The organism is Bacillus safensis FO-36b (genome assembly GCF_000691165.1).
Lineage (GTDB): Bacteria > Bacillota > Bacilli > Bacillales > Bacillaceae > Bacillus > Bacillus safensis.
On sequence record NZ_ASJD01000001.1, the window covers coordinates 749520 to 864862 of the forward strand.

The 115343-nt window shown below is 41.4% G+C and carries 113 protein-coding genes and 1 other RNA gene (1 of these 114 only partly in view); 81 read left to right on the top strand and 33 right to left on the bottom strand.

The annotated features are described in order from the left end of the window. The first annotated feature begins 220 nt into the window (after nt 1-220). From BA81_RS03910 to BA81_RS03930, 5 genes are all read left to right on the top strand, one after another. Nucleotides 221-838, top strand: coding sequence for a YpjP family protein (locus BA81_RS03910; RefSeq protein ID WP_024428139.1), 618 nt, complete (start codon nt 221-223; stop codon nt 836-838). Nucleotides 839-856: 18 nt separating this feature from the next. Next, nucleotides 857-1384: a phosphatidylglycerophosphatase A family protein gene (locus BA81_RS03915; protein WP_024428140.1), complete on the top strand. Its 528-nt coding sequence runs from the start codon at nt 857-859 to the stop codon at nt 1382-1384. Between the two features lie 103 nt (nt 1385-1487). Further along, the gene (locus tag BA81_RS03920) at nt 1488-2282 is read left to right on the top strand and encodes a thymidylate synthase (RefSeq protein WP_024428141.1); all 795 of its coding nucleotides are present in this window, start codon (nt 1488-1490) and stop codon (nt 2280-2282) included. Next, nucleotides 2279-2764 carry a type 3 dihydrofolate reductase gene (gene folA / locus BA81_RS03925; protein WP_024428142.1) on the top strand — a complete coding sequence of 162 codons (486 nt, stop codon included), beginning with the start codon at nt 2279-2281 and terminating at the stop codon, nt 2762-2764. Before BA81_RS03920 ends, folA begins: the two co-directional genes overlap by 4 nt. 19 nt (nt 2765-2783) lie before the next feature. Next, complete coding sequence (locus BA81_RS03930) at nt 2784-3407, top strand: lysophospholipid acyltransferase family protein (protein ID WP_034280522.1); 624 nt, start codon at nt 2784-2786, stop codon at nt 3405-3407. 41 nt (nt 3408-3448) lie between these two features. Here the strand turns inward: BA81_RS03930 and trhA are convergent, their stop codons facing one another. Further along, a complete protein-coding gene (gene trhA / locus BA81_RS03935; protein WP_024428144.1) occupies nt 3449-4087 on the bottom strand; it encodes a PAQR family membrane homeostasis protein TrhA in 639 nt (212 codons plus the stop codon). A gap of 14 nt (nt 4088-4101) precedes the next feature. Next, entirely contained in the window at nt 4102-5070 is a 969-nt protein-coding gene (locus BA81_RS03940; RefSeq protein WP_024428145.1) for an AAA-type ATPase lid domain-containing protein, read from the bottom strand. 181 nt (nt 5071-5251) lie between these two features. On the opposite strand from BA81_RS03940, the gene ilvA reads away from it, so the two are divergent. The 7 genes from ilvA to ypmT all read left to right on the top strand — a co-directional run bounded on the left by ilvA (nt 5252) and on the right by ypmT (nt 10082). Beyond that, nucleotides 5252-6520 carry a threonine ammonia-lyase IlvA gene (ilvA, locus tag BA81_RS03945; RefSeq protein WP_024428146.1) on the top strand — a complete coding sequence of 423 codons (1269 nt, stop codon included), beginning with the start codon at nt 5252-5254 and terminating at the stop codon, nt 6518-6520. A 36-nt stretch (nt 6521-6556) separates the two neighbouring features. Further along, nucleotides 6557-6808, top strand: a complete 252-nt coding sequence (locus tag BA81_RS03950) for a YpmP family protein (RefSeq protein ID WP_024428147.1) — start codon at nt 6557-6559, stop codon at nt 6806-6808. 187 nt (nt 6809-6995) lie between these two features. Continuing rightward, nucleotides 6996-7838 carry a DegV family protein gene (locus BA81_RS03955; RefSeq protein ID WP_024422727.1) on the top strand — a complete coding sequence of 281 codons (843 nt, stop codon included), beginning with the start codon at nt 6996-6998 and terminating at the stop codon, nt 7836-7838. A 23-nt stretch (nt 7839-7861) separates the two neighbouring features. Next, the gene (locus BA81_RS03960) at nt 7862-8452 is read left to right on the top strand and encodes an SCO family protein (RefSeq protein WP_034280525.1); all 591 of its coding nucleotides are present in this window, start codon (nt 7862-7864) and stop codon (nt 8450-8452) included. Nucleotides 8453-8521: 69 nt separating this feature from the next. Next, nucleotides 8522-9283, top strand: coding sequence for an SGNH/GDSL hydrolase family protein (locus tag BA81_RS03965; RefSeq protein WP_024428150.1), 762 nt, complete (start codon nt 8522-8524; stop codon nt 9281-9283). 10 nt (nt 9284-9293) lie between these two features. Then, complete coding sequence (locus tag BA81_RS03970; protein ID WP_034280528.1) at nt 9294-9860, top strand: YpmS family protein; 567 nt, start codon at nt 9294-9296, stop codon at nt 9858-9860. Nucleotides 9861-9884: 24 nt separating this feature from the next. Beyond that, a complete protein-coding gene (ypmT, locus tag BA81_RS03975) occupies nt 9885-10082 on the top strand; it encodes a protein YpmT (RefSeq protein WP_024422723.1) in 198 nt (65 codons plus the stop codon). A gap of 32 nt (nt 10083-10114) precedes the next feature. Here the strand turns inward: ypmT and BA81_RS03980 are convergent, their stop codons facing one another. The 3 genes from BA81_RS03980 to BA81_RS03990 form a co-directional block, all read right to left on the bottom strand. After that, nucleotides 10115-10831 (bottom strand): DUF4397 domain-containing protein, encoded by a 717-nt coding sequence (locus BA81_RS03980; protein ID WP_227001665.1) that lies wholly within the window; start codon nt 10829-10831, stop codon nt 10115-10117. A gap of 69 nt (nt 10832-10900) precedes the next feature. Next, the gene (locus tag BA81_RS03985; protein WP_024422721.1) at nt 10901-11161 is read right to left on the bottom strand and encodes a hypothetical protein; all 261 of its coding nucleotides are present in this window, start codon (nt 11159-11161) and stop codon (nt 10901-10903) included. 54 nt (nt 11162-11215) lie between these two features. Then, nucleotides 11216-11647 carry a MarR family transcriptional regulator gene (locus tag BA81_RS03990; protein ID WP_007500780.1) on the bottom strand — a complete coding sequence of 144 codons (432 nt, stop codon included), beginning with the start codon at nt 11645-11647 and terminating at the stop codon, nt 11216-11218. Between the two features lie 138 nt (nt 11648-11785). Between BA81_RS03990 and msrA the strand changes: the two genes are divergently transcribed. Together msrA and msrB are read left to right on the top strand one after the other, a co-directional pair. Then, nucleotides 11786-12319 carry a peptide-methionine (S)-S-oxide reductase MsrA gene (gene msrA / locus BA81_RS03995; RefSeq protein WP_024422720.1) on the top strand — a complete coding sequence of 178 codons (534 nt, stop codon included), beginning with the start codon at nt 11786-11788 and terminating at the stop codon, nt 12317-12319. After that, nucleotides 12319-12750 carry a peptide-methionine (R)-S-oxide reductase MsrB gene (gene msrB, locus BA81_RS04000; protein ID WP_024422719.1) on the top strand — a complete coding sequence of 144 codons (432 nt, stop codon included), beginning with the start codon at nt 12319-12321 and terminating at the stop codon, nt 12748-12750. The genes msrA and msrB overlap by 1 nt, the downstream gene beginning before the upstream one ends. Before the next feature lie 51 nt (nt 12751-12801). Here the strand turns inward: msrB and BA81_RS04005 are convergent, their stop codons facing one another. Next, complete coding sequence (locus BA81_RS04005; RefSeq protein ID WP_034280530.1) at nt 12802-13830, bottom strand: SDR family NAD(P)-dependent oxidoreductase; 1029 nt, start codon at nt 13828-13830, stop codon at nt 12802-12804. 251 nt (nt 13831-14081) lie between these two features. Between BA81_RS04005 and BA81_RS04010 the strand changes: the two genes are divergently transcribed. Then, entirely contained in the window at nt 14082-14804 is a 723-nt protein-coding gene (locus BA81_RS04010) for an acylneuraminate cytidylyltransferase family protein (RefSeq protein ID WP_034280532.1), read from the top strand. A 29-nt stretch (nt 14805-14833) separates the two neighbouring features. Here BA81_RS04010 and BA81_RS04015 read toward each other — a convergent pair whose 3' ends face one another. Together BA81_RS04015 and BA81_RS04020 are read right to left on the bottom strand one after the other, a co-directional pair. Then, nucleotides 14834-15796 (bottom strand): CgeB family protein, encoded by a 963-nt coding sequence (locus BA81_RS04015; protein ID WP_034280534.1) that lies wholly within the window; start codon nt 15794-15796, stop codon nt 14834-14836. A 15-nt stretch (nt 15797-15811) separates the two neighbouring features. Then, nucleotides 15812-16213 (bottom strand): hypothetical protein, encoded by a 402-nt coding sequence (locus BA81_RS04020; protein WP_024422714.1) that lies wholly within the window; start codon nt 16211-16213, stop codon nt 15812-15814. A gap of 206 nt (nt 16214-16419) precedes the next feature. Between BA81_RS04020 and cgeC the strand changes: the two genes are divergently transcribed. From cgeC to BA81_RS04075, 12 genes are all read left to right on the top strand, one after another. Beyond that, entirely contained in the window at nt 16420-16740 is a 321-nt protein-coding gene (cgeC, locus tag BA81_RS04025; protein ID WP_034280536.1) for a spore maturation protein CgeC, read from the top strand. Between the two features lie 17 nt (nt 16741-16757). Next, on the top strand, nt 16758-18053 hold the full coding sequence (locus BA81_RS04030) for a glycosyltransferase family 2 protein (RefSeq protein ID WP_034280538.1): 1296 nt from the start codon (nt 16758-16760) through the stop codon (nt 18051-18053). Between the two features lie 146 nt (nt 18054-18199). Continuing rightward, a complete protein-coding gene (locus tag BA81_RS04035) occupies nt 18200-19576 on the top strand; it encodes a sigma-54 interaction domain-containing protein (protein ID WP_034280540.1) in 1377 nt (458 codons plus the stop codon). Nucleotides 19577-19694: 118 nt separating this feature from the next. Next, the gene (gene kamA / locus BA81_RS04040; protein ID WP_034280543.1) at nt 19695-21095 is read left to right on the top strand and encodes a lysine 2,3-aminomutase; all 1401 of its coding nucleotides are present in this window, start codon (nt 19695-19697) and stop codon (nt 21093-21095) included. 2 nt (nt 21096-21097) lie between these two features. Beyond that, nucleotides 21098-21379 carry a YokU family protein gene (locus tag BA81_RS04045; RefSeq protein WP_012010281.1) on the top strand — a complete coding sequence of 94 codons (282 nt, stop codon included), beginning with the start codon at nt 21098-21100 and terminating at the stop codon, nt 21377-21379. A 79-nt stretch (nt 21380-21458) separates the two neighbouring features. Then, entirely contained in the window at nt 21459-21683 is a 225-nt protein-coding gene (locus BA81_RS04050) for a YozE family protein (protein WP_024422709.1), read from the top strand. Between the two features lie 142 nt (nt 21684-21825). Further along, the gene (locus BA81_RS04055; protein ID WP_024422708.1) at nt 21826-22506 is read left to right on the top strand and encodes a hypothetical protein; all 681 of its coding nucleotides are present in this window, start codon (nt 21826-21828) and stop codon (nt 22504-22506) included. 250 nt (nt 22507-22756) lie between these two features. Then, the gene (locus tag BA81_RS19115; protein WP_065214722.1) at nt 22757-22927 is read left to right on the top strand and encodes a YozD family protein; all 171 of its coding nucleotides are present in this window, start codon (nt 22757-22759) and stop codon (nt 22925-22927) included. Between the two features lie 50 nt (nt 22928-22977). Next, on the top strand, nt 22978-23586 hold the full coding sequence (locus BA81_RS04060; RefSeq protein ID WP_034280546.1) for a phosphatase PAP2 family protein: 609 nt from the start codon (nt 22978-22980) through the stop codon (nt 23584-23586). A gap of 54 nt (nt 23587-23640) precedes the next feature. Next, a complete protein-coding gene (locus BA81_RS04065) occupies nt 23641-23958 on the top strand; it encodes a hypothetical protein (protein ID WP_034280548.1) in 318 nt (105 codons plus the stop codon). 112 nt (nt 23959-24070) lie between these two features. Then, entirely contained in the window at nt 24071-24766 is a 696-nt protein-coding gene (gene deoD / locus BA81_RS04070) for a purine-nucleoside phosphorylase (protein WP_034280551.1), read from the top strand. Between the two features lie 68 nt (nt 24767-24834). Beyond that, nucleotides 24835-25665, top strand: coding sequence for a M15 family metallopeptidase (locus tag BA81_RS04075; protein ID WP_024422705.1), 831 nt, complete (start codon nt 24835-24837; stop codon nt 25663-25665). A gap of 50 nt (nt 25666-25715) precedes the next feature. Here BA81_RS04075 and BA81_RS04080 read toward each other — a convergent pair whose 3' ends face one another. Both BA81_RS04080 and BA81_RS04085 read right to left on the bottom strand, forming a co-directional pair. Continuing rightward, on the bottom strand, nt 25716-25967 hold the full coding sequence (locus BA81_RS04080) for a hypothetical protein (RefSeq protein ID WP_024422704.1): 252 nt from the start codon (nt 25965-25967) through the stop codon (nt 25716-25718). A 92-nt stretch (nt 25968-26059) separates the two neighbouring features. Beyond that, nucleotides 26060-26758 (bottom strand): class I SAM-dependent methyltransferase, encoded by a 699-nt coding sequence (locus tag BA81_RS04085; RefSeq protein ID WP_034280554.1) that lies wholly within the window; start codon nt 26756-26758, stop codon nt 26060-26062. Between the two features lie 150 nt (nt 26759-26908). On the opposite strand from BA81_RS04085, the gene BA81_RS04090 reads away from it, so the two are divergent. Then, nucleotides 26909-28294 carry a S41 family peptidase gene (locus BA81_RS04090; protein WP_034280557.1) on the top strand — a complete coding sequence of 462 codons (1386 nt, stop codon included), beginning with the start codon at nt 26909-26911 and terminating at the stop codon, nt 28292-28294. 39 nt (nt 28295-28333) lie between these two features. Here BA81_RS04090 and BA81_RS04095 read toward each other — a convergent pair whose 3' ends face one another. The 3 genes from BA81_RS04095 to BA81_RS04105 form a co-directional block, all read right to left on the bottom strand. Continuing rightward, complete coding sequence (locus BA81_RS04095) at nt 28334-29827, bottom strand: sodium:solute symporter family protein (protein WP_034280560.1); 1494 nt, start codon at nt 29825-29827, stop codon at nt 28334-28336. Continuing rightward, nucleotides 29827-30030: a DUF3311 domain-containing protein gene (locus BA81_RS04100; RefSeq protein ID WP_024422700.1), complete on the bottom strand. Its 204-nt coding sequence runs from the start codon at nt 30028-30030 to the stop codon at nt 29827-29829. The genes BA81_RS04095 and BA81_RS04100 overlap by 1 nt, the downstream gene beginning before the upstream one ends. A 238-nt stretch (nt 30031-30268) precedes the next feature. Further along, complete coding sequence (locus BA81_RS04105) at nt 30269-30886, bottom strand: nitroreductase family protein (RefSeq protein ID WP_024428323.1); 618 nt, start codon at nt 30884-30886, stop codon at nt 30269-30271. 138 nt (nt 30887-31024) lie between these two features. Here BA81_RS04105 and BA81_RS04110 point away from each other — a divergent pair, with 138 nt between their 5' ends. Both BA81_RS04110 and BA81_RS04115 read left to right on the top strand, forming a co-directional pair. Continuing rightward, nucleotides 31025-31357 (top strand): winged helix-turn-helix transcriptional regulator, encoded by a 333-nt coding sequence (locus BA81_RS04110; RefSeq protein ID WP_024428324.1) that lies wholly within the window; start codon nt 31025-31027, stop codon nt 31355-31357. Between the two features lie 75 nt (nt 31358-31432). After that, on the top strand, nt 31433-31651 hold the full coding sequence (locus BA81_RS04115; RefSeq protein ID WP_024422697.1) for a hypothetical protein: 219 nt from the start codon (nt 31433-31435) through the stop codon (nt 31649-31651). 41 nt (nt 31652-31692) lie between these two features. On the opposite strand, the gene BA81_RS04120 is transcribed toward BA81_RS04115, so the two are convergent. Continuing rightward, nucleotides 31693-32166, bottom strand: a complete 474-nt coding sequence (locus tag BA81_RS04120) for an Hsp20/alpha crystallin family protein (protein WP_034280567.1) — start codon at nt 32164-32166, stop codon at nt 31693-31695. Nucleotides 32167-32252: 86 nt separating this feature from the next. Here BA81_RS04120 and rarD point away from each other — a divergent pair, with 86 nt between their 5' ends. The 5 genes from rarD to BA81_RS04145 all read left to right on the top strand — a co-directional run bounded on the left by rarD (nt 32253) and on the right by BA81_RS04145 (nt 36508). Beyond that, the gene (gene rarD, locus BA81_RS04125) at nt 32253-33164 is read left to right on the top strand and encodes an EamA family transporter RarD (protein ID WP_029705997.1); all 912 of its coding nucleotides are present in this window, start codon (nt 32253-32255) and stop codon (nt 33162-33164) included. Nucleotides 33165-33242: 78 nt separating this feature from the next. Beyond that, complete coding sequence (locus BA81_RS04130) at nt 33243-33524, top strand: hypothetical protein (RefSeq protein ID WP_034280569.1); 282 nt, start codon at nt 33243-33245, stop codon at nt 33522-33524. After that, nucleotides 33521-33871 (top strand): YojF family protein, encoded by a 351-nt coding sequence (locus tag BA81_RS04135; protein ID WP_024428327.1) that lies wholly within the window; start codon nt 33521-33523, stop codon nt 33869-33871. Before BA81_RS04130 ends, BA81_RS04135 begins: the two co-directional genes overlap by 4 nt. Before the next feature lie 18 nt (nt 33872-33889). Further along, nucleotides 33890-34555, top strand: coding sequence for a bacillithiol biosynthesis deacetylase BshB2 (gene bshB2 / locus BA81_RS04140; RefSeq protein ID WP_024422693.1), 666 nt, complete (start codon nt 33890-33892; stop codon nt 34553-34555). Nucleotides 34556-34942: 387 nt separating this feature from the next. Further along, nucleotides 34943-36508 carry a hypothetical protein gene (locus BA81_RS04145; RefSeq protein ID WP_152031912.1) on the top strand — a complete coding sequence of 522 codons (1566 nt, stop codon included), beginning with the start codon at nt 34943-34945 and terminating at the stop codon, nt 36506-36508. A gap of 699 nt (nt 36509-37207) precedes the next feature. Here the strand turns inward: BA81_RS04145 and BA81_RS04150 are convergent. Beyond that, nucleotides 37208-38566, bottom strand: a complete 1359-nt coding sequence (locus tag BA81_RS04150) for an MATE family efflux transporter (protein WP_034280572.1) — start codon at nt 38564-38566, stop codon at nt 37208-37210. Between the two features lie 59 nt (nt 38567-38625). Further along, on the bottom strand, nt 38626-38751 hold the full coding sequence (locus BA81_RS20040; RefSeq protein ID WP_008359993.1) for a hypothetical protein: 126 nt from the start codon (nt 38749-38751) through the stop codon (nt 38626-38628). A gap of 82 nt (nt 38752-38833) precedes the next feature. On the opposite strand from BA81_RS20040, the gene cdaS reads away from it, so the two are divergent. The 7 genes from cdaS to odhB all read left to right on the top strand — a co-directional run bounded on the left by cdaS (nt 38834) and on the right by odhB (nt 49065). After that, on the top strand, nt 38834-39460 hold the full coding sequence (gene cdaS / locus BA81_RS04155) for a sporulation-specific diadenylate cyclase CdaS (RefSeq protein ID WP_034280574.1): 627 nt from the start codon (nt 38834-38836) through the stop codon (nt 39458-39460). A 402-nt stretch (nt 39461-39862) separates the two neighbouring features. Next, nucleotides 39863-41182, top strand: coding sequence for a C40 family peptidase (locus BA81_RS04160; RefSeq protein ID WP_034280576.1), 1320 nt, complete (start codon nt 39863-39865; stop codon nt 41180-41182). A 78-nt stretch (nt 41183-41260) separates the two neighbouring features. Further along, nucleotides 41261-41839 (top strand): superoxide dismutase family protein, encoded by a 579-nt coding sequence (locus BA81_RS04165; RefSeq protein ID WP_034280578.1) that lies wholly within the window; start codon nt 41261-41263, stop codon nt 41837-41839. A gap of 89 nt (nt 41840-41928) precedes the next feature. Beyond that, nucleotides 41929-42807 (top strand): ATP-binding protein, encoded by an 879-nt coding sequence (locus BA81_RS04170; protein ID WP_034280579.1) that lies wholly within the window; start codon nt 41929-41931, stop codon nt 42805-42807. Nucleotides 42808-42818: 11 nt separating this feature from the next. Further along, the gene (locus tag BA81_RS04175; protein WP_034280580.1) at nt 42819-44735 is read left to right on the top strand and encodes a vWA domain-containing protein; all 1917 of its coding nucleotides are present in this window, start codon (nt 42819-42821) and stop codon (nt 44733-44735) included. A 224-nt stretch (nt 44736-44959) separates the two neighbouring features. Then, the gene (gene sucA / locus BA81_RS04180) at nt 44960-47794 is read left to right on the top strand and encodes a 2-oxoglutarate dehydrogenase E1 component (protein ID WP_034280582.1); all 2835 of its coding nucleotides are present in this window, start codon (nt 44960-44962) and stop codon (nt 47792-47794) included. A gap of 14 nt (nt 47795-47808) precedes the next feature. Then, nucleotides 47809-49065 (top strand): 2-oxoglutarate dehydrogenase complex dihydrolipoyllysine-residue succinyltransferase, encoded by a 1257-nt coding sequence (gene odhB, locus BA81_RS04185; RefSeq protein ID WP_034280584.1) that lies wholly within the window; start codon nt 47809-47811, stop codon nt 49063-49065. A 35-nt stretch (nt 49066-49100) separates the two neighbouring features. Here odhB and BA81_RS04190 read toward each other — a convergent pair whose 3' ends face one another. From BA81_RS04190 to BA81_RS04205, 4 genes are all read right to left on the bottom strand, one after another. Continuing rightward, nucleotides 49101-50051: a bile acid:sodium symporter family protein gene (locus tag BA81_RS04190; RefSeq protein WP_034280586.1), complete on the bottom strand. Its 951-nt coding sequence runs from the start codon at nt 50049-50051 to the stop codon at nt 49101-49103. Between the two features lie 149 nt (nt 50052-50200). Continuing rightward, nucleotides 50201-51022: a superoxide dismutase gene (locus BA81_RS04195; RefSeq protein ID WP_034280588.1), complete on the bottom strand. Its 822-nt coding sequence runs from the start codon at nt 51020-51022 to the stop codon at nt 50201-50203. Next, nucleotides 51015-52889: a terpene cyclase/mutase family protein gene (locus BA81_RS04200; protein ID WP_034280590.1), complete on the bottom strand. Its 1875-nt coding sequence runs from the start codon at nt 52887-52889 to the stop codon at nt 51015-51017. The genes BA81_RS04195 and BA81_RS04200 overlap by 8 nt, the downstream gene beginning before the upstream one ends. 102 nt (nt 52890-52991) lie before the next feature. Next, nucleotides 52992-54476: an aldehyde dehydrogenase family protein gene (locus BA81_RS04205; protein WP_034280593.1), complete on the bottom strand. Its 1485-nt coding sequence runs from the start codon at nt 54474-54476 to the stop codon at nt 52992-52994. Nucleotides 54477-54688: 212 nt separating this feature from the next. Here BA81_RS04205 and BA81_RS04210 point away from each other — a divergent pair, with 212 nt between their 5' ends. The 8 genes from BA81_RS04210 (at nt 54689) to BA81_RS04235 (ending at nt 60430) form a co-directional block, all read left to right on the top strand. After that, nucleotides 54689-54901, top strand: coding sequence for a DUF6501 family protein (locus tag BA81_RS04210; RefSeq protein WP_034280596.1), 213 nt, complete (start codon nt 54689-54691; stop codon nt 54899-54901). Nucleotides 54902-54950: 49 nt separating this feature from the next. Further along, on the top strand, nt 54951-55088 hold the full coding sequence (locus tag BA81_RS19120; protein WP_080701155.1) for a DUF4025 domain-containing protein: 138 nt from the start codon (nt 54951-54953) through the stop codon (nt 55086-55088). Nucleotides 55089-55366: 278 nt separating this feature from the next. Then, the gene (locus tag BA81_RS04215) at nt 55367-55705 is read left to right on the top strand and encodes a PH domain-containing protein (protein ID WP_024422682.1); all 339 of its coding nucleotides are present in this window, start codon (nt 55367-55369) and stop codon (nt 55703-55705) included. 175 nt (nt 55706-55880) lie between these two features. Then, the gene (locus BA81_RS04220) at nt 55881-56528 is read left to right on the top strand and encodes an SDR family oxidoreductase (RefSeq protein ID WP_034280599.1); all 648 of its coding nucleotides are present in this window, start codon (nt 55881-55883) and stop codon (nt 56526-56528) included. Nucleotides 56529-56619: 91 nt separating this feature from the next. Then, the gene (locus BA81_RS04225; RefSeq protein WP_034280603.1) at nt 56620-57120 is read left to right on the top strand and encodes a TraR/DksA family transcriptional regulator; all 501 of its coding nucleotides are present in this window, start codon (nt 56620-56622) and stop codon (nt 57118-57120) included. Nucleotides 57121-57252: 132 nt separating this feature from the next. Further along, nucleotides 57253-57438, top strand: a non-coding RNA gene (ssrS, locus tag BA81_RS19125) — 6S RNA. A gap of 133 nt (nt 57439-57571) precedes the next feature. Then, nucleotides 57572-59374 carry a DNA helicase RecQ gene (gene recQ / locus BA81_RS04230; RefSeq protein WP_034280606.1) on the top strand — a complete coding sequence of 601 codons (1803 nt, stop codon included), beginning with the start codon at nt 57572-57574 and terminating at the stop codon, nt 59372-59374. A gap of 234 nt (nt 59375-59608) precedes the next feature. Continuing rightward, on the top strand, nt 59609-60430 hold the full coding sequence (locus BA81_RS04235; protein WP_024422678.1) for a LysM peptidoglycan-binding and 3D domain-containing protein: 822 nt from the start codon (nt 59609-59611) through the stop codon (nt 60428-60430). Nucleotides 60431-60583: 153 nt separating this feature from the next. Here the strand turns inward: BA81_RS04235 and BA81_RS04240 are convergent, their stop codons facing one another. After that, a complete protein-coding gene (locus BA81_RS04240) occupies nt 60584-61096 on the bottom strand; it encodes a GNAT family protein (protein ID WP_034280786.1) in 513 nt (170 codons plus the stop codon). Nucleotides 61097-61294: 198 nt separating this feature from the next. Between BA81_RS04240 and BA81_RS04245 the strand changes: the two genes are divergently transcribed. The 4 genes from BA81_RS04245 (at nt 61295) to prpB (ending at nt 65514) form a co-directional block, all read left to right on the top strand. After that, nucleotides 61295-61834 (top strand): DUF420 domain-containing protein, encoded by a 540-nt coding sequence (locus BA81_RS04245; protein ID WP_024422676.1) that lies wholly within the window; start codon nt 61295-61297, stop codon nt 61832-61834. A gap of 168 nt (nt 61835-62002) precedes the next feature. Further along, nucleotides 62003-63145: a citrate synthase gene (gene mmgD / locus BA81_RS04250; protein WP_034280609.1), complete on the top strand. Its 1143-nt coding sequence runs from the start codon at nt 62003-62005 to the stop codon at nt 63143-63145. Nucleotides 63146-63147: 2 nt separating this feature from the next. Continuing rightward, entirely contained in the window at nt 63148-64584 is a 1437-nt protein-coding gene (locus BA81_RS04255; RefSeq protein ID WP_024422674.1) for a bifunctional 2-methylcitrate dehydratase/aconitate hydratase, read from the top strand. Between the two features lie 12 nt (nt 64585-64596). Further along, nucleotides 64597-65514: a methylisocitrate lyase gene (prpB, locus tag BA81_RS04260; RefSeq protein ID WP_034280612.1), complete on the top strand. Its 918-nt coding sequence runs from the start codon at nt 64597-64599 to the stop codon at nt 65512-65514. A 33-nt stretch (nt 65515-65547) separates the two neighbouring features. Here the strand turns inward: prpB and BA81_RS04265 are convergent, their stop codons facing one another. Both BA81_RS04265 and BA81_RS04270 read right to left on the bottom strand, forming a co-directional pair. After that, nucleotides 65548-66210, bottom strand: a complete 663-nt coding sequence (locus tag BA81_RS04265) for a lysozyme family protein (protein ID WP_034280614.1) — start codon at nt 66208-66210, stop codon at nt 65548-65550. A gap of 97 nt (nt 66211-66307) precedes the next feature. Beyond that, on the bottom strand, nt 66308-67633 hold the full coding sequence (locus BA81_RS04270; RefSeq protein WP_034280617.1) for an APC family permease: 1326 nt from the start codon (nt 67631-67633) through the stop codon (nt 66308-66310). Nucleotides 67634-67819: 186 nt separating this feature from the next. On the opposite strand from BA81_RS04270, the gene czrA reads away from it, so the two are divergent. Next, a complete protein-coding gene (gene czrA / locus BA81_RS04275; protein WP_024422670.1) occupies nt 67820-68149 on the top strand; it encodes a Zn(II)-responsive metalloregulatory transcriptional repressor CzrA in 330 nt (109 codons plus the stop codon). A 31-nt stretch (nt 68150-68180) separates the two neighbouring features. Here czrA and BA81_RS04280 read toward each other — a convergent pair whose 3' ends face one another. Further along, entirely contained in the window at nt 68181-68705 is a 525-nt protein-coding gene (locus BA81_RS04280) for a CcdC protein domain-containing protein (protein ID WP_034280620.1), read from the bottom strand. Nucleotides 68706-68822: 117 nt separating this feature from the next. On the opposite strand from BA81_RS04280, the gene BA81_RS04285 reads away from it, so the two are divergent. From BA81_RS04285 to BA81_RS04315, 7 genes are all read left to right on the top strand, one after another. Beyond that, complete coding sequence (locus tag BA81_RS04285; RefSeq protein ID WP_034280623.1) at nt 68823-69755, top strand: helix-turn-helix transcriptional regulator; 933 nt, start codon at nt 68823-68825, stop codon at nt 69753-69755. A gap of 54 nt (nt 69756-69809) precedes the next feature. Then, nucleotides 69810-70283: a GyrI-like domain-containing protein gene (locus tag BA81_RS04290; RefSeq protein WP_034280626.1), complete on the top strand. Its 474-nt coding sequence runs from the start codon at nt 69810-69812 to the stop codon at nt 70281-70283. Between the two features lie 36 nt (nt 70284-70319). Further along, entirely contained in the window at nt 70320-71039 is a 720-nt protein-coding gene (locus tag BA81_RS04295) for an MBL fold metallo-hydrolase (protein WP_034280629.1), read from the top strand. A 3-nt stretch (nt 71040-71042) separates the two neighbouring features. Further along, entirely contained in the window at nt 71043-71615 is a 573-nt protein-coding gene (locus tag BA81_RS04300; RefSeq protein WP_034280632.1) for a TetR/AcrR family transcriptional regulator, read from the top strand. A 147-nt stretch (nt 71616-71762) separates the two neighbouring features. Continuing rightward, nucleotides 71763-72644 (top strand): membrane protein, encoded by an 882-nt coding sequence (locus tag BA81_RS04305; protein WP_034280634.1) that lies wholly within the window; start codon nt 71763-71765, stop codon nt 72642-72644. Then, on the top strand, nt 72607-73215 hold the full coding sequence (locus BA81_RS04310) for a DUF4166 domain-containing protein (protein ID WP_034280637.1): 609 nt from the start codon (nt 72607-72609) through the stop codon (nt 73213-73215). The genes BA81_RS04305 and BA81_RS04310 overlap by 38 nt, the downstream gene beginning before the upstream one ends. Continuing rightward, on the top strand, nt 73208-74833 hold the full coding sequence (locus BA81_RS04315; protein WP_034280787.1) for a YndJ family protein: 1626 nt from the start codon (nt 73208-73210) through the stop codon (nt 74831-74833). The genes BA81_RS04310 and BA81_RS04315 overlap by 8 nt, the downstream gene beginning before the upstream one ends. On the opposite strand, the gene BA81_RS04320 is transcribed toward BA81_RS04315, so the two are convergent. Beyond that, on the bottom strand, nt 74830-75309 hold the full coding sequence (locus BA81_RS04320; protein WP_024422662.1) for a hypothetical protein: 480 nt from the start codon (nt 75307-75309) through the stop codon (nt 74830-74832). The two genes, BA81_RS04315 and BA81_RS04320, sit on opposite strands and share 4 nt — an antisense overlap. 245 nt (nt 75310-75554) lie before the next feature. Between BA81_RS04320 and csaA the strand changes: the two genes are divergently transcribed. From csaA to BA81_RS04335, 3 genes are all read left to right on the top strand, one after another. After that, entirely contained in the window at nt 75555-75887 is a 333-nt protein-coding gene (csaA, locus tag BA81_RS04325) for a chaperone CsaA (protein WP_034280640.1), read from the top strand. Nucleotides 75888-76400: 513 nt separating this feature from the next. Then, the gene (locus BA81_RS04330) at nt 76401-77792 is read left to right on the top strand and encodes an MFS transporter (protein ID WP_034280643.1); all 1392 of its coding nucleotides are present in this window, start codon (nt 76401-76403) and stop codon (nt 77790-77792) included. Nucleotides 77793-77816: 24 nt separating this feature from the next. After that, nucleotides 77817-79424 carry a glycoside hydrolase family 43 protein gene (locus BA81_RS04335; protein ID WP_034280644.1) on the top strand — a complete coding sequence of 536 codons (1608 nt, stop codon included), beginning with the start codon at nt 77817-77819 and terminating at the stop codon, nt 79422-79424. Between the two features lie 46 nt (nt 79425-79470). Here the strand turns inward: BA81_RS04335 and xylR are convergent, their stop codons facing one another. Further along, a complete protein-coding gene (xylR, locus tag BA81_RS04340) occupies nt 79471-80631 on the bottom strand; it encodes a transcriptional repressor XylR (RefSeq protein WP_034280647.1) in 1161 nt (386 codons plus the stop codon). A gap of 210 nt (nt 80632-80841) precedes the next feature. Here xylR and xylA point away from each other — a divergent pair, with 210 nt between their 5' ends. The 3 genes from xylA to BA81_RS04355 all read left to right on the top strand — a co-directional run bounded on the left by xylA (nt 80842) and on the right by BA81_RS04355 (nt 84485). After that, complete coding sequence (gene xylA, locus BA81_RS04345; protein WP_034280650.1) at nt 80842-82179, top strand: xylose isomerase; 1338 nt, start codon at nt 80842-80844, stop codon at nt 82177-82179. 35 nt (nt 82180-82214) lie between these two features. Next, a complete protein-coding gene (gene xylB / locus BA81_RS04350) occupies nt 82215-83714 on the top strand; it encodes a xylulokinase (RefSeq protein WP_034280653.1) in 1500 nt (499 codons plus the stop codon). 87 nt (nt 83715-83801) lie between these two features. Then, on the top strand, nt 83802-84485 hold the full coding sequence (locus BA81_RS04355) for a glycoside hydrolase family 11 protein (protein WP_034280656.1): 684 nt from the start codon (nt 83802-83804) through the stop codon (nt 84483-84485). A gap of 41 nt (nt 84486-84526) precedes the next feature. Here the strand turns inward: BA81_RS04355 and BA81_RS04360 are convergent, their stop codons facing one another. Together BA81_RS04360 and BA81_RS04365 are read right to left on the bottom strand one after the other, a co-directional pair. Further along, on the bottom strand, nt 84527-86569 hold the full coding sequence (locus tag BA81_RS04360) for a molybdopterin oxidoreductase family protein (protein WP_034280788.1): 2043 nt from the start codon (nt 86567-86569) through the stop codon (nt 84527-84529). A 131-nt stretch (nt 86570-86700) separates the two neighbouring features. Beyond that, nucleotides 86701-87897, bottom strand: coding sequence for a cytochrome P450 (locus tag BA81_RS04365; protein ID WP_034280658.1), 1197 nt, complete (start codon nt 87895-87897; stop codon nt 86701-86703). A gap of 470 nt (nt 87898-88367) precedes the next feature. On the opposite strand from BA81_RS04365, the gene proC reads away from it, so the two are divergent. The 3 genes from proC to BA81_RS04380 are packed head-to-tail and all read left to right on the top strand — an operon-like array spanning nt 88368 to nt 91598. Continuing rightward, complete coding sequence (gene proC / locus BA81_RS04370; RefSeq protein WP_034280661.1) at nt 88368-89165, top strand: pyrroline-5-carboxylate reductase; 798 nt, start codon at nt 88368-88370, stop codon at nt 89163-89165. Nucleotides 89166-89192: 27 nt separating this feature from the next. Beyond that, a complete protein-coding gene (proB, locus tag BA81_RS04375; protein ID WP_034280664.1) occupies nt 89193-90311 on the top strand; it encodes a glutamate 5-kinase in 1119 nt (372 codons plus the stop codon). An 18-nt stretch (nt 90312-90329) separates the two neighbouring features. After that, nucleotides 90330-91598 carry a glutamate-5-semialdehyde dehydrogenase gene (locus tag BA81_RS04380; RefSeq protein ID WP_034280666.1) on the top strand — a complete coding sequence of 423 codons (1269 nt, stop codon included), beginning with the start codon at nt 90330-90332 and terminating at the stop codon, nt 91596-91598. Between the two features lie 66 nt (nt 91599-91664). Here BA81_RS04380 and BA81_RS04385 read toward each other — a convergent pair whose 3' ends face one another. After that, the gene (locus tag BA81_RS04385; protein ID WP_034280789.1) at nt 91665-92237 is read right to left on the bottom strand and encodes a GNAT family N-acetyltransferase; all 573 of its coding nucleotides are present in this window, start codon (nt 92235-92237) and stop codon (nt 91665-91667) included. Between the two features lie 87 nt (nt 92238-92324). Between BA81_RS04385 and BA81_RS04390 the strand changes: the two genes are divergently transcribed. Then, nucleotides 92325-93152, top strand: a complete 828-nt coding sequence (locus BA81_RS04390) for a MerR family transcriptional regulator (RefSeq protein ID WP_034280669.1) — start codon at nt 92325-92327, stop codon at nt 93150-93152. A gap of 49 nt (nt 93153-93201) precedes the next feature. On the opposite strand, the gene BA81_RS04395 is transcribed toward BA81_RS04390, so the two are convergent. The 3 genes from BA81_RS04395 to gltC all read right to left on the bottom strand — a co-directional run bounded on the left by BA81_RS04395 (nt 93202) and on the right by gltC (nt 97757). After that, on the bottom strand, nt 93202-95031 hold the full coding sequence (locus tag BA81_RS04395; protein WP_034280672.1) for an ABC transporter ATP-binding protein: 1830 nt from the start codon (nt 95029-95031) through the stop codon (nt 93202-93204). Beyond that, a complete protein-coding gene (locus tag BA81_RS04400) occupies nt 95024-96760 on the bottom strand; it encodes an ABC transporter ATP-binding protein (RefSeq protein ID WP_034280675.1) in 1737 nt (578 codons plus the stop codon). The genes BA81_RS04395 and BA81_RS04400 overlap by 8 nt, the downstream gene beginning before the upstream one ends. Nucleotides 96761-96854: 94 nt before the next feature. After that, on the bottom strand, nt 96855-97757 hold the full coding sequence (gltC, locus tag BA81_RS04405) for a glutamate biosynthesis transcriptional regulator GltC (protein WP_034280677.1): 903 nt from the start codon (nt 97755-97757) through the stop codon (nt 96855-96857). A gap of 153 nt (nt 97758-97910) precedes the next feature. On the opposite strand from gltC, the gene gltB reads away from it, so the two are divergent. Next, nucleotides 97911-102482, top strand: a complete 4572-nt coding sequence (gltB, locus tag BA81_RS04410) for a glutamate synthase large subunit (RefSeq protein WP_034280680.1) — start codon at nt 97911-97913, stop codon at nt 102480-102482. A gap of 16 nt (nt 102483-102498) precedes the next feature. Beyond that, nucleotides 102499-103983 carry a glutamate synthase small subunit gene (gene gltD, locus BA81_RS04415; protein WP_034280684.1) on the top strand — a complete coding sequence of 495 codons (1485 nt, stop codon included), beginning with the start codon at nt 102499-102501 and terminating at the stop codon, nt 103981-103983. 60 nt (nt 103984-104043) lie between these two features. Here the strand turns inward: gltD and BA81_RS04420 are convergent, their stop codons facing one another. Further along, on the bottom strand, nt 104044-105246 hold the full coding sequence (locus tag BA81_RS04420) for an MFS transporter (RefSeq protein WP_034280687.1): 1203 nt from the start codon (nt 105244-105246) through the stop codon (nt 104044-104046). Between the two features lie 168 nt (nt 105247-105414). Here BA81_RS04420 and BA81_RS04425 point away from each other — a divergent pair, with 168 nt between their 5' ends. The 7 genes from BA81_RS04425 to dacB form a co-directional block, all read left to right on the top strand. Then, nucleotides 105415-107667: an FAD-dependent oxidoreductase gene (locus BA81_RS04425; RefSeq protein WP_034280690.1), complete on the top strand. Its 2253-nt coding sequence runs from the start codon at nt 105415-105417 to the stop codon at nt 107665-107667. Continuing rightward, nucleotides 107664-109823, top strand: a complete 2160-nt coding sequence (gene nasC, locus BA81_RS04430) for an assimilatory nitrate reductase catalytic subunit NasC (protein WP_034280692.1) — start codon at nt 107664-107666, stop codon at nt 109821-109823. Before BA81_RS04425 ends, nasC begins: the two co-directional genes overlap by 4 nt. A 69-nt stretch (nt 109824-109892) precedes the next feature. Next, on the top strand, nt 109893-112304 hold the full coding sequence (nirB, locus tag BA81_RS04435; protein WP_080701158.1) for a nitrite reductase large subunit NirB: 2412 nt from the start codon (nt 109893-109895) through the stop codon (nt 112302-112304). Nucleotides 112305-112327: 23 nt separating this feature from the next. Next, nucleotides 112328-112651, top strand: coding sequence for a nitrite reductase small subunit NirD (gene nirD, locus BA81_RS04440; protein ID WP_024422642.1), 324 nt, complete (start codon nt 112328-112330; stop codon nt 112649-112651). Nucleotides 112652-112717: 66 nt separating this feature from the next. Further along, entirely contained in the window at nt 112718-113419 is a 702-nt protein-coding gene (locus BA81_RS04445) for a DUF421 domain-containing protein (RefSeq protein WP_034280698.1), read from the top strand. A gap of 88 nt (nt 113420-113507) precedes the next feature. Further along, nucleotides 113508-114482, top strand: a complete 975-nt coding sequence (locus BA81_RS04450; RefSeq protein WP_034280701.1) for a pectinesterase family protein — start codon at nt 113508-113510, stop codon at nt 114480-114482. A gap of 126 nt (nt 114483-114608) precedes the next feature. After that, nucleotides 114609-115343, top strand: partial view of a D-alanyl-D-alanine carboxypeptidase/D-alanyl-D-alanine endopeptidase gene (gene dacB, locus BA81_RS04455; RefSeq protein ID WP_034280704.1) — the 5' portion only. It continues 750 nt past the right edge of the window; the window shows 735 of its 1485 coding nt (coding positions 1-735); the start codon lies at nt 114609-114611; its stop codon lies beyond the right edge, outside the window.

The following is a 115343-nucleotide window of genomic DNA, read 5'->3' on the forward strand; positions in this document are numbered from 1 at the left end:
TAATCTCCATATAGACAAAATAAAATAATGTCAGCAAGGAAGCCGTAATAAAAAACCCTTCAAGCATACCCATTCCTCCCAAATTTTAGTCGTCATTACTGCCATTGTAAACGTTTTATTATGAAAAAGAAAGTCTCAAATCGGTGACCAAATTGAATGACTGAAAATTCATTATATGCTAGAATAGCAGTATGATAACTTATGGAAGGAATTAGATATCATGAAGATGTGGATGAGAAAAACGCTTGTTGCGCTCTTTACGATTGCAACTTTTGGTTTAGTCTCTCCTCCGTCGGCTTTGATGACAGACAAGCCCTCTGAACTTTCTTCATCTGATAAAACGCCTTATACAGCTGTTTATGATACATCAGATGAAATGCGCAGCTGGGAACTAACGCAAGAGGAAAGCAAAGAACAGTTAGATCCCTTTGAGCAATATAAGCAAGAGGTGCTGTCAAGTGCAGAAAATCAATCCTTTCTCAAATTTGGCCGTAAAATCACACCTGTCATTGAGGACGAGTACAGAGAAGAGATTCAGCCGAAGATTGAACAAGTGTTAACCGACTATTTAACAAATTTCAAAGATGACGAAAAATTTCAAGATGTTGTTTTAACTGATCAGCCTTCAAGCGGAAATGGCGAAAAAATCTTCCACATTTACAACCGCAAGACCGGAGAAGATTTGCTCCGTTTTCATGTCAGAAGAGATCAGCCGCCTCACAGCGGATATTGGTTTAACTTTCATTACCATACAGCAGAAGATGGATTCCAGACGCATCACGAACTCGGTAATATTTACTGGGACAAAAACACCCCGCCGAGCTGGATGAGCCACTAGAAGGAGATGTCATGCCAATTGAAAAAATATACAATGAACGAAATGGTGCAGATTACAAAACAAATGTTAAACGATCGCGGAGTGAAAATTGAAGATATCGCACACATTGTGCTGAAGCTCCAAGAAAAATATCATCCAAACCTTCCACTTAGTGTCTGTATTGAAAATGTTGAAAAAGTGCTGAATAAAAGAGAAATTGTCCATGCAGTTTTAACAGGACTTGCCCTTGATCAGCTGGCAGAAAAAAAGCTCTTGCCAGAACCTTTACAGCACTTAGTTGAAACAGATGAGCCGCTATATGGAATTGATGAGATTATTCCGCTTTCCATTGTCAATGTATATGGATCAATCGGTTTGACCAACTTCGGTTATTTAGATAAAGAGAAATTTGGTATTATTCGTGAATTAGATGAAGGCCGTCCAGGTGAAGTGCATACTTTCCTTGATGACCTAGTCGCTGCACTTGCCGCAGCAGCTGCAAGCCGCATTGCTCACTCACACCAAGATATTAAGGATGAAGAGCAGGAACGAGTGAATCAAGCATAAAAAGAAAAACATGTCTGCTCATCATGCAGGCATGTTTTTTTGGTTTCAAGAAAAGCCGAAATAAGGTAAACTACAACAAGAACATAAATAAAGGATGAAAAAAATGAAACAATACAAAGAGTTATGCCGTCATGTATTACAGCACGGGGATGAAAAAGGTGACAGAACGGGTACAGGTACAATCAGCACGTTCGGTTACCAGATGAGATTTGATTTACAGGAAGGATTTCCTCTTTTAACCACAAAGAAATTACACCTGAAATCGATCATTCATGAGTTGCTTTGGTTTTTAAAAGGTGATACAAATGTCAAATATCTTCAAGAAAATGGTGTCCGCATTTGGAACGAATGGGCAGATGAAAATGGAGAGCTGGGCCGTGTATACGGTGCACAGTGGAGATCATGGGCGAGCGGAGACGGCGAGACAGTGGATCAGATCACAAAGCTGATTCATGATATTGAGCACAACCCGAATTCAAGACGACTGATCGTCAGCGCTTGGAACCCGGGGGAAATTGATCAAATGGCGCTGCCTCCTTGTCATTGTCTATTTCAATTTTACGTATCAAACGGGAAGCTTTCCTGCCAGCTATATCAAAGATCGGCAGATATCTTTTTAGGCGTGCCATTTAATATTGCTTCATATGCCCTTCTAACGATGATGATTGCCAAAGTCACAAATCTTGAGCCAGGAGAGTTTATTCACACACTCGGAGATGCTCATATTTATCAAAATCATCTTCCACAGGTGAAAATGCAGCTAGAGCGCGAGGAACGCACGCTTCCTACGCTTCGTATTACAAGAGATGTAAAGAGCATTTTTGATTTTACGTTTGATGATTTTGTGCTTGAGAACTATGATCCGCATCCGCATATAAAAGGAGAAGTCAGTGTATGATTTCCATGATTGCGGCGACAGGAGAAGACAGAGTCATTGGTCTAGATAATCAAATGCCTTGGCATTTACCAGCAGATTTAGCGTATTTTAAAAAAGTCACAGGCGGTCATACGATTGTCATGGGCAGAAAAACCTTTGAATCGATTGGACGAGCGCTGCCTAACCGCCGAAATATTGTGCTGACCACAAGTTCTTCTTTTAAAGCAGAAGGATGCGAGGTTGTTCATTCAATTGCTGATATTTTGGCAATTGGGGAAAGCGAGACAGAGCTATTTATCATTGGCGGGTCTAAGCTGTATGAAGAAATGATGCCATATGCTGATCGTCTCTATATCACGCACATTCACCATGCGTTTGAAGGAGACCGCTATTTCCCGTATTACAATGAAGATGAATGGACGATTGTATCACGCGAAAAAGGCCATCGTGACGAAAAGAACCCCTACAATTATGAATTTGTCGTATATGACAAAAAAGGATAAGTGAGTAGGAGGAGTACGGTTGTTTCGTTATTGGTTTTTAACGATTTATGTTGTTGTATCCTTTTTAAAAAGTATGAGGCATTTGTACGATCATGAATTAACGGATCCACGCATTTCCTATACGAAACGAATGCATCTCATTCATGAGCATGCAAAAAGGTTTTCCCGGGGATGTATTGATCAATCAGGATCAGTCATGACCATTCATCAGCAAAAGAAGCTGCCAGATGGCCCGGTTATTTATGTCACAAAAGAGCTGAATCCAGTCACGACGACATTATTGATCGGCCACCTTGAGAAGCCATTTGCTTTCATGGCAAAGCCGAAGCTCTTTCGGTATCCGATTTTAAAACAATGGCTCAAAAAAATGGCGGTTATCCATCAGAATCAAACGGATGAGGTCTTATTAGAAGAAGCAAAGGAAAGAATCGTGTCTGGGCAGAGTCTATTGCTTTCAGAAGCGTATCGTCATATTGCAGAGGCGCTTGCTGAAGAATACGATTGTCCGCTTGTACCAATTGAAACTAGCGGAACGGATCGTCTTTTAACTGGGAAGATCGTGAAAAGACTGCGTCCTGTTAATGTCGATATTCATATTAAAGCTCCTGTCATGATCAGTGATTACGCACAAAAACGTGCATAGAAAAAACCAGCATCCGAATAGTGGATGCTGGTTTTTTCATTCTATGCAGCAGGAATGTTTACGCAATAGAATAAAATACAGAAGAACATCGATGCGCTGCCGCCAAGAACAAAGCTGTGCCAAATCGCATGATGATAGGGAATTTTCCGCCAAATATAAAAGATGGTTCCGACTGAATATAATATGCCGCCTAACAGTAAGAGGCCAAATCCTGCACCTGTTAATTGGATATAAAGCGGTTTGATGGCGATGATGATCATCCATCCCATTAATAAATAGACAAGGGTAGATACGATAATAAAGCGTTTGACGAAAAAGATTTTAAAGACAATCCCACCAGCAGCAAGCGCCCATACAATGGCAAGGAGCGTATAGCCGAGTGCACCTTTTAGTGGTCCAAGTAAAAAGGGTGTATATGTACCAGCAATCAATACATAAATAGCCGAGTGGTCGAGGATTTCAAAAATATCTTTTGTTTTTTTGTGCCGAATGCTATGAAGCAGGGTTGAGCTTAAATAAAGCAGCAGCATGGATGCACCAAATATCGAAAAGCTGATAATGTCTGTGACAGTGCCGTATTGAACAGCGAATAAGACGAGAAACACAATGGCTGGGATAGATAAAATAACACCAATGCCATGTGTAATGGCGTTTGCAATTTCTTCTTTTACAGTAAACAATGGATGTCCTCCTTTTATTGAACCGGTATATAACCATCAAGCGACTTCAGGAATGAAAGACCTTCAAGTGTAATCTTCGTTCCGGCCCTGCCTTTTCCTTTCGTCACGTATGCTTTTTTCTCAAGATCATCTAAGCGGTTTCGCACCTGCTGAGGGGTCAGCGGGATATCTCCTTGTTTGCTTAATTCAGATAAGATGCGCCTGCTGGCTGCTTCTCCTTTTTCATTGAGAGATTTAATGGCTTCCAGCAAGAAAACAAACTCTTGTTTTTCCATTAGTGTAAGCTGGTGTTCTTCCTTTTTACCTTTCACGGCTGAGGGAAGAGGTGCTAATACAAAGGGCGGTAAATGATGTAAAAATACCGTGTGGCCCTCGAGTATGGACGCAGCGTAATGAACAATATTTTTGAGTTCTTGGACATTTCCTTCAAATGGATACTGCTGCAAGGCTTCCCAAACACTTGGATCAATATCAGGTGCCATGTTCAGCTTTTGAAAGAAAGCATTTGTTAACACAGGAATATCTGTTTTTCGTTCGGCTAAAGCTGGAAGGGCCAAATGAAGAACATTCAGACGATAAAACAGCTCGGGTAAAAAGGTAGAAGAAACCCTGAGTGCCTCTATTGATAAAGACGAAGAAGCGATTACTTTTGTTGCAGGTGACGTTTCTAGAAAGTGAATGACCTGGTGCTGCATAGAAATACTTAATGCACCGATTTCATCTAAATAAAGAATTTGATTGTTTTTTTCTATGAAGGCTTTCTGTAAGGTTTCTTCATTCAAGATGGGGCAATACATGTGTGTCAGTGATGCGTGTGGAACAGATACGTTCGCCATTTCTTGGGCGAATAGCGTTTTGCCTGTGCCGATGTCTCCTGTTATCAAGACCGGCTGTTCGTTTTTCGAAAATTGTTTTGCCAGATGAATTGCATGCTTGATATCTTGATGATCACCATAGATAGATGCGAATGATTGAGTGGCCATTGGGTGATTCCTTTCTTTGTGGTTCTAATTGGTTCAATTGTAACACCCAATTAAAACAAATGTACAGGAAAACGAAAAAGTTTATAAAATTTATGATGGATCCATGATCTATTGGTTTATTTTTTGAATATTCATGTTATAATGACAAATTAAATAAGGTTAAAGAGAAAGGATCTTGTACATGAAACCGTTGCTCAAAGAAAATACGCTAATTCAAGTGAAAGACATCTTAAAAGCCCATCAAAATTTGAAGGATGTAGTCATTCATACACCACTTCAAAAAAATGAGCGACTTTCTGAACGATATGAATGTAATGTCTACTTAAAAAGAGAGGATCTTCAAGTAGTTCGTTCCTTTAAATTAAGAGGCGCTTTTAATAAAATGAGCCAGCTTCCAAAAGATAAACTAGAAAATGGCATTGTCTGTGCAAGTGCAGGAAATCACGCACAGGGTGTTGCCTATTCTTGTAAATATTTAGGCATCCACGGGAAAATCTTTATGCCTGCTACGACGCCAAGGCAAAAAGTATCACAAGTGGAGCTGTTCGGAAAAGAATATGTTGAAATTATCTTAACCGGAGATACGTTTGATGATTCGTATCATGAAGCCGTAAAATGCGGAGATGAAGAGAAGCGCGAATTTATCCATCCGTTTGATGATCTGGATGTGATGGCAGGACAAGGAACGACTGCTGTCGAAATCTTAAATGATATCGAAGTGGAGCCTCACTTTTTATTTGCAAGTGTCGGAGGTGGAGGTCTGTTATCTGGTGTTGGTACATATATCAAAAATATCTCACCAGAAACCGAAATCATTGCAGTCGAACCGCTTGGCGCAGCTTCACTGCATGCCTCGCATGAGAAGGGCGAGGTTGTGACACTTGATTCGATTGATAAGTTTGTAGACGGAGCAGCGGTTCAGCGGATTGGCGAAAAGACGTTTACATCGCTTCAGTCTGTTGTCGATAAAATCAGTCTTGTACCCGAAGGGAAAGTGTGTACAACGATTTTAGAGCTGTATAATCAATGTGCGATTGTAGCAGAACCGGCAGGCGCATTGCCAATCGCAGCATTAGATGCTCATCGCGAGGAGATCAAAGGGAAAAATGTTGTCTGTATTGTCAGTGGAGGAAATAATGACATCGGCAGAATGCAGGAAATCAAAGAACGCTCGATGATCTATGAAGGGCTTCAACATTACTTTATTGTCAATTTTCCGCAAAGAGCAGGAGCGCTTCGTGAATTTTTAGATGAAGTGTTAGGGCCAAATGACGATATCTCACGCTTTGAATATACGAAAAAGAATAACCGAAGCAAAGGTCCTGCGCTAGTCGGCATCGAATTGAAAGAAAGAGATGACTATGCAGCGCTGATTGAGCGGATGGATAGAAAAGGCTTTCACTATGTTGAAGTGAATAAAGATCAAGATTTATTCCACCTATTTATTTAGGCTTAACAGATAATTGGAAAAGAGGATTGATCGTTTGTGCTGCTCAAAACAATATGTTTTAGACGGATGGATGGAGCTCAGATCAAGGTAACAGAAGTCCCTGTTCTAAAGGGAGATGAGACGTATCGTTTCATGCTCACATTTAGACTTGAAGCTTTCTTGAAAAAAGTCTATGTATCTAAAGGAAAGAGAACTGTGTACTCTTTCAGAGAGGATGTGAAACGTAACGTCAAGTGGAGCACATATGAACAGATCTATCAGGAGCCTACACTGAAACACAATGCGTAAGCAGGAATCTTTGTCAAAAGGGGTAAGCAGCCATTTTGAAGTGGCCGCTGCTCAGTTTGGCAAGGATTTTTTTCTTGACAAGAAGAAAATGTGACAATTTCAAAAACGTTAGGTCAGTTGTTTTCAAGTGTGCAGGAAATAAGGTAATATCATAAGTAAAGACTAAGACAGCAAGGATGAGACGATAGTGAAACAAATTAAAATTGTAACAGATTCAACTGTGGACCTTCCGCAAGAAAAAATCAATGATCTTTCCATTCACGTGATTCCGCTCAATATCTCCATTTCTGGAGTTGATTATATTGACCGGGTGAATATACAGCCAGATGAATTTATTGAAAAAATGGAGGCTGCTGAGGAACTGCCGAAAACGTCTCAACCTGCGATCGGTCAATTCGTCGAATTATATGAAAAGCTGACGGCAGATGGAAGCGAAGTGATCAGTATCCATTTAACTGGTGGTATGAGCGGTACTGTTCAAACTGCTGAAAGCGCTTCGAAAATGGTAGATGGAAATATCACGGTGATTGATTCGAATTTTATTTCCTATGGATTAGGATTTCAAGTCATCAAAGCAGCAGAACTAGCCAAAAAGGGTGCAAGCCGTGAAGATATTATCACAGAATTAGATAAAATCCGTCATCAAACAAAGCTATATGTCACGATCGATACATTAGAAAATCTCGTCAAAGGCGGCAGAATCGGAAGAGGAAAGGCGCTGATCGGCTCACTTCTTCACATCAAACCAATTGCCAGCTTGACAGACGGGGTATATACGCCAGAAGCGAATGTGAGAAGCTACTCTGCGCTTGTCCGCCATCTGACAAAACAGTATGTACAGGCGGTGAAGGGAAAAACAGTTCAAGCCATTGGGATCGCACATGCAGATGCATTAGAACTCGCTGAAAAGCTAAAAAAAGCGCTACTTGACCACACACCTGAAGCACTGATTGACATCGCCTACACAACACCGATTATTTCTTGTCATACCGGAAAGGGCGCAATAGGCTTTACTTTTTATACCGATTGATAGAAAAAGGGGATGGACATATCATGTATAGAAAAAGGGGAGCCTTACTTGGTGCGCTTATGACGATAAGCGTGCTTCTTTTAGTCTCATGTTCAAATGGGCAAATCAAGGATGCTTTAAATTATCAAATAGAGCCGTTTGAGTTTGAAAACCAAGATGGCCAAAAGGTGTCATTGGATGATTTGAAGGGGAAAGTATGGGTAGCTGATTTTATTTTCACAAGCTGTGAAACGATTTGTCCGCCGATGACTGCTCATATGACAGAGCTGCAAAAACGGTTAAAAGAAGAAAAATTGGATGCGCATATCATTTCCTTTAGCGTGGACCCAGAGGTCGATTCACCGAAAAAGCTAAAGGAATTTGCAAAAGCCTATCCATTGTCCTTTAAAAATTGGGATTTTCTCACTGGGTATTCACAGTCAGAAATTGAAAAATTCGCAATGAAAAGCTTTAAAACCATTGTAAAAAAACCTGAAGATGAAGACCAAGTGATTCATCAGTCTCTGTTTTTTCTTGTCAATCAAGATGGGAAAGTGATGAAAAATTATGATGGCGTGCAAAACACACCTTATGATGATATCATCAAGGACATCAAAACGCTGAACCGAAGCTAGCATAAGGATGTTCAAATGGGCGAAAACATGATACACTTTTTTAATCAGAAAAAGGAGGGACATCATCGTTTGAAGGCTCGTTTGATTTTGATTGTGATGTCTCTAGCTTTTGTTCTTTCTGCATGTTCCGCGCAAGAGGCTGGCATAAAGGATAAACTAGAAGACACACCAAAAGTAAAAGAACATATTACCATCGCAGCGGTTGGAGATTCCTTAACAGAAGGAATCGGAGATCAAGATAAAAAAGGCTATGCAGGCATAACCCGTGACAAGATAGAAGCAGTGGACGGCGTGCAGTCTGTCACATTAAAAAACTATGCCATTAAAGGCAGTAGAACAGTAGATTTATTAAAAAGATTAAAAGAAAAAAAGGTGCAGGACGGACTGAAAGACGCTGACTATATTTTCTTTACGATCGGCGGGAATGATCTCATGCATGTTGTCCGTCAAAATGTGCTTAATTTGACGTTTGCTCCTTTTCAAAAAGAGCAAGGTCCTTTTGAAGAGCGCTTTAAAACCATTCTTGCTCAACTGAGAGAACAGAATGACCATGCGAAAATCATGTATGTCAGCATGTACAATCCTTTTAAATTCAGTTTGTCTGAGCTGCGAGATATTGATGAAGTCGTTCAAGACTGGAATGCCGCTGCCAAAAAGGAACTCAAAAAAGACGGCAATGCGGATATGATCAATGTAGCAGATTTATTTGAAGAAGGTTCTGATGAAAAATTACTGGCAGAAGATGATTTCCACCCAAACCAAAAGGGGTACTCTCTTATGGCAAATCGTTTATTCTCCGAAGTGAAAAAAGAAGGACTGCCGAAGGAATAGGGTGAAACAGATGAAAAAATGGAAAAGCTTATTTTTTATTTTACTTGCAATCAATCTATTGATTGTGATTGGCTGCGGTATTTTGATGCTGCTGCCAGGCGGTCAATCCGCTTCAACCAAAGAAGTGAAAAGCGAATATGCTTTTAATATATCCAGCTCAAAGGAATCACTCACCAACTTTGTGAATGATTATTTGAAAAATCAAGGATCAAATGATATGCCAGACTTTCATGTAGCAATCGATCAAGATGTGAAAGTAACAGGCGCAATTAAAGCTTTCTCTTCAACGATTGATGCAAACGTCTCATTTACGCCAACTGTTGAAGATAATGGTGATGTGCTTTTGAAAGTGGATGACTTTTCAATTGGACAATTGAGCATTCCGATTAGTTTTGTTTTAAGCTACATGGGTCAGTTCTATGAGCTGCCAGAGTTCGTTCATGTAAAACCGGATCAAAAAACGGTTGAAGTGCGTCTTTCAGAAATGCCGCTGACGAATGATATGTATGTGAAAGCAAATAAAATTGATCTGCAGAACGATGAAATTGAATTCTCATATTATCATCCAAAGCAATAGAACGTGTGAGTCAGGAGTGAAATCATGAAGCGAGTCTATCAATATTTTAGTTTACTGTCGTTTTTATTTGCTGCGTACTTTGGCATAACAGCTGCCAATGCTTTAAAAGCAGAAAATATCGATCAGTTTTACTTAAATATTGCCTACTGTGCATTATTTCTAGGCACGATGATTCTTGCTTTTGATTTTCAAAAGCAAGAAAAAGCTGAAGATGTCTCGTAAGGAGCCTTTTCCACTTTAGGAAAGGCTCTTTTTTATAATTGCCGAGACAAGACCACCTTTGCCATAAGTTCAGGATCTCCGTTAGCAAAACCATGAAGCAGAATCAGGTATGCACGCTTTGTTTGCAGATGAACTTTTGGGATATCAAGCAGTACACTTTGAGTGCCGGCGGCTTTCAATTCAAAATGATATTTGTTCGGGGAGAAATGATGAATGTGGGTGCTGTTTACATAATCAAGCTCCTTCGATATAACCCCATGGTCTCGTTCGTATATATCTATAGAAGGAAGGTCCGGAGACAGCTGTACAAATGTAAGTGCTGACAGGTCATCTTGCTTGATCAAAGTAGCCTGCTGCTCAGTCAAGAGTGCAAAGCCTGCACGGGCACCTGTGATACATAATGTGTAGACCTCGCCGCTCTTAAATCGAATGCGGGAATGAAGAATTCTCTCATTTGTAGCCAGTTTGAACACTTCTATTTCATACATTCCCTCATCCCACTCCATATAAGCGGTCAAATGGCTGTAAGGCATTGGTTTCATTATCTGCTTCCGGTTCACATAAACAGCGAGCTCACTGAGATCTGGTGCAGCGTGAAATAATCGAATAAAGGCTTTTGATGAAGGGCTGCTTTGAAGATGCTCGTAGGTGTCAGCGAATGGCCGATATGGAAAGTCATGATAAAAGAGCTGCTGCATGTCATCAATCCCTTCTTTCTCATGCAATGGTGTTTTTTGTAGCGTATGCATGAAAAAGACGATCTGTATAGGCAAAAGAAGCATAGAAAAAAGCCTGACGTTTTCCGTCAGGCCGGCATGTTAAGAAGGAGAAGAATATTGATGATATTCAGCTAGTTTAATGAACGTTTTTTCATCCTCAATTAAACCACAAACACCGCACTGGACTTTCATTTGAGGACCTTGATAGCTCAAGTGAAAAGGAGACAGCTGTTCTCCTTCGTATCTTTCAACAACTGCTCCTGTTGCTGGATCAAGCTTTACAGGTTCTGAAAGCTGCTCAATGAGATTAAAGCGCGTTCTGTTTGTTTTACAGTTTGGACAAAGATAAGGGCTTGTCATGGTTTGTTCCACCTCTTTTTATCCGTAGCATGTCCTGAGCGCTAAAATCTATGCTTAATCCTTTTGACTTTTATCCAGCTTTTTAAATAATTTGATCATTGTTTTTAGTTCTTCGTCATCAAATGATTCAAATCGCTCCATAAAGTATTCGGTTTTCTTTTTCTCAAAATGCTCAGTAATTTCCTTACCCTTATCGGTTAAGTGGATTTTGATGATGCGGCGGTCCTCTTTTGAGCGGATACGGGTGATCCAGCCTTTTTCTACGAGTGTGTCAGTCACAGCGGTAATATGACTTGCTGACACTCCAAGAATGGAAGCGAATTCCGTTACTTTTTTTGCACCTTGCTCACGGAGCAGATTTAAAATAAGAAATTCATTCCGAGATAATTCGTTTTCGAGCAGGCTGTTAATTTCATAACGGATCTGCTTAAATACGGTTCTCAGTAAAGTGTCCATTTCGTACATCATTTGTTTTCTTTGTTCCAATCATTAAACCCCCATTATATTTTAAAGATACGACAGAATGCTTTCTTTTATTTTAGGTATACAAGTCGTATCATTTTCATTATTTTTTATCATGTTATAATATGATGATACCATTTTTTAAATGAAGGGGGCACTAATATGTCTGAAAAACAAGAATTAGCCACATTTGCAGGAGGCTGCTTCTGGTGTATGGTTAAACCTTTTGATGAACAGCCGGGCATTATCAAAGTTGAATCAGGGTATACTGGCGGACATACAGTGAATCCGACCTATGAGGAAGTATGTACAAATACAACGGGGCATAGAGAAGCGGTTCAAATCACGTTTGATCCTGACGTGTTCCCGTATGAGAAGCTGCTAGAGCTGTATTGGCAGCAAATAGACCCAACAGACGATGGCGGGCAATTTGGCGATAGAGGGGAATCTTACCGTACAGGTATTTATGTTCATCATGACGAGCAGCGAAAGCTAGCAGAAGCATCGAAAGAGCAGCTGAGCCAAAGCGGGATTTTCAAAAAGCCAATCGTTACAGAAATTTTAGACGCAGGTCCTTTTTATCCAGCAGAGGAATATCATCAGCATTATTATAAGAAAAACAAAATGCACTACGAACGATATCATGTCGGTTCGGGCAGAGCCGGTTTTATTGAGTCCCATTGGAGTGATAAATAATGGCAAATGAAAAAGAAAAGCGTATAAAAGAATTAAACCGCATGCAGTACGAAGTCACGCAAAATAATGGCACGGAGCCGCCATTTCAAAATGAATTTTGGGATCATAAAGAAGAAGGTATCTATGTGGATATCATTTCAGGAAAGCCGCTTTTTTCTTCTTTAGATAAGTTTGATGCCCACTGCGGATGGCCAAGTTTTACAAAACCGCTTGAAGAGGAAGAAGTAGCAGAGAAGGTTGATACGAGTCATGGAATGGTGCGGACAGAGGTTCGCAGTAAAACAGCTGATTCTCATCTAGGTCATGTTTTCCCTGATGGCCCAGGGCCAAACGGTCTTCGGTATTGTATTAACTCAGCCGCTTTAAAGTTTATCCCAAAGGATGATCTTGAAAAAGAAGGCTACGGGGATTTGAAACATCTATTTGATTGATCCATTTAAAAATCGTCACATGGAAAGCAGCTGCTTCCGTGTGACGATTTTTTATTTTTTATGATGTGTATGATGTAATTGTTCGATGATGTGGAACAGCTTTTCTTTTGTAATGAGCGGTGCTTCTTTTGAGGTGTAATTCGTTAAGTCGACTTTTTGAAAGGCAGGGTGCAAATGTGGTCTTGGTAAAATGGCATAAAATTGTTCATGTTCAAACAGTGCATCTGCTTCGTGCGGGAATGTGAGCTCCTCGTGAAGCTTTTCGCCAGGTCTTTTTCCGACTACAAGAACATCTGGAGATTGAGCATTGATTTGAGCGGCATATTCGTGAAACGCTTTTAAAAGATCGGCAAGCTGTAAGGACTCCATCTTGAGAATGAAGGTTTCGCCGCCTTTCATCATAATTGCTGCTTGAAGTGTGAGGGAAACAGCCTCTTCAATAGACATAAAAAAACGTGTCATATGAGGATCAGTCACGGTCAAAGGTTTTTCATTTAATAGCTGCTGGAGCATGATCGGAATAACGGAACCTCTAGATCCAAGCACATTGCCAAAGCGTACAGAGCAAAACCTGGTTTTTTGATTCGGAATACTTTCGTTTGCTTGGAAAAATAGTTTTTCTGAAATCAATTTTGTTGCACCCATGGCATTCGTCGGAGAAACCGCTTTGTCAGTTGAAATGTTGACGACATGACTCACTTCATGTTCGAGGGCGGCTTCAATGACGTGCTGTCCGCCGATGATATTCGTTTGAACGGCTTCGAATGGATTATCTTCACAAGTGGGTACTTGTTTTAAGGCCGCTGCATGGAAAATGATATCCACACCCTTGACGAGCTGTCTCACGCGGCTTGCATCCCGGACATCTCCTAAAGCGAATACGACTTCTGGATGTTCTGCGTACTCATTTTTCATCATGTATTGTTTGCTGTCATCTTTACTGAAGACGATTATCTTCTTTGGAGAGCAACTTGTTAATTTATTCACGATTTGCCGGCCGATTGACCCCGTACCGCCTGTAACCAATATCGTTTTGTCACGAAAAAAGGTCTTCAAAGTCGTTTCTATCTGTTTGGACATATCTAATCCCCCAACTCTCATTTCTCTACTTTGCATCATATGTGAAAGAGCGGCATTCGTTTGAGGAAAAGAACCACTTCATGCATAAATTAGGTGAACAAATTATAACCATCTGCTAGTCGTCTTAATAGAATATGGAGAGATAAGAGATCAACTAGAAAAACGAGAGACCTGAATACTTCAGTACTGCGGTCAGCTCGGGAAGAAAAGAAAATGGTAAGGGAGCTGTGCGCGAGGGGAGAAGAGAAGACATGTATAGGGGAAATCGTATTTTAGCCATGATACCTGCATTTAGAAGTCACGACGGCCAGCATGATGAACACATACGCATATTGGCAGAGAGGCCGCTTATCTATTGGACCATTCAGCCGTTACTGCAAATGATTGAATTAGATGAAGTCATCGTCTCCTCAGAGGATGTCAATACGCAAATCATTTCATCTCACTACGGAGCAAATGTGATTGAACTGCCAAGCACACATGTGACAGAACAAACGCCGTCACTGTTAGCTGTGAAGCATGCGCTTGCTTATTTAGAGCGGGAGGGTAAAACCTTTGATATTGTGCTGTATCTGCATCCATCGTCTCCTCTAAGACAGCCGGCAGATATCGAGAAGTGCTTGCAGCTTTTAGTGGAAGGGGGATATGACTGCACCGCATCTTTTACAGAGGCGTTAGAAAACCCAAATGAAACTTGGACACTGCATGAAAACAATGAAGCTACTTTATATAAGGACAATCATTACTTTTTCATGCCAAAGCATGAGCAGCCATATACGTATGGCCGGCTAAATGGTGCGGTATATGCTTTTCATGCTCATTATGCAAAAGAATGCATTCATTCCTTTTTAGAAGGATCTGTCGGAGCATATATGATGGATCGCACTCGGGCGCTTGTGGTGAAACAGGAGGCAGACCGGAAAGAGGCAGAGAAAATCTTATTAGCTCACCGAGATGCGGAAGATCATGCATAAGCTGGCATTCAACGAGAAAAAGCGCCCAGTTATAGGGCGCTTTTTACAATGTCATAAAGCCTTTGTGGCATCGTATCAAATGTATTCCAGCGAACGGTTTGCTCGTAGTTGTTCAGTGCGGCCGCCTTTCTTTCACCTGCATTTGATCCATAGTATTCAACCTGTTCTATCAAATCGTCCTCATCTTTGTAAAAAGCAAAGCTTGAAAAAGCAGGCGGCGGAGGTAGATCCGTCAATTGAAAACTCCCAGTTGCAGCAATGTCAAATGCTCTGTTATTGAGGCTCATATTTTGAATCATGGCTTTGTTTTTGTTATACGCAAATTGAGCCGGCCTATGCGGATTCAGGACAATTGCTGTCTGCTGATAGATGTCCGCCATTTGCTGAGGACTCAGCCAATTCGTTATGAGTGTGAAATCACGATAATGTCTCCGTGATTTGTTTAAGTGACGGTGCCATTCCTTACCTGCAACGAGAATACGCCATTTGTTTTGCTGCAAGAGTGTATCGATGGCTTTGATGCGGTTGGGATAAGGGTAGCCAATGAGTGCAATGTCATACGTGCACATCTCTTCTGGCGATTCATTTTTCTGAAAGACACGTGTATTTGCCGGAATGGGAAAGTAGTGCGTATGATCAGCGCCTAATTGTTTATAAAATGGCAAAACCCCTTCATCAATCGTTAATATAAGCTGAGCTTCATGTGCGCAAGCAGCTGACACATCTGTATAAAAGGGATCTTCTGTCATCCAAAGAACAATCGGGATTTTTTCTTGTTTGAATTGATGGAGTACATCTTTCGGAACATGATCACCGATCATTATCAAAACAAAATCCGGAGAAAATGTCCGGATTTTGTGCATGTTCGTGGGTAGAGATTCTCTATCAATCTTTACACATGAAAAGGGGGAATCAATGAAGCTTTCTTCTACCCATTGATCAAACATGTGATAGATTCCGCCGTAGCCAGAACTGATATAAAGAAGCTTCATGATGATCCTCTCACATTAAGATGTGAATGTAACACTTTCAACTTTATCTACATCTAATAGAGTCGTTGCTGAGCCTGTAGGTGTGACAGAGCTTTCTTGTGTAACAAATACAACGCCTGTTGAAGCATCGAATGATACAAATTGAACTGGCCCAATTAAATCTCCTGAGTCAGTGACAATGCTAATGACTGTTCCTGGTGCAAGTCTTGCAAAGATCCATCTTGCTGGCTGAGATACATCGAGTGTTGTAGCAGAATCTGAAGGTGATGCCTCAGCTGCCACTTCACTTAATAAATCGTTCAATTTTTCTTCCATTTGAACTCCTCCTTCTTCGAGATTAGCTGTTAATGCATGAGTAATTGGCTTGAAAAACACTTTCAATAGTTCCTTTTTTAATTCAGCACGCTTTTCGCTCATTTTTTCCCCATCCTTTCTTCATCAATTCAAACTCACCCCTATGTATATGCCGTTCTTTTTTTTTGGCATAAGCAGAACGCTGATTCCTGATCTTTTTTTCATTTAATCACTTCACACATTTTTAAAAATGTTTTCAAATGCTGAGGCTAAATGAAGTGACGCTCATACTCTAGTAAAGATTAAATGTGAAGAGAGAGGGATTATGAATGGAATTTGAACAATTATTAGATGGTTGGAACGAAGAATTACTAGAGTCGGAAGGAGTGCTTGAAATCATCTTGATTTTACTTCTTCTTCGTCTTTTAGAAGAAAGTGGGGAAGAGAATGTGTCAGACATCAAAGAATTACTTCGTCCATGGCTTGAGCTTGGCATTCCAGTGCCGCGTGTTCATTTGGTCAATGGAGATGTACTTCAAAACGTGGTTGTCGTGCAATTGTTTGATACAGTTGCAGTCTTTAAAAACGCGACAAATCAGCTAAGAGTGAGTGTTCCTTATGTGAACATTGTCAGCTGGGGGGCTTTTTAATCTAATCAAAAAGGATAATGATCATGAAAGTATCGGTGATTTTAACAAGCTACAATAAACCAGATTTCATTGATCGTGTGCTAAAGAGTATGGTAGATCAAACGTATCCGCATTGGGAGCTTTTGATTATGGATGATGGCTCAGAAGAGGGCACCATTCAAAAGATCCAGCCCTATTTAAGTGATGAACGCATTCAGCTGTATTCGCACACAGTTCATCCAGCAAAACGGCTGTTAACCGCACGATATGCGACGCTTATTAATGAAGCATTAACCCGTATAACAGGTGAGCTCATTTGTTATTTAACCGATGATACCATGTACCATCAAGATCGTTTGCTTAAAATGGTGGATGTTTTTCGGTCGAAGCCTCACATAGATATTGTGTATTCCTCGCAGCGGGTCGTGCATGTTGATCAGCATTTAGTGGAAACGATGAGTTTTATTCGAGAAGCAGATCAAATCTTAGAGCATGCGTCCTTTCAAGTGGACCATTGTTCGGTCATGCACAGAAGCTGCTTGCTTCCACTGATCTATGAAAAATACGGACAATATTGGGATGATGAGCCAAAGCACTGGCATCATGCAGATTCTGTATTTTGGATGAGGCTGAATCATTTCGCTGCGTTTTTTCCATTAAAAGATGTCCTGGATACAACGTATAAAACGCCCCATTCCTTTCATCATCTGTTTTCGAGTATGCCGTATGATTTAATTGACGGAACGGTCATTGAAAAAGAAGGAGATTATTATCAAATCGCAGACGGGAAACTTCATGGAATTGAAAAACGCTGGATCAATGAAAAGAACAGGCGTGCGATCCGTGTTCCGCTGTTATGTGAGATGAAATATGAAATGAAAGAGAAGCTGGCAGTACCCAATTATACAGTCGTTACCGCAGATAATGGGAAAACGTTCTTTTATATTGAAGATCAGAAAAAAAGACGGTTTGCTTCAAAACGTGACGTGCAATATTTTCAGTTTCATCCTAAGGAGATCTATACGATTTCAAATGATCAGCTTCAGGCATTTGAGGATGGCAGCATAATTCAGGCTTCTCCAGTTTTCAGTCCGCCAAACAGGCGCCTGTTTAAATGGAAACAAGATGTTTATTTACTTGTGCATTATGCCTTTTGCCGTATTGATCCTGAGGTCGTGAAGCGATTTGCTTTTTATCATCAGCCGATTAAGCTGTACCCATCCCAATTTGCGTTTTTTCAGGAAGGAAAGCCGATTGTGCCGCTGTATAGGGAATCGCTGCAAGAATTCGATATGTCTCTTTATCAAACATCCGGACGAAAGCACTCCTCATAAGAGGGGTGCTTTTTTCGCAATGATTGCAGGAAGTAGAAAGGAAAAAGCGAAACATGAAAAGGACAGGAACCTTTAAGAAATGATCAAGCCGCTGAAAACTTGGCAATTGATGCCGGTTTTTTGGCACTGAAAGTGAGGGGGAAAGAATGGGGAAGGTTGTCGAAAGAGCAGATTGGTTTGAATTGATTTTAGAAGCTATTGATGAAGCCATTCACGTTGTAGATGATCGAGGGATGACGATTTTTTACAATCATAATGCCGCTAAGTTTGACTCTTTACAAAAAGAAGAGGTGATTGGCAAGTACATCCTTGATGTGTATCCCTCTTTAACTGAAAAGACAAGTACGCTCATGCATGTGTTGCGAACAGGAAAGCCCATTTATCATTCGCTACAAACCTATTTGAATAAAAATGGAGAAAGGATTGAAACAGTGAACACGACATTGCCTATTATCGAAGATAACGAGTTAATAGGCGCGGTCGAAGTCGCAAAAGATGTATCAAAGCTGTCGGCTCTTTCCAATCGGTTAGGGCAAAAAAAGCGGACACAAGACGCGGCTGAGGCCGTACAAATACATGATTTTGCTTCATTTTTAACAAATGATCCGCTTTTAAAAGAAATGCTTGAAAGGGCAAAAAAAGCAGCTGCTTATCCATCATCAGTTGTTGTCTACGGGGAAACAGGGACAGGAAAAGAAGTGCTCGTTCAAGCCATTGTCCATGAATCTGACCGGAAAAATCAAGTGTTCATTCCGCAAAACTGCGCAGCACTCCCAGAATCATTACTTGAAAGTTTATTGTTCGGATCTGTCAAAGGGAGCTATACGGGCGCACTTGATCGCAAGGGACTTTTCGAATTAGCTGATGGGGGCACACTTTTTCTTGATGAGCTGCAAGCGATGCCGCTCACGCTGCAGACGAAATTATTACGTGTGTTAGAGGATGGCGTTGTCCGCCGCATCGGTGACGCAAAATCCATTCAAGTGGATGTTCGGCTCATTACTGCGCTCAATATGGACCCATTCGAAGCAGTGAAAAAGCAAATTTTAAGAGAAGATTTATTTTATAGACTGCATGTATCATCTTTTCATATCTCGCCGCTTCGTGAAAGAAAGCAAGATATCACGCTGCTATCCCGCCACTTCATTCAAACCTATCATCAGCAGTTTTCAAAAAACGTTACACGCCTTTCTGAAGAAACGGAACGATTGTTTATGGCGCACCACTGGCCTGGGAATGTCAGAGAATTAAAACATACGATAGAGCATGCCGTGTTGATGATGCCAAAGGAAGCGGAAGAGATCATCCCTCTATACCTTCCGGCTCATTTACGTGAGCAAAAGCTGGAAAAAGAAACATCTGAATCCTCCTTAAAAAATCAAGTGTCTTCATTTGAACAAACATTGATTCAAGAAGCTTTACATCAGCATAATGGAAATATTAAAAAAACCGCCGCTGCTTTAAAAATCCCTCGACAAACGCTGCAATATAAATTAAAGAAATATGCAGATGCCGAAATATAGGCACAACATCCAATTGAATATGACGGGTAAAAGCTCCTTTTGTAAAGAATAGGGGCATTTTCCCATGTTGGCACATAACTTGCATAGTATAAAGTGAATGCTGATAGGGGGAATGGATATGAATCAGAAATTGTATGAACCGGCACGTCACTGGAAGGACATTGAGCTTTGGAAGGATGTACCTGAGGAAAAGTGGAACGACTGGATTTGGCAGCTGACGCATACCGTGAAAACGCTTGAGGATTTAGAAAAAATCGTAAACTTAACAGAAGAGGAACGAGAAGGGGTGAAGATTTCCACTAAAACCATTCCACTCAACATTACACCCTACTATGCCTCACTGATGAATCCAGACGATCCAAGATGTCCAATACGTATGCAATCTGTGCCAATTGCAGAAGAGCTTCATAAAACAAAATATGATCTGGAAGACCCGCTGCATGAAGATGAGGACTCACCTGTCCCGGGGCTCACGCACCGATATCCAGATCGTGTACTGTTTCTTGTGACAAATCAGTGCTCCATGTACTGCCGTTATTGTACGAGAAGACGTTTTTCCGGCCAGATTGGTATGGGTGTGCCGAAAAAGCAGTTAGATGCTGCAATTGGATATATTAGAGAAACACCTGAGGTGCGGGACGTGTTAATTTCTGGCGGAGATGGACTGTTAATCAATGATCAAGTGCTTGAATACATTTTGAAAAACTTACGAGATATTCCGCACGTTGAGATCATTCGGATTGGAACCCGCGCGCCGGTTGTCTTTCCGCAGCGTATTACAGATGAGCTGTGCGAGATTTTGAAAAAATATCACCCAGTTTGGCTGAACACCCATTTCAATACAAGTATTGAAATCACAAAAGAAGCAAAAGAAGCGTGCGAACGTCTTGTGAATGCCGGTGTTCCTGTAGGGAATCAGGCCGTCATCCTTGCAGGTATTAATGACAGTGTGCCGATTATGAAGAAGCTGATGCACGATCTTGTGAAGATTCGGGTCAGACCATATTATATTTATCAATGTGATTTATCTGAGGGCATTGGCCACTTTAGAACGCCGGTATCAAAAGGGCTTGAAATCATTGAGGGTTTAAGAGGACATACGAGTGGTTATGCAGTACCAAGCTTTGTAGTAGATGCGCCAGGAGGCGGAGGGAAAATTGCTTTACAGCCAAATTATTTATTATCGCAAAGCCCTGACAAAGTCGTCCTTCGTAACTTTGAAGGTGTCATCACCTCTTATCCAGAACCAGAGCATTACGTCGCAGGCCAGGCAGATGCGTATTTTAATGAAATTTATGAAGAGAAACAAGAACCGGCAATTGGTATTACCGCACTATTAGAGGATGAAGCGAGATCGTTTACGCCTGAGAATTTAAGCCGAATGAAACGTAGAGAAGCATATGAGACAAATCCTGAGCACGACACACTTAAAAACAAACGTGAAAAACGAGATGAATTAAAAGAGAAGAAATATCAAGCGCAGCTCAAAAAAGAACAAACCGTAAAGGAGGAGAAATAGCCTTGCTGACATGTGATTGGTGTGAGGAAAACAAAGCAAATGCGGAGCAGACAACAGTCTATTGGGAACTGATCACGGGCACACAATCAATTGAAATCATCGAAACGCCGTCCATTTCCTGCACGCACTGCGGGATGACCTATCAAAAGGATGAGACGGTCAAAGAGATTGAAGATCAATTAATTTTAGTGGATCAGACAAAACTTCCAGAAAAAATCTCCTATGAAGAATTAATGAGCATGGAGCGGTTATTAAAGCGAAATTACTTTGACTTTTCATCATAAGTTGTACCTCTGCCTATACAAGTCATCAAATTGCTGTATAATATAACAACAAAATAGTGTGTCGCGGAGGGAAAAACAGGTGAAGTCGTTTTACCATTATTTAATGAAGTTCAGACATCCAAAACCGAAAGATGAAATCAGTCATTTCGCAAATGCTGCGTACGAGGATCACAGCTTTCCTAAAGCTTCCACAGATTATCATGAGCTGTGCGCTTATTTAGAATTAAATGGTGATTATTTAAGCTCAATGACAACATTTGACGAAGCGTTTGAGCAATACGAAGTAGAAGTCAAAAAAAAATAACACACAACCGCTTATCCGGATGGAGAAGCGGTTTTTTCATGAGAAATAAAATGGCGTTTTGCATGGTGTGGTTGCCCATGCAGAATTCCTTGCGCCGGCATACGATACGTTAAGACCAAAAGTCGGGCAAGGGGGAGACAGAATGAAGGCGAAAGCACCAAAATATCAAGTAGGGGATATTGTCGTCGTTGTCATGTACGGCACAGTCGGAACGATTACAAAAGTCCATCAAATTGACCAGCACTATTTATATGAGGTCAATCATAATGAGGTGCTTTATTTTGAAACATCACTTCAGCTTTACGATGAGTATAGCGGAGTGATTGTCGATACAGAAAAGCTGGACATTGAATATGAGTTCCTCATTGGCGATGTTGTATATGTAAAAGATTACGGAAAAGAGCTGTTTAAAATCATCGGTCATCGGACTGAAATTTGGCGCTACCTTGAAGATGGCTGGGAAGATGTCATTTACGAACTCACGAGGCTGAAAGACGGAGAGTGGCTGGAAACAGAAGAGGAAGATTTAACGCTTGTCCTAAGAAAATATGAGATGGACCAGTTTGTTCATCAGCTTCTTTTTGTGCATTACGTCGGAGAAACCTCAAAAGAGTTAGAAGAAGATATGGTCCAAACGGCTCTATTGCAGCTGGAAGAGAAACAAGAAAGCGAATCTTCACTTGAATTTCTGGCTGTATCTATAGTGGATGAGCTTCTTGATATTTATAACGATTATAAAATTCTCTATGAATTTTTCAAAGATCCAGAATATAAGGATATGATGGATTTTATTTTGGAAAGTTTACACGAACATTTTGGTTAAAGAAAGACTTGTCCTAACACGAATAAAAAATAAGGCACACAGAAAAATGCAATCACATAAAACCATCCCCTCAAGATACGGCCCATCACCTGATCAAAAGTTTCTCCATCTAATATGCTTAACCATTTCATTGCCTCAAGCCCCTTTTCTTTTTGTTTACTGCATTTATATGTATGGAATGAGCCATTATGACAAACTGTAATAAAAAACAGCCGGCGTTCATACATCATAAAAAAGGAGGCGGAATGCAATGAAAGAAGCAGATTTGGTGATTGATACAGAGGAAATTGCGGAGTTCTTCTACGTGGAGCTGATCAAAAGAGGGTACATACCTGCTGAGCTTGAAACATTTGAGCTGGCTGACATTACATTTGAATATATGCTGAAAAAAGCAATGATAGTTGAAGAAGAGGCGTGGTAGGTACTATACTTTGAAGAGATTCTGAAGAGAGAGGGAGGGGAATCTTTCGCGTGTACATCCTATATCTTTTCATTTTATTTGGCGCCATTGCTGCGCTCATGGTATCTGGGGCTTTTCAAGATTTGGACAACCAGATCATCTTATGGTTTGAAAGCATCAGACTCCCTTTTTTAAATGATGTCATGCTGGCTTTGACGGACTTAGGCATCAGCGCGCTGCTCGTTCCAATCATGCTCATTTTTAGTGTGGTCTTGTTTATGTATAAGCGCTACTACTCTATCATGATGCTCTTTCTACTATATCTCACAGAAAAAACAATCAATCATGAATTAAAGGGGCTGTTTGCTAGAGAGCGTCCGGCCTTTGATCACCTTGTAGGTGAAACGTATTACAGCTTTCCGAGCGGACATTCGATGAATGCAGCCACCATCTACCCTTTTATGGCTTATCTATTAGTTGAAATGATCCCATGGCTGAAAGAAAGACAAAAAATCGTCTATTTGATCACAGGGCTTTTCGTTCTGGCCATTGGCATCAGCCGGATGTATATCGGGGTGCATTATTTGACAGATGTTGCAGGAGGCTTTGCGATAGGACTCGCTTTATTTCTCATTTGTAAAAAGATTGACGAAAGATTGCCTGTCATTCGACAAAAATAGAAGAAGGAAATTGACAGATCCCAGCCAATTTTATATAAAAGGGGAGGGATTTGAATGCAATTGACGTTGAGATTTTTTCAAAAGAAACCTTCAGCATTTCACTTAACCATTTATCAGACACCTGAATATGGCGCTGCAAGCGGGCATCTGCCTGTGTACCGGACAAAGATTGGCGGCAGAACACACCTTGATGTACTGGAAAAAGCATTCTCGACATTTAATGTACATGATACAGTCCCTAATGATTACAATGCGCGGTTTATCACAACAGGTGATATTGTTGTGATTGATGATAAGAAAAAGGGGAAGTGCTATTATCAGCTCTCTCCGGCAGGGTGGAAACGCAGTGAACGAATGATGACGATAAGTTAAATAGATGATTGATAATGCCAGCTTGAGATTCAGCTGGTATTTTCTTTTTTTAGCTCAATCGTTTATAATAAATAGGATAAAATACATAGTAAACGTAAGTGGAGGCTAAAAAATGAGTGTACATATTGGAGCAGAAAAAGGACAAATTGCAGAAACGGTATTGCTGCCAGGCGATCCGCTGCGTGCGAAATATATTGCAGATACATATTTAGAAGATGTTGAGTGCTATAACGAAGTGCGCGGAATGTATGGCTATACTGGAACCTATAAAGGAAAACGTGTTTCTGTACAGGGCACTGGGATGGGCGTACCGTCTATTTCGATTTATGTGAATGAACTCATTCAAAGCTATGATGTTCAAAACTTAATTCGCGTTGGATCTTGCGGAGCCATCAAAAGAGATGTCAATGTACGTGACGTCATTTTAGCCCAGACATCATCAACAGATTCACAAATGAATCGTGTGGCATTTGGACCGATTGATTATGCGCCATGCGCTGATTTTGACCTGCTCAAGAAAGCCTACGACACGGCAGAAGCAAAAAATGTCGCTGTACGTGTCGGAAATGTATTTACAGCAGACCAATTTTACAATGAAAAACCACTTGAGCTCATGGCTCAATATGGTATCCTAGCGATCGAAATGGAGACAACCGCTCTTTATTCTCTTGCAGCAAAATTTGATCGAAAAGCTTTATCAATTTTGACTGTGAGTGATCACGTTCTAACAGGAGAAGAAACAACGGCTGAAGAGCGTCAAACAACGTTTGATGAAATGATCTTAATTGCGCTAGACTCCGTTTTATAATAGTATAAAGGGTGTGCTACAATGTAGCGCATCTTTATTTTTTTAGAAGAGCAAAAGGAAGGTATGTCATGAAGAAAAGCTACAAAATACTCTCAATCGCATCGATTCTTGGTTTGACAGCCGCGCTATCAGGCTGCCAGTTGCTGGATCAAAAAAGCGGTACATCTGAATCAAACAAAACAAACGAACAAAAAAACGCAGCAAGTTCATCTCCCCAGCACAACTCAAACGATAAGGCAGATTCATCGAATCAAGAGCTGACGTTAAAGAGTGAATATTTCAATGACATCAAGGTTGTGAGCGGTCTGAAAACCATTCAAAATCCTGAAAATGTGCTAGCACTTGTCAACAAAGAATATGCATTACCAGGAACCTATAAACCTTCTGATCTCGTTGTACCAAAAGTAGAATTCTCTTTTTCGGAAGATATTGAAAAGCGATATATCCGCAAAGAAGCAGCGGAAGCGCTTGAGAAGTTATTCAAAGGTGCAAAAAAGGAAAACTTCGAGCTTGCTGCAGTATCTGGCTATCGCTCCTATGACCGTCAAAAAGTCATTTTTGATAGTGAGGTCAAATTAAAAGGCAAAGAAAAAGCACAAGAAGCAGTCGCTTTACCAGGCGAAAGTGAACATCAAACAGGTTTAGCCATGGACATTTCCTCAAAAAGTGCCGGTTTTGAGATCTCTGAAAAGTTTGGTGAAACACCAGATGGCAAATGGGTGGCTAAAAACGCCTATAAATATGGCTTTATCATCCGTTATCCAAAAGGAAAAGAAGACATTACGAAATACGAATATGAGCCGTGGCATCTGCGCTATGTGGGAAAAGAAGCCGCAAAAGCGATGCATGACCACGATTTAACATTTGAAGAATACATGAACAAAGTAAAGAAAATCTAAACAAGTAAAAGGCCTCCCAGCTATTCGGGAGGCCTTCTCTTATTCTTCTTTTAAAAAAAGAACAATCCTGCTAATGCGAAGCCGGTAATGAAACCGAGGCCGATGCCATACGCTGCACCCCAGCCATAATATCCGCCCCAATAGCCAAAGCCAAAGCCTCCGCGAGACCCGCCGACTGGACGAATATAAACTTTGCGGTTTGTCACACGCTCAATGCGTCCGACGTGTACTCTGCCATTACGGTCAGTGATTCTAGCGACTTTCCCCATGTGCTGCTGACAAAGCTTGTAGTAGCGCTCCATGTTTTTCCTCCTTATGACAAACTCTTTTCACTCTTATCCTATGCGAGAGACTTCATAGAGTTTGGACAAAACATATAGGAGATTCGCTCATTTTATACGGTACATTCAAATAGAATGTGACTTAGCTGCTTTCGGTGTGCTTGAATGAGATCGTAGTGTGTTTGCAGCGTTTCGTAAAGAGAAGGGGGTATGTGTTCAGATAATTCCATCTCTGTCGGCTCCTCCTGCCCCATATGTTCATCGAATGAGAGGATCTGAATGTCACGGAAGCCCGCTTCGGTTAACTGCTCCTTCCATTCTTCAAGCGACAAGAGCGAGTGGAAGCCGTAAAAATTCCGAACCGCTGCAAGCTCTTCAGGCGTAAGAGGGGCTTTTAACACAGCTTCATTTGCAATCAGTTGACTGCCAGGAGCAAGCACACGTTTGATCTCAGCTAGTGCATCACGCAGCTTGGTAAAGCTTAAAACAGATTCACTGATGAGTAGAGAGAACGCTTGATCTGGAAAGGGCAGCTGCTCAATGGATGCCTCTAAAGCACGGATCGGCAGTTCCTCCCGTTTGAATCGCAGGTTCGCCTTTTCAATCATCAATGGATGCGTATCAATGGCCTCCACCTGATAACCTATATTTCCTAAATAGGCGGCGGTCTGTCCTGTACCGCATCCAGCGTCAAGTATTCGTGCATGAGGCGGTAGTTTTATATGCTCAATCATCGTTTTTGTTAACTCAATTCCGCCAGGATGGGCACCTGATACGCCAAAATTAGCAAGCATTTCTACATAATCACTCATATAATCCCTTCTTTCCTTATCCTGTTCCTCTCTAAAGATTATGCAATAGAGGAGCAAATGGCTTATCTTTTCAAATAGAAGTTGATCCTTTGGTTGACGGATGAAGCATCGTCCTTGATAATAATGAAAGGAGATAAAGGTGGTGTTTTTTTGAAAAAACAAATGAAGTTCGTGGTAGCCATTCTGGTGACTGCTGCACTGTCCTCAGCGATTACATTTGTGATCACAAAACAAGGTGCTGTCAGCGTCTCAGGAGACGAGAAGTTTAGTAAACTCATGGCTGCGTATACGAAGGTAAAGGATGAGTATTACGAAAAAACGGATGATCAAAAACTAGTAGATGGTGCGATCCAAGGAATGATTGCATCACTTGATGATCCATACTCTACATATATGGATCAGGAGGAAGCCGAAGGATTTAACAATACCATTTCTTCTTCATTTGAAGGAATTGGTGCACAAGTAGAAGAGAAGGATGGACAAATTTTAATTGTCGCACCGATTAAAGGCTCTCCTGCTGAAAAAGCTGGTTTGAAACCTCATGATCATATTTTAAAAGTGGATGGAAAAAGCACCAAAGGAATGTCGGTCAATAAAGCAGTCTCTCTCATCAGAGGGAAAAAAGGAACGGATGTTAAGCTGCACCTCAACCGTCAAGGAGTCGGCAATGTAGATGTGACCATCACAAGAGACACGATTCCGCTTGAAACGGTTTATGCAAAACTCACAAAAGACAAAATAGGAGAAATCCAAATTACGTCCTTTGCTGAAACCACATCGAAAGAGCTGGATAAAGCAATTGATGACCTCGAGAAAAAAGGGGCAAAAGGTTTTGTCATTGACCTGAGAGATAATCCAGGCGGCATCATGACAGAAGCCATTGAAATGAGTAATGACTTTATCGATAAAGGGAAAGTCATTATGCAGGTTGAAGAAAAAGGGAAGAAACAAGTGTACAAGGCTGAAAAAGAACGCAAAGTCCATCAGCCGGCAGTTGTCCTTGTAAATGGCGGCTCCGCCAGCGCTGCTGAAATCATGGCGGCGGCTCTGCACCAATCTTCAGGCATTCGAATTGTGGGTGAAAAGACGTTTGGCAAAGGAACTGTTCAAAATGCACAAAATTATAATGATGGTTCTAGTGTCAAGTTAACCATTGCAAAATGGCTGACACCAGACGGTTCTTGGATCCACAAAAAAGGTATCGAACCACAGGTCAAAGCAGCTCTTCCGAGTTATGCAAAGCTGCCTTACTTAAGCCCGAAAAAATCATATGAGCTAAATGACAATGGAGATGAAGTCAAAGCAGCTCAAAAAATGTTCCAAGCGCTTGGCTACAAAGCAAAAGCAAACGGTGAGTACGATCAAGCATTCCAGTCTATCGTCAAAAGCTTCCAAACAGACAGCGATCTTAAATCAGACGGTATTCTGACAGGAGATACAACGAACGTTCTGATGACAAAGATCCAAGATAAGCTAAAGAACAACGATACACAAATGAAAAAAGCCATTGAAGTCTTGAAAAAAGAAATGAAATAAAAAAAGCAGTCCTCATCAGGGGACTGCTTTTTCTTATCCTTACACTTCGTTTGTGAGCGCTTCTGTTTTTTCATGATCCTTTTCAAATAGATCATTCATGACAGAATTGGATGTGACCTTGTTTTGGAAGAATGGATTCAAAATCAAGATGACGATGACGTTTGCTAGTAAACCAAGAAAACCTTCATAAAGGCCGAACGTGACTTGTGAGATATTCGCTGTAAAGGTAACGATGATTCCAATGACTAACCCGGCAATCGTTGCTTCTCTCGATTGTTTTTTCCAGAATAAGCTGATGGCAATAGCTGGGAAGATTTGAACCATTCCTGAAACACCAATGAGCTGAAGCGTGACAAGTGCAGTTGGGAACAGCATCCCGAATAAAAGAGCGAGTCCGATGACGATAAACACCATCGAACGTGTAATGATGGTCAATCTTTTAGGTGACACATTCGGATGAATTAAGTCACGGTATAAATTATTGGCAAATAAATTCGATGCGCCAATGGCCATGATGGAGCATGGAATGAGGGAAGCCAGTGCAATCGTAGAATAGGCGAGTCCCTGCATCACGCCGCCATATGATGTTTGAATTAAATGAAGAAGAGCAAATCTTGGATTTGTATCTTCTGGTAAGACTAAAAAAGCAATAAATCCAAGGAAGATGACCAAAATCAATACAATATTATAAAGAGGCAAAAACATGCTGTTTTTACGGATGGCATCTGCGCTTTTGGCTGTAAAAACCCCAGTTGCTGCGTGTGCCCACATAAACAAAGCAAGAGCAGAAACGCCTGAAGCAGTAATAAACCATAAAATGCCTTTAGGACCGCCTTCAGGGATCGTTAGAAGCTGAGGTGCTTCTTTGGCTAACGTATTCATCATCGGTGTCCAGCCGTTAAAATGAATGATCGGCAGTGAAACGACCATAAACAGCATGATCACCCAAACGAGAATATCTTTAATAATGGCTGTATATGTAGGACCTTTAATACCACTGAAAAATGTATAAAGTGCGACTAAAATAAATGAAATAATAACAACTGCATTCACATTAATATAATTAGTTCCAGCGACAGTTAACGTATCTTGAATCCCGCTCAGCTGAAGACAAATATAAGGAATCAGCATAAGTACTCCAACAATCGCAATCAAACTGGATAACAGCTTGCTGTCAAACCGCTCACGTGCATAATCGGCAAGTGTTGTAAGGTTGTGATTTTTCGCAACAGTCCATAGTTTCGGTAAAAAGAAATAAGCAATAAAATAAGCTAGGACGGAATAAGGAATAGCGAAAAAAGCGACGCTTCCAGCTGTATAAGCTGTACTTGTAAGCCCTAAAAAGGTATAAGCTGTATATAAGTCTGCGCCAACGAGGAACCAGACGAGCAGTCCGCCAAATTTTCTTCCGCCGACAGACCATTCTTCTACTGACTGTCTTGATGATTTGTCACGACCAGCGGCAAATCCGATGACCACGACGATGAAAATAATACTTGCAGTAATCAATAAAGCTGTTAAATTTCCTTGCATTAGTCAGTTCCTCCATTTGAATGTTGCATCTTATAAATGATAAATGTGCAAATTGGTGTGAGTACAATCCATAGCAAGAGCCAGAAGTGGAAAAAGGGCAGGCCGATGACAAATGGATGAATGCGATTTGCAAAAGGCAGCAATGCGAGCTGTCCGATGAATGGAATCGCGATAAGTAGTGCCAGCATCAATTTTTTGTTCATGATTTCCTCCTGAATATTTTGTAATTTCATAATAATAGCAGTTGTCAGATTAGATCACAAGACCATTTTCAGAAAAAACAATCATTTTGGTGAATATCATACTAATATAACGCTTTCATTCTTCAAAAAGGAGAAAGAGTGAAGATGTAAAGAGGGGGAAGGTGAAAGAAAGTATGTAGAAATAATATTTAAAGCAAATAAAAAAGCCCCAGCATAAAGGCTGAGGCTTTTCCAATTTTTAAAGGAAATCAGATACTTCTTCGATGTCGAAACGATTGCTTTTATGAGCTTCTTTCGCTGCTTTACCAACTGAAATCAGCATAACCGGCTCGTAGCGGCCGCTTACATTGAATTCTTTGATGTACGCGTCTTTACTGAAACCACCCATTGCACATGTATCATAGCCCATTGCTTTTGCCGCAATCATTAATTGCATAGCAGCTAATGAAGCATTTGAATACGCTGCTTCGCGTGCATATTGCTCGCTTTGGTATGCGCCATTGATTTGAGTCATCAATGTTTCTTTAATGTCTTCAGTAATAAAGCCTTGTTCTGCCAGCTCACTGTAGATTTTTTCGCCATTTTGGTTAGCTTCAAGGTCACCTAGAACTGCAATAACAGCTGATGCCTGTGATACTTGCTTTTGGTTGTAAGCGATTGGAAGTAATTTTGCTTTTGCTTCAGCACTATGGAAAACAGTGAAATGCCAATGCTGAAGGTTCCAAGCAGATGGTGCTTTTGTTGTGATTTCAAGAAGCTCTGTTAACTCTTCTTTTGTCATTTCATGAGAAGTATCATACTCTTTTACTGAAGCTCTTTGTTTTAAGATATCAATCGTTTTTTGATCGGTCGCCATATGGATATTTCCTCCCGTTTTTGCAAATAATATGATACAATAACTAAAAAGTGAGAAACTTACTTATTGTAACTAGAGATATTTTAAATTGTACACCGTTAGTTTGTCAAACAATCATGAAAAGAAAGGCTGAAATTTATGGAATTTCAATTATGTCCACACATTCAGCAAGCTTTTTTACTCCTAGGCAAAAGGTGGAACGGTCTCATTATACATGTATTGCTTGATGGACCAAAGCGTTTTAAAGACCTCACAGACACGATCCCGTCGATCAGTCAAAAAATGCTCGCAGAGCGTTTAAAAGAGCTCGAGCAAGAAGGGATTATAGAGCGGACCGTCCTGCCTGAGACGCCTGTCAAAGTCATTTACAGTTTAACTGAAAAAGGGAATGCGTTGCATGATGTGTTTCATGAGGTATCTCGGTGGGCAGGGGAGTATACAGACTCTCACGGGAAAAAGGAGCAAGCCTAGTTTTAGGTTTGCCCAAACATTTTGACTCCTGATGAATATGCTGATGTTAGGCACATGACAAAGGAGGAGAAATGCATGTACCCTCATACTCCGTATTTTCGAGGCGGCGCCCCTGGCATTCCGCCATATGAATCCAGAGTCCCTTTGTTTTTTGGTTTTGGCGCTCCTTTAGTCGGCGGACTGCTTGGCGGATTTCTAGGAAGTGCGATTTTTAATTATCCCCGTCCATATTACCCGCCGCCACCACCGCCTGCTCCACCACCTTATGGCGGCGGATATCCACCATATTATTAAGAAAAAAGAGTAAGCCTGCTTCCGTTCTTAAAGCAGGCTTTTTATAATGGAATATCAATTTCAGAAATTCCTGGATCATCATGCTTTAAAAACATAATTTCCAATATACCATCTTGATACGACGCCTTCGTTCCTTTTCGTTTCACAGCAGCAGGGAGGACGACTTTCTTCTGCGTCCCTTCTTCAGGAAAATGATCAATAAACAGCAGATTGGCTGTATGTTTGATTTTGACTTTTTCTGTGTTCGGACGAGCAATTTCAATTTTGACAAACACATGATCAGTCGTCTCGAACACTTCGACTTCTGGCTCTTTTTCTTTTTCGACATCAGTTTCTCTCGTTTTTTGATTTTGAGAAAGGGGGTCCTGAAATGGGAACTGAGCAGGATAATTGGAGCCGAATACACTTTCCATGACTTGATTGACATACTGCTCAACGTCTTTAGGATCTGAATTCTTTAAGGCTTCTTTTGAGAACTGCTTTTGAAAAGGGAATAATCGGTTCCAGTCGAACATGCGAATCATCCTTTCTAAATGCCCTGAATTAGTATATGCCCATTCGCCTGCGTGCGTGCTATAATATACGTTAGATTTAGAAAGGGATGGTTACATTGAACGAACAGCAATCAAAAGGTGTTCTCTACACGGCAGCATCTTTTACACTCTGGGGTTTATTCCCGTTATATTGGAAGCTGATGGAACATATTTCGTCAGGCGAAATTTTAGCACACAGAATTTTATGGTCATTTGTGTTTATGTGCGGTATTCTTTTGTATTTAAAACAAGTCCGCCCAGCGATGCAGACAGTAAAGGGTCTCATACTGGATGGTAAAGCATTTTTTTCATTACTTTTATCTGCTATTTTAATTTCAGTCAACTGGTATGTCTACATTTGGGCAGTCAATCATGGTCTTATGCTAGAAGCAAGTTTAGGGTATTATATTAATCCGCTTGTATCCGTTCTATTAGGGATTATTTTCTTAAAAGAACGACTAAATAAATGGCAAACCATTGCCATTCTTATTGCCGCATTTGGGGTGATCCTTTCAACAGTTCAATACGGGTCATTTCCTGTCGTTGCTTTCTTATTAGCCCTTAGCTTCGGCTTTTATGGTTTGATCAAAAAAAGGATGAGCTTCACGAGCGCGATTGGTTTGACGATTGAAACGCTGCTTCTCGCACCGGCAGCACTTGTGTACTTATTATTTTTCTTAAAAGAACCTGTGGTGACTATGAATCCTAACAGCTTCGGGTCGCTCGGTCTCTTATTTTTTGCAGGCGTTTTTACAGCCGTACCGCTTCTTTTATTCTCAGAAGGCGCAAAAAGAATTCCACTTTATCAAGTGGGCATTTTGCAATACATTGCACCGACAATTACGCTGTTTTTAGGGCTGTTTGTCTATCACGAACACTTATCCGCAGCTAAAATTGTGACGTTCCTTTGTATTTGGGTGGCGATTTTACTGTTTACCACCTCTCAATTACGCATGAAAAAAACAGCGAATTCTCATTAAGCCAAACGAGCAGTTTGCTTTTTTTTGCAGGCGGATCATGTCATAATAAGTTGTTAACAAAACTGTAGAGGTGATCATATGTCGTCAGCTCAGGAGCTTGCAGCCGCCTATCAATCTTTATGGAAAAATCGTCAGCTTGATGTTGATGATATGTCTTCTTTACACGAGGCCATATGTGATGATTTACTTGATGCACGAACACATCCGCGGGCGAGGAAATCCTTACACCAAAAGTATGTGCTTGCTGTGGAGAGAATTTTAGAAAGTGAGCTTAAGCATGATCATCAGCTGCAGCTGATCAGCTTACATACGAAAAAGCTGCGAGAATTAATTCAAAATGAAGGAAGGAACCACTCATGAAACCAATTCAAACGGAAGATGTCACAACACATCTTGAATCGTTTTTAAATCGTCCAGTCTTCGTTCATCTTGAAACGACAACTGGTTCTTATTCAGCTCATGTAAATGAACAAAATATGACGGTTGTGGCGTATATCCGCAACGCGAAAGTCGTCTATTCACAGGCGAAAATAAAAGGACAAGGTCCATACCGTGTTGGAATGAAAACAGAAGATGGCTGGATTTACGCAGAAGGATTAACCGATTATGTGTTTGATGACCAAGGCCGCCTGCTATTAGCTGGACACTTGCCAGACGGCAAACTAGCGATCTCATTACAAATTAGTGAAACACCATTTCAGGTGTAGAAGAAAGGGTGACAAGTCATGAACGAACATGTACTAGTGATGCTGCCTCACCCCGATGATGAATCCTTTGGGGTTGCTGGTCTCATTGCACAAAGCAGAAAACGCGGAATTCCCGTCACATATGCATGCGGGACACTTGGGGAAATGGGCAGAAATATGGGAAGCCCAACATATGCTAACCGTGAAACACTTCCTGAATTAAGAAAACAGGAATTAATCAATGCCTGCAAAGAAATGGATATCACTGACTTACGTATGCTTGGACTGCGTGATAAAACATTGGAATTTGAAGACGACGAGTATTTGGCAGATGTGATGGAAACCATCATTGATGAAGTCAAACCGACACTCATTGTGACGTTTTATCCAGGACACGGTGTACACCCTGATCATGATGCGACAGGTGAAGCTGTGATTCGTGCTCTATACCGCAAGAAAAAAGAAGACCGTCCTGTCACATACTGCATGGCCATTACGAAAAATAGAGAAGAAGTGCTTGGACATGCGGATATTGTGATTGATATTACAGATGTGGCAGATATCAAATTAAATGCACTGAGAGCGCATAGAACGCAAACAGAGGGCATGCTGAGAGAGCTTGAACAAAAGCTGAAAAACAAAGAACCAGTCGTCCAAAAATGGTTTGATGAAGAAATTTTCTGGACGTACCAATGGAATGATTAAACAAAAAAGCAGCTGACATACATTTAATTTAAAGATAAAAAAAGTGAAATTTCAGGCTTAAATTAACAATGATGCCATGTATAGAAAATAAAAGGAGTGGGTTACTCACTCTTTTTATTATGCTCTTTTTTCTATTAACGACAATATACATAAATAAATTTGATCTATATTTAGGAGATTTTAGAGTTTGAATGTAAAATGTATTTAATTTTACAGAATAATATTTGTGTTTTTTGAAATAATAAATTTTGCGATATTTATTTTGTATTCAATTTTTTTCTCAATCATTTCAACACCTTAATAATTTAAACACTAGTCTTACATTAAGCGGAAACCTAATATAGAAAGGAAATAGGCATGTCAAACAATAAAAAGGATGAGAACTCTTTGAATATTTTACAAATATCAGCCCGGATATTGAGCGCTGTAATAGAGCATAACGCGAAAATACAACAAACAAACGAAATATCAAATCAGATTCAAAGTTATATTCATGATTTAGGATTAGAATTAAAAGGATATATTTTAAGTCATTCTTTAAATGAATACGAAGGTGAAGTTGATTCATATTGCGAACAATATTCTCATATTATAATTCAGAGTATTGAAGGAATTGATTCTATAGAAAAAACAAGCGATAAGTTAAATACACTACAAAATTTAACGAACAACTTAATCCACAAAATAAATCGTGTTTACGAGGAAAATATGGATTTTTATACAGAGCATGTTCATCCTATATTAACTGCAGCAATTTCCTTGCAAATTACTATATACTCTGAATTGGATAAACGGTGTAGTGACCATACTGGTCAATTATTTATATTGGAAAAAATAAACTTTTTCCTCGGAAAATTCAAGAGGTATTTTGAGTACATATATGAAAAAAGTAAAAATAGAAGTAATAATAACTATATGGACAACAGTTTACATGCTCAATATTCAACTTACCGGGAATTGATTAATCAAAGGAGGACATGGGAGCATAATAGGTATATTCAGTGGGTGAATTTAAACGGCAATTTTAAATTCAAATCTACAAACGGAGTTCCGGAATTTGGTCATTTCTCTTTTGATAGATGTACCAACTATTCGATAAAAGAAATTGATGATGGTATTAGTGTATTGGCAGTAAATAATAAAGATGGTAAGCTTGATAATCCAAGTATTCTAAAAGATGTATTTGACATTCCAGCTAAATCGATTAGTAAATTTACGGTTTCTTTGAAATCATCCATACCGAATCGTTCTATAAAAGTTGTTATTCATGAATTAGCTAATGGACAAATTGTTAACAATAGCGGTGAAAACATAGAGATAGGAAATGAATTTACAGAGAAAGTAATTACATACGAGAAACAAAGAGATGATACCATTCTAAGATTTGAAGTATATTGGTATGATAAAGCAGTAAACGATATATATTTTAAGCACACATATATTGATTTCACTCAAGTTGAACCTTCTGTTCCTAGTGTAGAGTATGCTGTTTCCTTACCATTTCCTGATTATGTCTCATTACGAAATCGATCTACAAATATGGTGTTTTATTTCCATGCAGACGCAAATTATTCCTCAAGTGTGTATTGTGCTGCAAATGATGTAAACAAAAAATTTGATAGTCCTAGTTTATTTTTGGACTTAGTCATGATGTGGGCAAGCGAATGGGCAAAACTAAATTTAACCTTTGAAGTTTATTTAAAAACAAGGGAGGATTTTGGTCGGGAAGTTAATTTATGTATTCATGAACTTTTTCCATTAGGAGGAGGTAAATATGACATTAAAAATAGTGTTTGGTCCCCGAATTACAAACTATCAAACGAGTGGCAATTGTTCTCTTTAACGTGTGATAGACGTCATCACACTCACGTACGATGCGAAATATATTGGCACGATCATAAAGAGATAGACATCATGTTACGAGATATTAAGGTTAAATTTTCATTAAAGTAGTCTTTTTTTAATTTGCTGGATCAATAAACAATAAGGAAGTAATTCATGCGACTAACGAACATGCTATCGCCAGAACATGATTAGGAATTCGTTTATCTCATTAATTATTTGTTTAGAGGCTTTTTATAAAAAGTGAGCAGTTTGTAAAGATAAAAAAATTATACGAGTTTGCCTCCTGCTTCCTAAATAAGTTTTTCAAGAAAGTTTCAAATGGCATGAAGGAAAGTATTCTTAAGGTATTCGACGCTTGGATTGCTTTATAATTATTGAGCAAATGGGTGCTATTGCTGAACAATGCAGTTGTTTTTTATTTATGAATAACTAATTTTTAAAAAGAATTTAACTTAAATAAGAAATTTTTCTTAGTGGTTAATCAATACTTAATCTTTTTAGTATTATTTTTATTTGTTTTTATCCCATTGTAAAATGTTAGAGTTGAAAACTGTACTAAAAGTAGAAGATTTGTTTAAAGAGTTTGTAATTTCAGCTATTGATAAAAGAGTAATAAAAGTCTTGATAAATAACAAAAAATTCAGTGATAAAATAAAGAAAAATCATAAAAACAGGCGTATCTAAAGTGTTGATACGCCTTAAAACGATATGTTATACAACATATAACATCGTGTAATGATACTAATAGTTTAGTTTTCTTTCTTGAATTTAAATATTATGAACGGATTTGTGTCATGTGTCGTGAATTTATGTGTTTTTAACGTTTGTCAAGTGTTTTTGAATCAATCTGAGACGGATAAAGAGGACGATGGCGCCTGCGGCAAGCCCGGCAATCAGTCCGATCCAATAACCAAACGCCCCAAAGGAGGTATATGTGCCAATGAGATAACCGGCAGGAAGACCGATGACCCAGTAAGAGACAAAAGCAGCAATGAGCGTATAATTCACATCTTTATAGCCGCGCAGAGCCCCTTGAATGGGTGCAGCAATCGCATCTGACAGCTGGAAAAAGATCGCGTAAATCAAAAAGTGCTGTGTCATTTGTAAAACAGCTGATTCAGCTGTATATAAACCAGCGATCTCTGGTCTGAATAACAAGATGAGGGCGGCCGTACATAATGAGAATAAAACCGCCGTTCCAATGCCGATATAGCTGTAGCTTTGCGCGTCTTTATACCTCTTAGCCCCCGCTTCAAACCCAACAACGATCGTTAACGCCATTGAGATGCTAAGCGGTAAAATATAAAGAATAGAAGCAAAGTTCATCGCTGCTTGGTGACTGGCGATAGTAATGGTATCAAAGTGCCCCATTAATAGCGTCACTGCTGCAAAGATACTCGTTTCAAAAAAGATCGCAAACCCGATAGGAAGGCCAATTTTCAGTATTTGCCCTATACGGGAGATATTCATTCGAGGCAGTTTTTGAAACAAACGAAATGAGGCAAATGGTTCTGCTTTAATGACAATACAAATACTCATGATGAAAATCGCCCAATACGTCATTGCAGATGCAAGACCGGCACCCGCACCGCCAAGCTTTGGAAAGCCCAAATTCCCAAAAATAAATACGTAATTTAAAACAAAGTTAATAGGAAGTGCTGTGAGCGTGATGAACATCGTCACACGTGTTTTCCCTAATGCATCAATAAATGACCTTAGCACCGAATAACCAAACAGCGGGAGGATGCCAAAAGCAAGAAGGCTGAGAAAATGCCGGGCAATATCCTCTACAGAGTGCTCGAGTCCAAGTCCTCCTAGTATGTAAGGAACGCTGATCGTACCAATCACAATCACAGCGATACTTAAAAGAAAGGACAAATAGATCGCCTGAAAGACAGCCCGGGGAACATCTTCTTTATGCCCAGCGCCCATCAGCTGAGCCACAATCGGAGTAACGGCCATCAAAATCCCGGCAAGTCCCGTATAAACAGGTGTCCAAATACTAGAACCGATCGCAACACCCGCAAGGTCTTCTGCACTCACTTTTCCAGACATCACCGTATCTAAAAAGGTAATAAGCGAAAGACCTGCTTGGGTAATTAAAATCGGAATCAAAATGGTTAAAAATAGTGTCAGCTTTGCTCGAATGCTATTCGTTTCTCTCATTATAAGTTCCTCTCTGAACAGAAATAACGAGAGGAATTATACCACGCTATGTAAAAAAATCAATTCTCCGTCGGATTATTTTTCTTAGATGGCTTCGTTTTTTTAAACATTTGGGCATAAATAAAAGAAAGACTGACAACACCTAAAATGCTGCAAGCATATTGGATGATTTTCTGAATGGTCATATTAAGCTCACCTCCATACAAATAGAATGTGCACAATTTGCTATTTTATAACAACAAGCGAAAGAAGGAGGGAAAAGGTCAGATGATCCATCGGACGAACGAAGAAGAGATATTTAAAGCCGGGATGAGAACACATTTGATGAACATTATAAAGGATGCAAGTGACATCATTGATTCTCTTGATGAAACAGAGCAGTGTTTACTTTGTGATCTCGAAGCATTGCATGATCAGTTTAATGAAATGCATGCAGAGGCTTCGTCGTTTTATTTACAAGCGTATATGAAAGAATTCACACCAGGATTTGCTCAATTTTCTTTAGCCATTGAGAATTTATCAAAACAAAAGCATGGAGCACTCATTGTGATTCAAAGACGCGATGAGGTTGAGGATTTTATTCAAAAAGGGACAAACCTTCATGCGAAAATTAGTGCTTCCTTAATAGAAAGCATTTTCTATCCGGGAAATCCACTGCATGACGGTGCTCTTTTAGTCAAAGAAAATACACTTGTCTCTGCTGCAAATGTGCTGCCGCTTACATCAAAAAAAGTGAGTCCTTCGCTTGGCACAAGGCACAGGGCAGCGATCGGACTCTCTGGTATGACCGATGCACTTGTTCTTGTCGTGTCAGAAGAAACGGGAAAAATGTCGTTTGCGAAAGAAGGCGTGCTTTACCCGCTTACCGTAAAAGATCCGGAAATAAGAAAATAATAACGAACGCTGCATTCTTCATTCGGAAGGATGCTTTTTTATTTGCGGAGAAAAATCAGCCAATTAAGTAAAAAGTCATTTGATACAGAAAAATTTGTCATGTAGAATAGAACTATGAAACTAGCAGCGTGCTTGTTTTGACAAATTTCTAAACGTCAACTTAAAAATTCCTTAAAAAATGTTTATAAATACAACAAACAGCCGATAGAAACGATATGGCTTTATTTTAGCATTTTGAGTTGGCTGCTTTAGCCTATTTGTTATTGCCCAACGTCTTCATGTCGAGTAATATAATAGAAATAAAGATAAAATAGTGCAAGAGAAGCAGAACCATTAAATGCTAAACTCAAAACTAGTACATAAGTCTTATTGAACAAAATCATGAAAGGCGGAGATTCCTCTATGAAGAAAAAAGTAGTAACCGGACTCACAGTTTCAGCGATCGCTGGCTCAGCTGTGTTTGCTGCACCGGCAGAAGCACAGACGATCAAGGTGAAAAGCGGTGACTCACTTTGGAAGATTGCCGAACAGTACAATACAAGTATTTCGGAGCTTCAATCTCTTAATCAATTAAAAACGACAATGATTTTTGCAGGACAAAGCTTGAAAATTCCTGGCGAAAAAAGCAAGAAATCCGGTTCATCAACAGGGTCAAAAGCAACGAAATCAAGTGCTTCAAAGACTTCCAGCTATACTGTAAAGCTTGGCGATTCTTTATGGCTGATTGCAAAAAATCATAAAATGTCAGTTGCGAGCTTAAAAAGCCTAAACAGCTTAAACAGCGACCTGATTCGTCCTGGTCAAAAGCTAAAGGTATCTGGCAGCACGAAGACGAGCGGAAACCAGTCATCAAATTCAAACTCATCTTCAAATTCCAGCTCAAGCAATAAGACAACGAATTCAAATAGTTCATCATCAAGTACATACAAGGTTAAATTAGGGGATTCACTTTGGAAAATTGCGAATTCGCTAAATATGTCGATTGGTGAAATCAAAACATTGAACGGATTAAAATCTGATATGATTTATCCGAATCAAGTATTGAAAGTAAAAGGGACGGCTGCATCAAAACCAAGTCAGCCGAAACCTACTAAACCAAGCAATTCAAACAGTAACCATTCTTCTAGCGGGAAAACAACATCTTATACTGTAAAATCAGGTGATTCGTTATGGAAAATTGCGAATCAATTCAAAGTACAGGTTCAATCAATCCGCACAGCCAACAACTTAAAAAGTGATGTGCTTAGAATTGGACAAGTATTAAAAATCAATGGTGCAGCTTCCGGTTCAACTGGATCGAATGGCTCTACGTCTAACGGTTCAACAAAGCCAGTCGACAATAACAAAAATGATGTACCAATGAATGCAAAGATCACGACAATGATTCAAGAGGGGAAAAAGCTGACAGGCGTTCCTTACAGATGGGGCGGTAATACACCAGCAGGATTTGACTGCAGCGGCTTTGTTTACTATCTCATTAACAAAGTTTCATCTGTATCCAGATTAAGCACAGCTGGCTACTGGAATATGATGACTCCTGTAAGCACACCACAAGTTGGAGATTTTGTTTATTTTACAACGTACAAAGCAGGCCCTTCTCATATGGGACTATACCTTGGCGGAGGAGATTTCCTTCATGCAAGTGACAATGGAGTAGGAATCTCGAACTTAAGCAACCCATATTGGAAAAAAGCCTACTTAGGTGCAAAACGCTTCTTCTAAAAAAAGCCGATTTTCGGCTTTTTTTGTTTGCCAGCTGCTGTGATTGTCCATACTGATAACAAAAGGGGGCAGTCATAAATGAAAAAGTCAGTGTGGATGATCATGATATGTTTGATCTTTACCGCATCAGCATGTCATGCACCGCCGAAAAAAGAAACGACAGAAGAAACAAGCGAAGTTTCAGCACCTAAACAAGCACCAGTCACGACGCCACTCATAAACGAAAGCGGGCAAAAAATAGGAAGCATTGAAATAAGAGAGTCCTCAGAAAATGGGCTGGATCTGCATGTGAAAGCGAAAGGGCTGCCACCAGGTCCTCACGGTTTTCATATTCATGAAACAGGAATATGTGAAACGCCAGATTTTGAAACGGCAGGAGCTCACTTTAATCCAACCCATAGAGAGCATGGTTTTGACAATCCAAAGGGGCACCATGCTGGAGATATGCCTAATTTAGAGGTGGGAGCAGATGGACAAATTGATGTTGTCGTGAATGTACCAGATGTGATGTTAAAGGGAGGCCCGAATCAATTAATCGATCAAAATGGGCGAAGCTTTATCATTCATGCAGAAGCAGATGATTACTTAAGTAACCCTTCTGGTAACTCAGGAAAACGTATCGCTTGCGGAGCGATAACAAAAGAAATGGCAAAATAACAGAAGTCTAACCTTTATGTATTGAGTGCATAAAGGTTTTTTTAGTATACTTGGTGAGGAAAATGATCGAAGAGAGGAATTAATCATACATGTTTAACGAACAATCACTCCCAGAAGAAATTCAAGCAATGATTAAAGCAAAAGCAAAAGTGCTGGAAGAAGAATTTCGTCCACTTATTGGAACAGGCGGCTATGAATCACAGGATACTTCTATCATTCAAGATGCCATGATTGCATTAGCACTAGGAAAAAACGTTCTTTTAAAGGGACCGACCGGCTCAGGTAAAACAAAACTAGCAGAAACATTATCCGCTTTCTTTCAGCAGCCGATGCACAGTGTGAACTGCTCGGTTGATCTTGATGCTGAAAGCTTGATTGGCTATAAAACCATCCACAATGATGGTCAGGTGGCTTCGATTGAATTCATTGAAGGACCTGTGACAAAAGCAATGAAAAAAGGCCATCTTTTATATATTGATGAAATCAACATGGCGAAGCCAGAAACACTGCCTATTTTAAATGGTGTACTCGACTACAGAAAAATGATGACAAACCCATTTACAGGTGAGGTTGTTAAAGCAGAAGAAGGCTTTGGGGTCATTGCGGCAATCAATGAAGGATATGTCGGCACAGTGCCTCTAAATGAAGCGTTAAAAAACCGTTTTGTGGTCATTGACGTTCCATATATCGGCGGCGGTATCCTGAAAGATGTACTGCAATCTCAATCTGTTTTAAAGGATGAGCGGTTAATTGATCAATTCGTTCAGCTCTCATCAGACCTTATTACACAAGCTCATAACGGACAGGTGAGTGAAGAAGCAGCATCCATCCGCGCGCTTCTAGATACTTGTGATCTTGCGCAATACATCCCGCCGCTTCGTGCCGTTGAACGAGGCATTGTTGAAAAGCTGGAAGATGACCGGGAAAAAGCAGCGGTAAGAAATATCGCCCAAACATTATTCGAGTGAGGTTCTAACTTTTGAAATTCATCAAATTTAATGACAGCAGAATCGATTCATTTTTATTTATGGAATTAACGGATTTAGCCAAAACGTTAGCAAAAAGTGATGATGTCGAGCTTGAATACGGTGTGCAGTCCTACTATGAACCGTTTGAAAAGAAAATTTTCATCAGTCATTTTTGGGATGATCGTAAACAAGAAGATATGCTAGCAGGGCTGAAAAGTGATGTGTTCCTTCGTGCAGTAGGCACGGTTTATAGTGATCTTACGGTATTTCAGGAGATCATTCGCTTTGCTCATACATTATCCATTCCTGATGTATGTAAACAATTGTTTATGCTGTTTGAAGATATCCGGATTGAAGAGCGGATTAAGCATGACCGCCCAGGAACAAAAAAGGTATTTAAACGAAGAAGAGAGCTGTACCGGCGTCACTTTAAGACACAATTAACGATTAACCAAGAACGAAGTATTTTAACAGATGCACTCTTTTGTGCGATTTATCTGAAGCTGACAGCTGATTCTCCGCTCGAAGAGATTCCGCCTCTTCATGAGCAGATCAACCCGATGATTCCGTTTATTGAGTCAAGTCTTGAACGTGTATATGATGCGGGTTCAACTGCAGACATCGCAGCTATTGTCAAAGAATTGATGGAAGGGTTCGATGAACTGCTTGAAAAGGATATGCTGAATACGTACTTTTTCTTCCCTGAATTGGACTATGAACAAGCGGCAAAAGAACCGCTGTTCCATGACTTAAAAAGAAAACCTACATTAAGTGAGGACATCAAAGTCGACCGAGAAAAAGAAGGCGATGAAGACATTCACCAAGAGTATATGGAAGTGTGGCATCGAGAAACCGAAGCGCCATCCAAAAGCTTCCTTCAATTTGATTTAGAGCACGGCGGTAAAAGTGATCTTGGTAAGGATGCGGCAAGAGAAGGTGATGACGGAGATCAGGCACTCGGTACTGTCCAAGGCTCTGCAAAGCAAACACACCGAAAAGATTATTCAAAGCTTGAAGCGCTGGAAGAGGCTGAAGGTGAAGAAAGCGGAGCAGATGGTCATGAGAATGGAAAAGAAAACAAATATGCGTTTCCAGTCATGATTTCACCAGATCCTCCTAAGCCAGAACAAATCGATGCCTACAAGCAGCATGCGAAGGAAATTGAGCCTTATCAGAAACGCTTAAAACAAATGATCCAAAAAACACTTGAACATAAAAAATCATGGCCTAAAACAGACCTTCATGCAGGACGTCTCAGTAAAAAGCTGATTCGCTACTTTACAGAGTCTAACCCGCGTCTTTTCTATAAAAAACAGGCACCGTCTTCTCAGATTGATGCTGTTTTCACCTTATTAGTAGACTGTTCAGCGAGCATGTTTGACAAAATGAATGAGACGAAAAAAGGCATTGTTCTCTTTCATGAAGCGTTAAAATCCGTGCAAGTCCCACATCAAATTGTTGGGTTTTGGGAAGATACAAACGACGCAACAGAAACAAGTCAGCCAAACTACTTCAACACAGTTGTGTCGTTCAAAGATTCTCTATTTGACGCAGGGCCTTCTATTATGTCTCTTGAGCCAGAAGAGGATAACCGGGATGGCTATGCGATCCGCCAAATGACAAAGATGATTTTAAAGCGAAGAGAAGAGCAAAAGTTTCTGATTGTCTTTTCAGACGGAGAGCCAGCTGCGTTCAGCTACGAACAAAATGGGATTGTCGATACACATGAAGCAGTTCTTGAAGCGAGGAAAAAGGGCATTGAGGTGATCAATGTGTTTTTATCCAATTCGCCGATAGAAGAAGCACAGATGAAAACCATTCAAGATATGTATGGCAAGTTCAGCATTTTTGTACCAGATGTCGATACATTGCCAGATGTTTTATATCCATTACTGAAGAAACTGCTGCATAAAAGCATTGGGGCATAAGGTTTTGCCCCTTTCTTCAAATTATTTTTCGGAATGATTTAAATTTTTTGTTTTTCTGTGAATTTTTTATCTTTAATTGAACAAAGAATGTAGAAAGTAATCCAAAACAGTGGTAGAATATTATTGGAAGCGTTTTATTACATAAATTTGGTCATTGTGTTCTGGAAGTTATATCGAGATAGTGTTCAATCACTTGATGATCAAAGTTGGGGGTAGTGTTCAAAATGTTTCAAAATGATGTGAAACAACCGTTGAGTTGGGAAGAATTTCATGGTCCGAACCTCGGCTATGTGCTCGAGCTCTACGATCAGTATGTCCAGGATCCTACTAGTGTTGATGAAGATCTAAGAGGCATATTTGATGAACTTGGTGCACCACCGAGTGAAATGAAGGAGGAAATTGGGAAAAAAGAAAATAGCGTAGTTACTTCTGAACAAATCCAAAAGATAGCATCAGTCGTTAAACTGGCAGAAGACATCAGAACGTATGGCCATTTAAATGCTTCCGTCAATCCTCTTCGCAAAGAAAAGGAATTACAAGAGCTGTTTCCTTTAAAGGAGTACGGTTTAACAGAAGAAGATGTCAAGAATATTCCGATATCTATTATTAGTCCGGATGCACCAAAACACATTTCAAACGGCATAGAAGCCATTAACCATTTGAGAAATACGTATAAACGTACCATTTCATTTGAGTTTGATCACGTGCATGACTTCGAAGAGCGAAACTGGCTCTCAAAATCAATTGAATCTGGTGAACTATTTAAGAAAAAACCAGCAGATAAATTAGTTTCTGTTTTCAAGAGATTAACAGAAGTTGAGCAGTTCGAGCAGTTTCTTCATAAAACATTTGTTGGGCAAAAGCGCTTCTCTATAGAAGGTTTAGACGCACTTGTCCCAGTACTTGATGAAATTATTTCAGAGTCTGTTACACAAGGGACTTCAAATATTAACATTGGAATGGCACACAGAGGCCGTTTAAATGTATTAGCACATGTGTTAGGAAAGCCATATGAGATCATTTTCTCAGAATTCCAGCATGCGCCAAATAAAGAGCTCGTTCCATCAGAAGGCTCTATTGGCATCAGCTACGGATGGACAGGGGATGTTAAGTACCATCTTGGAGCTGACCGTCAAATCAAAGACGAAGATACAAAGAGTGCGAGAGTTACGCTTGCTAATAACCCAAGTCACTTGGAGTTCATTGATCCAATCATTGAAGGAAGCACGCGTGCCGCTCAGGAATCACGTACTCAAAAAGGCTATCCAGTTCAAGATGTTGAAAAAGCGTTAGCCATCTTAATTCATGGGGATGCAGCATTCCCTGGAGAAGGAATTGTGGCAGAAACATTAAATTTAAGCCAACTTGTAGGCTATCAAGTAGGCGGAACCATCCATATTATTGCCAACAATATGATCGGGTTTACAACAGAAAGCAATGAATCCCGCTCGACGAAATATGCAAGTGACCTTGCAAAAGGATTTGAGATCCCTATTGTTCACGTCAATGCAGATGATCCAGAAGCGTGTTTAGCGGCTGTTCAGCTGGCAGTAGAATACCGCAAACGCTTCAAGAAGGATTTCCTTATTGACTTGATTGGTTACCGCAGATACGGTCATAACGAAATGGATGAGCCTTCTACAACTCAGCCAATGCTGTACGATGCGGTTAGAAAGCACAAAACGGTCAAGAATATCTTTGCAGATAAACTTGTCTCAGAAGGTCTTTTGACAAAAGAGCAGCGTGAAGAAATCGAGCAGGCTGTGACGGCAAAAATAGAAGAAGCTTATAAAAAGGTGCCTTCAAAGAAAGAGCATACGATTCAAGAAATCGAGCTGCCAGAGCCTGTATCAAACGGCTTCCCAGCAGTTGATACATCAGTAGAATTTGATGTACTCAGAAAGCTGAATGAAGAATTGATCAGCTGGCCGAATGATTTCCAAGTATTTGGTAAGCTGAAGCGGATCCTTGAAAAACGTGCAAAAGTGTTTACAGATGACCGTAAAGTAGAATGGTCACTTGGGGAAGCACTCGCATTTGCATCTATATTAAAAGACGGTACGCCAATTCGAATGACCGGACAGGATTCAGAGCGTGGTACTTTTGCTCAAAGAAACCTTGTTCTTCACGACAGTCAAACGGGAGATGAGTTTATTGCTCTTCATGAACTAAGTGATGCGAATGCATCGTTTACAGTTCATAACAGTCCACTGTCAGAAGGCTCAGTCATCGGGTTTGAATATGGTTATAATGTCTATTCTCCTGAAACGTTAGTGATTTGGGAAGCTCAATTCGGAGACTTCGCAAATGCGGCTCAAGTGTATTTCGATCAATTTATCTCAGCTGGCCGTGCAAAATGGGGACAAAAATCAGGTTTAGTCATGCTGCTGCCGCATGGATATGAAGGACAAGGTCCTGAGCATTCAAGTGGAAGAACAGAGCGCTTCCTGCAATCAGCTGCTGAGAATAACTGGACAGTTGCGAATCTCACAAGTGCAGCGCAATATTTCCATATTCTTAGAAGACAGGCGAAAATGCTGCTTCGTGAAGAGATTCGTCCGCTTGTCATTATGACACCGAAGAGTCTGCTTCGTAACCCGAACACATTGTCTGAAGTCCAAGAATTAACAGATGGACAGTTCCGTCCAGTTCTTGAACAGCCAGGTCTTGTACATGATCACGAAAAAGTATCGCGTCTTGTGCTATCTAGCGGGAAGGTATCCATTGATATTAGTGATCGTTTTACTCAAATGGAAGAGCCGAAAGATTGGCTTCACGTTGCAAGAGTGGAACAGCTATATCCGTTCCCAGCCAAAGATATTAAAGGAATTTTAACAAAGCTGACAAACTTAGAAGAAATCGTATGGGTGCAAGAAGAACCGCAAAATATGGGAGCTTGGGGATACATTGAGCCATATTTACGTGAAATTGCACCTGAAAAAGTAAAAGTACGTTACATCGGCCGAAGAAGACGTTCAAGTACGGCTGAGGGTGATCCAACTGTGCATAAAAAAGAACAAGAACGAATTGTATCTGATAGCTTGACTCGCAAAAACTAAGGGGGAAATGAAAAATGGCGGAAATTAAAGTACCTGAATTAGCGGAATCAATCTCGGAAGGAACGATTGCTCAATGGCTAAAGCAGCCGGGCGATTATGTGGAGCAGGGGGAGTACCTGCTGGAACTTGAAACAGATAAAGTCAATGTCGAACTGACTGCTGAAGAATCTGGTGTATTAAAAGAAGTACTGAAAGATTCTGGTGACACTGTACAAGTTGGAGAGGTCATCGGAACGATTGCAGCAGGTGAAGCCGGCGGAAGCGAGTCCGCAGCTCCAGCACCTGAGCAAGCTTCTGCACCAGCTTCGAAAGAAGAACCGGCAGCTGCTCAAAAAGAAGAAGCAGTGAAAGAAGAGCCGAAAGCTGGTAATGGCAGAACTATCGCTTCTCCTGCAGCTAGAAAATTAGCGAGAGAGAAGGGGTTAGACTTATCTGAGATTCCAACCGTAGATCCGCTGGGCAGGGTACGAAAGCAGGATGTCGCTTCTTATCAAAAGAATGAAGCACCTGCAAGTGCACCAAAAGCCGCGCCAAAAGCAAATGCTGCGGTGCAAACTGAACAACCAGGAAAGCCAGTTGAACGTGAAAGAATGTCACGCCGCAGACAAACAATTGCAAAACGTTTAGTTGAAGTTCAACAAACGGCTGCGATGCTGACGACATTTAATGAAGTCGATATGACAGCTGTGATGGATTTAAGAAAGCGTCGTAAAGATGCCTTCCTAGAACAAAATGATGTCAAGCTTGGCTTCATGTCCTTCTTTACAAAAGCAGTTGTAGCAGCACTGAAGAAATATCCGCTGCTTAACGCAGAAATTCAAGGTGATGAGCTTGTCTTGAAGAAATTCTATGACATCGGCATCGCTGTTGCTGCAAACGAAGGACTTGTCGTACCGGTTGTCCGTGATGCAGACAGATTGTCATTTGCGGGGATTGAAAAAGAAATTGGTCATCTTGCGAAAAAAGCAAGAGATAACAAATTGTCTCTTAATGAGTTACAGGGTGGATCATTCACGATCACAAACGGCGGAACATTTGGTTCTCTGCTATCAACTCCGATTTTAAACAGCCCGCAAGTTGGAATTTTAGGGATGCATAAAATTCAGCTTCGTCCGGTGGCGATTGATGAAGAACGTTTTGAGAACCGTCCGATGATGTATTTAGCTCTTTCTTATGACCACCGTATTGTCGATGGTAAAGAAGCAGTTGGATTCCTCGTTACGATTAAAAATCTGCTTGAAGATCCTGAACAGCTATTACTTGAAGGATAATCTTCAATTATAAAAAGCTAGCACCTGTTAAGGTGCTAGCTTTTTTTCTTTTCACTGTCATGTTGTCCTCGTTTTGACCAATACGTCGCAAGCCAGGAACCAGATAAATTATGCCACACACTAAAAATCGCACTTGGTACGGCTGCGAGCGGTGAGAAGTGTGCTGTTGCTAGCGCTGCACCGAGCCCGGAGTTTTGCATGCCTACTTCGATCGAGATCGCTCTACGAGAAGGGATATCCATTCTGCACCACTTTGCGATCAGGTAACCAAATAAGAGACCAAGTCCATTATGTAATATAACAACGGCAAATATCAGTAATCCAGATTGAAGAATCTGCTCTTTATTTGCACTGACAACCGCTGCAATGATCAACACAATTCCAGCAACAGATACAAGCGGCAATGCTTGAACTGCATAGTTTACTTGTTTTTTGAAAAATACCTTAACGATAACACCTAGGATAATAGGAATTAGCACAACTTGGACAATCGACAAAAATAATGCCTCCGGTGATACAGGTAACCATGATCTTGCAAAAATATAGATAAAGAGAGGCGTTAAAAAGGGAGCAAGAAGGGTCGATATAGTTGTGACCGCTACGGATAATGCCATATTGCCTTTTGCCAAGAAGGTCATGACATTGGATGCTGTACCGCCCGGGCAGCAGCCCACAAGAATAACGCCTACAGCAATTTCAGATGGCAGCCGTAATCCGTAAGCTAATAGAAAGGCGATCAGCGGCATGAGTGTGTACTGCGCCAAAACCCCGATTAACACATAGAGAGGTTTACGAAAAAGCTCCTTAAAATCTTCACCAGATAACGTAAGCCCCATCCCAAACATAATGACACCTAATAAAAAAGGGATATACGGTCCAATCTGAGAAAATACGTCAGGAAAAGTAAATCCAAGACATGCAAAGATAATGACCCAGATTGCAAAGGTTCTTCCTGCAAATTGACTAATGGTTAAAAGAATGTTCATTCATTGCTTCATCTCACTTTCCTCACATATCTTTCCTATTTTAAACGAATTTTCTGAAAAAACAACCCATTCTTTATAAAGGTGTTAATAATAAAATTATGTAAACTAAAAATACCCCATATAAGCATTAGCCTATATGGAGCATCGTTTTAAAAAGGGGTCCATCTCACTTGTTGTGCCTGCTTAAGCCTAGCTTCTGGCTCACGCCAGTCGACTACACTCCACCAACGATCTACGTATTTCGCTTTTTCATTCAGATATTGAAGGTAGTAGGCGTGCTCCCATACATCAAGGGCTAGAAGGGGGATCACGTCCCATTGTGACAAAAATTGATGGCGTTCTGCTTGTAAAATCTCTAATCGCTGAGATCTGGGCGCCCATACGAGAATGGCCCAGCCAACACCCTCTACTTGTTTGGCCGCTGCTGAAAATTGAGATTTAAATGCATCATAGCTGTCAAACGATTGTTCAATGAGACGAAGCATTTGTCCAGTGGGCTTTCGTTTTCCTGAAGGACTCATGGAAAACCAAAAAATACAATGTAAATAGTGCCCCGCACCATTGAAGGCAAGCTCCCGTTCCCAATGCTTAATCATTTTAAAATCATTGGTTCTTCTTGCATTTTTTAATGCAAGCTCAGCTTGGTTCAAACCATCTACATATGATTGATGATGCTTCTGGTGATGCAAATACATAATTTCTTTTGAAATAAACGGTTCTAGTGCATCATACCGGTAAGGGAGAGGAGGTAACTTGTGACTTCCAGCTGCTACCTCCCGCATGTCTTCTTGTGGGTTCATGTCCTCAGCAATACGTTCTGCCAGTTCGTACCACTCTTGTTCACTGGAATGTTCATCATCCATTGAGAACCATAAATGGTCTACTTTCTGACGGATGTTGTCATCTTGAATCGCGGGTTGAATGGAGCTAAGCCACTCTTTGAGCTGCAAACGGTACTCTTCCTTATTCATTCTTACGCCTCATTTCTTCTAAAAATGTGGAACAAGCCATCATCGGAAAGACAAATGGGTAGCTATGATAAGTGATGTAAAATTGCTTTGGCAGGCCAATGCCTACTGGATAGTGCAAGGCTTCATTCGTGTGCTGATGATGGATCAAAAATGAGATGGCTTTTAAAATCGTTTTGTCATCGGGCTTCTCATATTGTAAAAGTGCCTCTGCTGCCCAAGCCGTCTGAACCACTGTGCCAAACGGGAGGGGGACATACGTTTTTACCTCTGCACTTTTACATGATTCTCCGAAGCTGCCATCTTCTCGTTGAATCTGCTTTAAAAATCGGCATGCTTTTTGGACAGCAGGATGGGTGGAGGGGATGCCGGCAGCTTTTAGACCTGTTAATGCTGCCCACGTTCCATAAATATAGCAAACACCCCATCTGCCAAACCATGATCCATTTTTCTCTTGATGATCTAGGAGCCACTTGACACATTGGTCTTTTTGCCTGTGAATAGGCGGTGACATGTTTTTCTCTTCAAGACCCATGAGATGAAGCACACGGCCTGTAATATCAGGAGTCGATGGATCAATTGCTGCATCCTCCGCAGATTCAAGCGGCAGATGTCGAAGCAGGAAGTGATCTTGATTTTTTTCAAAAGCGGAGAATCCGCCATCACGGTTTTGCATGGAAAGAAGCCAATTGAATCCTCGATTCCACTGAACTGGTGCGTACGTTCGAGGAATGGCTTTTAAGACAATTTGCGTATCATCACAATCAGGGTTATTCGTATTGATATCTGAAAAACCAAAGCCTCCCGGAGCAGCATGCCGGTTATGAATCGCCCAGTCTGCTTTCTTCATTTGCTGCCGGTTCAGTAAGTATGAGAAAGACTTTGTGATGACTGGGTCTTCTTGTTTTTTGCCAGCTTTTTGAGAAGCATAACTGACAAGTGCTGTATCCCAAACTGTGGATGTGGAATTTTCTGCATACATTCTGCCCTGACAGTTTGTGACTAGCTTTTTCATGCCTTTGACTGCTTTTAAAATGAGATGATGTCCCGGGGAGTATCCAAGGCTCATCAGTGCATAGACCATAAAAATACTTGCACTTAAATAGCTGTACAGTGTGCCATCTTTTTCGAGGCGGTCAAACATATATCGCTTTGCTGCTTCATATCCGAAAAAGTCCAGCCGGCTGTCGAGTGCTGTATACGATCGCATGTAAGTCAGAAAGTGATGAGTGGAACGTTCTTCTCTTGCCATAAACCAGTCAAATGGATTCTTAGACATGTTTGCATCAAGGTGTGCTAGGCTTGGAAATTTCTCATGAGAAGTATATCGTTTGTTGAGTGCAATCATCATTGGCACAAAGTGAATTCTTGCATATGCACTAAGATGATAGAAGTGAAGTGGAAAGTATGTAGGGATGAGTAAAAAGGAAAGTGGTGCATAGAAGTACGGCCAAGGGTGCATGCCGTTGACGGCGAGCATCCACTTTGTCATAAAGTGAACGTTCTTTAATCCGCCATTTGATCGAATATATTGCGCTGCTTTTTCCATATGAGGCTCATCTTGTTGAAACCTGCCTGAAACGAGCATTCCGCAATAGCCCTGCACAGTAGCTGTTACATGTCCCGTTTGATCATGATACAAAGAAAAAGACCCATCCTCATTTTGCTTTTCGCGTATCGCTTCTGCTAATTGATCAACGAAAGCTTGATCCGTATCGCCGACAGCCTTTAACAGCATAATCAAAAAAGCATTTGTCATCATTGGACCTTCAAAGCAGAAAACAAAGGCGCCATCTTCTCGTTGTCTTCGCTGCATCTCTATGTGCAATTCTTCGATAAATTCATTTACTTTCAATTTAAAATCTTGCATATGCGGCCATGCTCCTTCCCTTTCATACTATATTCAGGAGCCGGCCTGTCACATGCAAACACAAAAAAGCCGATGACACGGTCACCGGCTTTTTTGACGTCATTAGTCTTGGAGATTAATCCATACACTTTTGACTTCTGTATAGTTGTTAAGGGCATATGATCCCATTTCTCTGCCAAGACCTGATTGCTTATATCCTCCAAACGGGGAGGCGGCATCAAAGACATTATAGCAGTTGACCCAAATCGTTCCTGCTTCAAGACGTGCAGCGATATCATGGGCATGCTTTAAGTTTTCTGTCCAAAGTCCTGCTGCTAATCCATATTCAGACTGGTTGGCACGTTCGACCACTTCATCAATGGAATCGTAAGGAATGGCAGATAAGACAGGTCCAAAGATTTCCTCTTTAGCAATGGTCATTTCATCTTCTACATCTTTAAAAATAGTAGGGGAGACGAAATAGCCAGCCTCATAAGGGCAATCGCCCCCGACAACGGCTGTTGCCCCTTCGGATTTACCTTTTTCAATATAGCCTAACACGCGTTCGTGCTGTTCTTTACTTACAAGAGGTCCAATTTGCGTATCTTGATGAAGACCAGCGCCTTGCTTGAGGGATCCTGCATATTTGGCCATTTGATCGACCACTTCATCATATTGGCTCCGATGAACAAAGACTCTGGAACCCGCGCAGCATACTTGGCCTTGGTTAAACATGACGCCATTTAAAGCACCTGGAATGGCTTTCTTTAAATCGGCATCAGGTAAAATAATATTCGGTGATTTTCCGCCAAGCTCTAATGTGACCCTCTTAATGGTTTTAGCCGCTTTCTCCATAATTAATTTCCCAACACTTGTTGACCCTGTGAAGGCCAGCTTGTTCACGTCAGGATGATCAGTTAAGGCTTCTCCGGCTGTTTCGCCAAATCCAGGAACGATGTTAATCACGCCTTCTGGGAAGCCGGCTTTGTCCACTAATTCTGCTAAGTAAAGAGCAGAGAGTGGAGTTTGTTCGGCTGGCTTTAAAACGATGGTGCACCCTGTTGCAAGTGCGGCGCCCATTTTCCACATAGCCATGAGCAGAGGGAAGTTCCATGGGATGATTTGTCCTACAACACCAACCGGCTCATGTCGGGTATAATTAAAATATCCTTGACTGACAGGAAGGGTTTGTCCATTCATTTTTGTCGTCCAGCCCGCATAATAACGCATGTGCTCAATAGCGAGGGGGATATCTGCATTTGTTGTTTCATTAATTGGTTTTCCGTTATCTAAAGTTTCTAGCTGTGCAAGCTCTTCCTGATTTTCTTCCATTAAATCAGCAAGCTTGAACATGAGGCGGGCGCGTTCAGCGGCAGACATGGAGCGCCAAGGACCATGAAAGGCTTTTTTTGCAGCTTTTACTGCCTCATCAATATCTTTTGCACCTGCTTCATAAACATCAATAAGGGTTTCGCCTGTGGCTGGGTTAGGAGTAGCAAAGGTTTTGTTATCGTGACTTGTGACAAACTGACCATTAATGTAGAGTTTTTTCGTCCCTTGGAGAAAAGATTCAAGTTTTGAACTAATTTGAAGTGTTGTAGAGCTCATAAATAAACAAACCTCCTTAAAGATATGGATTGTTTTCTGCGAGTTCTAGGTGGGAAAAGCGGACATGCAACGAAACTTTATACGCACAAAGATGTAAACGTATACAATAATCATATTACACGACATGTTTGAAAGCAATCCATAACACTCATTGCATTTCGCGAAAATTTGGCTACAATAAATGTATAGATGAAAAAAGGAGTTTTTAAATCATGATCCATCAAAACTGGCAAACGGCTCAAACGTTAAAACAAGTAAAATGTGTACATACAAATGCGAAAAAATATATGGTCGATCGGGCATTAACGGTTGGAAACACATATGAAGTGAAAAATGAAACAGAGGAATTCCTGTTTGTCGTTGACAATACGGGTAAAGTAGGCGGGTATTACAAGGAGTATTTCGAAGATATTTCAGCTGAATGATTTTGAGGACCATCACTCATACTAAGAAAAACAGTAAAGGGTGATGATGATGAAAAAGCAGCAAAATGACGAGCAGAAAAGTCAACATGCTTGGCATGAACATGAGGACGCTGATATGGCAATTACGCTTGAACAGATTTCCGACGTGTATGCTGAGGGAACGATTGATACACCAAAAGATGAATAGTCATTTAAAAACAGTGATTTGCATAATCACTGTTTTTTTATTGGAATGAAGCAGCATTTTTTCTCGAAAAGAACTGAAACTTTTTTCCTGCTTTAACAGTCTAAATAAGTAGAGGAAAGAGCATCGGATCAAAAAGAAAAAGTTAAATGAAATTTAATCTATTCGTAATGGAATAACGACCATTTATAGCGTATTCTATAAGTGAGAATAAAACGTACCCACAGAGCCGTGTGGCCGTTTTGTCATAAAGGAATTTGATGCAGGAAGAGGGGGTTTACGTGGGTATTTTTTCTGTCAGTAAACAAAATGATAAGAAATTCGAATCCTTATTGATTGAAGGGGAAAGAATTGAGGCTGTTTACAGACTGCGTCACGACCAAATTTGCTTTACCAATAAAAGACTGATCTTTGGCGATAACCGCGTATTTTCTAAGAAGAAAGTCAGGGTCTCCTTGCCGTATCGATCAATTGAAAGTTTTGCCATACAAGAAGCTGGCGTGTTTGATCAGGACACAGGTATGCTGCTTGTCACAAGCTCAAAAGTATTTGAACTCGACTTTTCCAAAGAGACGGATTTGAGTGATGTGCAAGCCATTTTGACAAAACATCTTTGCTGATCAATCTTGCGATTACATAGATCATATGCACTTTTCTCATTCTTCGTTCTTATTTTTATAGATCGCACATTGCTAAGTCCTTCCCATCTGATGGGAAGGGCTTTTTTCTGCTTAAGTGTTTGAATGATAGCAAAAAAGGATAAAGATGAAACAGATACAGAAAGGAGAATGAACAATGAAAGTGTTAGTTGCAGGAGCAAATGGACATACAGGCAGACTTGTCGTTCGTTATTTAAAAGAAAAAGGACATGAGCCGCTTGCTCTCATTCGAGATGAAAAACAAGCTGATGCACTAAAGGAACTTGGTGCAGCACCTGTCATCGGTGATCTTGAAAAAGATGTGACAGATGCTGTAAAACAAGCAGACGCTGTCATCTTTGCAGCTGGTTCAGGCTCAAAAACAGGTGCAGATAAGACCATTGCGGTCGATCAAGAAGGGGCAAAACGCCTCGTTGATACAGCGAAAAAAGAAAACATCCAGCATTTTGTTATGCTTAGTGCCTATAATGCAGATGATCCGAACCAAGGAAAAGGGCAAGGAAGTATGGAAACTTATTATGAAGCAAAAAGAAAAGCCGATGAGCACTTAAGACAGTCTGGTCTTTCCTATACGATTGTCCGCCCAGGTGCCTTGCTGCATGAGGAGAAGACAGGAAAGATCGAAGCTGCCGAACATATTCCAGATAATCAAAACATCGAGATTTCAAGAGAGGACGTAGCCATTGTTCTTGTGGAGAGCTTAACAGAATCCAATGTGAAAAATAAGTCCTTCGACTTGATGAAAGGCGAAAAATCAGTAGAAGAAGCACTTCGTCATCTGTAAGAAAAGAAAGCTGCTGCCAAAGAGGCGGCGGCTTTTTTGATGTTTTCTTTTCCCTTTCAGCGGGAAGGTAATGAGAAAGGAGTGATTGACCGTGGGCTTAACGAAAGAACAACAAGCTGATTTATACGAAAGATTGATTCAATTAAAAGAAGATGTGAAGGGATCAAAAAAGAAAGAAGAATCGATGCTCGTTGAATCGAGTGAGATTTCAAATGGTGTTGGGAATCATATCGCTGATCATGGGAGCATCTATTTAGACCGTATGACAGAACAAACGCTGGATCAGGTCGATGATCAGCTTGAAGGTGAAATCGATGCAGCACTGAAACGAATGGAAGACGGAACATATGGGATATGTGAGAAAACGGGGAAAGAGATTCCATACGAGCGTTTAAAAGCAGTTCCATATACACGTTATTCAATCGATGCAAAGAAAAATGAAGAAACCACTCAAGATCCAAACGAATTTGACCGTTCATTCTCCGATCAAATGCGCGATTTAACAAATAGAGAAACAATGGATCAGATGCATTCAGATACGTATGAAAGATTAGAGGAAGAGCAAGATGTTGATGTAGATGAGGAAAAATAGGATCATAAGCGAAGGTTAAATTTTTTCAGAATAATTTTTTCTTATGTACACATGAACAAATAACTTGTATACATGAGTATTTCATAGAAAAAAGATCTCTTGAAATTTAATAAACTTTCGTGTAATATAGTTTAAAGGCTGCGATGCGCGTAATGTTAATTAAGTTTTAACCTTTAAGCTGTAATAGGGAGTTTTATATTGAAGCCGGAATGTCATGCCTCCTTAGCGAGGAAGACAGGAACGTTTCTGCAAACACCCACTTTGAGGAGTGGTGGTTTAAAACTTTCTTACTTAGATTACGGCATCCGCAGCTTTTCCTAGGATGATTCAAGCCATTTTCCATTGCGGAAAATGGCTTTTTATTTTGTGAAAAAACGAAATTGCACAGTCGGCCGGAAGAGGCATGAATGTATGTTAAAATAGACAAAACAAAAGACGGAGAGGGAATTGGATGTTAGAACAAGCAGAAGCACTCCTGAAACAATACTTTGGCTTTGACGCATTTAGGCAGGGACAGAAACAAGCCATTGAATCGATTGTAAACAAACAGAAGGATACCGTCTGTATTATGCCGACAGGCGGAGGGAAATCGGTTTGCTACCAGATTCCTGCCCTGATGATGGAAGGAACAACGATCGTTGTATCCCCGCTAATTTCTTTAATGAAAGATCAAGTCGATGCGCTAAATGAGATGGGCATACGATCGTCCTTTTTAAACAGCACACTTTCCGCAGCTGAAATGAATAAAAGGCTGAAAAAATGTGAAGATGGGGAATATCAGCTGCTTTATATCACACCTGAACGTTTACAAAATGAGCGTTTTTTTCAGCTGCTTGATCGGTTAACGATCCCTTTAATTGCAATTGATGAAGCGCACTGTATATCTGAGTGGGGGCATGATTTTAGGCCAAGCTACCGCTTTATTCAAGAATGCTTAAATCAGCTGACAAAAAGACCAGTGATTGTCGCATTAACTGCTACAGCCACGAAAAAGGTCCACCGAGATATATGTGAACAGCTTGGCATGAACGAAGAAGAAACCATTTTTACTGGGTTTGCTAGAGAAAATTTATCTTTTCAGGTGGTCAAAGGAGAAAATAGTGACCGCTTTATCACACATTATATGAAGAAAAATAAACTTGAGTCCGGCATTATCTATACTGCTACAAGAAAAGAAGCCGAAAACATTTACAATCGGCTAAAGAAACAAAAGATCAAAGCTGGCATTTATCATGGCGGGTTAGATGACAATGTAAGAGAAGAGCAGCAAAACCTGTTTTTAAATGATGACATCCAGGTTATGGTCGCTACATCTGCATTTGGCATGGGAATTAATAAATCAAATGTCCGTTTTGTGATTCATCACCAAATTCCAAGGGATATTGAAAGCTACTATCAAGAAGCTGGACGCGCCGGCAGAGACGGGCTCAAAAGTGAATGCATTTTACTGTTCTCGCCGCAGGGCGTACGAATGCAGCGATTCCTCATTGAACAGTCAACAGAAGATGAAGTGCGCTATCAGCATGAACTGCTTAAACTAAGACAAATGGTCGATTACTGTCACACTGAGCAATGTCTGCAGCAATTTGTGATGAACTACTTTGATCAATCAGCAAGTACCCCTTGCCAAAAATGCAGCAATTGCCTTGATGAAAGAGAGCGTGAAGAGGTCACTCGAGAAGCGCAAATGGTTTTATCGTGTACGGTTAGAATGAACGAGCGGTTTGGAAAAATGATGATTGCTCAAGTACTGGCAGGCTCTAAAAATAAAAAAGTGCTTGACCTCGGTTTCGACCGTCTTCCTACATACGCTTTAATGAAGCAGCAATCAGCCCAGCAAATCAGTGATTTCATCGAATTTTTAATTACAGAAGAGTATTTGCACATGTCTGAAGGAGCTTACCCAACATTAAAAGTGACACATAAAGGAAAGAAAGTGTTAGTCGGACAAGAGGCTGTGTATAAAAAACAGGCAGTGAAAAGAGAGGCAATTCAAGAAAACGATGCATTATTTGAGCAGCTGAGAGCGGTGAGAATGAAGCTGGCGAGGGAGCAGGGCGTTCCGCCATTTGTTGTATTTTCTGATCAAACCTTGAAGGAAATGTCAGCCGTTCAGCCTAAAACAGAAGAAGAACTTCTCCATATTAAGGGAATAGGAGCTCAAAAAAGAGAGAAATACGGGGATGTTTTTTTAGAAGAAATCCGTTTATTTATAGAAAAAGAAAAAAATAAAGAGGTTGAAGAAGAAAAATAAATTTTTTTCGCTGCGTTTGGACACGTTTTCAACAGGAGGTTTCTGATCCTTTCAAAACCTTGATATGGTGGGTAATCGAGCTGTTTTGTGGTCTGATTTACCAATGGAGAGAGATGTTTCATGTAAAGGAACTGTAATCTAAAACATATCGTTTTGTTATTGAATTGACATTTACATATGTTACGATAGCACTCGTTAGCCGCCATAAAAAGCTAACAAGGGAGGATTTACTTTATGAAGAAGACTATTATGTCCTTGGTTGCTGTTGCAGCAATCTCTACAACAGCATTTGGAGCACAGCAAGCTTCTGCAAAGGAAATCACTGTGAAGAAAGGTGATACACTTTGGGGAATCTCTCAAAAAAATGATGTGTCTCTAAAGGACCTAAAGGGTTGGAACAATTTATCTACAGACATGATTTATGTAGGTGATAAATTGACAATCTCTTCAAAAGAGAAAACTCAGGAGCAGTATAAAGTCCAGAAGGGGGACAGCCTCTGGAAAATCGCTCAAAAATTCAATGTGTCAATTAGCGATATTAAGTCTTGGAATAACTTAAACTCAGATATAATTATGATTGGTTCAACACTAAGTGTTGCTGGTCAAAGCTCAGCTCCGGTAAGCTCAGAGCCTGTACAAAAACAGGAGCCTGTCCAAAAAGAGCAAACAACACAAAAAGCTGCTCCTAAACAGGAAGCACCGAAAAAAGCTGCTCCTAAACAGGAAACAGCTAAAGCAGAATCATCTTCTGCTAGTCAAAGTGTACAAAAAGAAATGACTGTAACGGCTACGGCTTATACAGCAAATGATGGTGGCATCTCAGGTATCACTGCAACAGGGGTAAACTTAAACAAAAACCCAAATGCGAAAGTGATTGCAGTAGATCCTAATGTCATTCCATTAGGAAGTAAGGTTTATGTTGAAGGCTACGGTGAAGCCATCGCAGCAGATACTGGCGGCGCAATTAAAGGTAACAAAATTGATGTTCATGTACCAAGCAAATCCCAAGCAAAAAATTGGGGCGTAAAATCAGTCAAAGTAAAAGTACTTAACTAGTAACTTATTGTTTTTTGGAAGAAAGCATCAGGTGGCGGCCTGATGCTTTTATTGTACCCTTTTTTTGGTCAAAAAAACACACATTTTTCAGAAAAATTTGCATTTTCGACAAAAACCAGCGTATATTCCATCTTACACGCTGGTTTTTTGTCGTTAGCTGTCCACCCAATAAATTTCTCCGCTTTGTTCTTTCCAATTGATTTGGACATCAAATTGATGCTTTTCATAAAAATGAATCAAGCGGTCCACATGATTCCAATCTCTTTTGACGAGGTCACCTGTGATGACTGGGATGTTCTGCTCTCTTGCGATTTCTTTTAAATGCTTCATACAGATTGAGCCGTACCCATTATCGGGAGGGCCTTTTATATCAGCAATATGAATCTTTCCTTCTTCAGGATATTCCGCAATTAAGGAAAAATCAGATTGTCCGCGAAAAGCTTTTTCACAATCAGTCAGCATGATTTTACATGTATCAGCATTTTCAATGGCAGAGACAATCATCCATTCATCTTCTTTCGCCTGATCAATGCCAATGATCTTTGCCTTTTTCGAAATATCTTTCATATTTTCTTGCATTCGATACATTTGGAACTGCAATTGCAGTAATTCTTGCTCTAACGCCTTCACATCTTTGGGTGTTTCCTGTAAGATTGACAAGTCCATTACTCCTTTCATATAAGAAATGATAAAAATCACATAAATTCCAATTTTAAAGGAAGTGGATGAATCTTTCAACCCGTTAAAACGCCAGTAATCGGCAAGTTTGTCTAAAATTCGACGAAGACAGCGAATTCATTGACTTTATAGAGAAAGTTAAATAACATACTCTTAGTCGGAACTAATAAAGAGAGGTTTTCAAACATGAACGAACAGAATCAAAAACCGAAAAATTTCACCGGCATTGTTGTCATTTTAACAATTGCCATAAACGGATTAATCGCTTTATTATTTTTAATGCCAAAAACAGATAAATTTAGTCATCTGGATATTACATTTCTGCCGTTACTGAATGCCGTGATGAACAGCTTTACGTTTATCTTCTTACTTTCAGCACTCATTATGATTAAACAAAAGAACATTAAAGCACATAGACGATTTATCTTTGCTGCATTTTCAACAACACTTGTCTTTTTAATTTCCTATGTCACATATCATTCAATGGCAGCTGATACACACTTCGGAGGAGAAGGGATCATCCGTCCGATTTACTTCTTTATTTTGATTACACATATTGTACTCTCAGCTATTATTGTACCGCTTGCACTGATTACTCTATTTAGAGGCGCACAGATGCAGGTCGAGCGTCACCGTAAAATTGCCCGCTGGACGATGCCGCTTTGGCTCTATGTTAGTCTCACTGGCGTCATTGTTTATATCATGATTTCTCCATATTACAGCTAACGTATGTCCAACTGGACATACGTTCTTTTATTTACAAGATGAAGTGCTTTGGATAGAATGGAAATTGGGTATCCGACTAGCACGGTATCTTCCCATCTATAGATTCACATCATTTTTGGCCGTTTGCTCGTTTGGAGATCAACAATTGGACGAAACGGGGGTTATATGATGACTGAACAATTGCAGTATAAACCGGGGCTTGAAGACATTGTGGCAAGCGAAACATCCATATCATACTTAGATGTGGAGCAAGAGGAAATTGTGATTCGCGGGTACGACCTCATTGAGCTGGCACAAAACAAGACATATTTAGAAACAGCCTATCTGCTTATTTATGGAAGATTACCAGATCAGATGGAATATCACCAATTTCAGCAAGATATATCCTCACAAACGAGCTTACATCCAACCATTCAAACCATATTAACGAATCTGCCAAAAACCACTCACCCTATGGATGCGATGAGAACGTGCTTATCTGCTCTTGCAGGGTATGATGACGCATTACATGATCGATCTGAAGCGTGCCAAGTAAGGCGTGCAGTTCGATTATTAGGCCAGCTGCCGGCCATTGTTGCTGGAAGCTATTATATTCTCACAAAAGACGCCGCTATTTCTCCAGATCAGACCAAATCCTACACTGAAAACTTTTTATCCATGTTAACAGGACGCACCCCGGCACAAGACGAAATTACCGCTTTTGACCAAACACTCACATTATATAGCGAACATGAGCTGCCGAATTCAACGTTTGCGGCTAGAGTGATTGCATCCACGCATTCTGACATGTATGGTGCTTTTACTGGAGCGATCTCTTCATTAAAAGGTGACCTCCACGGAGGAGCAAATGAAGCTGTCATGCACATGCTTCTTGAAGGAAAAACAACAGAGGGATTTCTTGCGCTCATTGAACGAAAATTAGCCGCAAAAGAAAAAATGATGGGCTTTGGCCACAGAGTATACATGAGAAAAATGGACCCGCGAGCCGCTCTTTTAAAACGTTCATTGAAAACGCTTACCAAATCAAAGGGAGATACAACGCTATATGACATGTGTGTAGCAGGAGAGGCATACATGCAAGAGCAGAAAAACCTTTATCCAAATCTTGATTATTATGCTGCACCGATTTATTACGTGCTCGGAATTCCTATTTCACTTTATACACCCATTTTCTTTGCTGCAAGAGCTAGCGGATTAGCCGCACATGTGATTGAACAGCATTTGCATAATCGCATTTTTAGACCGAGAGTCCGGTATTTAGGGCCAAGAGGATTAAAGGTTTCAAATGATGATGGAAAAACGGGGGAATGAACATGAACAAAACAGCAGTCGCCAATCAAACAGATCAGCTATTAGAAGAAATCGCTGCCTATGCAGTAGACGGAGAAATTACAAGCAAAGAGGCCATTGAAACCGCGCGGTATGTGCTCATAGACACGCTCGGGTGCGGAATGCTGGCTCTTAATTTTCCAGAATGTACGAAGCACCTTGGACCTATCGTACCTGGAACTGTTGTGCCTAACGGAGCAAGAGTTCCAGGCACTTCGTTTGTGCTAGATCCTGTTCAAGCGGCTTTTGATATTGGCTGTATGATCCGCTGGTTAGATTATAACGATACTTGGCTTGCACAGGAGTGGGGTCATCCGTCAGATAACTTAGGCGGAATATTAGCTGTAAGTGATTATATCAGCAGAACACGCCTTGCAAACGGAGAAGAGCCGCTAACGATGAATGATGTACTGCATGCAATCGTCAAGGCACATGAAATTCAAGGTGTCCTTGCTTTAGAAAATTGTCTAAATCGAAATGGATTGGACCATGTGTTATTTGTCAAAGTGGCAACAAGTGCAGTTGTGTGTGCAATGCTTGGCGGAACAAAGGAAGAGGTCCAGCATGTTTTATCACAAGCGTTTGTTGATAATTCCCCCCTTAGGACGTATCGCCACGCCCCAAACACAGGATCGAGGAAATCATGGGCAGCAGGGGACGCAACAAGCCGCGGAGTGAGACTGGCAATGATGACACGTAAAGGAGAAATGGGTTATCAAACGCCCCTCAGTGCAGAGAAGTGGGGCTTTGAAGATGTTCTTATGAAAGGAAAACCACTTACGCTCGCCCAGCCCCTTGGATCATACGTCATAGAAAATGTTCTTTTCAAAATTGCTTATCCTGCTGAATTTCATGCACAGACAGCTGCAGAGGCGGCTGTGATGCTGCATGACGCTGTAAAAGATCGTTTAGATGAAATTGACCGGGTAGAGATTACGACACATGAGTCAGCGATTCGGATTATTGATAAGAAAGGGCCGCTTTACAATCCGGCAGACCGTGATCATTGCTTGCAGTATATTACAGCCATTGGACTGATTTATGGTGAACTGACAGCTGACCATTATGAAGAAGAAACGGCGCAAAATCCAGCCATTGATCGTCTTCGTGATCGAATGATTGTGAAAGAGGATAAACGTTATACAGAGGATTATTTAGATCCGAAAAAGAGATCGATTGCAAACTGTGTACAAATTTTCTTTAAAGACGGGACGATGACAGACCGAATTGAAATTGAATACCCGCTTGGTCATCGCAGAAGAAGACAGGAAGGCATTCCGCTGCTTGAAAAGAAATGGGTCTATCATTTAAAGACAAGATTTCCACAAAAGCAAGTGGATCAAATTGTGTCACTCTGCCAAAATCCAAATCAATTAAAAACAACAACAGTACCAGCATTTATGGACTTATTCGTCATATAAGGGGGAGCTAGCGTGTGGATCGTGAATGAAGAAAGAAGTCAGGCTGATTTAGCCGCGGCCTTTAAAGAACAAATGAACAAATCAGCTTTATTTCAAATTCCAGGCGTTCACGATGGAATGTCTGCGCTCTATGCAAAAAAAATGGGCTTTCAAGGGCTCTATTTATCAGGTGCCGCTTTTTGTGCCAGCAAAGGACTGCCAGACCTCGGCATGATCCATTCAACAGAAATGGCTGAAAAAGCGAAGGAGATGATTCGAGCTTCCCAGCTGCCGCTTTTGGTCGATATGGACACAGGTTATGGCGGTGTTTTAAATGCAGCAAGAGCGGCAAAAGAAATGGTTGAGAGCAAAGTGGCAGCTGTTCAAATTGAAGATCAGCAAATGCCGAAAAAATGCGGGCATTTAAACGGGAAATCACTCGTTCCAGTAGAAGAAATGGTCGCAAAAATCAAAGCCATCAAACAAGCGGCACCAACGCTATTGGTCATTGCGAGAACCGATGCAAAGTCCGTAAATGGAATGGAGGATGTCATCCGCCGGGCCAATCTTTACGTAGAAGCAGGAGCTGACGCTATTTTTCCTGAGGCACTCATCACAGCGGAGGACTTCACGCATGCGTCAAGTAATATTAAAGGGCCGCTCCTTGCAAACATGACGGAGTTTGGCAAGACGCCTTATTATCATGCAGACGAATTTTCTATGTTTGGCTTTCAAATGGTCATTTACCCTGTGTCATCACTTAGAGTCGCTGCAAAAGCGTATGAGCGTTTATTTACAGAAATCATGGAAAAGGGAACGCAGCAGGGGATACTTGGGGATATGCAAACGAGGAAAGAGCTGTATGAAACGATTCATTATGATGAATATGAGGAAATGGACCAGCATTTAGCAAAAACAATCCTGCCGGAAATTGGAAAAGAACAGCGATAAAATGAAAAGCACTTCCGTCAAGGAAGTGCTTTTTTACGATGATGGTGTGGATGAAGAAGCCAATTTCATCTTTTCTTCAACTGTTTTCGTTTTTTCTTTTACTTTTTCAGCGTAAGTGAAGTCACCGTAGCAATACGGATAGCGGAAGTTATCTTTATTGCCGCCGCACGTATAGACCTCGGGGTTTCGTTTCACTTGCTTTTTGGAGTATTGCTTTGCCAGTTTCTCGGAATGTTTTCCCCCGTTTTTTGCAACAAAATCAATATAGCCGATTCCCATGTTATAGCTTTGAATAATGGTTTCCAAATCAACGCCTTTTTTCTTCCCATGCTTGTACATAGTCGAAAAATGATGGACTCCTTGTTTAATGCTTTTCTGAGGGTCATTGATTTCATTTCGTTTCAAACCAAGAGATTCAGAGGCCTGCATTGGATCTCCGCCTCTGCCTTTTGATTCTTGATACATCATACCGAGGATTAACCCGGTATACTGATCTAAATCTTGATCTCTTAACTCTGTTTCTACAAGCGGTTTGTAATCATCCAATCTCGACAAAACAATTGATTCCGTATCAATCGGCAGCTTTTTTAACTCCTTTTGATTAAAGGAGATGGCAATGGCTGCTAATACGAAAACAAAGAGAAAAATCGTGAAACAGCCTGAAATGGCAAAACATCCTGTTTTTTTCTTTTTCAAGGTCAGTTCACCCCTGTTTTGCCCCGCTTTTAAAAGGGAAGTACAGCCTTTTTATTATGCCATATCCTGTGCAGGATACCAAGTGAAAACCTTATAATCAATCATATCCAAACGTAAATTCAGGTCGTGTTTTCAGCCTGAAGCAGAAATAAACAAAACCAATAATCAGCCACATCATGCCAATGATTAATGCATTTGTGCTGATGCTCGTTAACAGCCAAAGACAAAACGCCGTCCCGCATAGAGGGATCACTGCATATCTCAATGTATTCAGCACACCTCTTTGTTTTTGTCTGACGAAAAAGTACGCAAAAACAGACAAATTTACAAAGGTAAATCCAATTAACGCGCCGAAGCTGATAAAGGAATAAATGACTTCAAGTTCGCCAACGACTGCGGTTAAGGAGAAAGCTCCGATTAACAAAATATTAAAAACAGGGGTTTTTAATCTCGGATGAATATACCCGAAGAAACGCTTCGGTAACGATTGATCTCTTCCCATTGCATATAAAAGCCTTGCTGCACTCGCATGTGACGATAAGGAGGAAGAAATGACAGCCACCATTGTGCCGGCTAAAAAGAACGAGTGGAGAAATGCGCCGCCCACAAATTCTGCAATTTCAAGTGAGGCTGCATCAGGATGTTTGAACTGCTGAAAATTTGGAAACACCTGCTGCAAAAAATAAGACGTCAAAGTAAACAGTACGCCTCCAATCGCAACTGTTAAGAAAATGGCAAGCGGAATCGTCTTTTTTGGTTTAATGGTTTCCTCAGACATCGTCGAAATGGCATCAAATCCTAGAAAGGAGAAACATAAAATGGTCGCTCCTGAAAAAATAAGCGCTGGATCTAAGCTCGCTGAATAAAAAGGCCGGGCTGACAATAACTCTCCACTGCCAGTGTTTTGTGTGAGCCCATAAATAACAAACCCAACAAAGGTGACGGCGACAATGACCTGAAACGTCACAAATAGCGCCGTAATGTTGGCTGTAAGCCGAATACCGATTACATTGACAGTCGTTATGGCGATAGCAAGTATGATGATCCAAATGTAATGAGGTACATCAGGAAAGGCTGCGGTTAAATAAGCACTTCCGATCGCAAAATTCACCATAGGCAGAAATAAATAATCCAGTAAAAGTGTCCAGCCCACAAGGAAGCCGACATGAGGATGAATACTTTTTTGCGCATATGTATAAGCAGATCCTGCTTTTGGAAAAGCCTTCACCATATTCCCATAGCTAAGCGCTGTCAATAGTAATGCAAGTAACGTAAATATATAAGCTGCAGCGACGTGTCCTTTCGTCAGCTGAGCAACAATGCCGTATGAATCAAATACGACAAGTGGATCCATATAAGCAAGCCCGATCACAACAAGTGGAAAGACAGTCAGGCTGCGTTTTAGTCTTGGCTCTTCAGTCAATTTGCCTATCAGCTCCTCTAAAAAAATGAATAAATAATGCTCATTTTAAAAAGAATGCTACCAAGTGTCAATGCTATTTGAATAAATCTTTTTTCTAAAGTGTGCCCGCTTTGCACGCCGGACGTTTTAGTATATGATGATACATAGAATAAGTCGTGATTTGACTAACAAGAAAGGTGAAGCGAAATGAAGGAAGAACTGAATACAAATCAAGAACAGGAACGGATGGAGCTGGATGAAGAAAGTTTATTTCTTGTCTCCCAAACGTTTAAAGCCTTATCTGATCCGACACGTATTCGTATTCTGCACCTGCTGTCTCAAGGTGAATACTCGGTAAATGATATCGCAGAAACGCTGAATCTCATGCAATCAACTGTTTCTCATCAGCTGCGTTTTTTAAAAAACCTTCGACTCGTGAAATCTAGACGAGCAGGGACATCGATCTTTTACAGTCCTGAAGATCAGCATGTGATGGAAGTGCTTGAACAAATGATTCATCATGCGCAGCATGACTAATAAAAACCTTCCTACTCATATAGGAAGGTTTTTACGCATGATGCGTATGTGCTACTCGTTTACCTGCTTTCATCATTTGATAAGAAAAAACAACATAGTATGCAGCTAACAGAAAAAAGCTGAGCATGGTCATGGCATCATCACTCACAATATGCTGATACAGTTCAACGACACCAATCTTTGTGAGCGAATGGTTCGTCAGTTCACCCAGCTTAAAACTAAGTCGAGATAAAAATAAGCATAAAATGAAGCTTTCAATCCATTTACTCGTTTTCACATAAAGACGGCCATTTTCTTCTTTCATGCGGATCGTCTCATAGGCATGAACGGCCAGACTGCTTCCAAAGAGCATACCAATAGCGGCGTAGATGAAAATGCTGTGATTTTGCCAGCCTTCTAATAAGAGAATAAGGGCAGTGAGTCCAAATACATACATTCTCATCAAAAGACTGATCGGGCGCACAAGCTGATAGCGTCTCATTCGATTCATTCGAAAGATGATGCAGATCAGCATAATGCTCCCAATGATGAATAACTGCCACACGTGATGTGTCATGATGCAACCTCCTCCTGCATGTGCAGGGATGTAAACGATGCTGGCTGTTCCTTATCTTTACCATTCTTTCTTTTTTTATCAAATCAAAACCTACATTTATGAAAAAGAGGAAAAGTCATGAAAATTGATCGTATTTTGTCTATTGTGATGCTGCTCATTAGCAAAAAGCAAGTACAAGCGAAGGACCTCGCTGAACTTCACGAAGTGAGTGTGAGGACGATTTATCGTGATATTGAGACCATCAATCAAGCGGGTATCCCTGTTGTGACAACCCAAGGAGCAGGCGGGGGCATTTCACTTGTTGACGACTATCGTTTAGAGAAAAAATTATTTACCGATGATGACATTGAGCTGATTTTAACAGCCCTTGAAAGCATGACGAGTGCATACTCCTTTAAAGAAAGTGAACATGTACTGAAAAAAATCAAATCTCTCATTCCGTCACCAACCGATGAAAGCGAGAAACAGCACCATGTCTTTATTGATTTAAGCTCCTGGGGGAAAGACAGCCAGGCAGAAAAGAAGCTTCAGCTGATCCATACAGCTGCTTCCGCGCATCAATTCATTCAATTCACTTATCGCAACGCAAAAGGTGAAACACTTCCACGTAAAGTGGAGCCTTATACGCTTGTCTTAAAAGGAAGGCATTGGTACTTGTATGCGTTTTGTTGTGTGAAAAATGATTTTCGTCTATTCAAGCTGACCAGAATGACAGACCTCATCACCATTTCAGCATATTTCAGGCCGAAAAGAATCAAAAACGAAGAGAAGCCTTGGAATGACTCTTGGCATGAAGAACCTTCAGTCACAACGCTCACGCTTAGGTTAACGGAAACATCAGTTGGCAAAGTGAAGGAATGGGTGGATGAGAACGAATTGATCATATGTTCAGACGGAACCTATCTGGCAGCATTGACCGTGCCGCAAGATGATTGGCTGCACAGTTTCCTATTCCATTTAGGACCGGACGCCGACATTCTTTCACCTCAGCACATCAAGGAAGCATTTGATCTCCAATTAAAACAATTTATGAAGCGAATAGAAACTTGACACACTGTTGTCAGGTTTCTTTTTATATGATGGGAGAAAAGGAGATGAGAATGTATGTACGATATCGTCACATTAGAGAAACAATGGATCAAAGGGTTGTCTGTTCGAACAACAAACGAAATAGAGAAGACAAAAGAGCGTAAGATTGCACCGCTTTGGCAGGATTTTTTTGCGCAGCAGCTACATGGGGGACAAGCTCCAGTCATAGGGCTGTATTCAGATTATGAAAAAGATGAACATGGTTCTTATTTATTTACAGCTGGAGAGTTCGCGGATCAGCAGATCGAACATGTAAAAGAGATTCCTGCGTCCACCTACGCAAGATTTCAAACGAGAAAAGGACCGATTGAAGAGGTCGTGCTTGAAACATGGCACAAGATTTGGACGTGGGATCAGCGTCAATACCGCACTTATACAGGTGATTTTGAATGGTATGATGAAAGATCTATTGATCCAAAAGAAGCGCAAATTGATATTTACATTGCGGTTGATGAAAAAATGATTGCTAAAACTAATGCTATTAGTTAATATAAAACTAACGATATTAGTTTTAGGAGGGCAATCATGAGATTAACAACTTTTGACCGTCTGCACCAGCTTACATTGATGCCGCGATTATTTCCGGTAAATTGCTATGTCTTTGAGGAAGAGGAAGGACTCATCTTAATTGATGCTGCTTTAAAAATGGCGGCGAACTCGATCATCGAATTTGCCCGTAAAAAGAACAAACCAATTCATAAGATTATTCTCACTCATAGCCATATGGATCATATCGGCGCATTAGATGAGGTGAAGAAGGCTTTTCCAGAGGCAGTTGTCTATTTATCAAAACGTGATGCACGCCTTTTTGAAGGTGACTTTACCTTGCTCCCTGATGAACCTCAGCAAAAAATCAAAGGCAGTTTTATGAAAAATATTTATACAAAACCAGATGTGCTTGTTGAAGAAGGAGATGAGATTGGGCCGCTCAAAGTGATTGCAACACCAGGGCATACACCTGGCAGCATTTCTTTATACGATGAAAGGTCAGGAGTTGTCATTGCAGGGGATGCACTTGTGACAAAAGGCGGCTTATCAGTAACGGGGGAGTTTCGGTGGAGCTTCCCGTTCCCGGCTTTTGCCACATGGGATGCAGAAACCGCACTAAAAAGCGCTGAAAAGTTACTGACATTGCGCATATCCTGTCTTGCTGCAGGACATGGTGACCTTATCATAGAGCCTCATGAAAAGCTTCAAGCTGCCGTTAAAAAAAGACAGCACCAGCTAAAAAAAGGAGGGCAGTAAACCGTGTCTCCAAGAATGGGAATTACACAAGAAAAAATTATGGATACAGCGGCTGCATTTGTTGATGAAGAGGGCTTCTCCGCTTTGACTATTGCTACATTGTCTAAAAGACTGAATATCAGGCCGCCTTCTCTTTATAATCATGTATCCGGCCTTCATGAGATTCAGGCAGCACTCGCAGTAAAGGGGCTCTCCATGCTTTGTGAGGAAGGGATGCAAGTCACAGAGGGGCTGGAAAAAGAAGAAGCTGTTTTAGCCTTTGCTAGACAATATGTGCAATTTGTCCGAGAACACCCAGGTCTTTATGAAGCTGCCTTTTCACATATGAACGAAAAAGAAGTACGTATTGCAGCAGAGCGCCTTGTTCAGTTTGTCCAAACCATCATGTCACGCTTTGGTGTAAAGGAAGAGGAAATGACACATGTCGTCAGAGGACTGAGAAGCTTACTGCACGGCTTCGGTGATATTTCTAATAAAAAGGGATTCCAACGAAAAGAACAGCTTGAAGAAAGTGTGAGCTATGCGGTTCGTCTCTATATCACAGGTGTATTGCAAAAAGAAGATCTGTCTATTTGACAGGTCTTTTTTTACAGTGAACCGATATCATAGAGAAGCATCCTTCTGGAACCATTTTTTTGAGAGAAAACGAATAAAGATTTGACAGTTTTGTGAAACATGGTATGCTTATTATGTGAAATAATTCACATAGAGGAGTAGAGGCAGATGAAAAGAAAGCCTGTTTATGTGGAAACAACCATTCATGCACCTTTAGAGAAAGTATGGGAATATACGCAAAATCCAAAGCTTCATGAACAGTGGGATTTGCGTTTTTCAACCATTTCATTAAATGGACCTCAAGATGAACAGCCCCAAACCTTTTTGTATGAAAAGCATCTTGGATTTGGTGTAAGTGTCACAGGGACAGGAGCATATCGAACTAGAATGATGGATGAACGAAATGAAAGGTCATCCTCACTTAAATTCAAATCGTCACACCCATTGTCTTTTATCAAAGAAGGCGGCGGCTATTGGAAATATGTGAAAACGAATGATCATATTGTGTTTCAAACGCAATTTGATTATGAACCGAAAGAAGGAAAAGGATGGGCGTGGGCAGATCGATTTCTTTTTCGCCCGATGATGGGGCTTATGACGGCCTTTAGTTTTGGCGCACTAAAGACGTGGCTTGAAAAGGGTACGCACCCTCGGTTGTTACTGGAGAGAACACTTGCCCATTATGGAATTTGTTTGCTGTTTGCCATCGTCTGGCTATGCCAAGCGGTTATTCCTTTTTCACATTCTGCTTTTGATCATAGCACCGGATTTCGGTTGTTTTATGCCTTTATAGGCGTATCATGGCTGATACCTAAGCTATCAAAGAAATATTTGTTCATTCTTCAAAGTGTGTTTCTGCTGCTGATGCTTTGTATCGGGTTCCTATCCCCCCAAACGACACTCCATGAGCCGCTTGTGATGAGTGCATTTTTGATCCTATCCATTGCAGGAATGATTAATTTAAAAGATTGTATAGACGTATTTTCGATCAAACGAAAAAGGGGAGGTAGACATGGTCGTTCATCGTCATCAAGTAAAGGATTACGATAAGCTTCATCCAAAATTAAAAGAGAGATACAACCGAGCGTTTACCGCTGAAGGCACCATGGAGGAAATAGGCGGCGGAACGAGGCTCATTCGATTTTTCTTCAAAATTGGTCCACTCTTTCGCTGTTTTTTCCCTGAGAGAGGAAAAAACATTCCCTTCCGAATTGTCAATAAACCCTTTATGACAAATAAGGGAGAGGAAGGCATGCACTGGTTCCGTACGTTTTATTTCCCAAAGAAGGAACGTCACTTTGATGCAGATATGATCATTGATCAGAAGAGTCATAAAGTACTAGACTATTTTGGAAAACCTAGACTTCTTATGTCAGAGCTTCATTTTACAGTAACAAAGCATGGGTTCCTTCACATTCAATCCGGCCGGCAGAAGTTGTTGATGTTAGGACGTGAGTGGCCGCTGCCTTCATGGCTTTACGGTGTGTCAGATGTCACAGAAGGCTACGACGAGCACGCGGGTGAGTATACCATTGATGTGCATGTGAAAAATCGACTGTTTGGGACCCTTTTTACATATAAAGGCCGGTTTACTGAAAGGGTGATGTCTCATGATGAATAAATGGCATTTGATATCAAGCCTCGTCTTCATGTGCTGTTTTATCGCCACCCGCTTGATGACAGGTCCGGTAGCAGAGTTATTTGTACTGATAGCCATTCTGTTTTTCCTTCCTGCAGTTTTAGCCTTTTTTGTGAAGGAAGAGAGGGAGAGTAAGCCGGGGATACTGCTCGGCTTTTTAATGAAAGCCTTTCCATTAGCTGCTCTTTGTGCAACGGCTGCATTCATCTATCATTCTGCCTTGTTTGCATCGGGATGGTTTTTGTATACGATTCTTTTGGCGTTATATGGCTGTACTCGTTTGCTGAAAAGTGGAATCTTTCCACTTCATGAATTGATGACGGGTGGTGCATGGATGTATCTCGCTTTAGGAGGGCTTTGGTTTTGGCTGTACACGGCAGATATACAGGTAATGACCTTTTCACCAAACATCGTGCTTTTGACCGCTATTCATTTTCATTACTCGGCTTTTTTTATCCCGCTTTTCTATGGATTATTAGGGAGAAATCGAGAAAAAGAGACAGCTTTATACAAAGCGGCAGGATGGGTGATTTTGCTGTCGCCTGTGATGATCGCTGTTGGGATTAGCTTCTCCCGTCTATTTGATACGTTCAGCGTCACGCTATATGTCATTGCACTCTACTTGTACGGTATTCTTTGTATGAAAACAAGGTTTCGATCGACTGTGGCAAAAGTGCTGATTGTGTTTTCTAGCTGCGTCTTAATGGGAACAATCGTGCTATCTCTTCTTTATTCCGCTGGCATGCTCATGCGCGTGACCTACATCAGCATTGATCAGATGATTTGGTTTCATGGCAGTATTAATGCCTTTTTTGTGATTTTACCAGGTTTGATTGGATGGCTGATCGAAGGGCCAAAGGATCAATTGAAGCAGAAGGACTTTCCGATATCAAAAGTGCATGGCCGTTTTCATTTAATCTCTTTTCAAAAGGAAAGAATGGGTGATCGAGAGAACCTCGGTTTAGTCGATTCACTTAATGATTTAAATGGAACGACATTTTCAGCTGAAAGGGTGTCACCTGTGATTCGAAGGTTTTATGAGAATCCGATGGCGTTTACGTTAAAAGCAGCAGTCCGTTTTCATTGGTGGGTGAGGCCGTTTGTTTTTTTACTTCAGCCCATGTTTAAGAAACTAGGGCAGCTCTATTTGGGAACATCTCGTAAGCCGTATGAAATGAAGGGACGTCTGACTGCATTTCAACATCCTAAAGAAGAGCGAAAGGATGTCAGGGCGTGGATTCGTCACAACGAAAAAGGGGAGCAGGTCTTTTTTGCACTTTATGCTCATCATCACGATGCAGCTGCGGGCTATATGAATATTGCGCTGCCGCTTCCATATTCTCAGCTGACCGCCATTTTAAAACCTTTTAATGAAAAGGAAGACTTTCTATTAAAAAGTGCATGTCCAAAAGGCAGTACCGGTGACGAAGGGTTGTATTTGCATACACCTTTTATCACCATGAAACTGCCAATGGAAGAAAGCTTTCATATGAAGCCGGAGACAGATAAAAGTCTCACAGCGGTTCATCAAATGAAGCTATTCGGCATTCCCTTTTTAACGATTCATTATCAAATTAACAGCGGGAAGCCATCCTGTTAATCAATGATGTCACATGGTTCACCGTGCCGAATGATGTTCACAATTGCTTGCCCATCACTTGGATGATGATCTGCATACTGGACTGGCAGCAGTGCAAAAAATACATAGTAGACTGAGAAGTAAGCAAATTGATAGAAAAATTGATGTTCTGGCAGGATATCATTGGCGATCATTGTATTCAGTATGAGAACACTGAGCAGGTTGCATAATGATCCGCCTAGGTAGACAAGAATGTGCGAGAATCGGTTATTTTTCCTCATTTCTTCATAATGGCAAAATGCATCTAGAAAATAGATTCGTCTAATTTCCACAACACCTATTTTCAATACTTTTTTGCCTCTGCCAAGAGCAAAAGAAACCTTTGCGCCAAACATCCATGCGACCATAATATGGCCAAGCTGATGCAAGATGGCAACGATAGGAAGAATGACGAAAAACGACCAGCAAAATGTCCACATATCTGATAATGTAAACAAGTGTTAACCCCTCCCCAATATATTTGGGAGGAAGCAGTAGGATTATTTGCCATTTTACTGAATTCATTTTCAGGATGCAAACATTTAATACACGACGATAAAAACATTATGTAAACTAAAGGGTGGTTTTTGCCGTGAATCGGCTTTTTGACTCACTTTTTTACGAAATGAATGTGCTACAATGAAAAAAACAATAGATGACTCTAGTAAATGAACTTACTCTTGAAAGAAGAGGAGAGAAACAGATGGCAGATATTGAACAGTTTTTGGCGTTAGATATTCGTGTTGGAACGATCATTGAAGCAGAATTCTTTGCAGAGGCAAGAGTTCCTGCATTGAAACTCAAGATTGATTTTGGTGAAGAGATTGGTTTAAAGCAATCCAGTGCTCAGCTGACAAAACGTTATACGGCTGAGAATCTCACTGGCAGACAAATCGTAGCAGTCGTCAATTTTCCGCCAAGAAGAATTGCAGGGTTCAAATCAGAAGTGCTTGTCTTAGGGGGCATGCCGTCAAAAGAAGACGTGGTTTTACTAGCCACAGATGAGCCTGTCGAAAATGGAACAAAAATAGGGTAATAAAAAAGACATCTTCCTGAGAAGATGTCTTTTGCGTATTGAGGCGGAATAACCACACGCCACATTCGTGTGTGTCTCAAGGAGACATGTTACCCGACTTACACAATTCAGCTCATCGCTTGATTAATATAGCATGGGATGAGCTGAATTGCAACCATTAAATGATTCACTTCAGTTTTTCACGTCATTTCAGCCGGAAAAATGACAAGAAATCAATTATTTGGATTATTTTTTCAAAAAATATTGAAAAGTCAGATCAGATTTTATAAAATGAATTCATCTTAGTTTGTTTAGTCGATAAACTAAGATGGATTCCAAGTGATGATCCGACTATTAAAGGGGATGATTCCGTCATTCAAATCATTTGCTGCGTATGTGGGCTAAGCTGAAAGATCAGATGTTCAGCTTCATTTTTACAACCAATTGAAAGCGCTTTATATTCTTCGCATTGACTGCTGCTGCCCTCCATCATCTGTTCGTTAGAAGAGGCTAAGAGAAGAAGGGAGAAAGCTCATGGTAAGTGAGAATTTAAAAAAGATTCGTATGTCTGAAAAAGTGGGATATGCTTCAGGAGATTTCGCATGTAACTTAATTTATGCAACTGTCTCTACGTATCTATTATTTTTTTATACAGATGTGTATGGTTTATCAGCGGCGGCAGCAGGGACGATGTTTTTAGTTGTCCGCGCCATTGATGCGCTTGCAGATCCGTTTATTGGTGCATTGGTGGATCGAACGAACAGCCGTTTTGGCAGGTTCAGACCTTACTTGTTATTCGGTGCGTTTCCTTTTGTAGTACTTGCTATCCTTTGCTTTACAACACCTGATCTTTCTGAAATGGGTAAACTCGTTTATGCCTACATCACGTATGTTGGTTTATCGCTTACATACACATTCATCAATGTTCCTTATGGTGCTTTAACATCAGCAATGACAAGAAATAACCAAGAGGTTGTCAGTATTACGTCTGTTCGTATGCTTTTTGCTAATCTCGGAGGTCTAGTTGTTGCTTTTTTTGTTCCTTTTCTTGCGACTTTTTTGAGTGATAAAACAGGAAATACAGCCCTCGGCTGGCAGATGACGATGGCTTTTCTCGGCGTTCTTGGCGGTGCATTACTTATTTTCTGTTTTAAAAGCACGAATGAACGTGTCACGCTTCAAAAGCCGGAGGAAAAAATTAAGTTCAGTGATATCTTTGTGCAGTTACGTGTCAATCGTCCGCTTGTTGTATTAAGCATTTTCTTTATTATTATTTTTGGCGTGAATTCGATCAGTAACTCTGTTGGGATCTATTATGTGACGTATAACCTCGGCAGAGAAGATTTAGTGAAATGGTACGGACTCATTGGCAGTCTGCCAGCATTAATGGTGCTGCCGTTTATTCCAAAACTGCACAAGCTGTTAGGAAAGAAAAAGCTGCTGAATTATTCATTATTGCTGAATATTGTAGGTCTTCTTGCGTTACTTGTGATACCGCCGAGTCAAATCACTTTAATACTGATTTTTAGGCTCGTTGCAGCTGCAGGAAGTATTACAGCCGGTGCTTACATGTGGGCGCTCATTCCTGAAACCGTTGAATATGGCGAATATAAAACAGGGAAAAGGATGGGCGGGCTCATCTATGCCATCATCGGATTTTTCTTTAAATTTGGGATGGCATTAGGCGGGATTGTGCCAGGGCTTGTACTCGATCGCTTTGGCTATGTTGCCAACCAAATGCAAACACCAGAAGCTTTACTGGGCATTTTAATCACGACAACGGTGATTCCTGTATGCTTACTGATTTTAGCGATGGTGGATATTAATTTTTATAACCTAGATGAAGAAAAACATAAAAAAGTCGTACGGGAACTTGAGAATAGAGACAAAGTGTATCTCGATCATATGGACGATTTTAAAATGTAGGTCTCTGAAAGAGGAGGAAATTCAATGAAGATTACCAATCCAGTGCTCAAAGGGTTTAACCCCGATCCAAGTATTTGCCGTGTTGGAGAAGATTATTATATGGCCGTCTCTACATTTGAATGGTTCCCAGGGGTACAAATTTATCATTCGAAGGATCTCGTCCATTGGCGCCTTGCTGCGCGTCCTTTGCAAAAAACGTCGCAGCTGGATATGAAAGGAAATCCTGATTCTGGCGGAGTATGGGCGCCGTGCTTAAGCTATGCCGATGGACAGTTTTGGCTTATTTATTCAGATATCAAAGTAGTGGATGGTCCATTTAAAGACGGTCATAATTATTTGGTCACGGCAAGCGAAGTGGACGGCGATTGGAGTGAACCGATCCGGCTCAACAGCTCCGGCTTTGATCCATCTTTATTCCATGATCAAAGCGGGAAGAAATACGTCTTAAATATGCTGTGGGATCATAGGGAAAAGCATCATTCCTTTGCAGGTATTGCCTTGCAGGAATATAGTGTGGCTGAAAAGAAGCTCATCGGTCGAAGGAAGGTCATTTTTAAAGGCACACCGATTAAACTGACAGAAGCGCCGCATCTGTATCATATCGGTGACTACTACTATTTATTAACGGCAGAAGGAGGTACCAGGTATGAGCATGCAGCAACGATCGCCCGTTCCTCACATATTGAAGGGCCTTATGAGGTTCATCCTGATAACCCGATCTTAAGTGCCTTCCACGCGCCTGAACATCCGCTTCAAAAATGCGGGCATGCTTCAATCGTTCAAACGCATACAAATGAATGGTATCTCGCTCATCTCACTGGCCGTCCGATTCAATCAAACAAGGAATCTATTTTTCAACAGAGAGGGTGGTGTCCTTTAGGAAGAGAAACAGCGATCCAAAAGCTTGAATGGAAGGATGGCTGGCCTTATGTTGTAGGCGGAAAGGAGGGGACGCTTGAGGTTGAAGCGCCAAAGATCGAAGAAAAGGTTTTTGCACCAACCTATCATACAGTCGATGAATTTAGAGAATCAACACTAAATAGACACTTCCAAACATTAAGAATTCCGTTTACCGATCAGATTGGTTCGTTAACGGAGAAACATCAGCATTTAAGGTTATTCGGCCGCGAATCTTTAACGTCTAAGTTTACCCAAGCATTTGTTGCAAGACGCTGGCAAAGCTTTTATTTTGAAGCAGAGACAGCTGTTTCGTTCTTCCCAGAAAACTTTCAGCAATCAGCTGGTCTTGTGAATTATTATAATACGGAAAACTGGACAGCACTCCAGGTGACATATGATGAGGAACTTGGCCGCACGCTTGAACTATCTGTCTGTGAAAACCTTGCCTTTTCTCAGCCATTGGCACATAAAATCATCATTCCAGAGGAGGTCACTTATGTCTATTTAAAAGTGACCGTTCGGAAAGAGACATATAAATATTCTTATTCATTTGATCAGAAAGAGTGGAAGGAAATTGATGTACCGCTTGAATCCATCCATTTATCCGATGATTTTATTCGAGGCGGGGGGTTTTTTACAGGGGCATTTGTCGGTATGCAGTGCCAAGATACAAGCGGCGAGCGTCTTCCTGCTGATTTTCACTATTTTCGCTATGAGGAAACAGATGAATAAAAAAAGACAACCGCTACGGGCTGTCTCTTTTTGAAAAATAAATAGGTCATGTTGTGAGGGTGGCATCTTGCAGAAAAGCTTCTATGACAAGAGATGTCATCCCCAATACTGGTGCATTGTGTCCTAATGATGAAGGGAGCAGCTCTACATGTGAGCTGAATTGCGTATCCATTCGTGAGGATACCTCCTCCCCAATCACATGTAGAACCGCCTGATGTGATTCGATCACTTTGTTTCTTAAAATAATGGCTTGCGGGTTAAAGGTATGCAGGACGTTTGTGAGACCGACACCAAGGTAAAAGCCAAAGTTGCGCAGGGCATTGAGCGTTTTCATATCATTTAACTTGGCCAGCTGTTCCAGGTCTTGATGGGAGATGTGCTGATCATCTGTTTGAAGAGACTGAAACAAGGCTTTCTCAGAAGCATACAATTCCCAGCATCCACGGTTCCCGCAGCTGCATGTCGGTCCGTTAAAATCGATTGTCATATGTCCCATTTCACCAGAAAAGCCATACGCTCCTCTGTATAAATGATGATTGATGATGATTCCAATCCCGATGCCAGTGCCGATGCTTGCATAGATCAAATGATCATAATGTTTAGCGGCACCAAAGATTTTTTCACCATATGCACCGGCATTTGCTTCATTTTCAATGAAGATCGGTACTTGGAATGTCTCTTGGAGCGTGGTTTTCAGATCAACATTTTTCCATTTTGAATGAGGCGTAAACACGATTTGTTCACCTGCATCCACTAAACCATGTATGCATAGGCCAATGCCAATGAGCCCGTATGGGGAAGAGGGCATTTGTGTGATGAGCTGCTGTATTAATTCAATTAATTTACGTATTGTGACCTCAGGAGAGCTGGGTGGGAGCTTGATCTGCTCTTCGTAAAGAATGGACCCTTCAAGATCAGTTAATATGCCATTGACATAATCAACGCCGACATCGATCCCAATGGAGCAGCCAGCACGTTTATTAAACATTAGTAAAACCGGTCTTCTCCCGCCGCTAGACTCACCTTGACCGATTTCATAGACAAGATGTTCTTTCATTAATGTACTTACTTGAGAAGAAACAGTCGATTTATTTAATCCAGTGCGTTCAGATAATTTTGCTCTCGAAATGGGCGCATGCTGGAGAATTTCTTTTAATAATAGTTTTTGATTTATTTTTTTTACAAAGTTCTGATCAGCGATATCCACGTTATCCACTCCATTTGTTTCGTCTTTAGATTAAGTTGAGAAGAGCTGCTTTTTTCAGCATGTATTTAGTAAGATAAATGATTTTAACTTTATTATAACGAAAATATTTTTAAAAAACTAAAAAATATGGAAAATTCAAAGTGATTTTTTCATAGATTGATCATTAGTTTGTTGAATCAACTTACAAAGTGTACTCAGGAGGAATGAAGAATGACCAAATCAAATATGAAAACGTTATACAGCTTAGAAGGAATCGGCAAAATTCAATATGAAGGAAAACAATCAAAAAATCCACTCGCCTTTCAATACTATAATCCAAGCGAAGTGATTGGCGGAAAAACAATGAAAGACCACCTGCGTTTTTCAGTCGCTTATTGGCATACATTAACTGCTGATGGAACAGACATGTTTGGAACTGGCACGATGCAAAGAGCGTGGGACTCTTATAGCGGAATGGATTTAGCAAAAGCTAGATTGGAAGTCGCCTTTCAGCTTTTTGACCTGTTGGATGTTCCGTATTTTTCATTCCATGATCGTGACATCGCGCCAGAGGGGGAGACGCTTCAAGAGACCAATCAACAATTAGACATCATTTTAGAAAGAATGAAAGAATACATGAAGCAAAGCGGAGTAAAGCTGCTGTGGAACACGGCCAATATGTTCAAGCATCCTAGATTTGTACACGGTGCTGCGACATCTTGTCATGCAGATGTCTTTGCCTATGCGGCCGCACAGGTCAAAAAAGGCATTGAAACCGCCAAAGAACTCGGTGCAGAAAATTATGTTTTCTGGGGTGGACGAGAAGGGTACGATACGCTGCTCAATACAGATATGAAAAGAGAGCTTGATCACATGGCGGCTTTCTTGCATATGGCTGTTGAATATGCAAAAGAAATTGGGTACACTGGCCAATTTTTAATCGAACCAAAACCAAAGGAACCAACCACTCATCAATACGACACAGATGCAGCGACATCCATCGCCTTTTTAAAACAATACGGATTAGATTCCCATTTCAAATTAAATATCGAGGCCAATCATGCGACACTGGCCGGCCATACGTTTGAGCATGAATTACGTGTCGCAAGAATTCATGGGCTGCTCGGTTCTGTTGATGCAAACCAAGGAAATTCGCTTCTTGGGTGGGATACAGATGAATTTCCAACCGATCTGTATGCCACAACTCTTGCCATGTATGAAATTCTGCAAAATGGCGGTCTAGGGTCTGGCGGCCTCAATTTTGATGCAAAAGTGAGAAGAGCTTCCTTTGAACTTGAAGATATTTTATATGCCCATATTGCCGGGATGGATGCATTCGCAAAAGGACTGCGGGTCGCTCATAGACTCATAGAAGACCGTGTGTTTGAAGATGTTATAAAGCACCGGTATCGCAGCTTTTCTGAAGGAATTGGACGTGATATTTCAGAAGGAAAGGCAAACTTTCATACATTAGAAGAATATGCGCTGAAACATCCTTTGATCAGAAACGAATCGGGAAGAGAGGAACAGCTGAAAGCCCGTTTAAATCAATACTTGTTAGAAGATTAATTGAAGGGGCTGACCTGTTTTGAAGGAGTGAAAACATGAAATATGTGATGGGAATTGATCTTGGAACAAGCGGGGTCAAGGCGATATTAGTGGATGAGAGCGGGAAGGTGTGCTGCGAAGCCTCTAAGCCGTACCGGCTCATTCAAGAGAAGCCTGGATATTGTGAGCAGCACCCCGAGGATTGGGTAAAGCAGACAATGGCTGCGATGAAAGAACTGATGGCAAAGCAGCCTGTTCATTCAAGACGAGTTGAAGGCATCAGCTTTTCCGGCCAGATGCATGGATTAGTTCTTTTAAATGAATCTCGCGAAGTGCTCCGCCCTGCAATTTTATGGAATGATACACGGACGACAGCACAATGTACGCACATGACAAAAAAGCTGGGAGACCGGCTGCAAAAGATCACAAAAAACCAGGCGTTAGAAGGATTCACACTGCCAAAATTGTTATGGGTAAAGGAACATGAACCACATATTGATCAGCAAATCGACATGTTTTTACTCCCAAAAGATTATGTCAGATTTCGTTTAACAGGCGCAGTCCATATGGATTATTCTGATGCGGCTGGCACCTTGCTGTTAAATATCGGCGAACAGACGTGGAGTGAGAAGATTTGTCAGGCGTTTGATATTTCTCCTCACATTTGCCCGCCGCTTGTCACATCAGAGGCGGAGGTTGGTACACTTTTGCCGCACATTGCACGTGAAGTTGGGATGAAAGAAGGCGCAAAGGTTTTTGCCGGCGGGGCAGATAATGCCTGCGGAGCAATTGGTGCTGGCATCTTGTCCTCTGACCGCACGTTATGCAGTATCGGCACATCTGGGGTCATTCTCTCCTATGAAGAGGATTATGAAAGGGAGCTTCAAGGGAATTTGCATTTGTTTCATCATGCAAAAAAAGACGCTTTTTACACAATGGGTGTCACCCTTTCAGCAGGATATAGCCTGAACTGGGCAAAACACTTACTGGCTCCTGAGGAATCGTTTCAGTCACTTTTAGAAGGTGCGGCTCATGTTGCACCAGGAGCGAAAGGATTGCTCTTTACACCCTATTTAGTCGGGGAAAGAACACCTCATGCGGATTCGATCATTCGCGGCAGCTTGATTGGATTAGACAGCAGGCATGAAAGGGCACATGTTGTCAGAGCAGTGTTAGAGGGAATTACCTTTTCGCTAAATGAATCTATCGCATTATTCCGGCAGGCAGGAAAAAACATAGATTCTATTGTATCTATTGGCGGCGGTGCGAGAAGCCGGACATGGCTTCAAATGCAAGCAGACATTTTTCAGGCTGAAGTCATCCAGTTAGACAATGAACAAGGGCCCGCCTTAGGTGCAGCGATGCTTGCCGCAGTTGGCTGCGAATGGTATCCGTCACTTGAAGTATGTGCACATCAGTTGATCCATCAAGCTGCTGTTTATGAGCCAAATCAGCCGCACGCAGAAGTATATGCCGATCTATTTCATTTGTATCAAAGGATTTATACACAAACAAAAGACATCCATGCCGGGCTAAATCAGTATCGTTCCATCTAGCAGAAAGGGCTGCATGAAAGGAGGTGATGGGTTTTTCATCTTAGGGATGACAGAACAATACGGATGAAAAAAGGAGAGGGATGGAAAATGAAATTGAAAAGATTGAGGCTGTTGTTTGTGATGTGTATTGGATTTGTGCTGACACTGACGGCTGTGCCAGCTCATGCGGAAACGATTTATGATAATAGGATAGGGACACACAGCGGATACGATTTTGAATTATGGAAGGATTACGGAAATACCTCGATGACACTCAATAACGGCGGGGCATTTAGTGCAAGCTGGAACAATATTGGAAATGCCTTATTTCGAAAAGGAAAGAAGTTTGATTCCACTAAAACTCATCATCAACTTGGCAACATCTCCATCAACTACAACGCAGCCTTTAACCCGGGCGGGAATTCCTATTTATGTGTCTATGGCTGGACACAATCTCCATTAGCTGAATACTACATTGTTGAGTCATGGGGCACATATCGTCCAACAGGAACGTATAAAGGATCATTTTATGCCGATGGAGGCACATATGACATATATGAAACGCTCCGTGTCAATCAGCCTTCTATCATTGGAGACGCTACCTTCAAACAATATTGGAGTGTACGTCAAACAAAACGCACAAGCGGAACTGTCTCCGTCAGTGAGCATTTTAAAAAATGGGAAAGCTTAGGCATGCCAATGGGAAAAATGTATGAAACAGCATTAACTGTAGAAGGCTACCGAAGCAACGGAAGTGCGAATGTCATGACGAATCAGCTGATGATTCGATAAAAGCATATGAAAAAAGCCAGCAAAAAACGGCTGGCTTTTTTCTATGATAATTTTTCAACTTCCACTCTGCCAGAAAAGAACGTCGCGCCGCCGCCCATATCTGCCAATCGATCAGGTGTTAATCCATTCACTAAATGCTTTTTGCCTTTTTGATCTGCCCATAATCCTTGACTGACCACAACACCAGATAATACATTTTGACCGACTGACACGACAAGCTCACACTCTCCTCGATCGTTCAGCACACGGACCATGTCACCATCTTCAATCTTTCTTTCCTTTGCATCTTGTTCATTCATGTGAAGCTTCGGAAATTTCTCAAGCTTTTGATGCTTTTCATGAAGTGAGAAGGTGGAGTTCAGAAAATTATGGTTCGGTCCCGGTATAAAGGTAAGTGGATAATCGCTTTCCTGATAAAGGGGCACATAGGTTGGAAGTGCTGGATACCCGTCTTTTTTCATTTGTTCAGAATAAAGCTCAATTTTCCCGCTTGGGGTTTGAAGCTTTAATTCCTGGAAAGGTCCACGTTTTGCTTTGATCCATTTCTTTTCTTTTAATGCTTCGTATGAAATGTCCTCATAATGCGGATTTTCTGGATGATGAAGAGCTTGTTCCATGAGCTCAGCATCTGTCTCGCGGAAGGCTTCATCTTCAAAGCCCATCGCATGGGCTAGCAGGCGGAATACTTCAGTATTGGATTTGCTTTCTCCGTAGCGTTCTATCACTGGCTCCTGAATTTGAATATAATGATGCCAATATGATGTATAGAAATCCTCGTTTTCAAAGGCAGATGTCGCTGGCAGAACAATGTCTGCATACGCCGCTGTTTCTGTTAGAAATAAATCATGAACCACTGTAAATAAATCCTCTCTCAGCAAACCTTTTCTGACTTTATTCGCTTCAGGTGTTACAACCGCTGGGTTGCACGAGTAGATAAAGAGAGAATCAACGGAAGGCTCTGCGCTTGTCAGCACGCTGCCCAGCTGATTCATATTAAATGATCTAGGCGTGCGTTCTTTTAATAAATCCGGCCGCTGAAGAGCTGTTTCATTATAGCTGAGAAAAGAAGAGTTTGATTTCATTGCTCCGCCGCCCTTGTGCAGCCATTGACCAGTCAGGGCAGGGAGGCAGGAAATGGTTCTAATACTCATCCCGCCATTATCATGGTGCTGCAAACCATTCCCAATGCGAATAAGAGAGGGTGATGTCTCAGCGTACATTCTTGCAAGTGTAATGATGTCGCCTTTAGGGACACCCGTGATTCGCTCAACTGTGTCTGGATCATACTGCTTTACATGCTCGCGCAGCTCTTTATGGCCGACCGTGTAAGTCTCTAAAAAGGCTTCATCTGTACGTTCCTCTTTAAAAAGGACATGCATGATGCCAAGGGCAAGCGCACTGTCAGTACCAGGACGAAGCGGAATGAACCAATCTGCCATCCGGCCGGTTTGGTTCTTGTGAACATCAATCACGACAATCTTAGCTCCTTGCTTTCGCGCTTTTTGTGCCAAGGTGATTTGGTGCATATTGGTCGACACAGCATTGATGCCCCAAAAGATAAATAGTTTCGTATGAATGGTGTCTTCAGGATCTGTCCCAATGCTTGCGCCCATTGTATATTTATAGCCAGTCGTTCCTGCTGACTGACAGATCGTCCGGTCTAACTGGCTTGAACCAAGACGATAAAAAAAGCGGCGGTCCATTCCTTCTGCGTTGAGATTGCCCATGTTCCCATAGAAGCTGTAAGGCAGAATGCTTTCTGGCCCTTTTTCTTCGATCAGCTTTGTCCATTTTTGACGAATGGTTTCAATGGCTTCTTCCCACGTAATCGGCACAAACTGTGCTTCGCCTTTTTGGCCAACACGTTTTAAAGGAGTGGTCAGTCTTTTTTCATCATATAAACGTGCTGTGACATTACGCACTTTGTTGCATATGTTTCCTTGTGTGACAGGGTGGTCCGGATCTCCCTGCACTTTCACGATCTTTCCATTTTCTTTATGTATTAAAAGACCGCACTGATCCGGGCAATCTAACGAACAAACTGATTTGAATATTCCGTCTTTCATCGCTGTATAATCGGTCATGAGTTTTTGGCTTCCTTTCTTCATTCCGTTATCACTTTGTATGGACTTTATTTTAGCATGTTCGGAGGTGGAAGGTAAGAAAGAGATGATGAATTGAAGAAAATGAAAAAAAGCCCCTGAAAAAGGGACTTTTAAAAACGGGTGACTTGTACAGGAAATTCTTTTACCCCAAAAACAAACGTGCTTTGAATAGGTTTTAGCTGTTCTGCCACGCAGGTGATGTCTTGAAACGTATGGAGTAAAACGTCAAGCGCAATGTTGCTTTCAAGCCGGGCAAGCGGTGCACCGAGACAAAAATGAATGCCAAATCCAAAGCTCATATGCGGATTTGATTTTCGGTCAAGCCGGAACGTATCTGGATCTTCAAACTTCTGTTCATCCCGATTTGCTGAAGCAACCCAGCTGATGAGGTAGTCTCCTTTTTGAATGTGCGCGCCTGCAATTTCAACATCCTCTGCGGCGATTCGGCCAATGGCTTGAACAGGTGGATAATACCGCAGCGTTTCCTCAGTCAATTGAGGAATAAGAGAGGGGTCCTGCCGCACTGATTCAGCAATATGCGGCTGCTCTGTCAGCAGTCGTACGGCATTGGTTATTAAATTGGTCGTTGTCTCATTGCCTGCAACGAGTAATAGAATACAAAAGCCAAGCAGTTCATTCTCGGTTAAACGCTCTCCATCAATTTCTGCTTGAATGAGAAGCGAGATCAAGTCATCCGCAGGTGTTTCTTTTCTTTTTTTGATCAAATGAGCAAAATAAATGGACAGCTCCTCTTCAGCGCGTTTCTGCATATCTACAACAGCCTGAATGGCTTCCTTTGATTCATCCTTAGCACCTGCCACAAGGGCATCGGAATGTTTTTTAATCAGCTCTCTGTCCTGCACCTCTGCACCGAGAAGCTCAGCGATGATCATCACTGGCAGGGGAGCTGCTAAATCTTGCACAATATCAAACGTACGTTGATCCTTGACTTGATTTAATAGATCATGTGTCAGGTCTTTGATCTTATCTTCTAATTGCTTGATCGCTTTTGGGGTGAATGCTTTATTCACAAGCGCTCTCATCTTTGTATGTTTTGGAGGATCCATCGTTAAAATACTTGTTTTAGACGTGCTTCTTCCTCGCTGTGAAGAGAACACTTTAGGCTGCTTTAGAACAGACTGGATATCCGCATATCGAAAAAGATCCCAGCACTTTCTTGTCTCATCATATCTAATATCACTCTCTGCACGCAGCTCATTGTAAATAGGGAATGGGAAAAGAAGGTCATCGGTAGAACGGATTTCTTTCATTGGAATCACATTGACAAAGTTTTCTTTCACTTTCATTATGAACGCTCCTTTTTCACATGATTTCTCTTTCACGGTATCACCAGTAAAATATCATTTCAACGGACATGTTTTCTAAAATATGTCAATAGTCTAATCGAAAGATTCAAGCACATTCACTATATAGGAAAATAGAAAGTCATTAAAATGAGAGCGCTTTCTAAAAAATAGAATTGAAGTCACCGAAACCAAAAATAAAATGTTGAATCCAGTCGAACGAAAGGGCCCTATGATTCAAATGATCATAGTTCTTTTGATCTAAATTACTGTATTTGAAAAACACGGCTAACATACTTGCAGCAAGTTGCCGGCCATGCATTCGGGACTTTTGAAAAGCGCAGGCTCTTTCTTGACACGATTTCTCATCATGTTACGATTACTAACGTGCGAAAAACACGAACAAAAAGCGAACAAGGGAGTGGATCAATATCATTGATCAAAAGAAAGTTGCTTTCATTGGAGCAGGTTCTATGGCGGAAGGAATGATCGCAGGGATTGTACGATCAGGACAGATGCCGCTAGGCCAAATTTACGCAACAAACAGACAAAATCAACTTCGATTGAATGAACTAACGAAACGATACGGCATCCAAACAGCCGCAATGGATTCATTTCCTTTTGAAGAAATGGATATGTTGATCCTGGCCATGAAGCCAAAGGATGCTGAAGCAGCCCTTGAATCATTAAAACCTCATATTCGGCCAGATCAGCTCATCATGTCTGTCCTTGCAGGTGTGAAGTTATCGTATATTGAAGACATGCTGCATGAAGGCCAGCCTGTTATGAGGGTCATGCCAAATACATCAAGTACGATCGGGGCGTCAGCGACTGCTTTATCTGCTGGACGTTATGTGAAAAGCGATCATATGAGCATAAGCCAGGCTCTTTTGTCTGAAATGGGCGAAGTCTATACCATTCAGGAAGAGCAAATGGATATTTTCACTGGAATTGCTGGAAGCGGGCCCGCCTACTTTTATTTCTTAATGGAAAGAATCGAAGAAGCAGGAGAAGAGGCAGGTTTATCAAAGGAATTGTCTCGCCAAATTGGCGCGCAGACACTCCTCGGTGCGGCAAAAATGCTGCAAGAAACAGAGGAAAATCCTTCTGTCTTAAGAGAGAAAATTACGTCACCACATGGAACAACTGCTGCAGGACTGAATGCATTAGATGATTTTGGCGGGGGAGAAGCGATCAAGCAGGCTGTCAAACATGCGGCCAATCGTTCAAAAGAGATAAGCAATCAGCAAAAACAAAAAGTATCTATATAAATAGAGCTCAGGTACAGGAGTGATTAGGTGTACGCAGATAAAGAGAGAAAACGAATTGTTGTGAAAATCGGAAGCAGCTCTCTTACTAGCTTTCAAGGTGAGATTAGTTTGAAAAAACTAGAAAACCTCGTCAATCAAATTGTGAAACTTAAAGATGAAGGACACGAAGTCATTTTGGTTTCATCTGGTGCGGTTGCAGCTGGTTACCGAAAACTAGGATTTATCGATAGACCCAAAACACTGCCGGAAAAGCAGGCATCTGCCTCAATTGGGCAAGGGCTATTAATGGAATCATATTCTACTTTATTTTTATCACATGGTTATATTGCTTCACAGCTCTTAATCACAAGAAGTGATTTTTCTGATGAAACGCGCTATCAAAATGTGCGTAACACAATGAACGTGTTATTGGATCGAGGCATCATCCCAATTATTAATGAGAATGATACAGTGACGATCAATCGGTTGAAGTTTGGAGACAACGATACATTGTCTGCAAAAGTAGCTGGACTCATTGATGCGGATTTCCTTGCTATTTTATCTGATATTGATGGCTTGTATGAAGATAATCCTCATACTAATCCAAATGCGAAGAGAATTCTTGAAGTCACTGATATCACAGAAGACATCGAAGCAGCTGCTGGAGACGCAGGCAGCAGCGTAGGTACAGGCGGAATGAAATCAAAGCTCGATGCCTTTAAAATATCAATGGCCGCAGGGATCAACGGCTTTTTAGGAAAAGCAGATACGCCTCACATTTTAGACAAAGCGATCAATGGGACAGAGGACGGCACTTATTTTACCGCTGACGAAAATGTAGCGCCGCTCAATTATAAGAAGCAGTGGATTGCCTTTCATTCTGGGCCAAAGGGTGAGATCGTGGTTCAAGAGAAAACACAGGAATTTCTCATGCACCGTGAGGGAAGTCTTGATTCTGATGGGATTGTCAATGTGAAAGGTTCATTTAAAAAAGGCGATGTTGTCCGTATTTTAGATCAAGATGGAAGAGAAATAGGGCTTGGCGTTGTGAATTATGCATCAGATGAACTCGCACGTAAGAGTGACTTGTTACAAGATGAAATCGTGCATGTCGTTGATCTTGAAGCATTTGTTTGTCATTTAGATTTATCGATTCCAGTTTGTTAACCAAAAGGGAGGAATTCCATGACACTGACAGCTGAAGTTGTCACATCGGTCAAAGAAAAAGCGAAGAAAGCAAAGCATGTTTCAAAAAAACTAAGTTTACTTCAAACAGAGGAAAAGAATGACGCGCTTCTTAAAATGGCAGAAGCATTAGAGCAAAACAGCCGCTTTATTTTACAGGAGAATCAAAAGGACTTAGATGCTGGGAAAGAAAAGGGCTTCTCAGAGGCACTCATGGATCGATTAATGTTAAATGAAGAAAGAATTCACGAGTTTGCTGACAGTTTGCGGCTTGTGACGAGATTAACAGATCCTGTTGGAGAAATATTGGATGAATGGACTCTTGATAACGGCTTACACGTGAAAAGCCGAAGAGTACCGCTCGGCGTGATCGGGATGATCTATGAAGCGAGACCGAACGTCACTGTCGATGCAGCAGGCCTTGCCCTTAAGGCAGGCAACTCAGTGATTTTAAAAGGCGGTTCCTCCGCTATTTCTTCCAACAAAGCCATCGTCAGCGTGATTCATGAAGCATTGGATCAAACAAAGATTCCTCGTGATGCGGTGCAATTAATTGAACAAACAGACCGTTCATCGGTTCAGGCGATGTTTCAACTAAAAGAATGGATCGATGTTTTAATTCCGCGAGGCGGAGCATCTTTAATCAAAACAGTGGTAGAAGAATCCACTATCCCAGTGCTTGAAACAGGGACAGGAAACTGTCATGTCTTTATTGATCAAACCGCGAATGTGAAAAAAGCCATTGAGATTGTAATCAATGCGAAAACGAATCGTCCGGCCGTATGTAATGCACTTGAGACGCTGATTATTCATCGCGATTGGCTGAAAGAGAATGCAGTCTCATTAAATGAAGCTTTGCAGGAGCACCGTGTCACTGTACATGGCGATCAGGCAGCAGAGTCTTACTTCTCAAACGCGGTTCCTGCTGGAGAAGTGGATTGGACAGATGAGTATTTAAGTCTGGATCTTGCAGTAAAGGTAGTCGATTCAATTGAGGAAGCAATCAGCCATATCGATCAGTACGGCACAAAGCATTCAGAAGCCATCGTGACAGAAGATGAAAAAAATGCACTCACGTTTCTAAACGAAGTCGATGCGGCAGCCGTTTACCATAACGCATCGACTCGCTTTACAGACGGCGGCGCACTTGGCTATGGAGCTGAAATCGGCATCTCTACTCAAAAACTGCACGCAAGAGGGCCAATGGGACTTCCTGCACTTACGACAACTAAGCTGCTTCTGTGTGGTGACGGTCAGATTAGAAGCTAGAAAGATTCAAGAAACACTACCTTTTTATGAGGTAGTGTTTTTAACTTTATTTAAAAGAAATACACGTTATCCTACGTTTGCACAATTTTTCTTCATGACCTTCTCAAATTTAAAAAATTCAAATTCCTCAGGTGCTAAAGGTTCATTGCCGTGATGTGCTTCATGATGTGCGTTTGGATCTGGATGGTGTAAGTGATAAAATTCAACTATTTGAAAACCGCATTTATTGACATAAAAATGAATGTTGCGTTTTTCAAAGTATGGAGTCACAACCTCCCATACAATCGTTTCTGGATATTGCGCCTCGATGGCTTTCCATGCTGCCTGACCAATGCCCCGGCCGTGAGAGGATGATGAGATGTATAGCAAATCAACCGAGTTGTGATGTGTTTCTTGGTTGATTTTGATCACAACGCCGCCTGCCTTTTCACCATTTAGCATAATATGATAAACAATGTGGTCATTGGAATGAAAAGATTCATCAATCACTTCATCTGGGGGAATTGGTCCATTCTGCGCATCGCCAAATGCGTCGATTACGCCAGCTGTAAAAGCTTTCTGAAGCTCTTTTTTCATAGAAGGGAAATCCTCTTTATTTGCATGTGCTAATGTCACTTCATGTTGAATTATTTTGTTCATTTTCTTATCCTTTCCCTGCGTAGTGGTGTTTCTGCATGTTATGATAAAGGATGGAGTTACTCCATAGTCAAGAAAGGAGCCTTCATCATGATCAATGATGTGCAAAAAACGTTTTTCACTGGAGAATTTGCCAAGCTATTTGATGTCAAAAAAGATACGCTTCTGTATTATGATAAAATCGATTTATTTAAGCCGGCTGGTGTTCATGAAAATGGATACCGTTACTATACACTCGAGCAATTTGATCATTTTATTGCGATTCAATCTTTGCGAGCTGTTCAATTTCCGATCAAAGAGTTAAAACAATACTTCACAGAGCCTTCCCGCGAGAGACTGCAAAGCCTAGCGGCCGACCAAATAAAAAAGGTCAAACAAGAGATTGAAAAACTTCAAGACATCCAGGCTTTTCTTATGCGGGTGATGGAGACGACACTTGAATTAGCAAATGTGAAAATAGGGGAGGTCCTGTTTCAAGAGCTGCCAGAAGAACCCGTTGTACTAAATGCATCAAACCCGATCGACTTCAATACACCTGTAGAAGAAATATCACGTATTGTAGGGGAATTTTTAAAGGGAGTTGGCATAAAAGGGGCTGCGGCAAATGGTTCAGTCTTAAAAAAGGAGCAGTTCCGTAAGCGGCACTATCATCAGTCAGATCAGCTGTTCTGCCGAATGGATGGCCCGGGGGCAGTCAAAAAACCTGGCGGGCTCTATGCGGTGATGTATGATCAAGGAACATTTGATCAGATCGAATCTGCTTATTCGCATTTGTTAGATGAAATCGAGAAAGAGGGCATGATGCTGGATGGAGATGTATTTGAGGAGTATTTACTTCATTCGCTCATGTCTAAAGATGAAGCAGAGTATATAACGAAGCTCAGTGTAAAAGTGAAGAAGCGAGCAGATGACAATTGAAAAGAGGATAGACAGCATGTGACATGCGTGTCTATCCTCTTTTTTGATGTTATCCCACTTGATTTTCGGCAAATTGACTCATATATAAGTCTGCATAGAAGCCTTTTTGTTTTAAGAGTTCGCTGTGCGATCCTTTTTCAATGATGCTTCCATCCTTCATGACTAAAATAAGGTCTGCATCCTTAATCGTTGAAAGTCTGTGTGCAATCACGAAGCTCGTTCTGCCTTTCATCAATTCATTCATTGCTTTTTGAATATGCATCTCTGTCCGTGTATCCACACTGCTTGTTGCTTCATCTAATATCAAGATCTTTGGATCAGATAAAATGGCACGGGCGATGGTTAACAGCTGGCGCTGACCTTGAGATAGGTTGCCTGCATCTTCTGTTAACAGTGTGTCATATCCATCTGGAAGCGTGCGGATGAAATCATCTGCATAGGCATGTTTGGCGGCTTTGATGACATCCTCTTTGGAAACGTGCTGCCTGCCATAGGCAATGTTGTCGTAAATCGTTCCTTCAAAGAGCCATGTATCTTGAAGAACCATCGCAAATAATTCTCGTACTTGCTGACGGCTGAGGTCAGTTGTTTTGACACCGCCAATGCGTATGGAGCCTTGATCTAATTCGTAAAAACGCATTAAAAGATTAATGATGGTTGTTTTTCCTGCACCTGTTGGCCCAACAATGGCAACCGTCTGACCTTCTTGCACATCTAAATCCAAATCTTTAATAATCGGATGATCTTTTTCATATCCGAATTGAACTTGTTCAAAGCTCACATCGCCTGAGAGTGATGCAAGATCAATTGCCGCATCTTCTTCGGTACTTTCTTCTTCCTCATCAAGGATTTCAAAGACCCTTTCAGCAGAAGCGATCGCCGATTGAACTAAGTTTGCGACGCTTGATGCTTGCACAAGCGGCTGAGACATTTGCTGTGTGTATTGGATAAACGCCTGCACATCCCCGACACGAATATTCCCGTTAATGACTAGAATCCCGCCGGCTACACTGACTGCCACATAGCCAAGGTTCCCGATAAAGGTCATCATTGGCATCATTAAACCAGAAATGAACTGCGCTTTCCTTGAAGATTCATACAGCTTTTCGTTTAATTCATCAAATGTATCGATTGCTTTCTTTTCGTAGCCATACGCACGAACAGTCTGATGTCCTGTGAACATCTCATTAATATGTCCATTGATCGTGCCAAGCTCTTTTTGCTGCGCTTTAAAATGCTTTTGAGAAAATGACGTAATGCCGCGAATCGCAAACAGGCTGAGTGGCAGCGTCAAACAAACAAGCAATGTAAGCAGCGGACTGATGAAGAGCATCATCACGACAATCCCAATGACTGTAATCACAGATGTAATCACTTGGGTGAGCGCCTGCTGAAGCGATGTATTAATATTATCGATATCATTCATCACACGGCTCAGCGTGTCCCCGTGGGTTGTTTTATCAAAATAACGAAGGGGGAGACGTGTGAGCTTGTCATTTGCTTCCTGCCGTAATTCAGCAATGGTCTGTTGAGAGACACCAGCCATGACATATTGCTGAACGAATGAAAAGAGGGAGGCAACGACGTACAGCACGACAAGCAGCAAAAGAATTCGTGAAATGACATCAAATTGAACGCCTGTTCCATTCGTAAAGCTGTCAAATAAGGAAGAGGTGGCATCCCCAAGCAGCTTTGGACTAATGACGTTAAAGACAGTTGAACCAATCGCTGCAATAAGGACGATGATCAGCTGAAATTTCCTTGGTTTTAAATAGCCTGTCAAACGAAGCAGTGTTTTCTTAAATTCCTTTGGTTTTGCGGCTGGCCCTTTAGGGTGGCCGCCTTTATGGCCCATGCCAGAAGACATTTTCTTACTCATCCTCGCTCACCTCCTGACCTTCCTGAGATGCGACAATCTCTTGATATACAAAATTATCCTTTATTAATTGTTCATGTGTTCCGATACCTGCGATTTTTCCTTCATCAAGTACAATGATTTTATCACTATGCTTCACTGTGCTGATTCGTTGAGCCACAATGATGAGGGCTGCATGAGCTTTTTCTGCTTCTAATGATGCCCGCAGCTTTGCATCTGTTTTGTAATCAAGTGCTGAAAAGCTATCGTCAAACAGATAGAATGATGGTTTTCTCACTAGCGCCCTTGCAATGGAAAGCCGCTGCTTTTGGCCGCCGGATAGATTGGAACCACCTTGATCAATTTCTGCATCAATTCCGCCATCTTTTTGCAAAACAAATTCTTCGGCCTGCGCAGTTCGCAGCGCCTGCCAGATGTCTTCATCGCTTGCATCCTGCTTGCCAAAGCGCACATTCTCGGCAATGGTTCCACTGAATAAAACAGCTTTTTGAGAGACATAGCCCATTTGGTTTCTCAGTTTCTCCTGAGGCAGTTCTCTAATGTCTACACCATCTAGTGTAATCCGGCCTTCAGTCACTTCATAAAAGCGCGTCATCAGCTGGAGAAGTGTTGTTTTCCCAGAACCCGTACTTCCGATGATGGCTGTCGTTTCACCAGTTTTGGCTTCAAACGTGATACCTTGAACGGCTGGTTTCTCAGCATTTGAGTAATAAAATGACACATCCTCAAAGCGAATGGATTGGGCGGGCTCGTGAAGGTCAGTGATAGACTCTTCTTTGTCTTTAATCTTTGGTTCCATGTTTAACACTTCATTCATGCGTTTAGCTGACGCTTGTGCTCTTGGGACCATAATAAAGCTCATCGACAGCATAATAAGCGCCATTAAAATCATCATCGCATATTGAATGAAGGCAATGAGATTTCCAACTTCCATTTCTCCGGCATCAATTCGGTTTGCGCCAAGCCAGACAATACCGATATTCGTGAAGTTCATGATGATCAGCATAAATGGAAACAAGTAAGCCATTAATCGGTTGACTTTAAGACCAGTATCCTTATAGGACGTGTTGGCTTCTTGGAATCGCTCCTTTTCATCATCCACACGGTTAAAGGCGCGAATGACGCGGATGCCTGAAAGAGATTCTCGCATAATTAAATTCAGCCGGTCTGTTTTTTTCTGAAGCTGGCCGAATAGCGGGATGGCTTTTCTTGACACCAAATAGATAAATCCGCCAAGAAGGGGGAGGGCCGCTAAAAAGATAAGAGACAGGACAGCATCCCTGGAAACAGCCAAAATAATTCCGCCTACAAGCATGAGCGGGGCCCGCGTCATCATTTGTAAAATCATAATCGTCACATCTTGGACTTGTTTCACATCATTTGTTGATCTTGTAATAAAGGAAGACGTGCCGATCTTTTGAAATTCTTCTAATGAAAATTTTTCGACATGTACAAACAGCTGTCTTCTCATATCACGCCCGAAGCCAAGTGCTGTTTTTGATGACAAGTAAGACTTCCAAATGGTGAGCAAAATGGCGAGTAAAGAACAAGCCACCATCCAGCCGCCAACCTTCCATATGTAAGCAATATCTCCCTGGACGATACCGACATCAACGATATCTGCTGTTAACGTCGGTAAATACAGCTGGAGCATACTGCTTAAAAAGGTGAGAATGACAATGGACACAACGGACAGCCGATACGGCTTTAAAAACGATAAAATTGATTTCATATGAATACCTTTCTTCCATATAGTCTTTTGTTCTGTAACCCATCATATACAAAGTGGGATTTTTTCTACAAATGAAATGTCTTGTTTTAGTGAATTATTTATATTGTTCAATTTTAGAAAAGAAATCCTTCACAAACACATAAAAATCATGGGCAGAAGGAGACATTTCGCGCGTTTTAGATGCAATAATTCCAACCGTTCTTCTCACTTGAGGGAAATCGATCGGAATTTTCACTGTAAATCGCGGTGTTGTTTCATAAAAGGCGCTTTCGGGTAATAAGGTAACGCCCATACCTGCAGATACGAGACCTTTAATGGCATCCAAATCTTCTCCTTCAGATGAAATGGTAGGCTCATAGCCTGCCTGCTTGCAAGCATCAACCGCAATTTGTCTCAGCACATATCCTTCAGGAAATAACACGAAATGATCCTTTCTTAAATCACTTAAATGAATACTTCTTTGTCCGCTAAAGGGGTGGCTAACCGGTAAAAGGGCATATATGCTTTCGGAAAATAAAATATTTCCTTCTATTTGAGAATCGTTTGTCGGTACGGGTCCTAAAAAGGCGAGATCGATATCTCGATTTTTGACCGCTTCAATGAGAAATTTATAGGATCCTTGACGAAGTAAAAAATCGACCTCTGGATATTCCTGCTTAAAGGCGGAGATGACAGAAGGGAGCACTTGGCTTGCTAGACTTGTAGGAAAGCCAATATTCACCGTTCCTTTGTGCGGATCTAAGTATTCATCAATTTGCTCTTTCGCATAATCAATGGCTTTGAGTGCAGTTCTGACATGATCTAAAAATTGTCTGCCGATCTTCGTTAATTTGATATTTCGTCCTTCTCGTTCGAATAAGGCCACTCCAAGTTCTTCTTCTAAATTCGCAATCTGCCGGCTGATGGCAGATTGGGCAACATGTAAGTTTTCAGCCGCTTCTGACACGTGTTCACGGTCTGCGACTTCTACAAAATAACGTAACTGACGAAGCTCCATTTTTGCACTTCACACCCATCTATCTCAAAAAGAGATTGTTTTGATCTAAATTATATATTGTTTATATCAATTTGAAAACTTAAAATAAGTTACAGAGTTTGTGAGATTTTATTACTGTGAAAAAACGGATCTTTTAAACGGGGGAGAGAAACGATGACTTATAATCAACTACCACAACCACAAGGTCTCTACCGTCCTGAATTTGAACATGATGCATGTGGAATCGGACTGTACGCCCATTTAAAAGGGGAGGCGACACATAGCATCGTCAAAAAGGGATTACAAATGCTGTGCCAGCTTGATCATCGCGGCGGGCAAGGCAGTGATCCGTATACAGGTGATGGTGCCGGTTTAATGGTACAGCTGCCAGACGCTTTCTTTAGAAAGAACTGCAAAGAATTTGCACTTCCTGAAAAAGGCCGTTACGGGGTAGGAATGGTCTTCTTTTCAAAAGATGATGACGAAAAAACGCGTCAAGCCATCGAACAGAAAATCAACGGGTTCATTAAACAAGAAGGCCAAACATTAATTGGCTGGAGAACGGTTCCTGTCGATCCAGGAAAAATTGGTACTGTCGCAGCGAAGAGCTGTCCGGTTGTGAGACAGGTCTTTATCGGAGCAAACGACAAGATCACAGATCGTTTGTCATTTGAACGAAAATTATATGTCATCCGTAAACAGGCTGAGAACTGGGGAACAAGAGAAGAAAAACAATTTTACTTTGTCAGCCTGTCGAGTCAAACCATCGTATACAAGGGGCTTTTAACATCAGATCAAGTCGATGCTTTTTATCTTGATCTACAGGATGAAACATTTGTTTCTGCATTTTCACTTGTCCATTCAAGATTTAGTACAAATACATTTCCTACATGGGAAAGAGCCCATCCAAACCGTTACTTAATTCACAACGGAGAAATCAACACATTAAGAGGGAACATCAATTGGATGAGAGCAAGAGAGCAACAATTCGTATCTGAAGCCTTCGGAGACGATTTAGACAAGATTTTGCCAGTGCTGAATGCAGACGGAAGTGATTCATCCATTTTAGACAATGCCTTTGAATTCTTTGTGCTTGCAGGCCGTACACCTGCTCATACAGCAATGATGCTGATTCCTGAGCCTTGGACGGAAAACACGCACATGTCGAAAGAGAAACGGGCATTTTATGAATACCATAGTTCTCTCATGGAGCCGTGGGATGGACCAACAGCCATTTCCTTTACTGACGGGAAACAAATCGGGGCCATCTTAGACCGAAATGGATTAAGACCGGCAAGATATTATGTCACGAATGATGATCATATCATTTTCTCTTCTGAGGTTGGCGTAATCGACACAAATGAAGAAGATGTTAAGTATAAAGATCGACTTGAGCCTGGTAAAATGCTGCTCATTGATCTAGAAGAAGGACGAATTATTTCTGACGAAGAAGTGAAATCGACCATTGCGAATGAACTGCCTTATCAAAAATGGCTCGATGAAGAAATGGTCCACGTCAATCGCTCGGAAGAAAATTCAGAAAATTCTAGTATAATGGATGATTTATTGACGCGTCAGCGTGCGTTCCATTATACGTATGAAGACATTCAAAAGTATTTAATTCCTTTACTAGAGGAAGGCAAGGATCCAATCGGTTCAATGGGAAGTGACACACCGCTTGCTGTGTTATCAGATCGTGCGCAGTCTCTTTTTCATTATTTTAAGCAGCTGTTTGCACAAGTCACGAACCCGCCGATTGATGCCATTCGTGAGCAGCTCGTGACATCAACCATGACTTGGTTAGGTGCCGAAGGCGATATTTTACATCCGAATGAATATTCATGCCGAAGAATTAAACTTTATACACCGGTCTTAACGAGCGGGCAATTTAACGGCTTGAAAACGATTGTTCATAATGCCTTTAAAAGCAAAACAATCCATACACTTTTCACCGATGATTTAAAACGCGGACTGGATGCGATGTTTGAAGAGGCGGAAAAAGCGATCAGAGAAGGTGTCTCTTTATTAATCCTTTCAGATCGTGAAATGACAGAACAAAAAGTACCGATTCCACCACTTCTTGCGCTAAGTGCACTTCATCAGCATCTTGTGCGTCAAGGCCTGCGGACAAAGGTCAGTCTGATCGTTGAATCTGGAGAGGTGAGAGAGGTCCATCATTTTGCCGCACTAATTGGCTACGGCGCAGATGCGATTCACCCTTACCTTGTCTATGAAACGTACAAACAGCTGATTGCAGACGAAGCGATTTCGATCAGCTTTGATGAAGCTGTTACAAAGTTTGGTAAAAGCGTGACAGAAGGTGTCGTCAAAGTCATGTCCAAAGTGGGGATTTCCACTGTGCAAAGCTATAGAGGCGCGCAAATCTTTGAAGCAGTCGGGATTAGTGAAGACGTCATTCAAGCGTATTTCACAGGAACAGCTTCTCAGCTTGGCGGAATTGATCTTGACACCATTGCTCATGAGGCAAAACTCCGCCATGAAGCAGGGTATCAAGCAGCAACTGACCAGACACTTGAATCAGGCAGTGAATTCCAGTGGAGAAAAAATGGAGAGCATCATGCTTTTAACCCAAAAACGATCCATACGCTCCAGTGGGCATGCCGTAATGAAGATTACGATCTATTTAAACAATATACAAAAGCAGCGGATGAAGAAAGAATCGGCTTCCTCAGAAACTTGTTTGCATTTCAGCCAAAACAAAAGCCGGTTCGTCTGGAAGAGGTTGAATCTGCTGAATCCATCGTGCGCCGCTTTAAGACAGGTGCCATGTCATTTGGATCTTTAAGTAAAGAAGCGCATGAGGCACTTGCGATTGCGATGAACCGAATTGGCGGTAAAAGTAACAGCGGAGAAGGCGGAGAAGATCCTGCCCGCTTTACAGTAGATGAACATGGTGATGACCGCAGAAGTGCAATTAAACAAATCGCTTCTGGCCGATTTGGTGTGAAAAGTCATTACTTGGTCAATGCAGATGAACTGCAAATTAAAATGGCGCAAGGAGCAAAACCTGGAGAAGGCGGACAGCTGCCAGGAAATAAAGTGTATCCTTGGGTTGCCGATGTACGTGGTTCTACGCCAGGTGTCGGATTGATTTCACCACCGCCGCATCATGATATTTATTCCATCGAGGATTTGGCACAGCTGATTCATGATTTAAAAAACGCGAACCGTGATGCCCGCATCAGTGTCAAGCTTGTATCTAAAGCCGGCGTTGGCACGATTGCAGCAGGTGTAGCAAAAGGAACTGCGGATGTCATTGTCATCAGTGGTTATGACGGCGGTACTGGAGCTTCACCGAAAACGAGTATTAAACACACAGGGCTTCCTTGGGAGCTTGGATTGGCAGAAGCGCATCAAACCCTTGTGTTAAATGGTCTTCGCGAGAGAGTCGTTCTTGAAACAGACGGAAAGTTAATGACTGGCCGCGACGTTGTGATGGCTGCGATTTTAGGAGCAGAAGAGTATGGCTTTGCGACAGCTCCACTTGTCGTGCTGGGCTGCGTGATGATGAGAGCATGTCATTTAGATACTTGCCCAGTCGGTGTAGCCACACAAAATCCAGAGCTCCGCAAAAAATTCATGGGTAACCCCGATCACATTGTGAACTTCATGATGTTTATTGCAGAGGAAGTAAGAGAAATCTTAGCGGAACTCGGCTTTACATCAATGGATGAATTAATCGGACGCACGGACGTCCTAGCGGTCAGTGAACGAGCAAAAGCTCACTGGAAAGCAGGGCAGCTAAACCTTGAAACATTGCTTTATCAGCCAGAAGGAGCGCGGACATTCAGAACACCGCAAAATCATAAAATTGATGAATCGCTGGATATGAATGAAATCCTTCCTTATGTGCAAGAAGCGCTGAATCATCAAACACCGGTTGATCTATCATTGAACATTCGCAATATCAACCGTGTGGCCGGAACTATTACTGGCAGTGAAGTGTCTAAGCGCTACGGGGAAGAGGGCTTGCCAGAGGATACCATCACACTAAGATTCACTGGTTCAGCTGGACAAAGCTTCGGCGCATTTGTGCCAAAAGGCATGTCTCTCTATTTAACAGGTGATTCAAATGACTATATCGGCAAAGGACTCTCAGGAGGCAAAATTGCTGTTAAAACGTCTGATCATTTTGTACAAAATGGACATGAAAACGTCATTGTAGGAAACGTCGCATTTTACGGTGCAACTAGCGGAAAAGCTTATATTAACGGGCGTGCTGGTGAACGATTTGCTGTTCGTAATTCAGGTGTACATGTGGTTGTTGAAGGAATCGGAGATCACGGCTGTGAATACATGACTGGCGGACGTGTCGTTATTTTAGGAGACGTTGGGAAAAACTTTGGTGCAGGTATGTCTGGCGGTGTGGCTTACATCCATACATCGGATGCAAAACAGTTCAAAAGAATGTGCAATATGGAAATGATCATGTTTGAAAAGCTCACAGATCATGAAGAAGAACAAGAAGTGAAACAAATGATCAAGGAACACCTTGATTATACAAACAGCTCAAAAGCAGCAGCACTTCTTGAAAACTGGGAGCAAGAAAAGGATCAATTCATCAAAGTCATTCCGAGAAATTACAAAATGATGCTTCAAAGCATCGAAGAACAAAAACAAGCGGGCCTCAGTCATGAAGAAGCGGTGATGTATGCCTTTGAAGCAAACACAAAACCGAAAAATCAAGAAACGGCAAACGGGCAAAAAGCAGCCCTCGCTCATTAAGAAAGGGGAGAGGACAATGGGCAAAGCAACAGGTTTTATGGATTATAAAAGAGAAAAGCCAAATGAACGTGACCCTCTCACTCGTCAAAATGACTGGAAAGAATATTCAGCTCCTTATACAGATGACGTATTGAAGAAGCAGGGCGCTAGATGTATGGATTGCGGAACACCGTTTTGTCAAATTGGGATGGAGATCAGGGGCGGCGTGTCTGGCTGCCCGATCTACAATTTAATTCCAGAGTGGAATGATCTTGTCTATCGCGGAAGATGGAAAGAAGCTCTCGAAAGACTTCAAAAAACAAATAATTTCCCAGAGTTTACTGGGAGAGTATGTCCGGCACCTTGTGAAGGGTCATGTACAGTCGCTATCAATGATCCAGCTGTTTCGATTAAAAATATCGAACGTACGATCATTGATAAAGGCTTTGAAAATGGATGGATCACACCAAGAATCCCTTCAAGCCGTACAGGGAAGAAAATTGCCATTGTCGGCTCAGGACCAGCAGGACTTGCAAGTGCTGATCAATTAAACCAAGCAGGGCACGCTGTAACAGTGTTCGAGCGTTCTGACCGCCTTGGCGGACTGCTGACATACGGGATTCCGAATATGAAGCTCGACAAAGAAGTGGTCGAGCGAAGAGTCAAACTTCTAAGACAAGAAGGCATTGACTTTGTGACGAACACAGAAATCGGTGTGGATATTACTGCTGATGAACTGAAAGAGCAGTTTGATGCCGTTATCCTTTGTACAGGTGCACAAAAGCAGCGTGATCTATTGATTGAAGGCCGGGAAGCAAAAGGGATTCACCTTGCGATGGATTATTTAACCCTGGCAACGAAAAGCATGCTTGATTCAGGATTTAAAGACAAAAACTTCATTGATGCAAAAGGAAAAGACGTAATTGTGATTGGCGGAGGAGACACAGGTGCAGACTGCGTTGCAACTGCACTTCGCCAAAAAGCAAAAAGTGTTGTTCAATTCGGGAAGCATCCAAAGCTTCCGGATACACGTGTAGGGGATAACATGTGGCCAGAACAGCCTTATGTCTTCTCGCTGGATTATGCTTATGAAGAAGCACAAGCCAAATTCGGAGAAGATCCGCGTCAATATTCAATTCAAACCACAAAAATTGTGGCAGATAAAAATGGGAAATTAAAAGAGCTTCATACCATTCAAATGGAAAAGGTGAAAAACGAACAAGGGAAGTTTGAATTTCATGAGATTCCAGGAACAGAGAAGGTATGGCCTGCTCAGCTCGTCTTTATTGCAATTGGTTTTGAGGGAACTGAACAGCCGCTTGTGAAACACTTTGGCGTGAACAGCAAAAACAATCGCATTGACGCAAAATATGGGGAATATACAACAAATGTAGAAGGCGTATTTGCAGCGGGAGATGCAAGACGCGGGCAAAGCTTGATTGTCTGGGCAATTAATGAAGGCAGACAAGTGGCGCACGAGGTAGACCGTTATTTAATGGGGAGTTCGGTTCTGCCAAAATAGGTCAAACAAAGGGTGTTACAATATAAAGAAAAGCCATGACCAACGTGTGGTCATGGCTTTTTATGATTCAGAAATGGTATGATTGATCAACACTTTTTTACGTTTAAGCTGCGATACGACTAAACAGAGGAAGACAATCAGAACAAAAAGAGAAATGGTCAAAAAGCCAAACGTATATGAGCCAGTCAATTCTTTTAAACTGCCAAGAATATTAGGTAAAAAGAATCCGCCAATGCCTCCAGCAGCCCCAACAATTCCGGTCACAATCCCAATTTCTTTATGAAATACTTGAGGCACCAGCTGAAAAACAGCGCCATTCCCCATCCCAAGGCACATCATCCCGGCAAATAAAAGCGCAATGACCACAGGTAAAGCTGGAAGACTGCTCACTCCTCCTAAGCAGATGCCGATGATTCCGAATAATCCAAGCAGTACTTTCATTCCACCTATTTTATCGGCAATGAGACCGCCCACAGGACGAAAGAAGCTGCCTGCCGCCACACAAAGGGTCACAAAATCACCAGCATGAATCTTCGAAACCCCATATTGATCCACAAAGAAAATACTGAGGAAACTGGAAAGCCCGACAAACCCTCCGAATGTGATCGCATAAAGCAGACAGAAAAACCATGTCGATTTCACTTGAAATACTGAAAAGTACGACCGAATCGGCTGAGGAGCGGGCTGATTTGGTGCATCTTTTGCAGTGAAAATAAAGAACAAAAAGACAAGACTTAACGGAATCAGAGCGAGCCCCATTACGGCATGCCACCCGTAAATCTCCGCAAGCCTTGGACCAAATAATGTGGAGATCAGTGTTCCACTATTCCCGGCGCCTGCAATCCCCATAGCTACTCCTTGTAAGTGAGGAGGATACCAGCGGCTTGCCATTGGCAGAGCAACAGCAAAACTTGCTCCTGCTACTCCAAGCAAAATCCCAATCAGTACGAGCTCTGAAAGGGTTGTACCAGCGATGAACCCCCAAATGAGCGGAATGGTCGTTAAAAGCATTCCCATCACTGCAGTCTTTTTAGGTCCTATTCGATCGGTGAATAAACCGAGCACAATCCGAAAAAAAGAACCAGATAGAATTGGAATGGCGACAATCATGCCTTTCTCTACGGTTGATAAAGCAAAATCTTGCGCAATAAAAGCACCCAGCGCCCCTAACAAAACCCAGATCATAAAGCTCACATCAAAATATAAAAAGGAACCAAACAATGTCTTAGGATGACCACTTGATTTTAATTCTGAGAGTTTCATAAAACGCCTCCTCTATTGAATTTTCTGACTTAAAGATAGCGAGTTCACTTATGTAATGAAAGTATTATGTGAGAAAAATTGACATGAATAAACACTTTTTTACAAGTGTGTGCCATAATCAATCCATACAAAGTGCTCGAGCCAGAGGCTTAGAAAGGTTGATTTCAGATGACAAAACGCAAACTTGTGTTTATCGGAAACGGCATGGCGAGTATGAAATGTATCGAAGAGATCATTCAAAAGCATCCAGAACATTACGCCATAACAGTCATTGGAAAAGAGAAGCACTCTGCCTACAATCGAATAAAACTTTCGCCCATTTTACAAAAAAGCGAATCATTAGCTCAAATTGAACTAAAGGATAAAGAATGGTACACCGCGCATGACATCACATTGTACAAAGGAGAATCAGTTATACATATCGATACAAATCGAAAATGTGTCATGACAGATGCGCGCCGGGAAATTTCCTATGACAAGCTCGTCATTGCAACGGGTTCATCGCCGAATTTTCTTCCTATTCAGGGTGTGTCCAAAAAAGGGATATACGCTTTTCGGACAATTGATGATTATGAGGCCATTTGTGCGGATGCGGTGCATTATCAACAAGCAGCAGTGATCGGAGGCGGCGTGCTTGGTGTGGAGGTGGCAGCTGGTCTGCAGATGGCGGGGCTGGAAACCACCATCATTCATCATACGGAGCGGCTCATGCAGCGACAATTAGATGAAACAGCCGCCGGATTATTACAGCGACAATTTATACGAAAAGGGATTCAGGTGAAAACAAATGCCCATACCATTGCATGCTTAGGCGGTGAGAGGGTAGAAGGCGTTCTATTGAAAAATGGCGACATCGTGGAGGCTGATCTTGTTGTTTTTACAACAGGTATCCGTCCGAATATACAGCTTGCAGAGAATCATGGCATACACACGAGAAAAGCCATTGTTGTCAATGACGTGATGGAGACAAATATCCCAAATATTTATGCGATTGGAGAATGTGCAGAGCACAAAGGGATGGTGCATGGTCTTGTTCAGCCCATTTATGAACAAGCAAGCGTGCTCGCTAAGCATCTTTTAGGGGAAAAAATCACACATACACCCAAGCCCATTTACTCAACAAAATTAAAAGTACCTGATTTGCCGATTTATTCTGCTGGATGTATTGAACATCATTCTCCGTTTATGTCAGCTGTGACTTATTTAGATGAAGAGCAAGAGGTATATAAAAAATTCGTCTTTGAACGTGAGGCGCTGGCAGGCATTTTATTCGTCGGAGAGCTGGAGCATGCCGATCAGCTTTTGCAAGATGTGAAAGTGGGACGTGATAAAAGTGTGGTCATGAAATCCCTTTATGAAAAGCAAGCATCCCCACTAGATTCATTAAAAATGGAAGATCTCGTCTGCCAATGTCAAACCGTTACAAAAGGGACGATTTTAAAAAGCATTTCGGTTCATCAGCTGACAAACTTAGAAGAGGTGAAAAAACAGACAGGGGCAGCAACCGGGTGCGGCGGGTGTCAAGAGCTCGTCCGTGCTTGCTGCCAGTTATCATCACATGAACAAACGGAATCGCAGGCCTTTTATTATTGTCCATGTACAGAAGCAGATGAGCAGAACATTTTTTCGTTTATTAAAAAGCAGCAGCCGGTGAATGCTGAAGAAATAAGAAGACATTTTCAATGGAAAACGAATCACGGCTGCGGCATCTGCCGGCCGGCCATTCAATACTATCTCGAGCAATTTCAAGGATCGGTGGAAAAAATCGGCGCTGCTGAGCAGGAAGACATGTTGATTCCTCAATTATATGGAGGCCGGCTTGATTTGGATTTTTTGAAAATCATTACGTCTTTGTTAGAGAACAGGCTGATTGAGCAGGCAGAGCTGACAAAGCATAAACGAATACGGCTTATCGGTGTGTCAAAACAGGCGGCACAAATCGTCAAAAATCATTGGCCAATTATGCCCAATGAGAAAAGAAGACTATCTCATATCCTTTCATGCGACTGCAGTGATCCAGCAGTCACGTCACTTGTGATAGAGCTGGAAAGACAAGTGGAAGATACACTTTTACCAGCTGTCACCTCCATTCATATCACCGGTGCTTCCTGCACGTGTAAACTTGCTCTAATTGATGACATCTGTCTGAAAAAGCAGCTGGGTGAATGGAATATTTATATAGGAGGCCATCTTTTTTACACCTTGGCTCATTCAAGTGAGCTTATCCCTTTTTTTAAAGCGCTGCTTGAAGAGTATAGGAAAAATGCTTACTTTCAAGAATCTATTGGCGATTGGCTTTCCCGGCATGGAAACATTTCTATTCGAGAAAAGTTGCTTGATGAGGAAATAAGAGAAGAGCTCTGTGCGCAATTTGACCAAAGCAGACAAGAAAATGTAAGTCATAAGGATGTGAAGGTATGAGTCAATCTTTTTTACAATATGCCCAGCAAAAATCAAAGCAGGAAGAACAAAAGCGAGTGTTCCCAGCCCAATGTCCTTTTTGCAGTATGCAGTGCAAAATGCAATTAATCGAGCAGCATGTGGAAGGGCGAACACGCTACCAAACGATTGGTGTACACAATCCAACTACGCACGGAAGACTTTGTATGAAAGGACAGCATGCCCACCAGCACGCGCTCCATAAAGATCGCCTGAATCACCCGCTGATCAAAAGAAACGGACAGTTTGTAAAAGCGACATGGCAGGAGGCTCTTGAGGAAATCAAAACAAACATAGAATCCCTTCAGCTGTCACATGGCCATGATGTGATCAGTGTGTACGGAAGCGCATCAATTACAAATGAGGAAGCGTACTTACTCGGGAAATTTGCAAGAGTGGCGCTGAAAACAAAATACATCGATTATAACGGGAGACTATGTATGTCTTCGGCAGCAACTGCCGCAAATCAAACATTCGGACTTGACCGTGGCCTGACCTTTCCTCTCAGCGACATCAAGCATGCACGAGTGTTGATATTGGTTGGAACGAATATAGCGGAATGTCAGCCAACCTTCCTGCCCTACATCGAAGAGGCGAAAAACAATGGCGCATTTCTCATCGTCATTGATCCGCGCAAAACTCCGACTGCCCAATTAGCCGATTTACATGTCAGCCTAAAACCAGGGTCAGATGCCGCACTGGCAAACGGCATATTGCACATCATGCTGCATGAGCATTTAATCGATGAATCATTTATTCATCAACGAACGTCAGGTTTCCAAGAACTAAAGGAGCATATCTCACGCATCTCCCTGCCAGACATTGCTGAGCAAACCGGCGTGACGATTGATGTGATGCAGAAAATAGCAAGGAAATTCGCACAAGAAAAGACAGGCATGATTTTTACAGCAAGAGGCATTGAGCAGCAAATAGACGGTACAGCCTCTGTGCGTAATTTCCTGAATATTCTGCTTGTTACTGGGAAGATCGGCCGCTTTGGATGCGGCTATGGCGCAATAACCGGCCAGGGAAATGGCCAGGGAGCAAGGGAGCATGGGCAAAAAGCAGATCAGCTTCCAGGATATCGAGATATCTCAAACCCTGGTCACAGAAAAGAAATGGCTGAACGATGGAACATTGATGAAAAAGAACTCCCAGGAAAGGGTGTGTCTGCTTTTGAGATGTTTGAAAAAATGGAGGCAGGTGAGATCAAAGCGCTCTTTTTAATGTGCTCAAACCCTGTCCAGTCAGGGCCGAACGCGCACTTGATTCAGCAAGCCATCAAGAACTTGTCCTTTTTTGTTGCCGTTGATTTATTTATGTCTGAGACAGCTGCGCTGGCAGATGTAATTTTACCGACTTCGTCATATTTAGAGGATGAAGGTACCGTGACAAACATAGAGGGGCGCGTTACGCTTAGAGAAGCAACATATCCACTTAAACACCAAAGAAAGCACGATTGGCAAATCATTTGTGAAATAGCAGCTGTATTAGGCAAAGGCAGCCATTTTTCCTTTTCATCCGCAGAAGAGATCTTTGAGGAAATAAGAGCCGTAACGAAAGGTGCAAAGGCTGATTATTCAGGCATAACCTATGAAAGGCTGAGGAAGGAACAAGGCATAAGGTGGCCTTGTACTCATTTAGAAGATCCGGGAACTGAAAGATTATTTGAACATGCATTCTCACATTCTGACAGTTTAGCGAAGTTTGCCGTCGTCACACATGGAAAAAAGGCTGCAAAGGAACCCGTCAGTCAAGAATACCCTCTTTATTTAACGACAGGCAGGGTGATGGCTCATTACCAAACAGGCGTTCAAACAAGAAGGAGCACCTCTCTTGTTGCCAGACAGTTTGAAGCATATGCAGAGCTTCATCCTGACACAGCGAAAACGTATGGACTTCAGCACGGGGAGCTCGTGACCATCAAGTCAAAAAGAGGAAGTGTCATCATCAGATGCCGCATATCAGACACCATTCGAAAAGATACCGTATTTGTTCCATTTCACTGGAGCAAACATCAATCAATTAATCAATTAATTGATGATCAACTAGATCCGCAAAGTAAAATGCCAGGCTTTAAATATTGTCCTGTACAGCTGTCAGCCGGCGTGAATGAAAAACTATGTGAGAAATTTTAACATGTATTTTCCATCTATGTTTAGATTATGGTACTTTCTAAAAAATGATCACATGAGGGGTGTTTTATCATGAAAGAAAAACTCGTATTAGTGGGGAACGGTATGGCCGGCATTCGAAGCCTTGAAAACATTTTAAAAACAGACGGCGAACGTTTCGACATGACGGTATTTGGGACTGAACCGCATCCTAACTATAACCGAATTCTTTTATCGAAAGTGCTTCAAGGGGATACGAAGGTCGAAGATATTACGTTAAACGATTGGAACTGGTATCATGAGCATGATATTCAGCTGTTTACAAACGAGACCATAGTGAAGATCGATACAGAGAACCAAACAGTCACCAGTGATCAAGGACGGACCGTGCATTATGACCGATTAATTTTAGCAACAGGGTCACTTCCATTCATCCTTCCAATTCCAGGGAGTGATAAAAAAGGCGTGACGGCTTTTCGTACATTGCAAGACACTGAGGAAATGGTCAATGCCTCTACTATGTACAAAAAAGCAGCAGTCATCGGAGGTGGACTCCTTGGGCTTGAAGCAGCACGCGGTCTATTAAACTTAGGCATGGAAGTGAATGTCATCCACCTCGGCTCTCATTTAATGGAACGCCAGCTAGACCCTATTGCAGGCCAGCTTCTTCAAAAAGCATTAGAGGAACAGGGGATGAAATTCCTGTTAGGAAAACAGACAAATGAGATTTTAGGAGATACAAGAGTAGAAGGATTATCATTTTCAGACGGCACTACACTTGAGACAGACCTAGTCGTCATGGCTGCGGGAATTAAACCAAGTAAAATGCTTGCAGAAATAAGCGGGCTTGAAGTGAACCGTGGGATTATCGTCAATGATTTTATGGAAACAAGTGTCCCGGGCATTTATGCCGTCGGAGAATGTGTGGAACACAGGGGACAAACGTACGGATTAGTTGCTCCTTTATACGATCAAGCGACTGTACTTGCCAAGCATGTATGCGGCTTGAACCCTGCTCCATATGAAGGCTCTGTTCTGTCAACACAGCTGAAAGTATCAGGAGTTGATGTATTTTCAGCTGGTGATTTTATTGAAAACGATGAGAAAAAAGCGATTAAGATTTTTGACGAACAAAAAGGCATCTATCAAAAACTCGTCTTCCAGCAAAACCGATTAGTAGGCGCCGTCATGTTTGGAGAAACAAGCGACGGACCTCGTTTATTCTCGTACATTAAAGAAGGAATAGATATGTCGGATATGGAGAAGGTATCTGTCTTAACCTCCAATGATCCGGCGCAAGAAAGCACGATTGACAGCATGGCAAACGACCATATCGTTTGCGGCTGTAATGGCGTGTCAAAAGGGCAGATTGTGGAAGCCATTCAGAAAGAAGGCTTAACAACGTTTCAGGAAGTCAAGCAATGTACAAGTGCCTCACGATCTTGCGGAGGCTGTCAGCCTGTTGTCGAAGAGATTCTTTGGCATACGCTAGGTGAGGATGCAAGCCGGACAGCCCAAAAAGAAACCATCTGCGCCTGCACTACCCTTTCACGAGATGAAGTCATTCATGAAATCAAAGAGAAAGGGCTGCAGCATGTCAAAGAAGTGATGAATGTACTTGACTGGAATACAGAAGAGGGCTGTTCAAAATGCCGCCCTGCACTGAATTATTATTTAGGCATGCTTCATCCACTTGAATACAAAGATGAAAAGAGCTCACGCTTTGTAAATGAACGCATGCACGCCAATATTCAAAACGATGGCACCTATTCAGTTGTTCCGCGAATGTACGGCGGCGTCACCAATGCAAATGACTTGAGAAAAATAGCCGATGTCGTCGACAAATATGAAATACCGCTTGTGAAAATGACTGGTGGTCAGCGTATTGACCTTCTAGGTGTCAAAAAAGAAGATTTACCTAAAGTGTGGGCGGATCTAGATATGCCATCGGGTTATGCATATGGAAAATCTTTAAGAACAGTTAAAACATGTGTTGGAGAACAATTTTGCAGGTTCGGCACGCAGGACTCCATGGCTCTTGGAATTGCACTTGAAAAGAAATTTGAAGGTCTTGCGACACCGCATAAAGTAAAAATGGCCGTCTCTGCTTGTCCGAGAAACTGTGCAGAGTCCGGAATTAAAGACCTCGGTATTGTGGGGATAGATGGGGGGTTTGAATTGTACGCCGGCGGAAATGGCGGCACACACCTGCGGGCTGGAGATTTATTAATGAAGGTCAGTACAGCAGAAGAAGTAGAGCAAATGGCCGCAGCATACCTGCAATATTACAGAGAAACGGCAAATTATTTAGAAAGAACCTCTGCTTGGGTTGAGCGACTTGGGTTAGATCATATTCAATCAGTACTCCTGGATGATGAAAAACGAGCAGCCTTAATCGAAAGAATGGACATTGCGCTTTCAACATATGAAGAGCCTTGGCAGGAGCTTCGCGAGAGTCAAAAAGACACGAGACAATTATTTCAAAAAGCGACGGCTTCCGTATAAATCAATTGAAGGGATGAGATCATATGACAGTTTCAGTTGTTAAAGTTCACATTGGCACCCTATCAGATTTTCCGCTCCAGCTAGGTAAAACAGTTGAAGCCGGTACACTTGAATTAGCTGTTTTTCAAACTTCTAATAAGCAGTTCAAAGCCATTGAAAACCGCTGTCCTCATAAAGGCGGCGTTCTGGCTGAAGGCATGGTCAGCGGGAATCACGTTTTCTGCCCAATGCATGATTGGAAAATTGATCTTTCATCAGGAAACGTGCAAGCACCAGATCACGGATGCGTTAAAACATATGAAACATTCGTTGAAGGGGACAATGTCTTTATTTTATTGCCTTCATAAATGGTTTAGATCCTTCCTTTCATGTATATGCTGTATATAAATGCAGCAAGAAAGGAAGGAATTTTTGTGCCGTTCGTTAATATTTTGATTGAACTCTTAATCGGATTTTTCGCTTTATTTTTTATTACAAAATTATTAGGGAAAACACAATTTGCACAAATCACACCGTTTGATTTTATTTCTGCACTAATTTTAGGCGAAATGGTCGGAAACGCCATTTTTGACCCAGAAGTCAGGGTTCAGCACATTTTATTTGCTGTTGCGGTATGGGGCGTACTTATTTATACAGTTGAATGGCTTTCACAGCGCTTTAAATCCATTCGCGCTTTTTTAGAAGGAAGACCTACTCTTGTGATTGATAAGGGGAAGATTCACTACAATCGGTTAAAGAAGAATATGCTTGATATCAATCAGCTGCAGACACTGGTTCGCGCAAAAGGCCATTTTGCACTGAATGAAATTGAATATGCCATTTTGGAAACGGACGGTTCTGTCAGTGTTCTTCCGAAAATGAAATACGCGCCAGCCACAGCAGAAGATGTGAACGTGAAGGGAAAAGAAGTGAAATTGCCTAGAACATTTATTATTGACGGCGAAATCTTAAAAGATGATTTACAAGAAGCCGGCTTTGATGAATTCTGGCTGAATAAGCAATTAAAAAAGCAGCATATTTCCTCTTATCGAGACGTTCTATTTTGTGAATGGATTGAAAATGAAGGGATTTATGCGATGCAATATGAAAAGTCTAAAAAAACATCCACAACATAAAAACGTGGGTGTTTTTTTGTGCGTGTATGGAATAGGATCAAAAAGAATGTTTGATGAAAACGTTCACAAAACGAGGAGGAGATATGTGATGAAATATAGAAACGTATGGATTGTTATGGTCTTGTCTTTCTTTCTTTTTGACTTCGCTTCACTTCAAGCAGCAGAAGCCGGGCATAACCGCGTTCTTGTCGTTGATCAAAAGGGAAGCGGGACATACCGCACCGTTCAGTCTGCCATTGATGCGATTCCAGCAAACAATCAACAACCGGCAACGATCTATATTAAAAATGGCGTATATAAAGAAAAAATTTTGCTTCCGCAAAATAAACCACACGTATCCTTTATTGGCGAAAACCAGCACAAGACGATCCTTACGTATGATGATACAAACGCAAGCACTGGGAGTACAACAAACAGCTCAAGCACAATGATTCGTGCAAACGATTTTTATGCAGAAAATATCACCTTTCAAAATACAGCTGGCAGACATGCTGGTCAGGCAGTTGCGCTGTATGTGTCTGGCGACCGGGCTGTGTTCAAGCAAATACGCGTGTTAGGCTATCAAGATACACTTTATGCAACAGGCACAGGGCGGCAATATTATGAAAACTGCTATATTGAGGGCACGGTCGATTTTATTTTTGGATCAGCCACAGCTGTGTTTAAAAGAGCTGAAATAAAAAGCCTTGGAAATGGGTATATTACTGCAGCATCCACAACAGAAGCGCAAAGGTACGGCTATGTATTCATGGACTCTACGCTGAAAAAGGGGACGGCAGCTGCGCAATCGGTTTATTTAGGACGTCCGTGGAGACCTCATTCGGCTGTAACATTCCTTCATACAAAAATGGATGATCATGTGAAAGCAGAGGGATGGCATAACTGGGATAACCGTGACAATGAAAGAACGGCCAGATATAAAGAATTTGGATCGACAGGAGCGGGAAGCAGTCCAGCAAACCGCGTAAAATGGTCAACCATTTTAACCCAAAATGAAGCAAGTCAAATCACGGTTCAGGCTGTTCTTCGCGGAACCGATGGCTGGAATCCAGAAAAGAGGTAAGGGGCTTGTCAGTTTTCGTCAAAGAAAGCTGACTTTTCTGTTTAAAAAACCTTTGAGAACAAACGTTCTTTTGTGTATAATGAACATATTCTTCTAAAATTGGCTGCAACAAAAAGGAGGGATTGCGTGAAGCGTTTTTCACAGCTCATGTTTTTACAAATATGTATCCTGTCGATTTTATTTCTCCCTTTTTCAGCGAAAGATGAACAACTCAAAGCTCGTGACGATTCACTTCAATGGATGACAGCTTTAGACGAATTCATACGAACAGCACCTGATTTAGAGGGCGCGATCTCTGGCATCAGCGTCCGCGATACTTCTGACACCTCTCTTCTTTATGAACATCAAGCCGATATTCGTCTTACTCCTGCTTCTAATATGAAACTGCTCACATCAGCCATCGCACTTGATATACTTGGAGAAACACACACATTCCCTACAGACATCTGGATGGATGGTTCCATTCAAAAGAAAACGCTACATGGCAGCCTTTATCTTCGCGGCACCGGCGATCCGACTTTATTAGAGGAGGATTTTGCAGCACTTGCCAAACAAGTCAAAAAGGCCGGAATACATACCATTCGCGGGCAGCTTGCGGCAGATGACACTTGGTTTGATGACACGAGATACTCCATTGACCTGCCTTGGAGTGATGAGGATCAATATTACGGGGCACAAATTTCTGCTCTCACGGCTTCACCGAATCAAGATTATGATGCAGGGACCGTGATTCTCGAAGTAAAACCAGGAAAAAAAGCAGGACAGAAAGCCGCATATGATATGATCCCAAAGACGGATGTCGCTCAAGTCATCAATCAAGTGAAAACAGTTCCAGAAGGTGAAAAAAAGAAAATCTCTTTT

Excerpts from the sequence above, each read along its gene's own strand:
- BA81_RS04015 (WP_034280534.1), bottom strand. The coding sequence starts at position 15,796 with ATGAAGCTTCTTTATATCAGTTCTGGCTACGGCGGAATCTATCACATG.
- BA81_RS04305 (WP_034280634.1), top strand. The coding sequence starts at position 71,763 with ATGAAAAGAAAGCCTGTTTATGTGGAAACAACCATTCATGCACCTTTA.
- nasC (WP_034280692.1), top strand. The coding sequence starts at position 107,664 with ATGAGTCAATCTTTTTTACAATATGCCCAGCAAAAATCAAAGCAGGAA.
- BA81_RS04295 (WP_034280629.1), top strand. The coding sequence starts at position 70,320 with ATGAGATTAACAACTTTTGACCGTCTGCACCAGCTTACATTGATGCCG.
- csaA (WP_034280640.1), top strand. The coding sequence starts at position 75,555 with ATGGCAGATATTGAACAGTTTTTGGCGTTAGATATTCGTGTTGGAACG.
- bshB2 (WP_024422693.1), top strand. The coding sequence starts at position 33,890 with ATGAACGAACATGTACTAGTGATGCTGCCTCACCCCGATGATGAATCC.
- BA81_RS04135 (WP_024428327.1), top strand. The coding sequence starts at position 33,521 with ATGAAACCAATTCAAACGGAAGATGTCACAACACATCTTGAATCGTTT.
- BA81_RS04235 (WP_024422678.1), top strand. The coding sequence starts at position 59,609 with ATGAAGAAGACTATTATGTCCTTGGTTGCTGTTGCAGCAATCTCTACA.
- gltC (WP_034280677.1), bottom strand. The coding sequence starts at position 97,757 with ATGGAGCTTCGTCAGTTACGTTATTTTGTAGAAGTCGCAGACCGTGAA.
- czrA (WP_024422670.1), top strand. The coding sequence starts at position 67,820 with ATGAAGGAAGAACTGAATACAAATCAAGAACAGGAACGGATGGAGCTG.
- BA81_RS04240 (WP_034280786.1), bottom strand. The coding sequence starts at position 61,096 with ATGGACTTGTCAATCTTACAGGAAACACCCAAAGATGTGAAGGCGTTA.
- BA81_RS03920 (WP_024428141.1), top strand. The coding sequence starts at position 1,488 with ATGAAACAATACAAAGAGTTATGCCGTCATGTATTACAGCACGGGGAT.
- kamA (WP_034280543.1), top strand. The coding sequence starts at position 19,695 with ATGAATCAGAAATTGTATGAACCGGCACGTCACTGGAAGGACATTGAG.
- xylB (WP_034280653.1), top strand. The coding sequence starts at position 82,215 with ATGAAATATGTGATGGGAATTGATCTTGGAACAAGCGGGGTCAAGGCG.
- BA81_RS04100 (WP_024422700.1), bottom strand. The coding sequence starts at position 30,030 with ATGAACAAAAAATTGATGCTGGCACTACTTATCGCGATTCCATTCATC.
- ilvA (WP_024428146.1), top strand. The coding sequence starts at position 5,252 with ATGAAACCGTTGCTCAAAGAAAATACGCTAATTCAAGTGAAAGACATC.
- BA81_RS04205 (WP_034280593.1), bottom strand. The coding sequence starts at position 54,476 with ATGAGCTCTACAACACTTCAAATTAGTTCAAAACTTGAATCTTTTCTC.
- BA81_RS04450 (WP_034280701.1), top strand. The coding sequence starts at position 113,508 with ATGAAATATAGAAACGTATGGATTGTTATGGTCTTGTCTTTCTTTCTT.
- BA81_RS04170 (WP_034280579.1), top strand. The coding sequence starts at position 41,929 with ATGTTTAACGAACAATCACTCCCAGAAGAAATTCAAGCAATGATTAAA.
- BA81_RS04380 (WP_034280666.1), top strand. The coding sequence starts at position 90,330 with ATGACACTGACAGCTGAAGTTGTCACATCGGTCAAAGAAAAAGCGAAG.
- BA81_RS04290 (WP_034280626.1), top strand. The coding sequence starts at position 69,810 with ATGTACGATATCGTCACATTAGAGAAACAATGGATCAAAGGGTTGTCT.
- BA81_RS04010 (WP_034280532.1), top strand. The coding sequence starts at position 14,082 with ATGTATAGGGGAAATCGTATTTTAGCCATGATACCTGCATTTAGAAGT.
- BA81_RS04315 (WP_034280787.1), top strand. The coding sequence starts at position 73,208 with ATGAATAAATGGCATTTGATATCAAGCCTCGTCTTCATGTGCTGTTTT.
- BA81_RS04165 (WP_034280578.1), top strand. The coding sequence starts at position 41,261 with ATGAAAAAGTCAGTGTGGATGATCATGATATGTTTGATCTTTACCGCA.
- BA81_RS19120 (WP_080701155.1), top strand. The coding sequence starts at position 54,951 with ATGAAAAAGCAGCAAAATGACGAGCAGAAAAGTCAACATGCTTGGCAT.
- BA81_RS04355 (WP_034280656.1), top strand. The coding sequence starts at position 83,802 with ATGAAATTGAAAAGATTGAGGCTGTTGTTTGTGATGTGTATTGGATTT.
- deoD (WP_034280551.1), top strand. The coding sequence starts at position 24,071 with ATGAGTGTACATATTGGAGCAGAAAAAGGACAAATTGCAGAAACGGTA.
- BA81_RS04335 (WP_034280644.1), top strand. The coding sequence starts at position 77,817 with ATGAAGATTACCAATCCAGTGCTCAAAGGGTTTAACCCCGATCCAAGT.
- BA81_RS04095 (WP_034280560.1), bottom strand. The coding sequence starts at position 29,827 with ATGCAAGGAAATTTAACAGCTTTATTGATTACTGCAAGTATTATTTTC.
- BA81_RS04200 (WP_034280590.1), bottom strand. The coding sequence starts at position 52,889 with ATGCAAGATTTTAAATTGAAAGTAAATGAATTTATCGAAGAATTGCAC.
- BA81_RS04080 (WP_024422704.1), bottom strand. The coding sequence starts at position 25,967 with ATGGAGCGCTACTACAAGCTTTGTCAGCAGCACATGGGGAAAGTCGCT.
- cgeC (WP_034280536.1), top strand. The coding sequence starts at position 16,420 with ATGGAATTTGAACAATTATTAGATGGTTGGAACGAAGAATTACTAGAG.
- nirD (WP_024422642.1), top strand. The coding sequence starts at position 112,328 with ATGACAGTTTCAGTTGTTAAAGTTCACATTGGCACCCTATCAGATTTT.
- BA81_RS04120 (WP_034280567.1), bottom strand. The coding sequence starts at position 32,166 with ATGTTCGACTGGAACCGATTATTCCCTTTTCAAAAGCAGTTCTCAAAA.
- BA81_RS03940 (WP_024428145.1), bottom strand. The coding sequence starts at position 5,070 with ATGGCCACTCAATCATTCGCATCTATCTATGGTGATCATCAAGATATC.
- BA81_RS04105 (WP_024428323.1), bottom strand. The coding sequence starts at position 30,886 with ATGGCGACCGATCAAAAAACGATTGATATCTTAAAACAAAGAGCTTCA.
- BA81_RS03980 (WP_227001665.1), bottom strand. The coding sequence starts at position 10,831 with ATGCATACGCTACAAAAAACACCATTGCATGAGAAAGAAGGGATTGAT.
- recQ (WP_034280606.1), top strand. The coding sequence starts at position 57,572 with ATGTTAGAACAAGCAGAAGCACTCCTGAAACAATACTTTGGCTTTGAC.
- gltB (WP_034280680.1), top strand. The coding sequence starts at position 97,911 with ATGACTTATAATCAACTACCACAACCACAAGGTCTCTACCGTCCTGAA.
- folA (WP_024428142.1), top strand. The coding sequence starts at position 2,279 with ATGATTTCCATGATTGCGGCGACAGGAGAAGACAGAGTCATTGGTCTA.
- ypmT (WP_024422723.1), top strand. The coding sequence starts at position 9,885 with ATGAAGCGAGTCTATCAATATTTTAGTTTACTGTCGTTTTTATTTGCT.
- BA81_RS04110 (WP_024428324.1), top strand. The coding sequence starts at position 31,025 with ATGGAATTTCAATTATGTCCACACATTCAGCAAGCTTTTTTACTCCTA.
- BA81_RS03910 (WP_024428139.1), top strand. The coding sequence starts at position 221 with ATGAAGATGTGGATGAGAAAAACGCTTGTTGCGCTCTTTACGATTGCA.
- rarD (WP_029705997.1), top strand. The coding sequence starts at position 32,253 with ATGGTTACATTGAACGAACAGCAATCAAAAGGTGTTCTCTACACGGCA.
- BA81_RS04400 (WP_034280675.1), bottom strand. The coding sequence starts at position 96,760 with ATGAAATCAATTTTATCGTTTTTAAAGCCGTATCGGCTGTCCGTTGTG.
- BA81_RS04085 (WP_034280554.1), bottom strand. The coding sequence starts at position 26,758 with ATGAGTGATTATGTAGAAATGCTTGCTAATTTTGGCGTATCAGGTGCC.
- BA81_RS04330 (WP_034280643.1), top strand. The coding sequence starts at position 76,401 with ATGGTAAGTGAGAATTTAAAAAAGATTCGTATGTCTGAAAAAGTGGGA.
- BA81_RS04395 (WP_034280672.1), bottom strand. The coding sequence starts at position 95,031 with ATGAGTAAGAAAATGTCTTCTGGCATGGGCCATAAAGGCGGCCACCCT.
- BA81_RS03960 (WP_034280525.1), top strand. The coding sequence starts at position 7,862 with ATGTATAGAAAAAGGGGAGCCTTACTTGGTGCGCTTATGACGATAAGC.
- BA81_RS04280 (WP_034280620.1), bottom strand. The coding sequence starts at position 68,705 with ATGACACATCACGTGTGGCAGTTATTCATCATTGGGAGCATTATGCTG.
- BA81_RS04385 (WP_034280789.1), bottom strand. The coding sequence starts at position 92,237 with ATGAACAAAATAATTCAACATGAAGTGACATTAGCACATGCAAATAAA.
- BA81_RS04360 (WP_034280788.1), bottom strand. The coding sequence starts at position 86,569 with ATGACCGATTATACAGCGATGAAAGACGGAATATTCAAATCAGTTTGT.
- msrB (WP_024422719.1), top strand. The coding sequence starts at position 12,319 with ATGGCAAATGAAAAAGAAAAGCGTATAAAAGAATTAAACCGCATGCAG.
- BA81_RS04115 (WP_024422697.1), top strand. The coding sequence starts at position 31,433 with ATGTACCCTCATACTCCGTATTTTCGAGGCGGCGCCCCTGGCATTCCG.
- cdaS (WP_034280574.1), top strand. The coding sequence starts at position 38,834 with ATGATCCATCGGACGAACGAAGAAGAGATATTTAAAGCCGGGATGAGA.
- BA81_RS04160 (WP_034280576.1), top strand. The coding sequence starts at position 39,863 with ATGAAGAAAAAAGTAGTAACCGGACTCACAGTTTCAGCGATCGCTGGC.
- BA81_RS04075 (WP_024422705.1), top strand. The coding sequence starts at position 24,835 with ATGAAGAAAAGCTACAAAATACTCTCAATCGCATCGATTCTTGGTTTG.
- BA81_RS04245 (WP_024422676.1), top strand. The coding sequence starts at position 61,295 with ATGAACGAACAGAATCAAAAACCGAAAAATTTCACCGGCATTGTTGTC.
- proC (WP_034280661.1), top strand. The coding sequence starts at position 88,368 with ATGGCGGAAGGAATGATCGCAGGGATTGTACGATCAGGACAGATGCCG.
- BA81_RS04150 (WP_034280572.1), bottom strand. The coding sequence starts at position 38,566 with ATGAGAGAAACGAATAGCATTCGAGCAAAGCTGACACTATTTTTAACC.
- gltD (WP_034280684.1), top strand. The coding sequence starts at position 102,499 with ATGGGCAAAGCAACAGGTTTTATGGATTATAAAAGAGAAAAGCCAAAT.
- BA81_RS04420 (WP_034280687.1), bottom strand. The coding sequence starts at position 105,246 with ATGAAACTCTCAGAATTAAAATCAAGTGGTCATCCTAAGACATTGTTT.
- BA81_RS04365 (WP_034280658.1), bottom strand. The coding sequence starts at position 87,897 with ATGAAAGTGAAAGAAAACTTTGTCAATGTGATTCCAATGAAAGAAATC.
- BA81_RS04210 (WP_034280596.1), top strand. The coding sequence starts at position 54,689 with ATGATCCATCAAAACTGGCAAACGGCTCAAACGTTAAAACAAGTAAAA.
- BA81_RS03985 (WP_024422721.1), bottom strand. The coding sequence starts at position 11,161 with ATGACAAGCCCTTATCTTTGTCCAAACTGTAAAACAAACAGAACGCGC.
- BA81_RS04190 (WP_034280586.1), bottom strand. The coding sequence starts at position 50,051 with ATGAACATTCTTTTAACCATTAGTCAATTTGCAGGAAGAACCTTTGCA.
- BA81_RS04310 (WP_034280637.1), top strand. The coding sequence starts at position 72,607 with ATGGTCGTTCATCGTCATCAAGTAAAGGATTACGATAAGCTTCATCCA.
- BA81_RS03970 (WP_034280528.1), top strand. The coding sequence starts at position 9,294 with ATGAAAAAATGGAAAAGCTTATTTTTTATTTTACTTGCAATCAATCTA.
- BA81_RS04285 (WP_034280623.1), top strand. The coding sequence starts at position 68,823 with ATGAAAATTGATCGTATTTTGTCTATTGTGATGCTGCTCATTAGCAAA.
- BA81_RS19115 (WP_065214722.1), top strand. The coding sequence starts at position 22,757 with ATGAAAGAAGCAGATTTGGTGATTGATACAGAGGAAATTGCGGAGTTC.
- BA81_RS04390 (WP_034280669.1), top strand. The coding sequence starts at position 92,325 with ATGATCAATGATGTGCAAAAAACGTTTTTCACTGGAGAATTTGCCAAG.
- sucA (WP_034280582.1), top strand. The coding sequence starts at position 44,960 with ATGTTTCAAAATGATGTGAAACAACCGTTGAGTTGGGAAGAATTTCAT.
- BA81_RS04005 (WP_034280530.1), bottom strand. The coding sequence starts at position 13,830 with ATGTCCAAACAGATAGAAACGACTTTGAAGACCTTTTTTCGTGACAAA.
- BA81_RS04195 (WP_034280588.1), bottom strand. The coding sequence starts at position 51,022 with ATGAATAAGGAAGAGTACCGTTTGCAGCTCAAAGAGTGGCTTAGCTCC.
- BA81_RS04055 (WP_024422708.1), top strand. The coding sequence starts at position 21,826 with ATGAAGGCGAAAGCACCAAAATATCAAGTAGGGGATATTGTCGTCGTT.
- nirB (WP_080701158.1), top strand. The coding sequence starts at position 109,893 with ATGAAAGAAAAACTCGTATTAGTGGGGAACGGTATGGCCGGCATTCGA.
- BA81_RS20040 (WP_008359993.1), bottom strand. The coding sequence starts at position 38,751 with ATGACCATTCAGAAAATCATCCAATATGCTTGCAGCATTTTAGGTGTT.
- BA81_RS04425 (WP_034280690.1), top strand. The coding sequence starts at position 105,415 with ATGACAAAACGCAAACTTGTGTTTATCGGAAACGGCATGGCGAGTATG.
- BA81_RS04130 (WP_034280569.1), top strand. The coding sequence starts at position 33,243 with ATGTCGTCAGCTCAGGAGCTTGCAGCCGCCTATCAATCTTTATGGAAA.
- BA81_RS04255 (WP_024422674.1), top strand. The coding sequence starts at position 63,148 with ATGAACAAAACAGCAGTCGCCAATCAAACAGATCAGCTATTAGAAGAA.
- odhB (WP_034280584.1), top strand. The coding sequence starts at position 47,809 with ATGGCGGAAATTAAAGTACCTGAATTAGCGGAATCAATCTCGGAAGGA.
- xylA (WP_034280650.1), top strand. The coding sequence starts at position 80,842 with ATGACCAAATCAAATATGAAAACGTTATACAGCTTAGAAGGAATCGGC.
- msrA (WP_024422720.1), top strand. The coding sequence starts at position 11,786 with ATGTCTGAAAAACAAGAATTAGCCACATTTGCAGGAGGCTGCTTCTGG.
- BA81_RS04065 (WP_034280548.1), top strand. The coding sequence starts at position 23,641 with ATGCAATTGACGTTGAGATTTTTTCAAAAGAAACCTTCAGCATTTCAC.
- BA81_RS04220 (WP_034280599.1), top strand. The coding sequence starts at position 55,881 with ATGAAAGTGTTAGTTGCAGGAGCAAATGGACATACAGGCAGACTTGTC.
- BA81_RS04030 (WP_034280538.1), top strand. The coding sequence starts at position 16,758 with ATGATCATGAAAGTATCGGTGATTTTAACAAGCTACAATAAACCAGAT.
- BA81_RS04020 (WP_024422714.1), bottom strand. The coding sequence starts at position 16,213 with ATGAGCGAAAAGCGTGCTGAATTAAAAAAGGAACTATTGAAAGTGTTT.
- BA81_RS04035 (WP_034280540.1), top strand. The coding sequence starts at position 18,200 with ATGGGGAAGGTTGTCGAAAGAGCAGATTGGTTTGAATTGATTTTAGAA.
- mmgD (WP_034280609.1), top strand. The coding sequence starts at position 62,003 with ATGACTGAACAATTGCAGTATAAACCGGGGCTTGAAGACATTGTGGCA.